102 protein-coding genes and 5 pseudogenes (2 of these 107 cut by a window edge) are annotated in these 115,343 nt (G+C 45.7%); 59 read left to right on the top strand and 48 right to left on the bottom strand.

What is annotated here, in order from left to right:
• Positions 1–675, bottom strand: the 5' portion of a protein-coding gene (locus ACP2WE_RS00760) for a COG1470 family protein (protein WP_425213699.1). The gene continues 2,154 nt to the left of window position 1, outside the view; the window shows 675 of its 2,829 coding nt (coding positions 1–675); its start codon is at positions 673–675; its stop codon lies off the left edge, out of view.
• Between the two features lie 520 nt (positions 676–1,195).
• Between ACP2WE_RS00760 and ACP2WE_RS00755 the strand changes: the two genes are divergently transcribed.
• The 3 genes from ACP2WE_RS00755 (at position 1,196) to ACP2WE_RS00745 (ending at position 6,132) form a co-directional block, all read left to right on the top strand.
• Positions 1,196–2,167 (top strand): GAF domain-containing protein, encoded by a 972-nt coding sequence (locus tag ACP2WE_RS00755; RefSeq protein WP_425213698.1) that lies wholly within the window; start codon positions 1,196–1,198, stop codon positions 2,165–2,167.
• Positions 2,168–2,171: 4 nt separating this feature from the next.
• Positions 2,172–2,927 (top strand): MinD/ParA family ATP-binding protein, encoded by a 756-nt coding sequence (locus ACP2WE_RS00750; protein WP_425213697.1) that lies wholly within the window; start codon positions 2,172–2,174, stop codon positions 2,925–2,927.
• A 97-nt stretch (positions 2,928–3,024) separates the two neighbouring features.
• Positions 3,025–6,132 (top strand): 7TM diverse intracellular signaling domain-containing protein, encoded by a 3,108-nt coding sequence (locus ACP2WE_RS00745; RefSeq protein ID WP_425213696.1) that lies wholly within the window; start codon positions 3,025–3,027, stop codon positions 6,130–6,132.
• Positions 6,133–6,214: 82 nt separating this feature from the next.
• On the opposite strand, the gene ACP2WE_RS00740 is transcribed toward ACP2WE_RS00745, so the two are convergent.
• On the bottom strand, positions 6,215–9,034 hold the full coding sequence (locus ACP2WE_RS00740) for an ATP-binding protein (RefSeq protein WP_425213695.1): 2,820 nt from the start codon (positions 9,032–9,034) through the stop codon (positions 6,215–6,217).
• A 225-nt stretch (positions 9,035–9,259) separates the two neighbouring features.
• On the opposite strand from ACP2WE_RS00740, the gene ACP2WE_RS00735 reads away from it, so the two are divergent.
• From ACP2WE_RS00735 to ACP2WE_RS00700, 8 genes and pseudogenes are all read left to right on the top strand, one after another.
• Positions 9,260–10,162, top strand: a complete 903-nt coding sequence (locus ACP2WE_RS00735; protein WP_425213694.1) for a circadian clock protein KaiA — start codon at positions 9,260–9,262, stop codon at positions 10,160–10,162.
• 48 nt (positions 10,163–10,210) lie between these two features.
• The gene (gene kaiB, locus ACP2WE_RS00730; protein WP_330483130.1) at positions 10,211–10,519 is read left to right on the top strand and encodes a circadian clock protein KaiB; all 309 of its coding nucleotides are present in this window, start codon (positions 10,211–10,213) and stop codon (positions 10,517–10,519) included.
• Complete coding sequence (gene kaiC / locus ACP2WE_RS00725; RefSeq protein ID WP_425213693.1) at positions 10,509–12,053, top strand: circadian clock protein KaiC; 1,545 nt, start codon at positions 10,509–10,511, stop codon at positions 12,051–12,053. Before kaiB ends, kaiC begins: the two co-directional genes overlap by 11 nt.
• Before the next feature lie 752 nt (positions 12,054–12,805).
• Positions 12,806–13,903: a septal ring lytic transglycosylase RlpA family protein gene (locus ACP2WE_RS00720; RefSeq protein ID WP_425213692.1), complete on the top strand. Its 1,098-nt coding sequence runs from the start codon at positions 12,806–12,808 to the stop codon at positions 13,901–13,903.
• 12 nt (positions 13,904–13,915) lie between these two features.
• Positions 13,916–15,620: pseudogene (gene panC / locus ACP2WE_RS00715) on the top strand (pantoate--beta-alanine ligase).
• A gap of 232 nt (positions 15,621–15,852) precedes the next feature.
• On the top strand, positions 15,853–16,365 hold the full coding sequence (locus ACP2WE_RS00710) for an LptA/OstA family protein (RefSeq protein WP_425213886.1): 513 nt from the start codon (positions 15,853–15,855) through the stop codon (positions 16,363–16,365).
• Between the two features lie 48 nt (positions 16,366–16,413).
• A complete protein-coding gene (gene lptB, locus ACP2WE_RS00705) occupies positions 16,414–17,142 on the top strand; it encodes an LPS export ABC transporter ATP-binding protein (RefSeq protein WP_425213691.1) in 729 nt (242 codons plus the stop codon).
• 131 nt (positions 17,143–17,273) lie between these two features.
• The gene (locus tag ACP2WE_RS00700; protein WP_425213690.1) at positions 17,274–18,479 is read left to right on the top strand and encodes an LptF/LptG family permease; all 1,206 of its coding nucleotides are present in this window, start codon (positions 17,274–17,276) and stop codon (positions 18,477–18,479) included.
• Positions 18,480–18,529: 50 nt separating this feature from the next.
• Here ACP2WE_RS00700 and thiD read toward each other — a convergent pair whose 3' ends face one another.
• On the bottom strand, positions 18,530–19,345 hold the full coding sequence (gene thiD / locus ACP2WE_RS00695) for a bifunctional hydroxymethylpyrimidine kinase/phosphomethylpyrimidine kinase (RefSeq protein WP_425213689.1): 816 nt from the start codon (positions 19,343–19,345) through the stop codon (positions 18,530–18,532).
• A 224-nt stretch (positions 19,346–19,569) separates the two neighbouring features.
• On the opposite strand from thiD, the gene ACP2WE_RS00690 reads away from it, so the two are divergent.
• The 5 genes from ACP2WE_RS00690 to cobD all read left to right on the top strand — a co-directional run bounded on the left by ACP2WE_RS00690 (position 19,570) and on the right by cobD (position 25,042).
• Positions 19,570–19,893: an STAS domain-containing protein gene (locus ACP2WE_RS00690; protein WP_425213688.1), complete on the top strand. Its 324-nt coding sequence runs from the start codon at positions 19,570–19,572 to the stop codon at positions 19,891–19,893.
• Positions 19,894–20,186: 293 nt separating this feature from the next.
• Positions 20,187–20,618 carry a CAAD domain-containing protein gene (locus tag ACP2WE_RS00685; RefSeq protein WP_425213687.1) on the top strand — a complete coding sequence of 144 codons (432 nt, stop codon included), beginning with the start codon at positions 20,187–20,189 and terminating at the stop codon, positions 20,616–20,618.
• Between the two features lie 228 nt (positions 20,619–20,846).
• Positions 20,847–22,814, top strand: coding sequence for a molecular chaperone DnaK (gene dnaK / locus ACP2WE_RS00680; RefSeq protein ID WP_425213686.1), 1,968 nt, complete (start codon positions 20,847–20,849; stop codon positions 22,812–22,814).
• Positions 22,815–23,403: 589 nt separating this feature from the next.
• The gene (locus ACP2WE_RS00675) at positions 23,404–23,703 is read left to right on the top strand and encodes an HU family DNA-binding protein (RefSeq protein ID WP_330483142.1); all 300 of its coding nucleotides are present in this window, start codon (positions 23,404–23,406) and stop codon (positions 23,701–23,703) included.
• Between the two features lie 214 nt (positions 23,704–23,917).
• The gene (gene cobD, locus ACP2WE_RS00670; RefSeq protein WP_425213685.1) at positions 23,918–25,042 is read left to right on the top strand and encodes a threonine-phosphate decarboxylase CobD; all 1,125 of its coding nucleotides are present in this window, start codon (positions 23,918–23,920) and stop codon (positions 25,040–25,042) included.
• Positions 25,043–25,068: 26 nt separating this feature from the next.
• Here the strand turns inward: cobD and ACP2WE_RS00665 are convergent, their stop codons facing one another.
• The 11 genes and pseudogenes from ACP2WE_RS00665 to ACP2WE_RS00615 form a co-directional block, all read right to left on the bottom strand.
• Positions 25,069–25,443 (bottom strand): type II toxin-antitoxin system RelE/ParE family toxin, encoded by a 375-nt coding sequence (locus ACP2WE_RS00665; protein ID WP_425213885.1) that lies wholly within the window; start codon positions 25,441–25,443, stop codon positions 25,069–25,071.
• A complete protein-coding gene (locus ACP2WE_RS00660) occupies positions 25,436–25,675 on the bottom strand; it encodes a type II toxin-antitoxin system RelN family antitoxin (protein WP_425213684.1) in 240 nt (79 codons plus the stop codon). Before ACP2WE_RS00660 ends, ACP2WE_RS00665 begins: the two co-directional genes overlap by 8 nt.
• 236 nt (positions 25,676–25,911) lie before the next feature.
• Positions 25,912–26,277 (bottom strand): annotated as a pseudogene (locus ACP2WE_RS00655) (WD40 repeat domain-containing protein); the annotation flags it as partial.
• A gap of 1 nt (position 26,278) precedes the next feature.
• Positions 26,279–26,404 (bottom strand): annotated as a pseudogene (locus ACP2WE_RS00650) (hypothetical protein); the annotation flags it as partial.
• A 1-nt stretch (position 26,405) separates the two neighbouring features.
• Positions 26,406–26,456 (bottom strand): annotated as a pseudogene (locus ACP2WE_RS26055) (hypothetical protein); the annotation flags it as partial.
• 1 nt (position 26,457) lies between these two features.
• The coding region (locus ACP2WE_RS00640) for a WD40 repeat domain-containing protein (RefSeq protein ID WP_425213683.1) at positions 26,458–29,757 on the bottom strand (3,300 nt) is incomplete at its 3' end.
• A gap of 16 nt (positions 29,758–29,773) precedes the next feature.
• Positions 29,774–31,120 (bottom strand): P-loop NTPase fold protein, encoded by a 1,347-nt coding sequence (locus ACP2WE_RS00635; RefSeq protein ID WP_425213682.1) that lies wholly within the window; start codon positions 31,118–31,120, stop codon positions 29,774–29,776.
• A gap of 24 nt (positions 31,121–31,144) precedes the next feature.
• Positions 31,145–31,756, bottom strand: a complete 612-nt coding sequence (locus ACP2WE_RS00630; RefSeq protein WP_425213681.1) for a chorismate lyase — start codon at positions 31,754–31,756, stop codon at positions 31,145–31,147.
• A 91-nt stretch (positions 31,757–31,847) separates the two neighbouring features.
• On the bottom strand, positions 31,848–32,696 hold the full coding sequence (locus ACP2WE_RS00625; protein WP_425213680.1) for a hypothetical protein: 849 nt from the start codon (positions 32,694–32,696) through the stop codon (positions 31,848–31,850).
• A gap of 234 nt (positions 32,697–32,930) precedes the next feature.
• Positions 32,931–34,235 (bottom strand): bifunctional folylpolyglutamate synthase/dihydrofolate synthase, encoded by a 1,305-nt coding sequence (locus tag ACP2WE_RS00620; protein ID WP_425213679.1) that lies wholly within the window; start codon positions 34,233–34,235, stop codon positions 32,931–32,933.
• Between the two features lie 41 nt (positions 34,236–34,276).
• The gene (locus tag ACP2WE_RS00615; protein ID WP_425213678.1) at positions 34,277–35,188 is read right to left on the bottom strand and encodes a CoB--CoM heterodisulfide reductase iron-sulfur subunit B family protein; all 912 of its coding nucleotides are present in this window, start codon (positions 35,186–35,188) and stop codon (positions 34,277–34,279) included.
• A 198-nt stretch (positions 35,189–35,386) separates the two neighbouring features.
• On the opposite strand from ACP2WE_RS00615, the gene ACP2WE_RS00610 reads away from it, so the two are divergent.
• Both ACP2WE_RS00610 and rpmF read left to right on the top strand, forming a co-directional pair.
• Positions 35,387–35,674, top strand: coding sequence for a hypothetical protein (locus ACP2WE_RS00610; RefSeq protein ID WP_425213677.1), 288 nt, complete (start codon positions 35,387–35,389; stop codon positions 35,672–35,674).
• A gap of 129 nt (positions 35,675–35,803) precedes the next feature.
• Positions 35,804–35,986, top strand: a complete 183-nt coding sequence (rpmF, locus tag ACP2WE_RS00605) for a 50S ribosomal protein L32 (RefSeq protein WP_330482026.1) — start codon at positions 35,804–35,806, stop codon at positions 35,984–35,986.
• 289 nt (positions 35,987–36,275) lie between these two features.
• On the opposite strand, the gene ACP2WE_RS00600 is transcribed toward rpmF, so the two are convergent.
• Entirely contained in the window at positions 36,276–37,721 is a 1,446-nt protein-coding gene (locus ACP2WE_RS00600; RefSeq protein WP_425213676.1) for a carotenoid oxygenase family protein, read from the bottom strand.
• An 81-nt stretch (positions 37,722–37,802) separates the two neighbouring features.
• Between ACP2WE_RS00600 and ubiE the strand changes: the two genes are divergently transcribed.
• A complete protein-coding gene (ubiE, locus tag ACP2WE_RS00595) occupies positions 37,803–38,531 on the top strand; it encodes a bifunctional demethylmenaquinone methyltransferase/2-methoxy-6-polyprenyl-1,4-benzoquinol methylase UbiE (RefSeq protein ID WP_425213675.1) in 729 nt (242 codons plus the stop codon).
• On the opposite strand, the gene ACP2WE_RS00590 is transcribed toward ubiE, so the two are convergent.
• The 3 genes from ACP2WE_RS00590 to ACP2WE_RS00580 are packed head-to-tail and all read right to left on the bottom strand — an operon-like array spanning position 38,520 to position 40,549.
• Positions 38,520–38,804, bottom strand: a complete 285-nt coding sequence (locus tag ACP2WE_RS00590; RefSeq protein ID WP_425213674.1) for a DUF7734 family protein — start codon at positions 38,802–38,804, stop codon at positions 38,520–38,522. The two genes, ubiE and ACP2WE_RS00590, sit on opposite strands and share 12 nt — an antisense overlap.
• A gap of 50 nt (positions 38,805–38,854) precedes the next feature.
• On the bottom strand, positions 38,855–39,505 hold the full coding sequence (locus ACP2WE_RS00585) for a DUF3226 domain-containing protein (protein ID WP_425213673.1): 651 nt from the start codon (positions 39,503–39,505) through the stop codon (positions 38,855–38,857).
• Positions 39,506–39,508: 3 nt separating this feature from the next.
• A complete protein-coding gene (locus ACP2WE_RS00580; RefSeq protein WP_425213672.1) occupies positions 39,509–40,549 on the bottom strand; it encodes an AAA family ATPase in 1,041 nt (346 codons plus the stop codon).
• A 190-nt stretch (positions 40,550–40,739) separates the two neighbouring features.
• Here ACP2WE_RS00580 and ykgO point away from each other — a divergent pair, with 190 nt between their 5' ends.
• Positions 40,740–40,865 carry a type B 50S ribosomal protein L36 gene (ykgO, locus tag ACP2WE_RS00575; protein WP_330484771.1) on the top strand — a complete coding sequence of 42 codons (126 nt, stop codon included), beginning with the start codon at positions 40,740–40,742 and terminating at the stop codon, positions 40,863–40,865.
• A gap of 61 nt (positions 40,866–40,926) precedes the next feature.
• Here ykgO and egtD read toward each other — a convergent pair whose 3' ends face one another.
• From egtD to ACP2WE_RS00555, 4 genes are all read right to left on the bottom strand, one after another.
• Positions 40,927–41,952, bottom strand: coding sequence for an L-histidine N(alpha)-methyltransferase (gene egtD, locus ACP2WE_RS00570; protein WP_425213671.1), 1,026 nt, complete (start codon positions 41,950–41,952; stop codon positions 40,927–40,929).
• 212 nt (positions 41,953–42,164) lie between these two features.
• Positions 42,165–43,340 carry a L,D-transpeptidase family protein gene (locus tag ACP2WE_RS00565; RefSeq protein ID WP_425213670.1) on the bottom strand — a complete coding sequence of 392 codons (1,176 nt, stop codon included), beginning with the start codon at positions 43,338–43,340 and terminating at the stop codon, positions 42,165–42,167.
• A gap of 106 nt (positions 43,341–43,446) precedes the next feature.
• A complete protein-coding gene (locus ACP2WE_RS00560) occupies positions 43,447–47,610 on the bottom strand; it encodes a PAS domain S-box protein (RefSeq protein ID WP_425213669.1) in 4,164 nt (1,387 codons plus the stop codon).
• A 53-nt stretch (positions 47,611–47,663) separates the two neighbouring features.
• Entirely contained in the window at positions 47,664–48,368 is a 705-nt protein-coding gene (locus ACP2WE_RS00555; RefSeq protein WP_425213668.1) for a precorrin-8X methylmutase, read from the bottom strand.
• 135 nt (positions 48,369–48,503) lie between these two features.
• Between ACP2WE_RS00555 and ACP2WE_RS00550 the strand changes: the two genes are divergently transcribed.
• Positions 48,504–48,734 carry a hypothetical protein gene (locus ACP2WE_RS00550; RefSeq protein ID WP_425213667.1) on the top strand — a complete coding sequence of 77 codons (231 nt, stop codon included), beginning with the start codon at positions 48,504–48,506 and terminating at the stop codon, positions 48,732–48,734.
• A gap of 371 nt (positions 48,735–49,105) precedes the next feature.
• Positions 49,106–49,273: a type II toxin-antitoxin system HicA family toxin gene (locus tag ACP2WE_RS00545; RefSeq protein WP_425213884.1), complete on the top strand. Its 168-nt coding sequence runs from the start codon at positions 49,106–49,108 to the stop codon at positions 49,271–49,273.
• A 125-nt stretch (positions 49,274–49,398) separates the two neighbouring features.
• On the opposite strand, the gene ACP2WE_RS00540 is transcribed toward ACP2WE_RS00545, so the two are convergent.
• The 19 genes and pseudogenes from ACP2WE_RS00540 to ACP2WE_RS00450 all read right to left on the bottom strand — a co-directional run bounded on the left by ACP2WE_RS00540 (position 49,399) and on the right by ACP2WE_RS00450 (position 68,047).
• Entirely contained in the window at positions 49,399–52,749 is a 3,351-nt protein-coding gene (locus ACP2WE_RS00540) for an efflux RND transporter permease subunit (RefSeq protein WP_425213666.1), read from the bottom strand.
• Positions 52,750–52,785: 36 nt separating this feature from the next.
• Positions 52,786–53,307: a hypothetical protein gene (locus ACP2WE_RS00535; protein WP_425213665.1), complete on the bottom strand. Its 522-nt coding sequence runs from the start codon at positions 53,305–53,307 to the stop codon at positions 52,786–52,788.
• A gap of 30 nt (positions 53,308–53,337) precedes the next feature.
• Entirely contained in the window at positions 53,338–54,678 is a 1,341-nt protein-coding gene (locus tag ACP2WE_RS00530) for an efflux RND transporter periplasmic adaptor subunit (protein ID WP_425213664.1), read from the bottom strand.
• A gap of 38 nt (positions 54,679–54,716) precedes the next feature.
• Positions 54,717–55,085: a rhodanese-like domain-containing protein gene (locus ACP2WE_RS00525; protein WP_425213663.1), complete on the bottom strand. Its 369-nt coding sequence runs from the start codon at positions 55,083–55,085 to the stop codon at positions 54,717–54,719.
• Positions 55,075–55,494, bottom strand: a complete 420-nt coding sequence (locus ACP2WE_RS00520; protein WP_425213662.1) for an SCP-2 sterol transfer family protein — start codon at positions 55,492–55,494, stop codon at positions 55,075–55,077. Before ACP2WE_RS00520 ends, ACP2WE_RS00525 begins: the two co-directional genes overlap by 11 nt.
• 227 nt (positions 55,495–55,721) lie before the next feature.
• On the bottom strand, positions 55,722–56,027 hold the full coding sequence (locus ACP2WE_RS00515) for an ArsR/SmtB family transcription factor (RefSeq protein ID WP_425213661.1): 306 nt from the start codon (positions 56,025–56,027) through the stop codon (positions 55,722–55,724).
• A 35-nt stretch (positions 56,028–56,062) separates the two neighbouring features.
• A complete protein-coding gene (locus ACP2WE_RS00510; protein ID WP_425213660.1) occupies positions 56,063–57,361 on the bottom strand; it encodes an NAD(P)/FAD-dependent oxidoreductase in 1,299 nt (432 codons plus the stop codon).
• A 63-nt stretch (positions 57,362–57,424) separates the two neighbouring features.
• A complete protein-coding gene (locus ACP2WE_RS00505) occupies positions 57,425–57,643 on the bottom strand; it encodes a YgaP family membrane protein (RefSeq protein ID WP_425213659.1) in 219 nt (72 codons plus the stop codon).
• Between the two features lie 134 nt (positions 57,644–57,777).
• A pseudogene (locus ACP2WE_RS00500) lies at positions 57,778–58,117 on the bottom strand (Rieske (2Fe-2S) protein).
• An 86-nt stretch (positions 58,118–58,203) separates the two neighbouring features.
• Complete coding sequence (locus ACP2WE_RS00495; protein WP_425213658.1) at positions 58,204–58,416, bottom strand: YgaP family membrane protein; 213 nt, start codon at positions 58,414–58,416, stop codon at positions 58,204–58,206.
• Between the two features lie 151 nt (positions 58,417–58,567).
• The gene (locus ACP2WE_RS00490; RefSeq protein WP_425213657.1) at positions 58,568–59,698 is read right to left on the bottom strand and encodes an NAD(P)H-dependent flavin oxidoreductase; all 1,131 of its coding nucleotides are present in this window, start codon (positions 59,696–59,698) and stop codon (positions 58,568–58,570) included.
• A 102-nt stretch (positions 59,699–59,800) separates the two neighbouring features.
• Positions 59,801–60,559: a biliverdin-producing heme oxygenase gene (locus tag ACP2WE_RS00485; RefSeq protein ID WP_425213656.1), complete on the bottom strand. Its 759-nt coding sequence runs from the start codon at positions 60,557–60,559 to the stop codon at positions 59,801–59,803.
• Positions 60,560–60,801: 242 nt separating this feature from the next.
• Positions 60,802–62,106, bottom strand: a complete 1,305-nt coding sequence (locus tag ACP2WE_RS00480) for an alpha-amylase C-terminal beta-sheet domain-containing protein (RefSeq protein ID WP_425213655.1) — start codon at positions 62,104–62,106, stop codon at positions 60,802–60,804.
• A gap of 86 nt (positions 62,107–62,192) precedes the next feature.
• On the bottom strand, positions 62,193–63,353 hold the full coding sequence (locus ACP2WE_RS00475; protein ID WP_425213654.1) for a M12 family metallopeptidase: 1,161 nt from the start codon (positions 63,351–63,353) through the stop codon (positions 62,193–62,195).
• 653 nt (positions 63,354–64,006) lie between these two features.
• The gene (locus tag ACP2WE_RS00470) at positions 64,007–64,420 is read right to left on the bottom strand and encodes a hypothetical protein (RefSeq protein ID WP_425213653.1); all 414 of its coding nucleotides are present in this window, start codon (positions 64,418–64,420) and stop codon (positions 64,007–64,009) included.
• Positions 64,421–64,426: 6 nt separating this feature from the next.
• Positions 64,427–65,191 (bottom strand): hypothetical protein, encoded by a 765-nt coding sequence (locus ACP2WE_RS00465; protein WP_425213652.1) that lies wholly within the window; start codon positions 65,189–65,191, stop codon positions 64,427–64,429.
• Positions 65,192–65,280: 89 nt separating this feature from the next.
• Positions 65,281–66,534, bottom strand: a complete 1,254-nt coding sequence (locus ACP2WE_RS00460; protein ID WP_425213651.1) for a peptidoglycan-binding protein — start codon at positions 66,532–66,534, stop codon at positions 65,281–65,283.
• 98 nt (positions 66,535–66,632) lie between these two features.
• Positions 66,633–67,556, bottom strand: a complete 924-nt coding sequence (locus tag ACP2WE_RS00455; protein WP_425213650.1) for an alpha/beta hydrolase — start codon at positions 67,554–67,556, stop codon at positions 66,633–66,635.
• A gap of 191 nt (positions 67,557–67,747) precedes the next feature.
• A complete protein-coding gene (locus ACP2WE_RS00450) occupies positions 67,748–68,047 on the bottom strand; it encodes a hypothetical protein (protein WP_425213649.1) in 300 nt (99 codons plus the stop codon).
• A gap of 390 nt (positions 68,048–68,437) precedes the next feature.
• On the opposite strand from ACP2WE_RS00450, the gene ACP2WE_RS00445 reads away from it, so the two are divergent.
• From ACP2WE_RS00445 to coaE, 14 genes are all read left to right on the top strand, one after another.
• Positions 68,438–70,777: a glycoside hydrolase family protein gene (locus tag ACP2WE_RS00445; RefSeq protein WP_425213648.1), complete on the top strand. Its 2,340-nt coding sequence runs from the start codon at positions 68,438–68,440 to the stop codon at positions 70,775–70,777.
• Positions 70,778–70,846: 69 nt separating this feature from the next.
• The gene (locus ACP2WE_RS00440; protein WP_425213647.1) at positions 70,847–72,763 is read left to right on the top strand and encodes a CHASE2 domain-containing protein; all 1,917 of its coding nucleotides are present in this window, start codon (positions 70,847–70,849) and stop codon (positions 72,761–72,763) included.
• A gap of 114 nt (positions 72,764–72,877) precedes the next feature.
• Positions 72,878–73,540, top strand: a complete 663-nt coding sequence (locus ACP2WE_RS00435; protein ID WP_425213646.1) for a response regulator transcription factor — start codon at positions 72,878–72,880, stop codon at positions 73,538–73,540.
• 323 nt (positions 73,541–73,863) lie between these two features.
• Positions 73,864–75,255: a F0F1 ATP synthase subunit beta gene (gene atpD / locus ACP2WE_RS00430; RefSeq protein ID WP_425213645.1), complete on the top strand. Its 1,392-nt coding sequence runs from the start codon at positions 73,864–73,866 to the stop codon at positions 75,253–75,255.
• Between the two features lie 11 nt (positions 75,256–75,266).
• Entirely contained in the window at positions 75,267–75,656 is a 390-nt protein-coding gene (locus tag ACP2WE_RS00425) for a F0F1 ATP synthase subunit epsilon (protein WP_425213644.1), read from the top strand.
• A complete protein-coding gene (locus ACP2WE_RS00420) occupies positions 75,653–76,063 on the top strand; it encodes an AtpZ/AtpI family protein (protein ID WP_425213643.1) in 411 nt (136 codons plus the stop codon). Before ACP2WE_RS00425 ends, ACP2WE_RS00420 begins: the two co-directional genes overlap by 4 nt.
• Positions 76,056–76,355 (top strand): N-ATPase subunit AtpR, encoded by a 300-nt coding sequence (locus ACP2WE_RS00415; protein WP_425213642.1) that lies wholly within the window; start codon positions 76,056–76,058, stop codon positions 76,353–76,355. The genes ACP2WE_RS00420 and ACP2WE_RS00415 overlap by 8 nt, the downstream gene beginning before the upstream one ends.
• A complete protein-coding gene (locus ACP2WE_RS00410) occupies positions 76,356–77,021 on the top strand; it encodes a F0F1 ATP synthase subunit A (RefSeq protein WP_425213641.1) in 666 nt (221 codons plus the stop codon).
• 91 nt (positions 77,022–77,112) lie between these two features.
• Complete coding sequence (locus ACP2WE_RS00405) at positions 77,113–77,430, top strand: F0F1 ATP synthase subunit C (protein WP_425213640.1); 318 nt, start codon at positions 77,113–77,115, stop codon at positions 77,428–77,430.
• Positions 77,431–77,435: 5 nt separating this feature from the next.
• Positions 77,436–78,299, top strand: coding sequence for a F0F1 ATP synthase subunit B family protein (locus ACP2WE_RS00400; protein ID WP_425213639.1), 864 nt, complete (start codon positions 77,436–77,438; stop codon positions 78,297–78,299).
• The gene (locus ACP2WE_RS00395; RefSeq protein WP_425213638.1) at positions 78,292–79,836 is read left to right on the top strand and encodes an alternate F1F0 ATPase, F1 subunit alpha; all 1,545 of its coding nucleotides are present in this window, start codon (positions 78,292–78,294) and stop codon (positions 79,834–79,836) included. Before ACP2WE_RS00400 ends, ACP2WE_RS00395 begins: the two co-directional genes overlap by 8 nt.
• Entirely contained in the window at positions 79,833–80,756 is a 924-nt protein-coding gene (locus ACP2WE_RS00390; RefSeq protein WP_425213637.1) for a F0F1 ATP synthase subunit gamma, read from the top strand. The genes ACP2WE_RS00395 and ACP2WE_RS00390 overlap by 4 nt, the downstream gene beginning before the upstream one ends.
• Positions 80,757–80,845: 89 nt before the next feature.
• Positions 80,846–81,352 (top strand): pantetheine-phosphate adenylyltransferase, encoded by a 507-nt coding sequence (coaD, locus tag ACP2WE_RS00385; RefSeq protein ID WP_425213636.1) that lies wholly within the window; start codon positions 80,846–80,848, stop codon positions 81,350–81,352.
• Between the two features lie 6 nt (positions 81,353–81,358).
• Positions 81,359–81,991 carry a dephospho-CoA kinase gene (gene coaE, locus ACP2WE_RS00380; protein ID WP_425213635.1) on the top strand — a complete coding sequence of 211 codons (633 nt, stop codon included), beginning with the start codon at positions 81,359–81,361 and terminating at the stop codon, positions 81,989–81,991.
• Here the strand turns inward: coaE and ACP2WE_RS00375 are convergent.
• The 3 genes from ACP2WE_RS00375 to cynS form a co-directional block, all read right to left on the bottom strand.
• Positions 81,964–82,689: a hypothetical protein gene (locus tag ACP2WE_RS00375; RefSeq protein ID WP_425213634.1), complete on the bottom strand. Its 726-nt coding sequence runs from the start codon at positions 82,687–82,689 to the stop codon at positions 81,964–81,966. The genes coaE and ACP2WE_RS00375 overlap by 28 nt on opposite strands.
• Before the next feature lie 21 nt (positions 82,690–82,710).
• Positions 82,711–83,427, bottom strand: coding sequence for an actin-binding WH2 domain-containing protein (locus ACP2WE_RS00370; RefSeq protein ID WP_425213633.1), 717 nt, complete (start codon positions 83,425–83,427; stop codon positions 82,711–82,713).
• 159 nt (positions 83,428–83,586) lie between these two features.
• Positions 83,587–84,027 carry a cyanase gene (cynS, locus tag ACP2WE_RS00365; RefSeq protein WP_425213632.1) on the bottom strand — a complete coding sequence of 147 codons (441 nt, stop codon included), beginning with the start codon at positions 84,025–84,027 and terminating at the stop codon, positions 83,587–83,589.
• Positions 84,028–84,394: 367 nt separating this feature from the next.
• On the opposite strand from cynS, the gene ftsH reads away from it, so the two are divergent.
• The 3 genes from ftsH to ACP2WE_RS00350 all read left to right on the top strand — a co-directional run bounded on the left by ftsH (position 84,395) and on the right by ACP2WE_RS00350 (position 88,988).
• On the top strand, positions 84,395–86,260 hold the full coding sequence (gene ftsH / locus ACP2WE_RS00360; RefSeq protein WP_425213631.1) for an ATP-dependent zinc metalloprotease FtsH: 1,866 nt from the start codon (positions 84,395–84,397) through the stop codon (positions 86,258–86,260).
• A gap of 173 nt (positions 86,261–86,433) precedes the next feature.
• Positions 86,434–87,228 carry a sulfite exporter TauE/SafE family protein gene (locus ACP2WE_RS00355; RefSeq protein WP_425213630.1) on the top strand — a complete coding sequence of 265 codons (795 nt, stop codon included), beginning with the start codon at positions 86,434–86,436 and terminating at the stop codon, positions 87,226–87,228.
• 188 nt (positions 87,229–87,416) lie between these two features.
• Positions 87,417–88,988, top strand: a complete 1,572-nt coding sequence (locus ACP2WE_RS00350; protein ID WP_425213629.1) for a YcjF family protein — start codon at positions 87,417–87,419, stop codon at positions 88,986–88,988.
• 169 nt (positions 88,989–89,157) lie between these two features.
• On the opposite strand, the gene ACP2WE_RS00345 is transcribed toward ACP2WE_RS00350, so the two are convergent.
• The gene (locus ACP2WE_RS00345) at positions 89,158–90,156 is read right to left on the bottom strand and encodes a permease (RefSeq protein ID WP_425213628.1); all 999 of its coding nucleotides are present in this window, start codon (positions 90,154–90,156) and stop codon (positions 89,158–89,160) included.
• 12 nt (positions 90,157–90,168) lie between these two features.
• On the bottom strand, positions 90,169–90,411 hold the full coding sequence (locus ACP2WE_RS00340; protein WP_425213627.1) for a thioredoxin family protein: 243 nt from the start codon (positions 90,409–90,411) through the stop codon (positions 90,169–90,171).
• Positions 90,412–90,683: 272 nt separating this feature from the next.
• Between ACP2WE_RS00340 and ACP2WE_RS00335 the strand changes: the two genes are divergently transcribed.
• The 13 genes from ACP2WE_RS00335 (at position 90,684) to ACP2WE_RS00275 (ending at position 103,611) form a co-directional block, all read left to right on the top strand.
• On the top strand, positions 90,684–91,619 hold the full coding sequence (locus ACP2WE_RS00335) for an ABC transporter permease subunit (protein WP_425213626.1): 936 nt from the start codon (positions 90,684–90,686) through the stop codon (positions 91,617–91,619).
• Positions 91,620–91,727: 108 nt separating this feature from the next.
• On the top strand, positions 91,728–93,311 hold the full coding sequence (metG, locus tag ACP2WE_RS00330; protein ID WP_425213625.1) for a methionine--tRNA ligase: 1,584 nt from the start codon (positions 91,728–91,730) through the stop codon (positions 93,309–93,311).
• A 363-nt stretch (positions 93,312–93,674) separates the two neighbouring features.
• On the top strand, positions 93,675–94,280 hold the full coding sequence (locus tag ACP2WE_RS00325) for a LabA-like NYN domain-containing protein (RefSeq protein ID WP_330483477.1): 606 nt from the start codon (positions 93,675–93,677) through the stop codon (positions 94,278–94,280).
• A gap of 479 nt (positions 94,281–94,759) precedes the next feature.
• The gene (rpsM, locus tag ACP2WE_RS00320; RefSeq protein WP_330483476.1) at positions 94,760–95,143 is read left to right on the top strand and encodes a 30S ribosomal protein S13; all 384 of its coding nucleotides are present in this window, start codon (positions 94,760–94,762) and stop codon (positions 95,141–95,143) included.
• 208 nt (positions 95,144–95,351) lie between these two features.
• Entirely contained in the window at positions 95,352–95,747 is a 396-nt protein-coding gene (gene rpsK, locus ACP2WE_RS00315; RefSeq protein ID WP_330483475.1) for a 30S ribosomal protein S11, read from the top strand.
• Between the two features lie 129 nt (positions 95,748–95,876).
• Positions 95,877–96,830, top strand: a complete 954-nt coding sequence (locus tag ACP2WE_RS00310; protein WP_330483474.1) for a DNA-directed RNA polymerase subunit alpha — start codon at positions 95,877–95,879, stop codon at positions 96,828–96,830.
• Between the two features lie 72 nt (positions 96,831–96,902).
• Positions 96,903–97,334 carry a 50S ribosomal protein L17 gene (gene rplQ, locus ACP2WE_RS00305; RefSeq protein WP_425213624.1) on the top strand — a complete coding sequence of 144 codons (432 nt, stop codon included), beginning with the start codon at positions 96,903–96,905 and terminating at the stop codon, positions 97,332–97,334.
• 102 nt (positions 97,335–97,436) lie between these two features.
• Positions 97,437–98,249, top strand: a complete 813-nt coding sequence (gene truA / locus ACP2WE_RS00300; protein WP_425213623.1) for a tRNA pseudouridine(38-40) synthase TruA — start codon at positions 97,437–97,439, stop codon at positions 98,247–98,249.
• A gap of 85 nt (positions 98,250–98,334) precedes the next feature.
• Positions 98,335–98,802, top strand: a complete 468-nt coding sequence (rplM, locus tag ACP2WE_RS00295) for a 50S ribosomal protein L13 (RefSeq protein ID WP_330483471.1) — start codon at positions 98,335–98,337, stop codon at positions 98,800–98,802.
• A gap of 3 nt (positions 98,803–98,805) precedes the next feature.
• Entirely contained in the window at positions 98,806–99,219 is a 414-nt protein-coding gene (gene rpsI / locus ACP2WE_RS00290) for a 30S ribosomal protein S9 (RefSeq protein ID WP_425213622.1), read from the top strand.
• A 564-nt stretch (positions 99,220–99,783) separates the two neighbouring features.
• Entirely contained in the window at positions 99,784–100,782 is a 999-nt protein-coding gene (locus ACP2WE_RS00285; protein WP_425213621.1) for an NAD(P)/FAD-dependent oxidoreductase, read from the top strand.
• Complete coding sequence (gene arfB / locus ACP2WE_RS00280) at positions 100,782–101,201, top strand: alternative ribosome rescue aminoacyl-tRNA hydrolase ArfB (protein WP_425213620.1); 420 nt, start codon at positions 100,782–100,784, stop codon at positions 101,199–101,201. The genes ACP2WE_RS00285 and arfB overlap by 1 nt, the downstream gene beginning before the upstream one ends.
• A gap of 253 nt (positions 101,202–101,454) precedes the next feature.
• Positions 101,455–103,611 (top strand): lytic transglycosylase domain-containing protein, encoded by a 2,157-nt coding sequence (locus ACP2WE_RS00275; protein WP_425213619.1) that lies wholly within the window; start codon positions 101,455–101,457, stop codon positions 103,609–103,611.
• Between the two features lie 123 nt (positions 103,612–103,734).
• Here ACP2WE_RS00275 and ACP2WE_RS00270 read toward each other — a convergent pair whose 3' ends face one another.
• A complete protein-coding gene (locus ACP2WE_RS00270; RefSeq protein WP_425213618.1) occupies positions 103,735–104,571 on the bottom strand; it encodes a class I SAM-dependent methyltransferase in 837 nt (278 codons plus the stop codon).
• A gap of 142 nt (positions 104,572–104,713) precedes the next feature.
• On the opposite strand from ACP2WE_RS00270, the gene mnmA reads away from it, so the two are divergent.
• The 3 genes from mnmA (at position 104,714) to lspA (ending at position 106,747) form a co-directional block, all read left to right on the top strand.
• Complete coding sequence (gene mnmA, locus ACP2WE_RS00265; protein WP_425213617.1) at positions 104,714–105,769, top strand: tRNA 2-thiouridine(34) synthase MnmA; 1,056 nt, start codon at positions 104,714–104,716, stop codon at positions 105,767–105,769.
• Positions 105,770–106,003: 234 nt separating this feature from the next.
• Positions 106,004–106,177: a CAB/ELIP/HLIP family chlorophyll-binding protein gene (locus ACP2WE_RS00260; protein ID WP_425213616.1), complete on the top strand. Its 174-nt coding sequence runs from the start codon at positions 106,004–106,006 to the stop codon at positions 106,175–106,177.
• A gap of 102 nt (positions 106,178–106,279) precedes the next feature.
• On the top strand, positions 106,280–106,747 hold the full coding sequence (gene lspA / locus ACP2WE_RS00255) for a signal peptidase II (RefSeq protein ID WP_425213615.1): 468 nt from the start codon (positions 106,280–106,282) through the stop codon (positions 106,745–106,747).
• A gap of 74 nt (positions 106,748–106,821) precedes the next feature.
• On the opposite strand, the gene ACP2WE_RS00250 is transcribed toward lspA, so the two are convergent.
• Positions 106,822–108,435 carry a glycoside hydrolase family protein gene (locus ACP2WE_RS00250; protein WP_425213614.1) on the bottom strand — a complete coding sequence of 538 codons (1,614 nt, stop codon included), beginning with the start codon at positions 108,433–108,435 and terminating at the stop codon, positions 106,822–106,824.
• 168 nt (positions 108,436–108,603) lie between these two features.
• Here ACP2WE_RS00250 and corA point away from each other — a divergent pair, with 168 nt between their 5' ends.
• From corA to ACP2WE_RS00230, 4 genes are all read left to right on the top strand, one after another.
• Complete coding sequence (corA, locus tag ACP2WE_RS00245; protein ID WP_425213613.1) at positions 108,604–109,755, top strand: magnesium/cobalt transporter CorA; 1,152 nt, start codon at positions 108,604–108,606, stop codon at positions 109,753–109,755.
• 201 nt (positions 109,756–109,956) lie between these two features.
• A complete protein-coding gene (locus tag ACP2WE_RS00240; RefSeq protein ID WP_425213612.1) occupies positions 109,957–113,985 on the top strand; it encodes a PAS domain S-box protein in 4,029 nt (1,342 codons plus the stop codon).
• Between the two features lie 70 nt (positions 113,986–114,055).
• Positions 114,056–114,931: an RsmE family RNA methyltransferase gene (locus tag ACP2WE_RS00235; protein WP_425213611.1), complete on the top strand. Its 876-nt coding sequence runs from the start codon at positions 114,056–114,058 to the stop codon at positions 114,929–114,931.
• On the top strand, positions 114,928–115,343 hold the 5' portion of the coding sequence (locus ACP2WE_RS00230; protein WP_425213610.1) for a secondary thiamine-phosphate synthase enzyme YjbQ. 10 nt of this gene lie beyond the right edge of the window; the window shows 416 of its 426 coding nt (coding positions 1–416); the start codon lies at positions 114,928–114,930; its stop codon lies beyond the right edge, outside the window. The genes ACP2WE_RS00235 and ACP2WE_RS00230 overlap by 4 nt, the downstream gene beginning before the upstream one ends.

The following is a 115,343-nucleotide window of genomic DNA, read 5'->3' as shown; positions in this document are numbered from 1 at the left end:
CAGTCTAAAGGTAGGATCGTTGACTTTAACGACATCCTGTACGGATGCGGCGATCGTAACTCTTCCCAAATGCTGAATTGGCGTGTCTTCAGGATAATGTTGAGGTGCATCAATGATTAGCAGATAGTTATAAGTATTGGGAGTTGCCTCAGGTGGAATCTGAATCAAAAAGACAACCTCGCTACTTTGACCGTAGCTCAGGGCAAGCCGTTCAAACGGCGATGCGCACCATTGCCGCAAAAGACCCGAGACTTCGTCAAGGTAAACATCAATGATGGCACTCTGGTTGCCTTGATTGGTGATCGTGACGCAAAGCTCAAACTCAGACCCCGGCGTCACCACGATTTCACCAGAAGGATTAATAATCGTAGAGAGGGGCTTACCAGGTGTAAGTGTTTGTTTAGAAGAGGGACTCGCAGAGTTTGCTTGCCGTTTTGCCGCAAGTTTAATCGAGTAGAGCGTCTCACCTAAAATTCGAGTTTCTTGTAAAAAACCCTGTGCTACGAGCGCCTCAAGTTCAGCCCGAACTAGGTTTTCATCTTCAGCAATTTGGCTGGCAACTTCAGACAATCCGCATTCTTTGCGGCGAATAATCCAATTGACGATTTGCTGCTGTCTGGTCGGTAAAGTAAGGATATCGACTATACTAACGCCAGAATCGGGTTCTGTTGCCACATTTGCACTGCTTTCCCTAGAATAGCTCGGTTGATCTCCTCTCATGAATTAATTCACACCTCTAGATAGATCCGATCGTTACCAACACCGTTCTCCGAGAAAGAGATCTTTGCACAGGCTTCTGTTTGACAAAACAATAAATTGTCTGATAAAAGGATTGAGCATAATCATCGACAATGAGAAAACCTGTGCCTATGGCACAACAAACTTTGAACTGTGAAGAGGGTATGTTGTTGGAAGTGGTTTTCAATCATTGATCTTGTGAAGTATTCGACTACGATACGTTTGATGGAAATGTTATGCGTTTTTATAAAAAAGTAAATTTTCTCAAACAGGCGATTTATATAAAATGTCTACTGAACGATCCGAAAAAGTAGTAAAAGCAATAGATTTAAATTAGATGCCCCAATAAACCAATGGTGGTGCTTTCCTAGACTAGGATAATATTAAGCTTACACAGGAAGCAATAGCTAGCGATCCCCAAGTAGCTATTATAAAGCGCTATTGAAAGCTAAGTCACGTGCCAAAGGCAGTCCAAGTTAGTTTAAAAAAAATTCTTAAGCCCGAGGTACTCGCTCTGCTGAATAGTATGGCGACAGATATTGCTGCGATCGCAATTCAAGACCTTGATGGCAAGATCCTATTCGGAGAGGTCAGCCAAGCTGCGGGAGAAAAATTTCCGATTGGCATTAACGAGCAAATTGTCGGTTGGGCGATCTCCGCGCGGCATGCGGATACCATTGCCAATTGGCTTTCCTCGATTTGGCGATCGGAGCAAGCCAAGAAAACTATTATGAAAGAGGCTTTGGAAAGATATAAAGAAATCAATTGTCTTTATCACATCGCTGAAGGCTTAGTAAACTGCAAAGGGCTGCAAGATATTGCCCAATTAACCCTGAAAGCCGCTAAACGAGTTTTACAGTTTAGTAGTGCATCGATGATGATTGCACGCGATCGCACGCAAAACACCCTAGAACTAATTGCAGGAATTGGCTCAGCGGGTGACTATATCTCTGGTACGATCGTCGAGCTAAAAGGTGGGATCGCTGCCTCTGTAATTCAGCAACGCAAGGGCGAAGTTATTAACGATGTGATGGCTGACCCTAGATTCGTTAAGGGTGCGAATCCAATTTGTTCGATGATCTGCGTGCCTTTATTAGGAAATGAGCGGATTATTGGTGTGATTAATATTAGTAACAATGTCCCAATCCGCTACAACGCCAGCGATCTAAAGCTTTTAAAGACAATTGCATCTCAAGTCACACCAGCCATAGACAATCTGATCGTCTATGAGAATCAGCTACAGCAAGCCCAAGAACGAGAGTACAAATTGCAGCAACAGTTGATAGAATTACGGCTTGAGATTGATGAGGGAAAACGGGTGCAGCAAGTAGCTGAAATTACAGAAACCGAGCAGTTCAGGCTTTTACTTAAAAAAGCAGAAGAGCATCGGCAGAGGCGCAATAAGCATCGTGAGTTATCTGAGCAGTAGGTATATGTCGAAAATTATTTCAGTACATTCGTTTCGAGGTGGAACTGGGAAGTCAAATGCTACTGCTAACTTGGCTGTAGCGATCGCTTGTCAAGGCAAACGGGTGGGCATTATCGATACCGATATTCAATCCCCAGGAATTCACGTTTTATTTGGGTTAGAGCCCGATCTCATAGAGTTTACGCTAAATAGTTATCTGTGGGGAAACTGCGCGATCGACAAAGCTGCCTATGATGTCAGCCCTAAAGAGGTGCAAGCGCAGAATGGTTGCATTTTTTTCGTTCCGTCTAGTATCAAAATGGCTGACATTTCCAAGATTTTACGGGAGGGTTTTAGTGTTGAGATTTTGCAAGACGGCTTTGAAGCGCTGATCGATCGCTTAGGGTTAGACTATCTATTGATTGACACCCATCCTGGACTAAATGAGGAAACCCTGCTGTCGATCACAATGTCTGATATTTTGGTGCTACTCATGCGTCCCGATCAGCAAGACTTTCAAGGTACAGCCGTAACCATTGATGTAGCGCGTAAGCTAGGTGTATCGCAGATGCTGGTGGTGATCAATCGCATGCTACCCAGCTTCGATCAAGAAATGCTGAAAGAACGAATCAAAACAACCTATCAAGTTCCTGTGGCAGGTGTTTTACCCAATAGCGAAGATATGATGCTACTCGCCAGTAATGGTTTGTTTTTACTTCTCTATCCCAATCATCCGCTCAGTCTAGAGTATCAGGCGATCGCAAACCTGATCGCTACGTAGAAATGGTATGAAGCACTCGTAGCTTGAATGCTAACATAACTGAGTAGCTATATTCTTATTCCATAAGAGTTTGCGACCATCGGAGCGCTTATCTTACATGACTTCCCTACAGCGATCGCCATTCCTATCCATATTGTTTGCGATCCTGTTGCTCGTAGCTCTGGGAATTCTAAGCTTACCTACCCAAACACTGGCGGCTTCATCTTCTCTGATTTTACAGGATACGCAAGATCGCTACCCCTTGGGGTCATATTTAGAGATTTTAGAAGATAAATCGACGCAATGGACAATTGATGCGGTGAGCCAATCGCCTCTGGCACAGCAGTTTGTTCGTAATCACACCGAACGTCCTTCCTACGGATTTACCCATTCCGCCTACTGGATGCGGTTGCATCTCCGCAATCAAGCATCAGCAGCAACTGCATGGCGATTAGAGATTGGTTATCCTTTAATCGATCGCATAACCCTTTACCTGCCTGACGAACGCGCTCAACAGACCCAAAATGTCTCAGAATCAGGAAAACAGTCACAAAAATGGATTGTTAAATATGCAGGGGACTCCTATCCATTCGCAATTCGAGAAGTAGACGATCGCCTCCCTGTTTTTAAAATTCCTCTTGCATCTCAAACCGAACAAACGATTTTTCTGCGTTTTGAAACAACCAGCAGTTTACCGCTTCACCTGACGCTTTGGTCGTTAGAGGCTTTTGCCCAACATCGCTATCATCAGCAATTTCTCTTGGGAGGGTTTTATGGCATTCTCTTGGTGATGAGCGGCTATAATTTCATTTTGTTCTTGATTCTTAAAGAACGCAGCTATTTATACTATGTTCTATTTGTTTTAAGTGGGGGTGCATGGGTTGCTACCACCGATGGATTTGGGCTGCAATATCTCTGGCCCGAGCAGGTTTGGTGGAACAATGTCGCGATTATTATTTTGGCAGCGCTCTCCGCGTTCTCTGTTCTCAACTTCATGAATGCTTTTTTGCAGACCAAGATTTATAGCCCTAGACTTCGCAAAATCATCTTTGGTGTAAATTTCCTATGGTTCCTGATCGTTATTGCCGCAGTGTTTGTTAGCTATCGACCTGTTGCACAGACAGCAGTGGCTTTATTGGCGATTAGTTGCGTAATCGGTATGACCGTTGGCGTGAAATCTTGGCAAGGAGGCTATCGACCCGCTCGCTATTATCTGATCGGTTATTCGCTCGTGCTGATTGGTGCATTTTCCTATTGTTTAACCCTATTTAATCTCATTCCCAGTAACTTCTTTACAGATGAGAGCCTGAGATTAGGGTTGGTGTTTATGGTGTTTATGCTCTCCCTTGCCCTTGGCGATCGCATCAATCTCTTAAAGCAAGAAAAGGTAGAAGCCCAAGCAGAAGTCATGCGCGAACAGCAAGAGGCACTCCGCCTCAAGGATGAATGGACTGCTACACTACAACAAGCAAAGGATGAATTGGAGCATCGGGTAGTAGAGCGGACAAAAGATTTAAAACAGGCAAAAGAAGCAGCGGATAATGCCAATCGTGCTAAGAGCGAGTTTCTTGCAAATATGAGTCATGAGTTGCGAACGCCTTTAAATGCCATTCTCGGTTTTACGCAAATTATGTATGGTGATGACTCGCTGACTTCCGAACAGTTAGAGAACCTCAGTATCATTAGCCGCAGCGGCGATCATTTATTGGAACTGATTAACGACATCCTAGATATGTCTAAGATCGAAGCAGGCTATATGAGCTTCAATCAAAATAATTTTGACCTATACAAGCTCTTAAATAGTTTAGAAGAGATGTTTGCTTTACGGGCAAGTTCCAAAAACCTACAGCTTCTATTTGAATATCCCCCTAATTTACCTCGATTTATTCAAACCGATGAAGGGAAATTACGGCAGATCTTGATAAATTTGTTGGGAAATGCGGTTAAATTTACCAACCAGGGCAGTGTAGTGCTGCGCGTGGCAGTTGTAAATCAGTTTCACCGTGGCGATCGCGACTTCATAACGATTAATTTTGAAGTAGAAGATACGGGGGGCGGGATCTCTCCCGATGAAATCGGCTTTTTATTTCAACCCTTTGTGCAAACTGCGTCAGGCAAAAAATCTCAGCAAGGGACAGGGTTGGGATTGCCGATTAGCCAGAAATTTATCCAGCTCTTGGGAGGAGAACTGAGGGTGCAAAGTGCGATCGCTCACGGAACGTTGTTCCAGTTTGAAATACAGGCATCCTTGGGAACTACGATAGAGCAAAAAATTCAACAGCCTGCTCACCGAGCGATCGGGCTAGCTCCCGATCTGCCCATCTACCGCATTCTGGTTGTCGATGATGTCTGGGAAAACCGCCAGCTACTGACCAAGATGCTTTCTCCCATTGGTTTCGATATCAAAGAAGCAGAGAATGGAGCAGAAGCGATCGCCCTTTGGGAGAGTTGGCAACCGCATTTGATCTGGATGGACATGCGTATGCCTGTCATGGATGGGTATGAAGCTACGAGAAGAATTCGAGAGAGAGAACGTCAGGAGAATGTAGAATTAAGTCACCCATTCTCAAAGACAATAATTATTGCCCTGACTGCCAGTGCTTTTGAAGAAAAGCGATCGCTGGTACTAGCCGCAGGCTGTGATGATTATGTGCGTAAACCCGTGCAACAAGATACTTTATTTGCGAAAATGGCAGAGTATTTGGGAGTACGATATCTTTATACTGATAAGGGTAGTAAGCTAGATCGAGCAATGACAGGCAAGGAAACGATCGACAAAGCAAAAGACAATCAGGATGCTCGTCCTTCCTTGAGAATTTTGCTTGCTGAAGATAATATCGTCAATCAAAAAGTAGCTATAAAAATGCTAAAAAATTTGGGCTATACGGCCGATCTTGCCAATAACGGGTTGGAAGCAGTAGAGATTCTCAATCATCAAGACTATGATGTCATTTTCATGGATATGCAAATGCCTGAAATGGATGGACTAGAAGCAACGATAAAAATTCGAGAGATGGAGAGGAATGGCAAAATCAGGCATTCAATTCGCTTCCAAGATTCTCCCCCAGACCTATGCACCCTTGCCCCAATCAAGATTATTGCGATGACGGCAAATTCCTTGGCGGAAAACTTCGATATCTGCATTGCGGCGGGCATGGATGGTTTTCTTGCTAAGCCTATCCGCATGGACGAGCTAAAATCCATTTTAGAATCTATTTCCTCATAATACTTACAGATTCAATCAAGTTTCCTACCGTTAATCTTTCTCTCTGTCCATCGCTTCGCCAAAGTAGGAATTGATGCAAGCATCATCTCTGACCATGATTTAAATACTTATTCAAGGTGGGTAAAAGATTGACGATCGCATCAGGTTGTTTCAGGACGACATCCGCAATTTGAACCAACTGGGTAATACCATCAGGCGGTGTAGGCGATTGTGATTGCTGCGCATCGATTCTACCATCAATCACAATAATGGGAATGCCTACGTTCATTTTTGCTAACTGCGTCATATCCTTTTGCTCCTGGAAAGTTAGATGCAAGCGATCGTTCACCATCACAATCAGTGCATCGGCAACCTGTGACTCAAGACTCTGTTGCAGCAACTCCGAATCATTGAGAAACTGAACTTGTAATCCTGCCAAGGTCAAGTATTGGTGTAAAGGTTGAGCTAAGACGTTCGCTTCCAAGTTCGCTTCTGAGGTGGCATCTTTAAACGTAAACAACAAAATCGTTGGCGCTTGCAAATGGCTGACTGCTCGATGAATCAATCGATTGAGTCGCTGAGAGATTGTGAATGGGAGTAAATTGGGATCGGAAGATTCCACTTCTGGACATCCATATAACCTAAGATTTGGGAACTGAGTCTGTAATGGAGCCAAGTCCGCAGTTTCTATGCCAATAAGCAAAATAGGCAGCTTAGATAGCGTGTCTAACTGATAAAGATTTGCCAACCGCGATCGCATCTTTTCTTTTTCTCTACTATTTAAGATGGTCAGATCGGTTTGCCAAATTCTTGAAATCATTTCGCCTTGAGCCAGATCGTCTGCCTCTAACAAGCGATGTCCCAAATCTTGGAGCAGAGCGATCGTTTCTTCTTCTACATCTTGACGAAAATAGACAAGGGTTAGAGGTTTTTGCGCGATCGCATACTGAGATAAAAACGTACTCAGTTGAGCTGGTTGTATCGGCTTCGTCAGAATGCCATCAACTAATTGATACCCATCGCGTTTGGTTTCGCTAGGGTCGATTGCCATCACCACACGAATATGCTGGGTTGCTGGGTCGCATTTTAGTAGAGCCAGCACATCCCAGCCTGACAGCATCGGTAGGTTGGGGTTGAGTAAAATCAGACAGGGTTGTAAGCGACGAGCTTTTTCTAGTGCCTCGGTACCCGAACGGGCGACCACAACACGATAGCCCCAGTCTGTCAGCGTCACCATAAACCGCTCTACATCTTTAGACACTGCTTCTACCACCAACACAAGACGGCTATGGCTGATCGCAACCTGTGAGTCAAGCTCTAAGTTACTAGGTGGCGCAGGGGGCAACAAAATCGTAAACTGGCTACCTACACCTTCTTGAGAGACAAAGGTGACATCGCCTCCATGCAATCGAGCCAGATGCCGCGTCAAGACTAGACCCAGACCAGGCCCATCAAAGCGACGGGTGAGCACGCTTTCTACCTGCTGAAATTTCTGAAAAATCAGATGTTGCTTTGCTTCTGGAATTCCTATGCCGCGATCGGCTACGGTAAAAGCAATCCAACCCTCCCACCATCGTACTGATAGCTTAATTTGTACTTTCGTTGGCACAGTTTGAGGCGGAAGCTCCTCGTATTCTTGGGTTTCCTCGTTAAACGAATCAATGGGGACTTCGCTAAATTTACAGGCATTGGAAAGCAGATTGACCAACATCTGCTGCAATCTACCACCATCCGCAATCAAGGTAGGAATTGTGGGGTCAATATCTAGCAAAATTTCTAAGGGGGGGATACCTGTTTCTGAGGCAAAGTTTTTATGAATGCCAATGTCTTGCTGCCACAATCTGCGTGTTTGCTGAATACTTTGTTGACAGATAGTTTTGGTGGAGACGGTTTCCAACGAGAGGGCTAGTTGACCTGACTCAGACTTGGCAAGGTCAACAATATTGTCAATGATCGAGACCAAATGCCGCCCACTTTGATAAATCATGTTGACATAGCGGCTTTGGCGTTGGTTTAGTTCGCCGAGGGTTTTGGTATTTAACGTGCTTGCCATCCCAATCACAGAGGTAAGTGGGGTTTTAAGCTCGTGGTTAATGCAGGCAAGAAATTCATCTTTGAGGCGGCTGAGCCCAGATAGCTCTTGGGCTAATTGCTTTTGCAAGGTGATGTCATAGGCGATCGCCATTTCTAGCCCCGCTAACTCCCCATACAAAGCGGTACTGGTTACCTGCCATGTATGCGACTCACCATCCATCGTGCAACATTGATAGAGTTGCGGAAGATTGTGGGTAGATAAGGATAGGGGGGAATCGGTAGCTGAAATTGTGTCTGACTCATCGTCAGAGGGTACCAAGTTTTGGTGCAGGCTATCTCGCCACAGTTGATTCATGCCCAGCACCTTACCCTTGGTGTCATGGATCAATAAAGGTAGGGGTAGTTGCTCGATCAATCTAACCAGAGGAGCTACGACATAGGTAGGAGCGGCAGGCTTGTCTTTTTCTTTAAGGCGGCGGACTAGATCGAGAACCTCTACGACGCCTACATAACGATTATGGCGATCTAGCAATGCCCAGATTGAGGCAGCGTGATCGTACTGCGAGATCCTCTTTAAAAATTCTTTGACAGAAGATCCCGCAGCGATCGCGGGCAGGGGTTGCAAATCAACATCTGCTAGTGTTTGGGCAGCAAAATCTAGCTTAAGACTATTTGGCGAGTCATTACTCGGATCGAGATCTAACCAGCCCAGCAGGCATTGAGAGTTAAAAAGCCCTTGTGGTGAGGTTTTGCGATCGACCACAATAATATATGACCATCCCTTTTTTAGAAGAGATAGTGCATCAAAAACAGTCGTACCTAGCCCGCAAGTTGTGACATGTGGCTGTACAAACTGATCGAGAGATTGATTTGAGTCAATTGACTCCATTGTGGCAAAACCCAATCAAAAACTATGCGGTTACTTGGTTACTTAGGTTATAAGCCTTTAGTTAGATGCTCAATACAATTTCTTAAGCTATTCGTAAGGTATTACTATTGAGTAGATTGCTTAATACTTTTTTAGCTATAACCAATCTCACATGGTTTCGCTAATTGAATGAGAAAATAAAGATTAACGTAAGCAATTAGAAATAAAAATAAACTTAGATCACCTGTGTCTTTACCTCCCGTCTTACAAGTATGTTGTTTGGTTCCAGAGTCGCAAAGCCTATCTGTAGCTACGAAGATTGAGCAATTTTTGCCAACTCAGCGTTACAACGTTACCTGTGTATCTAGTCTAGACGCTTTACAAGAGGCACTTTTTAAACAAGATTCTAAGCAAGAAACCCCGCAAGACTGTTTTCAGGACTGTCTAATTACTTGGGGAGAAGCCGAAGCCGTTATTTATCGCCTGAGCCAATTGGGAATATTTTTGCCCACGGTAATGATTCAGGCTGAGACTGCCCCGATCGCTAACCTTGAGTCAACCGAAGATTTGTCTTTAAGCGATCTTCAAAATTTTTATAAAGCCGTGTTGTGTATCTTGCCAGAACATTTATCCGATCTGCCTACGGTGATCGAACAGGCAATATCAACATTTTTAAGAACTTTTGCTACGACAAAACCTCAAGGCTACGTCAGCATTCCAAATTCAGGAGTTTCTTTATCGACACAGCAACTGCGATTAGCGGAGAAGTTAAAAGAAAGGCTAGGATACTTAGGTGTTTATTACAAGCGCGATCCTAGACAGTTCTTTCGCCATCTACCCGATGAAGACAAGCAGAGCTATCTCGATCGCCTCAATCACACCTATCGAGGCATTATTCTGGAATACTTTAAAGACAAACCCATCGATCTAAATCAGAAAATCGACGAATTTGTCAATTTAGCTTTTTTTGGTGACATTTCGGTCTCTCAAGTGTTAGAACTGCACATGAACTTAATGGACGAATTTGCCAAATTCCTAAAACTAGAGGGTCGTAGTGAAGAAGTGTTATTAGACTATCGAATCACGCTCATTGATATCATTGCCCACCTTTGTGAACTATATCGTCGTTCAATTCCCAGAGGGGCATAGCGATCGCAGTAATTAATCACCCAACAATACCGATCATCGTAATAACTAATGAGACCTATTCGTAAAACCTATGTATTGAAACTCTACGTAGCAGGGAATACGCCCAACTCTGTACGTGCGTTGAAAACACTAAATGATATTCTGGAAAAGGAGTTTCAGGGTGTCTATACCCTCAAAGTTATCGATGTATTAAAAAATCCTCAACTAGCGGAGGAAGACAAAATATTGGCAACTCCTACCTTAGCAAAAATCCTTCCACCCCCCGTGCGTAAGATTATTGGCGATCTTTCAGATCGTGAAAAGGTTTTAATCGGGCTAGATTTACTATATGAGGAGTTGATGGAAGATGTCCAATAAGGAACGCGATGCCAATAGCCAGGAGCTAGGGGTTCAGAAGCTACAGACCATGATTGAAGGTCTAGATGACATCACCCATGGTGGCTTACCCAAAGGGCGATCGACCCTAGTTAGCGGTACATCAGGCACAGGTAAGACCCTGTTTGCCATGCAGTTTCTTTATAACGGCATTGTTGGGCTAGACGATCCTGGTATTTTTGTCACGTTTGAGGAGTCCCCCTCAGATATTGTTAAAAATGCCTATAGCTTTAACTGGAATTTACCCGAACTGATCGAGCAAGGTAAATTGTTTATTTTGGATGCTTCTCCCGATCCAGATGGGCAAGAAATTGTGGGGGAATTCGATCTGACCGCTTTGATTGAGCGCATTCAATATGCCATCCTCAAATACAAAGCCAAACGCGTATCGATTGACTCGATTACCGCCATTTTTCAGCAATATGAATCGATTGGTCTGGTACGACGAGAGATCTTTCGGTTGGTGGCAAGGTTAAAGTCTTTGGGTGTCACCACAGTATTGACCACCGAGCGGGTTGAAGAATATGGCCCCGTGGCAAGGTTTGGAGTCGAAGAATTTGTCTCTGACAATGTGATTATTTTACGTAACGTGCTAGATGGCGAACGTCGTCACCGTACAGCCGAGATCCTCAAACTGCGGGGCACAACCCATATGAAAGGTGAATTTCCTTTCACCATGACCAGTCAGGGCATTAACATCTTCCCACTTGGGGCTATGCGCTTGACCCAAAAATCCTCTAATACCAGAGTGTCTTCAGGCATTAAAACCCTAGACGAAATGTGTGGCGGTGGCTACTTTAAAGACTCGATCATTCTGACCACAGGAGCAACGGGTACGGGCAAGACCTTAATGGTCAGCAAGTTTTTAGAAACAGGCTGTGAAGGCGGCGAACGCGCAATTTTGTTTGCCTATGAGGAATCTCGCCAACAACTGACCCGCAATGCTTCTTCTTGGGGCACTGATTTTGATAAATGGGAAAGTTCGGGTTTATTAAAAATTATCTGCGTTTACCCAGAATCCGCAGGGCTAGAAGATCATTTGCAGGTGATCAAGTCCGAAATTGCCACATTTAAGCCTTCTCGAATTGCGATCGACTCACTTTCTGCGCTTGCCCGTGGGGTTAGCAACAATACCTTCCGTCAGTTTGTGATTGGGCTAACGGGCTATGTCAAGCAAGAGGAAATTACAGGGCTGTTCACCAATACAACCGATCAGTTCATGGGTTCGCATTCGATTACCGAATCTCATATTTCTACGATCACAGATACGATTATCTTGCTGCAATATGTAGAAATTCGGGGCGAAATGTCCCGTGCTGTTAACGTGTTTAAAATGCGTGGTTCGCGCCATGACAGCAAAATTCGCGAATATATCATTACCGATCAGGGCGCTCAGATCAAGGACTCTTTCCAAGGCTTTGAACGCATTCTCAGTGGTTCGCCGACGCGAATTTCTGTAGATGAAAAGTCCGAGCTTTCCCGAATTATTCGGGGTGTTTCCGATCCTTTGAGCTAATTGGTGCGAAGGGATTAATTTGAGAATCTCGAACTTCAATCCATTCTTGTTATCTAAAGCACAAAGACTTCGCATTACATGCCAGAGAAAGCTTACATCCCTTTTCCTGCAATGATTCTAGGCTTTACCTCTTTCAAGATTCAATTTATCAATTCCTAAAAGAATAATAATCCATGATTATTTTTGCGAATTAATTTTGCGAATTTATGCTTCGATTTATTAAAAATACTTATATTTCTCGGCTGAGATTCTACCGAAAGTCATGGGAAAACAACCCATTACGGCTCAAAATCATGACTATTTTCCTATGTCTTAAGATAGGCTAAGTTGTCAGATTTTGTCGTACTCAAAGCATTTCCTCGATCGAATAAAGCGATCGCAAAAAATATCAAAAATCCAGAAAAGCCTGAATTAATTGACTTCTGTTAAATCAAAGCTTGTTTAAAAACTTAAATATTCAAGAAAGCTACGATCGCAAACCTCTACCTCTTTCGATGGATTTTCTTCAAGGCGATCGGATAAACCGTCCCATAATAAAAAATTATTATAGAAAACCACTCTAATTGAGTGAAAACACTCAAATTTTTGCTTTGAAATCCCATCTATGACTGGCTTATAGGCTGGTTTTGTTCCCAAGTGTGAGAATGCATGTTAGTGTGAATCACGTCAGTCGAATTGCTTTAACTGCTCGAGTAATCCTTCCCAAATTGCAACGCCCCCTTTACTCAAAACAGTTCACACACACTGGACTTATGCAAAAACACCTTATCAATTTACTATTTTTCGCTTTAACGATTTCCGCTTTTCCTTTGGCTCTTAGCTTCTCTAGTGACACAGCTACAGCTCAAACGGATAAGCTAGTGAAGTCAGACAAGCAAACCGAAACCATTCCTTCTACTTCAGATGCTCGTTCCAATGTTCTGAAAGTGGGTGAAACTCGTTCTCGCTCTATGGCTCGTTCGCAAGAAGATGCGATCGCCAAAATTTACCCTCACAAGATTGACGAACGACAAGCCGCTACAGTCTATGTACGCGGGATTCCAGTTCTTACCTTTGTCAGTAGTTTAGATGCTGAGGGAAATAAAATCAGTAAAACAAACGCTGCCAACAATCTATCCACTGGGCAGGCAGTAAAGTTAAATTCGGCAAAAGCAACGAAGCTTCCTTCACAGACAAAGACCGAGTCAGAACCTCTAGCCTCTAACGATCCTGTCGAACGTGCTACTGCGGCGGCGGCGCTCATTAATCAACTCAGTCAAGAAGGGCTTGATGCCAGTGCAATCTCTCCTGCTTGGGAATCAGGAAATTACGTGATTAAGTTTGGCGATCGCGCTGCCCTTAAGTTTGATGAAAGTTTAATCTTGCCCCAAACCACCCGCAATAAAGCTGAAGATCTACTGCAAGCGACAAACTTGTTGCGGCGCTTGATGGGTGGGGCAACACCTGTGAATGGCATTACCAATGCCCCAACTACTGCCTTGCTTGCTACAAACCAGACTGGTGCAGACTTTATTGGTCAAGTTACGGAAGTTGGTTCGGGACTTGCCTCTTGGTATGGACCTGGGTTTGAAGGAGCCTATAGTGCTAGTGGCGAATTATTTAATACCAATGACTTAACCGCAGCCCATCGCACCTTGCCGTTTGGGACAAAGGTAAGAGTTACCAACATGGACAATGGCAAATCTGTAGTCGTCCGCATCAACGATCGAGGACCCTTTTCTGGAGATCGAATTCTTGATATGTCCAAGGGTTCTGCCGAAGTAATCGACTTAATCCATGCTGGAGTTGCTCAAGTTAAGCTGGAAGTGTTGATACCTGCAGTCCTAACTGGCTCGACCCCCATTAAATAACTAGATCGAAATTTGAGCCAACTTTTCACCACGATCGCCTCTCTACGCAGTTTTCTCAAGACCTATCCGAACAAAAATAGAGCGGTTGGTCTTGTACCCACGATGGGGGCACTGCATCGCGGTCATTTCAGTCTGATCGAGCGGGCTAGACAGGAAAATGACTGCGTGGTTGTCAGCATTTTTGTCAACCCGCTCCAGTTTGGGGTTGGTGAGGATCTGGATAAATATCCCCGTACGCTCGATCGAGATCAACAGCTTTGTCAGTCAGCAGGGGTAGACGCAATTTTTGCGCCCAGTGCCCAAGAAATTGGGGCTCAAGCCCAGCTAGCTATCCGATCGGGTATTACCCAGGTTTTGCCGCCGCCTGAGATGACAGAGGGCTTATGCGGGCGATCGCGATCGGGACATTTCACAGGTGTGGCGACGATTGTCACCAAACTTTTACAGATCGTGCAACCCGATCGGGCATACTTTGGGCAAAAAGATGGCCAGCAGCTAGCAATTCTCAGAAAGTTGATTAAGGATCTGAATATTCCTGTCGAGGTGATTGGTTGCCCCACCGTGCGAGAACCTGATGGTTTGGCGTTGAGTTCGCGCAACCAATACCTAGCTGCCCCACAACGAGAGGCAGCTACAGCCCTGTATCAGGCACTGCGGAAGGCAGCAGCGCTATTTCAACAAGGCATTGGCGATCGCGATCGCCTTGTAGCTGCCGTTCGCAATTTTTTAGCTGCTCGACCCCTAATTACCGTGGAGTATGTCGAACTAGTGGATGCACTGAGTTTACAGCCGTTGAATTCTGCATTCGCTTTACCAGATGATTCTCCCGATGCTTCATCAAATTCATCTTCATCGAAAGTGAATCAGGATTGTGGGGCAATGTTGGCGATCGCGGCGCATGTGGGTACAACCCGATTAATTGATAATATTCTCCTAAACCCTTTGTCCCATTCAGAATTAAAACTAGAGTAAACAATCCGTGTCATCAAATCGCAAACCGATTATTGCCATCGATGGTCCCGCAGGAGCAGGCAAGTCAACCGTCGCTAAGTTAGTAGCTCAGGAGTTAGGGCTGCTCTATTTAGATACGGGTGCTATGTACCGCGCGATCGCTTGGGTCGTGCAAGCGGCTAATGTGGCATTAACGGATGATCGGGCGATCGCTGAGCTGGCTCGTCAGGCAGATATTGACCTACATCCCCATGCGACGGATACCAAACAACCGCTACAGGTTTTTGTGAATGGTGTCGATGTGACCACGGCAATTCGTTCGAAGGATGTAACCAGTAAAGTGTCAGCGATCGCTGCCCAACCTTCGGTTAGAGAAATTTTAGTCAGCCAGCAGCAAGTACTGGGAAAATCGGGTGGTATTGTTATGGAAGGCAGAGATATCGGTACCCATGTCTTTCCTGATGCTGAGATTAAGGTCTTTTTAACGGCTTCTGTGCAAGAGCGTGCTAAACGCCGCCATGCAGAGTTAGTGGCTCAATCTATGGGTCTGTCTAAAGGGGAACCCGTCGAAGATATCACCGTCATAGCAGAAGCTATTCAAACAAGGGACGATCTAGACACAACACGCACAGTTTCACCTTTAAGAAAAGCAGATGATGCCATAACTGTAGATACGGACGGACGCAGCATCAACGATGTCGTAGCAGTTATTGTAGATTTGTATATAGCAAAGGTAACGAGTGGTCACCCAACTCAAAAACAGTAAGCGATCGGATTCACGATTAAATCATCATGATTCTTAGATCTATTAGGACTTTTCTAACTGTTAACCATACCTCTATGATGCTGAGCATAAGCAGATCGTGAAAATACCTGTGACTCCCCCATCCTTATTAACTCGCCGTTCGAGATTTTCTCGCAGATTGAACGCTGTCAGAAAATTTGCTGCATTCCTGCCTCTGCTCCTTGTGGGCGCAGGGGTGGTTAGTCTGTTTAGTATGAATGGCAGTGCCCCTGTTGTAGCGCAAACTGCTAACACCGCACTCACCATTCGCGCTGATATCCAAGAAGCCAACTCGATTACGGGCGTGGTGACTGCGACAGGAAACGTGCAAATGAACTATCCTGCACGGCAGATCAATGCCACTGCGGCACAAGCACAATATTATTCCAAGGAGCAACGCGTCGTGCTCACGGGCAATGTGATTGTTATTCAGCAAGGTGTGAATAGCCTTAAGGCTGAGACGATTACCTATTTGGTGACAGAAGGTAAGTTTCTTGCCGAGCCACCTGCCAATCAACAAGTGGAATCGGTCTATGTTGTGCCCGATCGCGATGTCGGCACAACGACAGCGACCACAGCAACCCCAGTGACTCAGATCAAGCCTGCCTTTAAAAACCAAATCAGCCCATTGGTGATTCCACCTAAAACGCAAGATGCAAATCCGTCGGAAACAAATAAGCTGCCTGGCAATTCTAGTAATCCAAATTCGGGATCTACGGGTCAGTAAACTGTAGCTATCTGAGACATGTCACCATCGAAACTCTAAGACGCTTTCATGAAAATCACTCTAGACAACGTCAGCAAACTATATGGTCGTCGTCAAGTCGTACATCAGGTTAGCCTCTCAGTCAAGCAAGGAGAAATTGTGGGGCTACTTGGTCCCAACGGGGCAGGAAAAACCACAACGTTCTATATCACCACGGGGCTAGTCCAGCCAGATACAGGTACTGTGATGCTGGATGACTTAGACATTACCCACCTGCCAATTCATAAACGGGCGCGTCTGGGTATGGCATATCTTGCCCAAGAGCCCACAATTTTTCGTCATTTATCAGTTCGTGATAATTTACTACTGGTAATGGAGCAAACGGATGTACCTGTGCGACAGCGTCGTCCCAAAATGAACCAACTGCTCGATGAGTTTCGTTTGCATAATGTGGCAAACTCTCAGGGGATTCAGGTGTCTGGTGGAGAACGACGGCGTACAGAAATTGCTCGGGCTTTGGCAGTGGGCGAACATGGACCGAAGTTTCTTTTGCTGGATGAACCCTTTGCTGGCATCGATCCGATCGCTGTGGCAGAAATTCAAACGATTATTGCAGGCTTGCGCGATCGCGGTATGGGCATTTTAATTACTGACCATAACGTGCGAGAAACCCTAGCCATTATCGATCGAGCCTATATTATGCGGGATGGTGAAATCTTGGCTTCTGGTGATCGAGATCAGTTGGCAAGCGACTCAGAAGTTAGAAAATATTACCTTGGTGAGAAATTTCAGTTTTAGAGATCTTGACTGTAAACGCTAGATGGTTTAGCGGGGCTAAATTTCAGACCTATTAAACTCAATTTTGGGATTTAACGGCTATTCACGGCATTCTCATAAAGCTTTATGACCATGTAATCTTAATAAAGGAAATGGCTACCTTACCCAATCTGAAAACGAGAAACAAAATTAGAAGCGCGAAAGTTGCTGGGGTATTACCACTGGAATGGTTACCCCGCATATCTGTCATGGATCGCTACTTGAGTAGCCAAATGTTGGCACCCTTTCTGTTTGGGGTCGGTGCTTTTTCGTCGGTAATTTTAGCGATCGGTTCTTTGTTTGAACTGGTAAGGCTGATTACAGACTCTGGTCTGAGCATCCTCACTGCTCTCCAAATTTTTGTGCTGCGGCTTCCAGGCTTAATGGTTTACTCGTTTCCCATGTCTGTCCTGCTTGCCACGCTAATTTCCTACAGTCGCTTATCCGCCGATGGGGAGACGACAGCCCTCAGAAGTTGCGGTGTGAGCGTCTATCGACTGGTTGTGCCTGCCATTATTTTGAGCTTTATGGTGACAGGGATGACGTTTATGTTTAACGAGGTGATCGTACCCTCAGCAAACTGGCAAGCGAAAAGCACCCTAAGAGCCGCTTTAAATCAAGAGAATATTCAGTTTAAAAACCGAGATATCTTCTATCAACAGTACGGTGACATTGTCCAAGAAGATGGCACCGCCACACAGGGTTTAGTGCGGAGCTTTTATGCCCGTCGTTTTGATGGCAAGGAAATGCAGGGCTTAACAGTTTTAGACTTTTCCCAAGGACAATTGCAGCAAATTTTATCCGCCGAATCAGCGGTTTGGCTGCCCCAGCAAAGCGTGTGGCAATTTCGGAATGGGGCAACCTATTTAATTGGTGAAGATGGCGACTATCACAGCATTTTGAGATTTGAGGAGCAAAATCTCCGCATTCCCCGTGCCCCTCTCGATCTAGCGCAAGAGCAACGCAGTGCTGAGGAAATGAGTATCACGGAGCTGAGCCGCTATATTGAGCTAATTCGACAGACAGGCAATGCTAAAGAAGTTAAAAAATTGGAAGTTAGCCTGCAACAAAAGTATGCCTTTCCTTTCATCTGTGTTGTATTTGCTTTAGTAGGCTCGCCTTTGGGAATGCGTCCGCAACGCACTTCAACCTCAGTGGGTTTTGGTGTGAGTGTATTGATTATTTTTGGCTACTATGTGATGTTATTCGTTTTTGGGGCATTAGGGCAGGTAGAAATCTTAAGTCCTCTGGCAGCAGCATGGACGCCGAATGCGATCGGTTTGGGTACGGGCATTGTGCTACTAACTCGCGTGAATTAAAGCTTGTGTGAATCTCGTGTGAATATTAAAGCTCGTGTGAATAAAGCCAGCTAAAGCAAAGCAAAAAAATGTCCCACTGGACCTTGTCCTTGCCCGATCGCTAAGGAATGCTTTAAAGACTGTGTTACATATTGCTTGGCAGCCTGCGCCGCAGGCAAAAGCGGTAGCCCTAGCGCTAAATTTGCGGCGATCGCTGCCGATAGCGTGCAGCCTGTCCCGTGCGTGTGCGTTGTATCAACCGTCTCAGTTTGTAATACCTCTAGGCGTTTGCCATCAAACCAGATATCCACCCCCCTTAGATTGCCAGACATCCCCCCGCCTTTGACCAAGACTGTCCTACAGCCTAGCTGGTAAATAGTTTGGGCTGCGGCTTGCATCTGTTCTAGGGTAGCGATTTCAGGAATGCCACTGAGGATTTGGGCTTCGTAACGGTTAGGCGTGGCGATCGCGGCTAGAGGCAACAGGGCATATTTGATCGTGTTGATGGCATCATTGTCCAAAAGTTGTACGCCCGCCCGCGACACCATTACCGGATCGACGACGATATTGCTAAACCCCAAGGCTACAATTTTTCTGGCAACGGTTTTGATGAGGTCTTGGTTGAGTAACATGCCAGTTTTGATTGCTAACACGCGCATATCGCTCACTACAGCTTCGATTTGAGCAGCGATCGCCTCACTAGGCAGGGCATCGACTCGCGTGACTCCTAGGGTGTTTTGAGCGGTCACACAGGTAATCACACAGGTACCATGGACGCGATGAAAGGCAAAGGTGCGCAGATCGGCTTGAATGCCTGCTCCGCCTCCACTATCTGACCCAGCGATCGTCATGGCGATCGGAACTTCTGGCTTGATTAGATTTTGCATTGTCTTAACAAAGTAGGTTGTATTTCGTGAATTCTGAGTAAATTCTGAATAAATAACTTATGACTAACTTTTGGCTAACTATTCTCTAACCTTGTATCCGCTTAGGTTTAAACGAAACAACCTAGTATAAATTTGGTCATGATGCAGTATTCGCATTCAGAATCCTCGCTCGCCCCTGAATGTATGACCTACTTAAATATTAAATGCTTTCAAGGAGTATGTTTATGGGTATACGGATTGAATTTATGCAGCCTAGTGGAAAGCTAAATGCAACCAATGCCGAACTTTTTCGCCAACAAGCTAGTGCCTTACTTAACACGAAGCCCGATGCTTTACTAATTGACATGCAAGATCTGGTGATGATGGACAGCTCTGGGATCGGTGCCTTGGTGTTTGTGCTCAAGAGCACTAGGTTAATTGGTTGTAGGTTGGCACTATGCTCGCTAAACGATCAGTTACGGTTTGTATTTGCTACGGCGGCTCTCCATGTTTTATTTGACATTTTTGAGAGCCGTGACGATTTTGAAGCTTGCTTGCTCTCAGTCTGAGCGCAAGTTTCTACGACAGAACAGGAAAGCACAAAGTATTTAGGGGAACTATAGCAGTCCTTCATTGTGTGTGAATGCAGTAAGGGCTGGAAGCCCATGTAGGCAAGATGCCTACGCAACAAATCAATGACAAATTGTTTAGGATCGCTATAGCATTTTGCAGAGGCGCGATCGGGAGTTCCCGATCGCCAAACATAAATAGTTAGCAAACTTCAAATATGTTTGAATTGTGAAGGTGGCAAATGTTGCTAGAATTTCACCAGCTATCAAAACCCTGATTCTTGGAGCAGATCATGACAGATTCACAAGAAAAAGTACCGACAACAGAAGTCATATCAGATATTAAGCCTGATATTGCAGTTCCTGCGATCCAGTTGGAATCGTCTACAGGTGAAGTCACTACCGTAGCTCCTACGCCATCAACCTCTCAACAAATGGTCAGTAATTTACTCGAACAACTGACTAAACTATGGAGCACCTATTTTGGCGAGAACCAAAAGATTAGCCTAAATGTGGTAATTACAGCACTTTTAGCAATCCCATTGTTAATTCTCGCCTCGGCAACCCTAAATTTTATTAATAGCATTCCTTTACTTCCCTCAATTTTAGAAATAGTTGGTTTTGGTGCTTTGATCTGGTTTACCTATCGCTATTTGCTCTTGGCGCAGACCCGTCAAGAACTGATGGACAATATTGGTGCTTGGAAACAAAAAATATTCGGTTAGTTTTCTCGATCTTTTCCGAGAATATTAAGGGGCAATCGATCGATTGCCCCTTGTTTTGTGTGTCGATCGATTTGTGCGTTAAGCTTGCAGATGGACTTTCAAACACGATCCCGCCAGCAACCCGATCTTTTGCTATCAATATTGCGTATCAAAGTTAGGATAATAGGCATAGATTGTTAAGTGTTATTTAGTGTCATTTAGGGAAGCGAAAAGGGATATTCGTCAATAATGGGCAAAATCGTTGGTATTGACTTAGGTACGACTAATTCTGTGGTGGCTGTGATGGAGGCAGGTAAGCCTGTGGTAATTGCCAACTCAGAAGGTAGCCGCACAACTCCCTCTGTGGTGAGCTTTACCAAAGACGGCGAACGTCTGGTAGGGCAAATGGCTAGGCGGCAAGCTGTGCTTAATCCTGATAACACGTTCTATTCGTTTAAACGGTTTATCGGGCGTAAGCATAGCGAACTGAGCAGCGACTCAAAGCGCGTGCCCTACACGGTACGGCGTGATGAGCTAGGTAATGTCAAAATTAAATGCCCCCGCCTAGAAAAAGACTTTGCGCCTGAGGAAATCTCGGCGATGGTGATTCGCAAATTGGTGGATGAGGCGAGTCGGTATCTAGGGACAGATGTCACTGGGGCAGTGATTACGGTTCCTGCTTACTTTAACGACTCGCAACGCCAGGCAACCAAGGATGCGGGTAGAATTGCGGGCATTGAGGTCAAGCGGATTATCAATGAGCCCACGGCAGCTTCTTTAGCCTATGGCTTAGATAAAAAAGATAATCAAAAGATTTTAGTATTCGACCTTGGTGGCGGCACCTTTGATGTATCGGTTTTGGATGTCGGCGACGGTCTGTTTGAAGTCAAGGCAACCAGCGGCGATACGCAGCTAGGGGGGGATGATTTTGATAAACAGATCGTCAACTGGCTAGCCGATCAGTTTTTACAGGATCAGGGGGTCGATCTGCGTAAAGAGCGGCAGGCATTACAACGCCTCACCGAGGCAGCCGAAAAAGCCAAGATCGAGTTATCAACCGTGGGCGTAACCGATATCAATCTGCCCTTTATCACTGCGACAGCGGATGGGCCCTTGCATTTAGATACGACCCTAAAGCGATCGCAGTTTGAGCGGCTATGTGTCGATCTGCTAGAGCGGCTGAATAATCCCCTAGAGCAAGTCTTGAAAGATGCCAAGATTAGTCCTCGCCAAATCGATGAAGTTGTGCTTGTGGGAGGTTCTACCCGCATTCCTGCGGTGCAGCAGTTGGTGGAGCGCCTAATTGGCAAGCCACCCAATCAAGGGGTAAATCCCGATGAGGTCGTCGCCGTTGGGGCAGCTGTGCAAGCGGGCATTTTGTCTGGCGAAGTCAAGGATGTCTTACTGCTGGATGTCACTCCTCTCTCCATAGGCGTAGAAACCTTTGGCGGTGTCATTAATAAGCTGATTCCGCGCAATACGACGATTCCTACGCGCAAGATGGACATGTTTACGACCGCTGAGGATAATCAAACCTCGGTAGAGATTCATGTCGTGCAGGGAGAGCGGGAGCTAGCCGAACACAACAAGTCCTTGGGACGGTTTAAGCTCAGCGGTCTAGCACCCCAACCACGCGGTCTGGCTCAGGTTGATGTCACCTTCGATTTGAATACCGATGGCATTTTGGCGGTGACCGCCACCGATCGCCGCACGGGCGTAGAACGACGCATCACGATCAAAGGGGCTTCGACGCTGGATGAAAAAGAAGTACAGCGCATGATTGCCGAGGCAGAGAAATTTGCCGATCGCGATCGCGCTAAAAAAGAGCGAATTGCCAAAATCAATCGGGCTGACAGTTTGGTGGTTAGCTCGGAACGTCAACTCAAGGACTTGGCGCTAAATTATGGCTATAAGCTCAACTACGAACGCCGCAAAGAAATTGACGGTCTGATTAAAAATCTTAAAGATGCGATCGCCAAGGAAGATGACAACCGCATCGATCGCGGTCAGTCAGAGTTGCAAGAAGCGATTTATGCCCTATCTCGCGAACTCTACGCAGAGGATGAGTACGAAGATGAGGATGACGATTTATTTGGCGGCATTTTAGATAGCATCGGTAGCTTTGCGAATCGGAATAGCCGTCGTTCTAAGGATGATGCCCCTCGTCGTCCCAATACCAGAGTCAGCTATGACGATGAAGATGACGATTGGGTCTAATTGATCGGCCGCAAATGGGGCATCCCCCCTTTGCTCTTAAACTTTTCTCTTAAAGAAGAACAATTCATTCAAAATTTTTAGCTAGGGGCGCTCTTTTATAGAATCGCCTCTTTTTTTTGGAAGTAGAAGGTGCGATCGCAGCTATGGGCGAATTTGCGAAGGATACTTGTGATGCAGGAATTCCGTAAAAACGGCAAAAAGTTTAAGTTTTGTTAAATGCTTGCCCTGACTCGATCGTACTAATTTAACTTGCGACTACAATAGCTAAAATCATTACACAGCAATGCTTAGAGGGATTTGAGTTTTATATGGATTTATTAAATGATAAGAAAAAACAGCTCTAGTCCATATAAATTAAAGGTTTTATATATACACAAGTAGTATGTTGCTATTAGAATACAAAATTGAAACCTATAGCCTATGGGAGTTTCACAACTATAGGTAAGGTTGGGTGCAAACTGCTTGCATTTTTATACAGTTTTGGCTCCGTTTTCATGTTTGGGATAGGCTCATCTTGGGACTATCGCAGAGATAACTTAAAAATGAGCAAATCGAAAATCCTCTAACTACTGAAATTACAGCAAAATTTATGAACAAAGGTGAACTAGTTGACGCGATCGCTAAGAAAGCCGCTGAAAAAGGCTTTACCGTTAACAAAAAGACCACAGATGAGGTGTTAACTGCAACCTTAGAAGTGATTGTTGAAACCGTAGCAGGTGGCGATAAGGTAACTTTGGTCGGCTTTGGTTCTTTTGAATCTAGAGAACGTAAAGCCCGCGAAGGTCGCAACCCTAAAACTGGTGCAAAAATGGAAATTCCAGCGACAAAAGTACCTGCCTTCTCTGCGGGTAAATCTTTTAAAGAACGGGTAAGCCCACCCAGTGACTAAACACTAGCCAATCCTGATGGTTAGCATGGGTGTAGGTGTCTACACCCATTTTTATTGCTGGTTTAGACAAGCCCCAAACTCGGTATGGTGAAGCCCAGTCGAACTGCCCCCTAGCCCGCAATTCTGGAAGACTCTGAAAATTCTTGTTCCCCCAGAATTGAGGGATTGAGGGGGCAAAATCTTTGGATAGAAACGAATTGTCTTTGGCATTCCTATGGAGAATCTCGCTCAACCTAGTCACGGCGGCAACCTGCGATGGGCAGCTCAAATTTCCCAACGCGATCCGAGTCAAATCTTGGATTTTTCGGCAAGTATCAGCCCCTTGGGTTGCCCGAAATCGGTGCTTGAGCGGCTGAAATCGGACGAGACGTTAAATACCATCAGTCGCTATCCTGACCCAAGTTATACCCTGCTTAGAGAAGCGATCGCTGCCCATCATCACATCTCCCCAGACTATATTTTGGTGGGAAACGGAGCGGCGGAGTTACTGACTTGGTTATGCCGCGATCTGGCAAGGTTAGCATCTGTATTTCTTGGAGTTCCTGCTTTTGGCGATTATCTGCGGGGTCTAAAAGCCTTTAACGCCCATATCGTTCCCATCGATTGGTGGCAAAGGGGCGATCGCGCGCTTGCGCTTCAAACCTTGAATCAAACTTTAAATCAAACCTTAAATTCTGTTGGTGCTACCAGTGATTCGCGCAGTTGTGGAATTTTACTGAATAACCCGCACAATCCCACAGGGCAACTTTATACGCGAGAGGAATTGTTGCCGCTCTTAGAGCGATTTGAACTCGTGGCGATCGATGAAGCTTTTATGGACTTCCTCACGCCAGAGACTTCTCAAAGTCTGATCGATCGCGTCGAATCTTCGCCCAATCTCGTAATTTTGCGATCGCTGACCAAGTTTTATAGTATGCCCGGCCTGAGAATTGGCTATGCGATCGCCCACCCCCAACGCTTGCAAACATGGCAAGCATGGCGCGACCCGTGGAGTGTGAACTGTCTGGCTGAAATTGCCGCGATCGCTTGCCTGCAAGATCGAGAATTTCAACAAAAAACATGGGACTGGCTAGCCAAAGAGCGCTCGCATCTCTATACAGATTTATCTAAAATCGCAGGCTTGCAACCGATCGCGGGAGCCGCAAATTTTTTACTGGTCGAGTCCGAGCGATCGGTGCTGGCACTGCAAGAGCATCTGCTAAAACAGGATGGAATTTTAATTCGCGACTGTCACAGTTTTGCGGAGCTAGGCGATTGCTATTTTCGCGTTTGTGTCAAACTGCCTGCCGATCGCGAACGATTAGTAAAGGGAATTGAAGGATTTATGAAGGGTTTATGAAGCGATCGGGCTAGAATGACGATGTTTTAAATATCTTCTTTGTCGGCGATCGCACTTCGCTCATATTCGGTAATGATGCTTTGAATGTCCTCTGCGGCAATATCAACTTGCTCTGATTTTGAGTAAACGGTCAGTAAAATGATTCCTGTTGCTGTTTTGATGTAGTAAATCAGACGATAGCCACCACTTTTTCCTTTTTGATTATCGCTATTTCGGACTCTCAGCTTAAAGACTGCGTAACCAACTCCAGATATCTGGTCTCCTAAAACTTCTCCCTGTTCGAGCTGTGCGATGATTGGTTGGATATCTTTGCGAATATTGCGATATTTTTTGGCAAGATTCCGTAAATTGCGTTTGAATGTTGGCGAAGCTTCAATTTGAATTAAAGGCCGATCAGACATCATCAATCCCTTCCCAGAGTTGAGAGACTGGGATAGTTTGTCCAGTCATGGCTTCGTGCCAAGCTTGACGAAAATCTGCTAAGACTTCTGTTTGTGATTGTTCTTCTAAGTCTATCTGTTCTGGAATTAGAACGATGATTTCTACTCGTCTATTTTTATCATTTATGAAAGGACGATCTAGTGTTAATTGTCCTTCCTCATTGATGGTTGCCATCGCCTTAAGTGCTTTCATTACAGTTCCAAGTTATTTACTTAAATTCAACTTTTTACCACTTGTCAACTCAGTCGAAACCCGAAAATTTTTATCGGCAAGCATCTCAACCCTCCATAAACGATCGCGATAATTAAGCTAATCATTGTTGATACTTTAGTTTAGCCCATCTCACCAAGCATAGCTTTCAACCGCGATCGCAATCCTGACATATTTCTTCCGATGGAACTGTGAGAATATCGATTGAATGTTGCTTGTCACGGGTCGCATAGATGTTTGTCACTTTCGGGAAGATCGGAATTGGTGATGAGGTAAGGACGCAATCGGTTACAGGCACTGACTAGCATCTCGTCTAGGGTTTGGATGCGCCAGAGTTTGACCACTGAGCGATCGTCTTTAGGAATCGTTGCCATAAATTGAAAGTCTTTACTCACAAATCCATAACCTTCATATTCGGCAATTTGCCTGCCCTGTAAATCCCAAATCCTAGCCGTGCTGTCACTGCTACGCGTCGCCAGCTTCGTATCATCGTTAGAAAATACGACGCTCCAAACAAACCCTTGATGCCCTTTGAGAATCGCGATTTCTTTGCCCTGTAAATCCCAAATCCTAGCCGTGCCGTCNCTGCCACTCGTCGCCAGCTTCGTACCATCGTTAGAAAATACGACGCTCAAAACATCCCCTTGATGCCCTTTGAGAATCGCAATCTGGTTGCCCTGTAGATCCCAAATCCTAGCCGTGCCGTCACTGNCACTCGTCGCCAACTTAGACCCATCGTTAGAAAATACGACGCTCAAAACATNCCCTTGATGCCCTTTGAGAATCGCAATCTGGTTGCCCTGTAGATCCCAAATCCTAGCCGTGCCGTCACTGCCACTCGTCGCCAGCTTCGTACCATCGGGCGAAAATACAATACCAGTTGCCCGAAATTGTAAGCGTTCTTGTCCATCTCTCAAAATTAATTGCAAAGCCCCAAGAGGACTAACAGAAGGATATTGTTCGGTATGCATTGAATCCTTGACGATCGCCTTTAACAGTTTTGTCGCTCTCATTGCGGGTAGAAGTGCTTGGAATTCTTGGGTTTTAAATAGTCTCTCCGCTTCAGCACTCTGTTTTTCGATTTGCGTGATCGCTATGGCTTCTTGCGAAGCCTGAAATGCTTTGCTTGCATAAATGCTAATTCCGATCGCAGCAATAGATGCAATTCCTAAAATAATTGAACCGATCCGAACTCTTTGTCCAGCTTTACGATTCGCAACTGCAAATATCTCCTTCTCTTTTTCCGCCTGTTCTCTTGCCAGTTCCGCCAATTCCCGCCGCTTCCGCTCTTTTCTCAACTCAGCATTCACATCAATCCCATACTTCTTCCGTATAAAGCCCGTCAGATAATCGTGAATCAACTGATAGCGATCCTCTGGCGTACTGCTCACCCGAAACGCCAAACCCGACCCCACCAAAACCGCCAGCACCAGTTCGAGATTGACATCTCCCCCCAGCCCCCTCTCCCCATGGGAGAGGGGGAGCAAAGACTCATTCTTACTCCCCTCGCCTTTTAGGAGAGGGGCAGGGGGAGATGTCAGTAACTCAGCCGCCAATTCCTCCTGCGTTTTTTGCGGTCGCTTCTCCTCCATTCCCGTCAACGCGTACAGCACCCTTTGCGCCAACTCTTGATTTCCCTCGCCACAATCCTTCACCACATTCTCTAGCCAGCGCTCCACTAAAACCTCACTGGGTTTACGCTGCGAGACATCGCTTGTCAATGCCAAATATTGCGCCAACGTCGAAATTTGTGGTTCCTCAGACTCTAGTTGCGCCCCCGCTACCTGCAACTCAATCGGCAACACCCTACCCCGATCGCCCGTCAAATCCACCACCAAGCGATCGCACAGATCCGCATCCAGCTTCACCTCCGCCCTTGCCGTCAGCGACTCAATCACCCGCCTTGCCTCCTCTGGCGTAAAATCGCCCAAATAATAGCGAATCTGCTTGCCGAGAATATCGTTCTCGACCTTTTCTAGATTCACGGCGCGATCGCATTCCAATAAATAATGCAGATAGTCCTCGCGCAGCGACAGCACCACTCGGACAAAATCCGTATGCAAACAGGCTCTCAGGAATTTGTAAAACGGCAAGCGATCGGCAAAATCCTCCTTTTTAAAAAAGAAATCCTCAAACTGATCGAACACCAACACGGTCAGATAGTTCTCCTCAACATTGCGCTTAAAATGCTCGATCGGATTCAACTCGGGACGCGCACCACCAAAAAACTCCTGCAACTGCCGCTCAATCTCGCGACTCCATTCCTTATAGGTATTTACCGTCAACACCAGCACCTTGCGACCATCCAACGTTTCCCGCGATCGCAACGCAGGCACGACCCCACCATTCAAAATCGAACTCTTTCCCGCCCCCGAATCCCCATGAATCACCGTCAAGGGATAGCGCGGCTGGCGAATCCGTTCCACCAGTTCCTCCACATTTTGCTTTCTGCCCGATGCCACGATTTCCACCGCAATGCCATCGGGTTGCCGCAACGCGATCGCCGCCGTCGCAGGATCGACCTCCTCCCGACTGGGATGCAGCATTCCCGCCCCGATAAACGCCCGCAACCCATACTGCTGCTCCACCGATCGCTGGTGCTGCTTTGTATGAAAGGCATCGAGATAGCGCCCCGCCTGCGTGTATTGCGATCGCAACTCTTCCAGCACCCCCACATAGATCTGCGCGTCGTACTGATGCCGCCACTGCGATCGCACCCCCTCTAAACCCGCGATCGCCTCTGCCCTCTTGCCCTGCCCTGCCAAAGCTCGCGCCAACCAAATCTCATACAGCCCATAGATATAACGTCGCGTCCAAGCCAAATTGGGCAACTGCTGCCTCTCCGCCTCTCGATATAGCGCCAGTGCCCCCTCCGCAAACTGCTGCGCCTCGACATATTCCCCAAACGCAATCTTTACCGCCGCCATCATGCCGCGATCGTGCGCCTCCTTCAACAAATTTGGATACCGCTGCCGCAGTCCCAACGCCTCCCGCGCCAACCCCTCCAATTCCTCAAATAACTCTTTACCCCTAATAAATTCTCCCCCCTTATTAAGGGGGGCTGGGGGGGATCTCTTCAAATCCCTATCCAACCGTGCCAAATCCTCCACCACAGCCATCAAAAAATTAAGATACTCTGCCACCAAATCCGATCGCCCCAAATCTCGAAAAATCGCGATTGCTTCGGCAAAACTCTCCCTCGCAAGGCGATAAAACGGAACCTTATCATAGCGACGGTGAAATGCTACTGTGCGATCGCACACCCCGACCTGAAACAAACAAGCCGCCTGCTTTAGCGCGTTCCTCCCACGCCAAACCTCCAAACTCTTGCCAAACGACTGCTTTGCTGAGGCGAATTCCTTCTCCAATAAAGCGCAAAACCCAAAGGCAAAATCCAAATTTGCCGCGAGTTCGGGATTGAGAACTTGCCCAGAGGCTTGTAACTCCTTCACGGCGGTCTCAAGCTCAAATTTTTGCAAGCCCTTGGCGATCGCCCCCCCGCGAAACATCCCATCGGTTTCAGGATTGAGAAATCTCGCAAACAGCGATTCCGTAGTTTCGCGCAAAAACCCCACGAGTTCCGCAGGCGTAAACCGAAACTCGAGCGCCCCCGCTGTTACCCAGTTCGCCAAATCGCTAGCATCGCGAGTCAGAATATCCTGCGTACGATCGTTGAGCCAGAGCACCATCGGAAAATCTAGGCAGTTGGCAAATTCTTCCCGCACGCGATTTGCTGATTGCAGTACCGCAGAAACATCTTTGACCTCTTCTAGCCCCAATACCATCAATACCTTAGGCTGACGCTCTGGCGGTTCGTGTGCGACCGTCTCCATCAAATCCTGAACCAGTGTCAGCAATGTCGTCGCATCGGGTTCCAATTCGATTGTGGCAATTGCCCGATCGGGCAATTGCGCTGTTAATTCTGCCAAGTAACGGTTTTGCAGCGATCGATAGTTACACAAAGCGATCGACAGCGAAAATCCCTGCGCGTTGGTGGCGACTCGCTTCAGTAGCCTGAGAGAGTTTTGGTTGAGCGTGGCAGTGGATGCGATTTCCTCGTCCATGATGTAGCCGAGATGCCTATAACAGTTTATCTAAAATCGGATTGCAATCAAACCAACCATTCCCTTGATATTCATACTCAAACACAAATTGGCTCTTAATCAGCATCTGATACTGCGCTTCTCCGCTCAGCCGCTTATCCTGATGCACCTTCCGAATCAATTCCCATTCATCATCCGTAATAATCTTACGCATTTTATTGCGTTCGTTGGCAATGATACTTTCTAGCAAACTCGCCGAAATCGGCGGATCGTCCTGCTGCAAACAACCCAGCAGAAACCGAAATAGATTGCGAACGTGCCCTCCACTCACCTGACACAAGCGATCGAGCGTTTGCGGCGAATCAAATACAGCTTTAACATGGACATCCTCAATCCTTTGCAAGGGGCTAAGCGTCGGAAATGCCCTTGCCATCACGATCTGTCGCAATAGTGCCATTCCCTCTTCACATTCACTCCCATCAGCTAAACGCGCAGGAATCATCGGTAGCGTCTTAATTTCCGTACCAAACCGACCCGTAACGATCGCCGCATCATTCGAGAAGGTCAGCAGTAAGGGAACCGTATAGACCAGATGGCAATCTAAGCCCCGCAACTGATCGCCCCGTTCCACAAATAGATATCCCGCCCGCGATTGTTCTTTAGGGTCGATGCGATTTTCAATGCGATCGAGGTTATCCACAATCACCACCAATCCCTTCATGCCCTTTGCTTTTAACTTTTCTCGTGCTGGTTTTAACAACTCGTTATTAATCGCTGTAATAATGCTGTTTGTCCGTGATTCTAAACGTTCGTGAATCTGACGACGCAACGATTGACTGTGTTTTGCTTGAGCGGTAATTTCGGCAATTCCAACCGATAGTTTAAAATTTGCATTCAGCTCGACCTTGGTTTGCAGCAAATCTTTCAGCTCGCCAAATAACTTTGTGAAATATGCGGAAACGATGCTGATATTTTCCTTCTCAAGTCCCTCACTAATTTGCCCCGCGATCGCCAGCAACACGTCGCTAGCATCGACATCGCTCAACTCAAGCTGCTTGTCGCACTCAAAATAGGCAACGTGAAACTTTTGCTTTTCTAGTTCGTTCTTCAGTCGCAATAATTCCGTTGATTTGCCGCAGCCAATATGCCCCGTAAATAACTGACAAGTTGCCTCATCGGGCGAAATCACAGCGATCGTCCGTTTCAAACTTTTAATCAACTCAGCCCCACGCACTGACGAGAGATCGACATAATAGCTGAGATCCTCTGGATTACTCGCATCAAGAGGATGGGTGGGGTTACAAGCCTTGAGAAAACGGGAAAGTTCGAGATCCATGCCGTACATCCAGAGCGATACCCGTATCCTAGCAATTTCAGCGTTCAATTCACCAGATTTTTAGGCAGGTCGTTACAGGCTGCTTGGTCCGAGATATTTGGCGATCGCAGGCGCATAAATTTCGTAAATTAGGGTTAAAGGCTTACCACCATGCCACAGAAGATAATGCCGTCCCCAATAGGTTTCGGGCTGACCAAAGGTTTTGACCAGTCCGGGACTTGCCCCTTTAGAAATACCTTGTAAGTCTCGGTATAGCTCGGTATGTTTTTGATTGAGGCTTGCCCAGATCGGTAGGGATGGATCGGTAAGATAGCGATCGATTTGCGCCGTAGACCACCATGATGTGGCATGAGACAAAACCTCACCCGTTTTCGCACAGCGTAGCCAAATTTGGCGACGGGTTCGTGGGGCAGGAATTGCCGCGATCGCAGCGGGGGCAAGATCGTCGTCATAGCCAATCGGTGTCATGGCAATCACATCAACCACGATCTCTGACTGGGTGAGTAGCTGTAAATGGCGGGTGGGTGCGCCATCACCCAGCAAAAACATCTGCCAATGGGGGGACATCTGGTTGAAGGGTAAGCCCTTACTAATTTCATCGGCACTACCCTGCCAAATCGGATTGATAATGCGATGCCATGCGGTTGAGGGATTGCTGATTTCTACCTGTGAAGAGCGCTGCATCAGAGAACTACCTTAACAATACTTAATATGCTTTCTCTAAATATAACGCTTGTCAGGGATCAATAGTTTTTTACAGGGGAGGGAGATCGCTTTATTCACTAATGATAATCGTGCCTGGGAAGCGAATATTAAAGCGATCGCGTTCGCGGGTAGCATTAGACAGATCGGTGTAGGTACGAGCTTGGATATACCTGCGTCCCTGATAAGAACGAGGAAAAGCATCGGAAGCGATCGCTCTCACGTACCCCAAGGTAGCTTGATTCAACTCGGGCACTAACACGCGAAATGTTTTTTTGGTAGCGCTGGAATCATTGGGCGTTGATACAGGGGGCGCAACCGTGCTGGTTGGCGCATTGGGCTGACTAACCAAACTAGCACTGACTGCCTGAGAAGCAAAGCCACGACTGCGCAGGTTTGATGCGATCGTATTTGCCACCTGAAAACTCGATAAAGGCGAGGCTAAAACAACTTGGCGATTCGCAAAATTGACCAGTTGCGTGTGGGAATTCGTGGCAGCTTGGACTTGTTGTAACGCTAGATTTGGATCGGCATTAGGTTCGACAATGACAGAGGCTCCTCGTAAATTGGGAGAGATTTGAGCATTATCAAGTGCAAAAGAATGCACGATCGCATCTAGTCCAATTTGTCTCAGTTGCTCGGCTCGATAGGAAGCCGCATTGAGATTGTTGAAATTACCAAAAAAAGTGATGGAGTTTGCCATATAGCCGCAGGGGATGGCAGAAATTGCTAAAAATTCTGGTAACTGAGGGAGTAGATTGCCTGGTCGATTCACTAGAACCACATAATTTCTCGGTCCAAGTTGTTGGCAGGTTTTTGCGGGTAGAACCACTGAAACTTGAGCAACAGCTTCAAGACTGATAGCGGCAGTTAGCACGATCGGCACGAAAAAGAAGACCTGACTAGACTGCAATTTCAGCATGATAATTTCCTTAACTCCCGATCGCCACAACCTCAGGATATTTGTAATCGATGCATCGATCAAACATCTTAGTGAGGTAAGACATGAATTATGCCCAAAAGTTTCCAAAATATATCATAGGCAACAGACGTAAATCCCTAAATCTTTTGAGGTTGCAAAGAATCTCGAATGGATTCTATTTGCAAATGAGTTCCTGATAAGAATTTTGAGGCAAAACATTGGGCGTACAATGGATCATGTGGCTTTGCTAAGAAACTGCCCGATCAGATAGAGAGAACCGCATAGGATGACTGGATAATGCTGAGATTCATACTCGCAGAAAGCCGCATCTAGTCCTGATTCCAGAGCGGGATAGGCTCTTGGAGTTTCTTTTACGATTGTCGTCCCCAACTTTGCAAGCATCTCTGGGTCGGCAGTCTGGTGAAAAGGGACAGGCACAGTAATCAGTCTATCTTGGGGATTTAATAAAGCTTTGAGAATGCCAAGGTGATCTTTGGTGTCTAGCATACCGATCGCCCAGCATCTAGGTTGGTTTGGGAAGATGCGATCGACAAACTCGCGCAGGTATTCAGCCGCAGCGACATTATGGGCTCCATCGATCAATAGTTTATGCGTTCTTTTTTGCCCACCAACGAAACGTTGATATTCCACCCATTGCAATCTTCCCAACCATTGGGTTCGCCGCATTCCTTCTGTCACGGCGGACTCGGGAATTTCCCAACCCTGCGTTCTTAGCGTTTGGATAGTTCCGAGCGCGATCGCGGAATTAATCAACTGATGTTTGCCTAAAAGCGGCAAAGGATAGGTAATCCCTTCCCATACTGCTAAATTCTCTAGGCTTGAGTCTAGTGTAGATCCTGAATTGAATGCTGTAGGCTGCATTTCGGTAGCGGCACGAACCCAGGTAACGGGACAGTGATTCGCTTCCACTTTGTCTAGCATGACAGCAGCGGCTTCAGGAGGCAGTTCCCCAATCACGACAGGGCAGGAGGGTTTAATGATTCCGGCTTTTTCGGATGCGATCGCTGCTAGGGTGGAGCCCAACCGCTGCCAGTGTTCCATACTAATGGATGTAATGACCGAGACTAGAGGGCGATCGCATACATTGGTAGCATCTAATCTGCCACCTAACCCTGTTTCAATCACAGCGACATCAACTTGGCGATCGGCAAAATACCACCAAGCCGCAGCGGTGATCGCTTCAAACTGCGTGGGTGGATGTTGGGGCTGAATCGCTTGCTTGACCTGCATCAGTGCGTTCAACAAATCTTCTGAAGCAATCCATTCGGAATTTATACAAATACGTTCTCGCCAATCGACCAAATGCGGCGAAATATACCGACCGACCCGATAGCCAGCCATCTCTAAAATAGAGGAAATGTAAGCACAGACAGAACCTTTGCCATTGGTTCCCGCCACATGAATCACAGGAAATCTCTGGTGTGGGTTTCCTAGATCTGCTAAAAGCTGAGCGATTCGTTCCAGCCCCAGATGAATCCCAAATTTACCAAAGCTAGCGAGAAATTCATCTGGGGTCATAATAAGGTCAATACAAGGTCAATACAGGGATTTTAGAATGCCTAGATCAAAATCCTAAGAATGGGAACGGTTGAGACAATGTGGCGATTCAATCCTAACGTAACGGGATCGATGCCCAAAGCCAGTCCTATTAACTGCGGTAGATGCAAAATCGGGATTCCCAACTTTTGTCCAATAACTTTCTCCACTTCTGGTTGACGCGAATCAAGATTTAAGTGGCATAGGGGGCAAGGCGTGACAATGCAGTCTGCTCCAGCAGCGATCGCTGCCGATAGATGTCTTCCTGCCATGGAAAATGAAGCATTGGTAGCATAGCTAGAAATCGGCCAGCCGCAGCATTGCACGCGCCCTTCGTAATAGACGGGTGTAGCGCCGAGGGCGCGAAATACCTTCTCTAGGGATTCTGGCTTGTAAGGATCGTCAAAACGAGTCACAGTCTGGGCGCGGAGGAGGTAACAACCATAAAAGGAAGCACATTTAAGCGCTGTGAGCGGACGCTTCACTTTCTGTTGTAGTCGTTCTATACCATAATCGCGAATCAAAATCCATAACAGGTGCAGAACTTCCGTGGTTCCTTGAAAATGCCGTCCTTCAGCACCGAGGAATTCATTCACTTCGTCACGTCGCGCTGAATCTGTGAACTTCAATTTGTCATTCACGCGCCCAAGCACGCCTTGGCAGGTACTGCATTGAGTCATCAGGGGAAGTTTGAGTTCTTCTGCCAAACTAATATTCCGCGCATTTACGGTGTCTTCCATCAGCTCGTCGGTTTCTTTAAAGGTGCCTGAGCCGCAGCAGGAAGCCTGATGCAGTTCCACCAATTCAATTTCCAAAGCTGCTGCGATCGCAATGGTCGAAGCATGTAATTCTTTGCAAGCCCCTTTGGCAACGCAACCCGGATAATAGGCATATTTGAGCGGCTGGGTTACTTGTGGTAGCTGGGTGTTGGTCATAGGAATGTGGGAAGTGTGCGCTTGACTATTATCTCTGGTGCAAAAACAAATCGAGCGGAATATTTGGTTTAAGTTAACACTTGCTCAAATTGCAGCACACTGCATAAATTGTTTTCTCAAAAAAGATACTTTCCTAAAAAATTCGTTTATACTTTTTAAAGAAATTATTCCGAGCATCTCGTACCAACAATCCACCCAATGTCACAAGCCTGTAAAGAGGATAACCATCAAGGGAATTGCTGCTTTGTTGTCGATCCAACCGACCCGTTTCGCTATGTATGTTTGAAATGTGGCTTAGAGCGCTCGATCAAAAAGAAAGAAGAATTTAAAAAGAAAAAACCCAATATTCCGATTAATCAGTTTGTGTTTCTCGGTGTATTGATCGCTGGGCTTTTACTGCTTTTGTATAACGCCCAAGAGGAAAATCAGCATCAAGGCAGGAGCAATCAAGACCGCAGTAATGTAACGCAAATGCCAAGAAAGTAATTCTCAGAGCATGATTTTAGGTTCTGTACAATGTTATAGTTATAAATCGCGATCGCAAACTAAAGACATGGCTTAGAATAAAAAAGCCGAAAAATTTACCGACTCATATCAAAAACATAAAGCAAAGTTATGGCAGTCCCCAAGAAACGCACATCAAAGTCCAAAAAGAATATTCGTAAAGCAGCTTGGAAGCGCAAGGCTGGCGTAGCAGCACAAAAAGCGATTTCTTTAGGCAAATCCATTTTGACAGGTCAAAACAAAGGATTTATCTATCCTTTAGCTGCGGAAGAAGGAGACGAGGACGAGGAATAAGTAGCCTCATCATAGGTTTTACCAAATACTTCACCACATATATCGGTAGGGACGAACGGCTGTTCGCCCCTATTTTCGTTTAGACAGACTACCTTGTTTCAATCGATCTAGCCCCCTAAATCCCCCAATTCTGGGGAACTTTAAGAATCCTTCCCCAGAATTGGGGGCTAGGGGGCAATAAACCTTTGATTTAACTCGGTTTGACGACTTGTGTGTACACCGTAGTCTACCCTGCGGGAAGTCGCTTCGCGGCTAGTTCAAGGGGAGGCTGGGTGGGGTATTGAGGGATTTAATGCCAGACTTCGGGCGTGAAGTTGCCATGCAATCCATAGGGGACATGGTGTTTTAGGTGCAAGGTTGCCACAGGTGCAGCCGCGATATTTTGAGCGTCGAGAATAACGACATCAGAGCGATCGCGCTCAGCATTAAAGATCAATGTAATAATCCAGCCATCATCTTCAGCACTCGTAGCTGAGGCATTGCGCGGCACAAACACAGGCTCTCCGATAAAGCCCCTTGGGGCAAAGCTATGTGCTTCTTGTTTGCCCGTTTCTAGGTCGATTTTGAGAATTGCTTGGAGTGGGGCATTGCCTGTGGGCTGGGCGATCGCGCCGATATAGGCATAGCGGTAAGGTTGCCCCACACAGCGCGGATGAATTGTCGGAAATTCACAGGAGCGATCGAGCAAAATTTCACGGCTGACGCTGCCCGTCTTGGGATTAATCCGAAAGCGGAAAAGTTTCCCAGGTACAACGGTGTCAAAATTCACATTCTTATAGTCAACATTGGGTTCTAGCTTGGGATAGTCCTGATAGCACACCGAATCTAGGATGATTTCATCCCCTCGTTCAAAGGCATTGCAGTGGTGAAACACAAATCCGGGGTCGGTTTCTAGGGTTGTCAGTTTGCCCGAGCGATCGAACAACAGAATTTTTGTCGGTGTATTGGGTTTGAGATCGATACAAGCCCCTGCGGTTTTCAAGCCAAAGATAAATGGCAAGGAATCAAACGAGACGGGATTCTGTAAAAAGATGCGGTAGTTAGGGGTGTAAGCAAAATCATGTAAAAAGCAGAATCCCGACACTTTTTGACTGCAAGATTCCGTAAGTTCGCCTTGAGGATCGATCCTATAGATCGTAATGGTTGACTTTGGACCTGCATCGACTCCAAAAGCCCAGAGATCTCCAGTCTCAGGATCGAGTCTAGGATGCGCTGTGAATGCCTTTCCTGCTGCTAAAGCCCCATTAAATGTTTCTACCCCAAGCGTATCAAGGTTTTTAGGATCGAGTCGATAGGGTAAGCTAGCCTCCCATAAAGCCAAAAGCCTCTTCCCGTGGTAGATAACGTTGGTATTGGCGATATTCTTGAGTTTGAGATCGAACAGATTTTGCCACCAGCCCCCCGGCTTTTGCGTCCCAAAGACACCACGATAGAGAATGCGCCCCTCTTTTTGCTCGGCAAGAAATTCGGGAGTTTTGACAAAGCTATTGGCGAAGTGGGCTTTGCCATCGGTAAAAGCGATCGCGCAGATCATGCCGTCACCATCAAAGGGGTGTCCGTAAGCTTGACCGTTGACATCGAGCAAACCAGGTCCATTCCGAAACAGCGTGCCTTGTAATTCTGATGGAATCTCCCCCTCAATCTCATCGATCCAGTAACTCTGCTCGGTACGTAAAGATTGATAGCCCTTCTGCCAATCTTCTCTTGTGAAGCTGGGACTTTTCGCCTGAACCATAAAGATAAGTAAAGTTATTTTACTTTAGTTTAACTTATGCCGATCTAGTATGAGGATTAGGTAAGCAGTCATTCAATCCCTATGCCTTCTTTTACATCTCAGCCCAACGTTCCCAACAGCACCTCTGCGACCGAAGTGCGTCAAATCTTTAATCGCATTGCGCCAATCTACGATCGCCTCAACGACTGGCTCAGTTTGGGGCAGCATCGGATTTGGAAAAAAATGGCGGTGTCATGGGGAAATCCCCAACTAGGGCAAACTTGGCTCGATCTTTGTTGCGGCAGTGGGGATGTTGCAGCCCTGTTAGCGCGACGGGTCGCCCCGACGGGGCATGTGTTTGGCGTTGATTTCTCAAAGGAGCTATTGGCGATTGCTGCCCAAAAACATGCCCCAAGCATACAAAAATCCATAACTTGGCAAGAAGGCGATGCTCTAGCTTTAGATTTTGCGGATGCCACCTTTGACGGAGCCACTATCGCCTACGGACTTCGCAACGTGATCGATATTCCCAAATGCTTTGCAGAGTTGCATCGCGTTTTAAAAACAGGCGCAAATGTGGCGATTCTAGATTTTCACCGTCCTAGCGATCCGACATTGGTCAAGTTTCAGGAGTTTTACCTAGCGAATATCGTCGTGCCGATGGCAAAACAACAGAACGTCGAAGCGGACTATGCCTATATTGCCCCCAGCATTGAGCGATTCCCTATCGGTTCCGAGCAGGTAAAGCTGGCAAAAAATGCTGGCTTTAGCCAAGCCACCCACTATCCAATCGTAAATGGCATGATGGGGATTTTAGTCTTACAGAAGTAGCTGAAAGGCTTCCCAGCTTAGGTCTTGCTGAATATATTGTGGGTTACTAGGGTTGTAGGGGGCTTTGGCGCGATCGATGCTGACGATCTTCGCTGTTTCAGGAATGATGGGAATATCGGGATCAAAGGTTGTAGGACGCATCAAAGAGCTAGAAAAACCCTTAAAAATCGCCACTTCATCAACTTCGCCCTCCAGTTCGATCTTGACCAACAAGACCTCATGGGGATGTTTTTCTGTATATTGCTCTAGCTGCTGACCCGCCGATTCAGTCATATTTTGAATCCTGTTGGTTGATATTGGTCATTACGATTCTGAGAAATTTATTAAGGTAAGCCATACAAAGCTTTAAACCATGTCACGAACATTTGAGCATTGGGATGATTTGGATCTAAAAGGCGTTCCATAATTGCTTGATGTAGTTGCCGTCCTGGCGGATCTTGCCAAGCGAGCCAAGTATAAATATTTGCTTTGTCACCATGAGCATCCGTAAACATCGCCCCCTTATTTTTGGCTTCTAGGGCTGATTTTTGAGCAAACTGCCAAATTGATTCATTCCCATCTGGGATCAGGTATGTCAAAAAAGTTTCTAACATACCGCGCATCTTGTTGTCTGGCATCATCCATACTCCAAACTTAATTCCACTAGGGGTAATATGAATCAAACCTTCTTCTGGTAAAGCTTCTGGAAGATCGGGGATACTTCTAATGCTTGCACTTCTGATACTCTGCCAACGCCCTTGAGGATTATCATCTGCATCAACTATGATGCCAAGTGCAGAAAGTCCAGAAGCCTGTAGTTCCGTCGAGATTACATCTGGATCGACTAACTTTTGATAGCCATCACAATCACGAATATATACGATCGGACTTTTCCTTGTTCCCCAATCCACACCATTTGCTTCAATTAGCTCTGGTATGACCCGCACATCTTGCTTACCCTCTACCAACAGAATCTTTGGATGGATATTAGCCATTCTCTATCGCACCTCGATTCCTCTTTCAGCCGCGATCGCTACTTGTCGCTCCGTAAAGACAATACTGTGGGGTTTTCCTTTTTCAATTCTTTGAATGGTAATACCTTCCTCGCTTGGGTTTTCTGCACTTGCGATCGCAGCCAAACTTGTCCAGCAGTCATTACTATGGGTCGTAGCAAAAACTTGAACGTTAAGTCGTTTTGCAGTTTCCCAGATTAGTTTCCACATCTTAGACATGGTACTAAAGTGAAGTCCAGTATCAATTTCATCAACTAACAAAACCCCATTTCTAGCATTAACAATTGCTAATGTAAGTCCTAACATTCGCCACATTCCATCTCCCATACTCCCAATCGGTATACGTTGATCGCTATCTGAGAATCTCACGACAAATCCACTACGTACTCCATTTTTTCTAAATTTTTCAGAGCCAATAATCGCAATACGTTCTACATTAGGTTCAAGAATCTGGAGTGCTCCTGTAACAAGATCTTCTTCTGGAGTAAGAACAACTTGATCGAACAACTCAATCATTGTCTCGGTTGTCAGAGAAGAAGATGTGATCAAATGACTTGGATGTTTAAAGTCTTTACGGGAGCGTCTAAAGTAACTCAAGTTAAAAACAAGACCACCTTCGGAAGATAGGGGGAGAATTGTTTTCATTCGCGAATTTTCTATAATTAAATTAGATCTTTGTTGGTTTTGTTCTTCTTCTATAGATATAGTGATTTTTTCGCCATTGTCATGACTGCTATCGAATACCGAAAAGGTACTACCTATATTAATTTCATTGCCATAGAAGAGATGACGAATATCTAGCTCTATTTGCCCATCACTTTCATTGCTTAAGATGTATTCACCACGACCAATCATCAACCCTCCTAATGACTCAAAATTTGGGCGTGAAGAAAGCAGTTGAATGGCTTCTAAAATTGATGTTTTACCACTGTTATTTGTGCCCACAAGCAAATTTAATCTGCCAAGTTGCTGAAGCTCGAACGATCGGAAGCAACGAAAATTTTCGATTTTTAGTGACTTCAGCATAATTTGACAAAACCGAACAAGTATAGTCGTGGTTCTAAGGCAAGTGCTTTTGCTATTTCTTTAACCCTAGTAATAGCATAGGGCGCGAATTTTCAAAAAACCTAAGAGTAGGATCTTGGGAAGATGCTACTCTCCATGCTAAGCTTTAAGACCGTGCGTAAAAAATTTAGTAATTGTAACCAACAGTCCAATGAAAGTTGTTAGCTCTCTAAAATCAGCCAAAACTCGCCATAAAGACTGCAAGATTGTGCGTCGTCGTGGCAGAGTTTATGTTATTTGCAAGTCAAATCCTAAATTCAAAGCACGCCAAGGTTAGTGTCCCTGCGAGAAACTTAGCAGAAAATTTTAAGGTTTACCAGATTAACCCTTTAGTCTGTCTAGCCTTTTAATTGAAATAGCATGAGTGCGAACCATTGGTTGGGGTCTGTCCAGACCCTGGTTTTGTGCAACCCTTTATGGCTAAGATCTGCTTCAAGCAGTTGCAAATCGAACTTGCGTGAAATCTCGGTCAAGATTGCTTCACCCGACTGAAACGCTATCGCAAGCGACAGCGATCGCAGGTTAATGGTTTGGGCTTTGGTACTGGTTAAGTACATTTCCACTTGATGCGATCGCTCGTTATAGATGGCGGAGTGCTGAAATGTGGCAAGGTCAAAGTTGCCATCAAATTTACGGTTGAGATGGCTCAGCATATTTAAGTTAAAGGCAGCACTTACTGCTTGGGCATCGTTATAAGCAGCATGAATCGACGATTTGGGCTTTAGTTCTGAAGTTTTTAAATCCACACCTAAAAGGAAATATTCACCAATTCGTAGCGCCCCTGCAACCTGTTCGAAAAACAAGTCGCACTCCTGTAAATTGAGGTTGCCAAGCGTACTCCCCAAAAAGCAAAGCATCCTCGTAGGTAGTTGTGGCAAATTTAGCCGTTGTAATGCCTGCTCGTACGTACTGACCAAGCCATGTACTTCTAAGGTGGGGTAGTCAGCCAATAGAGCAAAGGCACTGCTTTCTAAAATCCCCGCACTGATATCGATCGGCATATAGCGTAGCGGATAGCCGAGCTTAGCGTAGGCATCTAGCAAAATTCTGGTTTTGGTGGCACTGCCACTGCCTAATTCGACCAATTCACAAGAGCCTGTCAGTCGGGCAATTTCAACTGCATAGGTTTGCAAAATCGCTGTTTCCGTACGGGTTAGATAATATTCGGGAAGTTCGCAAATTTGCTCGAATAACTGCGAACCAAGATCGTCGTAAAAATATTTTGCAGGCAAGGTCTTAGGGGTTTTGCTGAGCCCCGCAACCACATCATGTCCTGAAGTCAAGGATTTATCCGTAGCATCGATCAGTCGCTCGAGGCGCAAGCGATCGCCTAAAGCGGGCAAAGTTGTTTTAGAGCTAAACATTTTTGAAGTTTTATATTTTTGTCGGCTTATTTGCTTCGTGTATTTTCATCCATTCAGGAGCCCAATACAAACATCAGAAGGCTTAAATCAGATTCATACCTCTAGAAATTGCCAAATCTCTGGAATTTATTCCGAAAGATTAATCCCATTTTTTAGTTTCCATAAAATCGTAGGGGCAATTCATGAATTGCCCCTACATACTGAAGAATAGATTAATTGGAAACTTGGACGACCGTATCTGGGGAAACCTGCGTAAACAATTCCCGAATATCTTCGTTGTACATACGAATGCAACCATGGGAGACTGCCTGCCCCACAGAATCTCGATTGGGCGTGCCATGAAATCCCGACCAGTCTTCCCCATTTGTCCAAAAGCCAATCCAACGCTCACCCAAAGGATTTTCAGGATCTGCGCCTTGGATCACATCGCCTGTGAATGGGTTCTTCCATGCGGGATATTCGATCATTTGCAAAACACGATGGTTTCCTATCGGGGTTTCCCAACCTGCACGTCCGACAGCGATTGGATAGCTTTTGAGCTTGACATCCCCTTGGTAAGCCGTAACTGTACGTTTGCTGAGGCTGACTTCTAGACGGGTCACTTGGGCGATCGCTACCGTAAACAAAGGACGATTTGGATCGATCGCGTAGAGCGAACCCATCTTAGGCAGTCGTCCCCGATCCGCCAGAGCTACATAGACGAGTGCAGCTAGCTCTGCTTTGGTGATATTCCCATTGGCGGCGATAATTCTAGGGTCGGGGTAGTTTACTACTAGTCCTCTCTCGGTGAGGGTAGCGATCGATTGCACGGCAAACTCGGGAATCTGACTGGCATCGCGATACATCGTCAGTAGATAGGAATGCGGTGTATTGGTCTTGCGGTTATTTAATTTGAGGATATTGGCGATCGCCACCAAAACCTGTGCTTTGGTTACGGGTTCATCGGGCTGAAAGGAACGCGAATTATACCCTGAGAGAATTCCACTTTCGTAAGTCTGGACGATCGCAGAAGCTGCCCAATGATCGGGGGGGACATCATCAAATCCTTGCCAGCGACGTTGGGTAACATAATTTGTATTTTGAGTTAAGAACGCAAGCTGAAGAATTGCAGCGAGTTGAGCGCGAGATACCACCTGCTCTGGTTGGAATATTTTACTTGTAGGGATATCGAGTAAGTTCTGGGCCGCTAACTTTTCGATAAAAGCCTTTGCCCAATGATTTTCAAGACTTGCAATTTGAAGATTCGCAGTGCGGCTATCTACTTGGCTATTTGATATTTGCGGATTCTTTTCACCCGTTAAATTACTTGCCCTTAGACTTTGAGCCGTGCAGGTTAGAAATAAGGTCGTAAGCAAGGCTGAAACTGAGTACTTTAAGAACTGCGTCATCTTGGTTAAAACTTTTCTTTACAGTGTAATCATAGCTAGGGATACAACTTGCGTCTTGCGAACGTGGGCTCTATAAAATCCAAGTCGTAAGTCTAGCATATCGCTCTCATAACCAGTGCTGAATTTGATATTTCACAAGCGCTGCTAACACGCGAGCGTGCACTATGGTTAAATCTTGGATTGCATCTTGCCACTGCTCTAAGTAGCGATCGCTGATGTTTTCATCTTTATCCAAGTCGATCGTAGGCTTAACCTGTGAATTAACCAGACTCTCTAATGCCAAGCACTTTTGCACTAGCGTGGTTGCACCGAAGAATGAACTATCCGAGGCAAAGTCATGACATGCCTGTGCGAACGTAGAAAGATTTTGGGCGGCGATCGCTTCCTGCATCTGCTCTAAAATTTTCGGAGAGCTTTTCAAGTAGCTATCGATCGTCTCATTCATCGATTCATCTGGCAATTGAGGCAAGGCAACTAGCTCCTCTAGATCTGCCATAGATAGAGAGAGAGGAACCTCTGAAGATGCATGGGACTGACAGCGATACAAAGCCTCCACCAACTGTTCGATCTCAATAGGCTTGGTGATATAGTCATCCATTCCTATCTCTAAACACATTTCACGATCGCCATACATGGCATTGGCAGTCATCGCCACAATTCGGATGGGAGGTATTGATGGATTTTGATTAGCATTCTCTAAAATGCGTATGCGTCTTGTTGTTTCTAATCCATCTAGGCTGGGCATTCGGATATCCATTAAGATCACGTCATAGCGTTTCTGCGCGATCGCTCTTAACACCTCACCACCATTCAAAGCTACATCTGATTGATAGCCCAGTTTTCGCAATATGATTTGAGCTAGCTTCTGATTAACTCTACTATCTTCAGCTAAAAGAATGCGTAAAGGCAATCGCTCTGCCATGCTTGAGTCCATAATTACAGCAACATCTTTTTTCTCTGTCACCGTTAAATCGTTCCGATCGGAACCGACTTGAGTGGATGGGCTCAAGATTGGAATTACAATTGTAAAGTAAAAGGTAGCTCCACGATCTTTCTCAAGATCTCCATAATCTTTTATCTCAGAAAGCTGCCAATTGTGGGGAGGCTCGCCACCAATATTGCCATGACTTACCACCCAAATTGTGCCGCCCATCATCATACTCAAACGGCTGCTAATCGCTAAACCTAGCCCAGTCCCACCATACTTGCGAGTCGTGGAAGTATCTACTTGACTAAAAGGCTTAAATAGCCGATCCAACCGTTCCGCTGGAATGCCAACACCCGTATCTTTCACTGAAAACAGAATTTCACAAGTTTGAGCGTCTGAATTGACTGAATCTGAATTGACTGAAGTCGCTGTAACAGACAGGAAAACTTCACCAATATCTGTAAATTTAATCGCATTCCCTAGCAAGTTGATTAAAACTTGGCGAACTCTTGTTACATCACTGATAATATAGGATGGAACTGTAGGCTCGATCGTATAATGCAACCCAATTCCCTTCTCCAGTGCTTTAGGCGTCAAAAAGTTTACGGAAGATTGGATGCATTCTTGGAGATTAAATGGATGAGCTTCAACTTCTAACTTGCCAGACTCAATTTTAGAGAAATCAAGAATGTCATTAATAATAGTAAGTAGAGAATCACCACTGCCATGTAGGGTTTCTACATAATCTTTTTGCTCATCATTTAAGGCGGTATTTAATAACAAGCTAGTCATTCCAATTACGCCATTCATGGGTGTGCGAATCTCGTGGCTCATCATCGCCAAGAAATCACTCTTGGCAAGGTTTGCCGCATCTGCTTCAAGTTTCGCCTGCTCTAGGGCTAGATTTTGAATAGTTAACTGTTGGTGAAGTTCTGCTTGATGGATCGCGATCGCAAGTTGACCAGAGATCTGCAAGAGTAGATCGATTTCTAATTGTTGCCAGCCATAGCTGCGATTGCAATGGTGTAAAACTAAAACTCCCATTAGCCGATCGAGGTACAAAAGTGGAATCCCCATGCGAGACTTGACTTGCATTTCTTGCAGCATATCGCGCATTTGTTCCGATAGAACTGCGGTTTGGGTATCCCCGACAATATTGACCATTCCCTGAAGATAATCCTGTTTGAAATCGTCATAAAAGCAACATCCCATCCCACTTTCTAATATAGAGCTGATGCCTATGGCATGGGACTCGGCTACTATAACGTTACTTCCATCTGACTGAGTGCGATAGATAAAAACCCTGTCTAACTGAAGAGAGTTACGAATCTCAACTACCGCAGTTTTGAGAATTTCATTAAGGTCAAGGGTTTGGCGGATCTGTTGCGTAATGTGATTGATCAGCCTTTGATGTTCGGCTTGCTGTTTGATGGCAGCTTCGTTGCGTTTGCGATCGGTAATATTACGAGAGATACCACGATAACCGCAAAATTGACCTGTCGCATCAAAGCGCGGCGTAGCACTTGTTTCTAAGATCACTAACTCGCCATTTTTGTGCAGCCTTGTGTTCTCTAAATTTTGAAATGGCAAATGCTCTGCATTTAAAGGAGCTAGTATTTGAGCAACTCTTTCTTTCTCACCTGCTGGCATCATCTCTAATGGATGTTTGCCAATAATTTCTTCTGGTGTGTATCCCAATATGTCTTTAATCTTGGGGCTGGAATAAATATATATATTGTTTCGATCTACCTCCCAAATCCAATCATTGGAGGTCTCAACCAGACTGCGAAAACGTTCTTCGCTTTGACGCAAGGTCTCTTCCGATCGCTTGCGTTCGGTAATATCTCGAATTACCCCCGCGAGCACCTTATTGCCTGAGGTATCCGTGAGCATCGTTTTTTTTGTAGAAATAATGTGACTGCTACCATCCGCGATCGTCATCACTTCTTCATTTTCGTTTCCTTCACCCGTGGCAAAAACTAAATTATCTTGCGTCCAAAATACATCCGCCTCTGCCTTGGGGAAAATATCATAAACGGTTTTATTCAACAATTCCACACGTTGATACCCAGTAAATTGACAAAAGGCATCATTGAGCATGATCCAGCGATGCTGAGTGTCTTTAACAATAATTGGGTCAGCAATGGAGTTGATTACTTGTTCTAAAAAATTCTGTCCGTCTCTAAGAGCAACTTCTGCCCGTCGGTATTCTGTAATGTCTTCCACCATTCCAATGATATAAAGGGGGGTGCCATCGCTGCCACGCACAACCATCGCAGTAACGCTAACCCAGACGATCGCACCATTTTTACAAATGAATCGTTGCTCAATTTTTTGCGTATTAAGATCTTGCTGAAGGCATTTTTGTAATTGCTCTAATCCATTTTGGATGTCATCTGGATGGGTGAGATCGAAGAAATTTAACCATAAAAGTTCTTCCTCTGTGTATCCTCCAATTTGACGAAATTTAGAATTTACTTCTAGGAAATTTCGTTGCAAGTCTGTAGTAAAAATTCCGATGGGGCTATCTTCAAAAATACCTCGAAATTTTTGTGCGTTCTCTTGGAGCTTTTGCTCTAGCAGTTTACGATTGGTAATATCTCGAATAATACCAATTAGAACCTTATTACCAGAACCATCAATCAGAACTGATTTTTTAGTGGATATAAAATGTGGATTTCCCTTTGCATCTGTAAAATGCTCTTCATTTTCACATTCAACGCTTGAGTCAAATACAGCATTGTCCATCTCCCAAAACACATCTGCTTCTGCTTTTGGAAAGAAGTCACGATCGGATTTACCTAACAGTTGCGATCGCGGATGTCCGATAAATTGGCAAAAAGCATCATTAAGAATAATCCAACGGTGATCTCGATCTTTTACAAATACTGGATCGGGAATGGAATTAATTACCTGCTCAAAAAATCTCTGGTTTTCTTTCAGCGAAACTTCTAGAAGCTTGCGATCGCTGATATCTTGAATTACAGCCACCACACAATCGGAACCCTTTAAAGTAGATACATTGATGCTAACCCAAACAAGAAATCCTTGCTTGTGCATATATCGTTTTTCGAGTGAGAAGCTGGAAATCTTGTCCTCTCTGAGTTGGCGCAATTTCACGAAATGAAGTTCTAGATCTTCAGGGTAAGTAATATCTTGAAATCGTAAAGAGAGCAATTCTTCCTGCGTATACCCAACGATGTTGCTAAACATCTGATTGACCCGCAGAAATCTGCCGTCAATATTCGTATAAGAAATTCCCGCAGCTGCCTGTTCAAAAACAGCGCGAAAGTGTGATTCGCTTTCTTGTAGCTCCCCTTCTGATTGCTGCCGATCGTACATTTCTTTATCTAGTTCGGGTTTCTAAGGTGTTGAAAAGCAAAAACTTTACTGATTTAACCATTATCCTCTTGAACCTCAGTCCATGCCAATAGTAAAAGTGCATTCGCGATCGCAGCTGCAACTGGAGAGCCACCCTTACGACCTTCTACACGAATTTGGGGAAAGCCTGACTTTTCTAACGCAGCTTTTGACTCTAAAACCGCCACAAAACCTACGGGAGCACCAACAATGAGACTAGGTTGGAAATTCTTAGCTTCAAAACTCGCTATATCTGTTGAATTCGGTAGATTTGGAGCGAAATTGGGTTTACTGCTTGACTCGCACAAAGCTAATAAAGCCGTAGGTGCATTACCAACCACAAAAATTGCATCAGGAAACTCTGTCATACAGTGACACATTCCGATTTCAGAGCGCGTTAGCTGATTTTTTGCCGAAGCATCTGGATTTGAAATCGGCGCCGCAAAATCTAAGGCACTAATGATTTGATTTTTAAAGGTTTGAGCGGCCATACCCACAATTCCCTGCTTAACCATGCCTACATCTGTAACGATCGCTTTGCCCTGTTGAATGGCTTTAATTCCCGCCGCGATCGCACCTTGGCTAAATTTCACAAGATGTTTAAACTCAAAGTCGGCAGTGCTGTGAATCACCCGTTGCACGATCGCATATTCAAAGGGATTGAAAGCATGACCGCCTATTTCTCGGTCGATCGTGGCAAAGCTTTGAGCGGTTATGGGGTGAATCAGAGAATTAGACATAAAACGTTTGTAATTAATCTAAACAATTTTTTGGGTGCAATTGTCTAGTTCTACACTTTTTGTAACCTAGGAGTTTGCGAAATTAGACCCGTGGATCATAATAGATTCACATAGCGATAGTTAGGAGGAATTGTTATGTTTACACCACTGATTGGTTTTGTACTTACTGTGCTGCTGTTATTAGCGATCGCTTTTGTGATGAGCTACCTGTTTTGGGCAGACCGTTATAAAACCCCAGAGGTGATTGCCGCCGAGGTAATGCAGTTTTCTGAGCAGGTGACCAGTCTCATGTCTGTACTTGGTGTGGGAGCGATCGTTTTTGTCGTGATTTCGGCACTGATTAATTTCAGCCTCCAGATTCACTAACAGATTCATAAACAGAATTTCATTCCCCACAAGTTCACAATACAAGAAAAAATCGATCTCGACATCTAATCAGGGCAAAGCATTCGTATAAAAACTAATTTTTATAAAAAAACTACTAATGCGAATGCTTTGTCATAAAAAAAATGAGAATTTTACCCGTAATTCCAAACGAATACCTGAAATAGAATCGTAGGGGTAATTCATGAATTGCCCCTACATTGAATATAAATGCCAAAAACTATTCAAAGGTTTCGCGGAGGACGTTTTTCATGATGCCTTCGGCTCTTTATTTGGCAAACGTTTCAAAGGTTTATTTGCTAGGCTTAGTCATCGTCAACACAAAGTCTAATCTTGAGTTTACAATCAAGTTCATGCCTAAGAAAATTAGGGAGTTAAGGGCTGTTCTCTCAAAAGCAGAATTTCAGGTCATTAGAACTAGGGGAAGTCATCAAAGATGGATTCATCCTCTTTTGCCAGAGTTTCCGCTTACGATCGCTGGGAAAGATGGCGATGATGCGAAGACATATGATAAGCCATGACCTGCTCCTCAAACACTTCAGGCGGTATAAAAAATCTATTCAAAGGCTTCACGGAGGACGGTTTGCATGAGGTCTTCGGCGAGTTGTTTGCGATGTCCGATCTGTTGTTCTAGTCGGTCGATTCACTACTCTACGATCTCGGCTATGTGGCGCTCCTTTTCACTACCAGCCTGACTGACAGCAGGGCTGGGATTTAATTTCTCTTTGCGATGATGTAGTTTGTAATAGAGAATCGGCACAGCCGAGCGTGAGAGCAAGAGAGAAGCCACTTCACCTGCCATGAGTGAAATTGCTAAACCCTGAAAGATGGGGTCGGATAGAATAATTGCCGAACCGACGATCACCGCTGCTGCCGTTAACAGCATGGGGCGAAAGCGTACGGCTCCCGCATCGATTACGGCTTCTTCTAGAGGCATTCCTTCCTTGAGGCGTAACTCGATGAAATCTACGAGAATGATTGAGTTGCGCACGACGATGCCAGCACCAGCGATAAAGCCAATCATGGAAGTTGCCGTAAAAAACGAACCCATCAGCCAGTGAGCAGGCATAATTCCCACCAAGGAAAAGGGAATTGCCGCCATGATTACCAAAGGCGTGGTAAAAGATTGGAACCAGCCGACAACGAGGGCATAGATCAGCACCAATACGACGGCAAAGGCAATGCTCAGATCGCGAAATACTTCATAGGTAACTTGCCATTCTCCATCCCATTTGATTGCATAGGTTTCTGTTGCTGTGGGTTGTTCGGTGAGGTAGGTTTCCACCTTTGCTCCTGAGGGGGGCGAGAGCTTATCGATCTGGGGTTGCAGGTTGAGCATGGCATAGACAGCACTTTCTACCCTGCCAGAAACATCGCCCATTACGTACACGACAGGCTGCAAGTTTTTGTGATAGATGCTGTAGTCAGCAATAGCCGTTTCCGTTTTGACTAGGGTGCTGAGGGGAACGAGATTGCCATTGGTTCCTTTGAGCTTGAGGGATTGTAAATCTTCTAATTGCGCCCGACTGGATTGATTGAAGCGCAGGTGAATGCCAATATCTTCGCGGGCATTCTCATCGTGCAGGAGTCCGACGTCGCGCCCAGAGAGGGCGATTTGGAGAACTTCCGAGATTTGGGCAGGGGTAATACCATTGAGCGCGGCTTTTTCGCGATCGACAATTAGGTGATAATCAGTTTGCGGGGCTTCCACATACCAATCCACATCGACAACGCCATCGGTTTGTTGGTAGATTTGGCGAATTTGTTTAGCGAGTTCGATTTGACCGTTGTAATTGGGCCCATAGATTTCTGTGACGAGGGTTTGCAGGACGGGTGGGCCAGGTGGAATTTCAGCAACTTGAATGCGGGCATTGTAGCGATCGCCGATTTCCTTTAACTGCGGACGAATTGCTTTAGCCAGATCGTGACTTTGACGGCTGCGATCGCCTTTGCCTAAAAAATTGACTTGAATATCGGCGACATTTGTACCCAATCGCAAAAAGTAATGCCGCACCAATCCGTTAAAGTTGTAGGGCGAAGCCGTACCGACATAGCTCTGATAGTGAATCACTTCGGGAATCGTTGCCAGATATTGTCCCATTTCCCTTGTCGCTCTAGCCGTTTGCTCTAGGGTGGTTCCTTCGGGCATATTCACCACCACTTGCAATTCACTTTTATTGTCATAGGGCAGCATCTTGAGAATCACCAAACGGAATCCTGCCAATCCCAAAATAATCACTACTAATGCAACGACAGTGCTGAGAATAAACAGATTGCCGCGCTTGGGATAGTGGATCAGGGGTCGCATAAAGTGACGGTAGAGGCGACTAAGGGCATCTTCCTTTTCATGGCTATGCTCCTGCCCATCTGCATGGCTACTAGTGTGACCGCGATAATTGGCAAACACGCGCACGGTCGTCCAAGGTACGACGATAAATGCCACTAACGCAGAGAAGATCATCGCTGCCGATGCCCCTAGGGGAATCGGTCGCATGTAAGGCCCCATCAAACCGCCCACAAATGCCATCGGCAAAATCGCCGCAATTACAGCTAGGGTGGCTAAAATGGTGGGATTTCCGACTTCATCAACGGCTTCTAGAACAATCTGTTTGAGTGTCTGGGAACGGTTGGGCGAATATTGCAAGCGAGTTTTGTTGGCAGGCAGTTGCAGATGTCGCCCCACATTTTCTACGACCACGATCGCATCATCCACCAAAATGCCAATCGAGAAAATCAGAGCAAAGAAGGTAACGCGATTGAGCGTAAATCCGTAAAATACAAAGCTCGCTAGCGTCAGAGCAAGGGTAACGGGAATCGAAACCGCTACCACCCAAGCTTCTTTTTTGCCCAAGACAAACCACATGAGAATTGTGACTGAAGCCACGGCAATCAGCATGTGGAATAGCAACTCGTTGGAACGTTCGGCGGCAGTTTCACCATAGTCTCGCGTAACCGTGAGGTGAAGATTCTGGGGAATGTAGTTGCGCTTAATTTGCTCTAGCTTGTGTAAGACGCGATGGGAAATTTGAATGGCATTGGAGCCGCGACGTTTGGCGATCGCGATCGTCACTGCATCGGTTTCGCCTTTGCTTTTCGATTCTCCCTGCTCTTTATTGCCGATTCCCTGTCCGAAAAACACGTAACTGGCGGGTTCCTCGGCGGTATCCGTAACCGTTGCCACATCGCGTAAATAGACAGGTTGGTTGTTGGCAACGGCAACCACCAGTTTTTTCGCATCCTCTACGGAACGGATAAAGCTCTGCGTGCGGACGAGGAACGATTGATTGTTTTGACTGAGCGCACCGCTGGCGAGTTCAGTGTTTTGGGTTTCCAGCGATCGCGAAATTTCTAAGGGAGATAAGCCAAAAGCATTCAGGCGGGTGGGATCGAGTTCCACGCGTAACTGGCGTTTTTGTCCGCCAATAATCGTAGTTTCCGAAACATCGGGGACTTGTTTGATTTGTTCGTCTAGTTGGGCGGCAACCTGTCGCAATTCCGCCCCTGTAGTCTGTTCGCCCCAAAGCGTCAGGGTCAGAATCGGAACGTCATCGATCGCCCGAGATTTAATCAGAGGCTGCGATGCCCCCGCAGGGATCTTATCGAAATTGGCATAGAGCTTGTTATAAAGCTGCACGATCGCATCCTCGGTCTTTTGTCCCACATAGAAGCGCACGATTGCTAAGGATGAACCCGCACGGGAAGTGGAATACACGTATTCTACGCCTGGTAGTTCCTTAATCAGTTTCTCCATCGGCGAAGTTACGCGCTGTTCGATATCCTTCGCTGAAGCTCCTGGCATTTGTACGAAGACATCCGCCATCGGCACGGTAATTTGCGGTTCTTCTTCGCGTGGCAGGAGCAGCGTCGCACCGAGACCCAACAGTAGTGCCACCAAGATAATTAATGGCGTGAGTTTAGAGTCGATAAATTGCTTGGCGAGTTTGCCAGCAAACCCTAAACGAATTCTTTTGTGAGGCTGTTGCCGATCGCTGTCCATAGGATTTGTGCTGATTAAAGTATTATGTCGTTTCCCTTACTGTCTCATGCGATCGTTCATCCCATGCATCATTATGGGCATTCCCTCTGAGATAAAGCGATCGACCTCGCGGGCATGCTCGCGAATGAGAAGAACCATATCGGCGTCACTAGAAGTTTCGCTTACAATTACACCTTTGGGTGTCATCTGCATTTGTCGCTGATACCGATCGACATTACGAAACAGCTCGGGTAAAGTTGGTGCCATTCCGATCCCTGGAAAGGCGCTTTTCTCATCCAAATGACGGTACATCTTGGCAACATGGGTTTGAATCCTTGCAGCAATTTCTGGATCGTCTGATTCAGTAACTGCTCGAATACCGTTAGGGATCTGTTCGACTGTGCGATGAACGAGGTCGCGATCGGCAAATAGTTGATGAATTATCCGCATATCGCTTCCCATATTCCGCCTACCCATCATCTGGGCAATCAACTGATGGGTAGGCGATCCAGATACAATCAGGATGAGTGCTAGAGCAATAAAGAATGCTGCGATTAGGAACAAGAATTTTCGGTACATATCCCATTACCTCCTTATTTCCCATTTCCATCAATTTCGGAGAGAGAGCGCCTGTCCGTCGCTCAGTTGCGAGAGGTTACTGATAATCACGCGATCGCCCTCTACCAAGCCCGAAACGATTTCTACCTGTCCATCTCGCTCCTTACCCGTTTTCACCCAACGCAAAAGTGCCGTAGGTGACTTGGGTTGCGTCACATAAACGCCCTCCAGTTGTCCCCGTCGGAGGAGAGCGTTGCTAGGAATGAAGATGCTTTTGCGCGTACCGCGAGGCAGTTCAATGCGTCCAAACATGCCAGAAATAATACCTCTATTCACAGCAGTGGGAATGGGAACTTTGACCAGAAAACTGCGAGAAGTTGCGTCAGAGGTCGGCACGATTTGTTGAATTGTTGCGGTAAAACTCGCACCGATCGCATCAACGCGCACCTGTACGGATTGCCCGATGCGCACGAATCGCAAATTCTCCTCGGGCACAGAGATTTCTAACTGCAATCGATTCGGATTCTCGACCTTGAGCAAAGCTGTGCCGGGCGCTGCCATTTCGCCTTCATAGGCAAGCTTTTGGACGACCGCACCATCAAAAGGCGCAATCACCGTGCCATAGCTTTCGCTGGCGGCTGCCGCAGCCACACCCGATTCCGATCGATTCACCGCAGCTTGAGATTGAGCGATCGCTGCCTGTGCCTGCTGAATGCCTGATTCTGACTGCGCTAACCTCGCACTGGTTTCCTCTGCACGTGTATTGACCTCATCCAATTGCGATTGTGAAATCGCACCTTCCTTTTGTAGTTGTGCCATGCGGCGCTGGTTTACCTGTGCCAATCGCAGCGTTGCCTGCATTTCTAATCGTTGCGCTTCCAGTTGGCTGAGCGTTGCCCGCGAGCGTGACAGATCTGCTTCTGCTTGGGCAACGCCAAACTGTGCTTGGTTGGTCTGAGCAGCCATATCCACCACGTCAATTTGCGCCAGAATATCGCCTTTATGGAAGCGATCGCCTGCCTCCAAGGATATCTGCGTAATTCTTCCCATGACTCGCGTAGAGAGTACTGCCTGTTCTACTGGGTGAATCGTACCAGAGAGTTCCAAGGTGTCAGGAATCGTTTGAGTCCGAACAATTACGGTATCGACCGCGATCGCATGGGCTTCTGTTACCTGTGGAGAATGAGACGGGCGCGTCAATTGCAGAACAATCAAAGTTCCTCCCACGAGAACCGAGCCAGCGATCGCCAAAAGCCCCCAATGCTTACGCGCAAGCGATACTAAGGAAGAATGCTCTTTTTGGGGAAATTCGGTTGCCGATGCGGTGGTTAATTTTGTTACTGATGCGGCAGTCGATTCAGTTGCCGATTCGGTTGAGGTTTCTTGAGCCATTGGTTTTGACCTCCTGAGCCTATTCTATCATTGACGCCTTAGGATTGAGTTCCATACATCACGGGATAGCCTGCGCTTTTCCATGCCAAAAGACCACCCTGTAGGTTATAGACCTGCTGATAGCCTTGGGCAACGAGCCATTGAGCAGCAGCAGTACTGCGATGTCCTGACAGACAAGTCACCGCAATTTCTCGATCCTTTGGAATTTCTTTAAGGATGCGATCGCGGCTGAGACATTGTGCTTGCGGAATATGTCCCATCCAATATTCCAAACAACCGCGTACGTCAACCACCAATAGCCGATCTTGGCGCGACTTTAATTGAGATGGTGTCAGTAACACGAGCTTTGCCACCTTCGATTTTGATTTCAGATTGGATTTCAGATTGGATTCTTGCTTAGATTTCATAGGACATCTCTGGGCTAACCTTTGCCATCACTGTAAACGATTTGATAAAAGGACCTGCCATGCGCGGATCCTTGATCATGGCAGCATAGTCACCCACGCGAAATTGTAGTTTGCGGGACATATATGCCATGCTCAAGCCAACCAGATTCAACCCTTTTTTCAGCCACTCCTGCCAGCGATCGCGTTCTGCCCGTAAATCCCAACTAAGGGCTTGTCCCTTATAAGCTCCTGCATGGATTACTTTCCCATTCTCGATTTCAAGAATTCCCCTAGGTTCTGGTTCGTTCTCAAAGCCATAGCCAATGGTTGAATTAAAATGAATTTTGGCAAGTGCATCTGACAACTCAGGGTCTGCGTTCCACTTCTCACCATAGGTCTGCATCCATTCCTGCGAAAACAAGTCTGACATAAAAATCATCTCCTGATAACTTAATTGAATATTGAATAACGTAAATTCGGGGTAAGAAAGCTTGCATTCCACCAGCCCTTTGCAAAGCTGCCTCGTACACACAAGTAAATTTGTCTTCGTTTCATTTGACGACTTGTGTGTACACCGTAGCCTGTGAAGGGGGGGAGAAGAATTGCTTGTAATTGTGGCGATCGGGACTAGCGATCGCCAGATGATTGGGTTTCTGCCTACCGATTTTTCAGGGATTTGCGGATATGGAGGCATAAAGAGATCAGATCGGCATCGATGACTCGGTAATAGCGCCAAACGCTATCTCGACGACATGCGACTACCCCTGCATCTTTCATCAAGCGGAGATGTCTGGAAACATTGCCTTGGTTTAGCCCCGTGCGATCGCAAATCTCTTGAACGCTGCGCTCTTGATTGCAGATTTCTCTTAAAATTTGCAACCTTGTCGGATCTGCCAAGATCTTGAAACGATCTGCCATTGCCTGTAGTTCGTCCAAATCGATCGCAATTTCCATAACTTCCATGAGCGCCATTTCCTCCAACTACTTTAAATCGAAAATCATCCTTTCATCTCAAGCAGTTCCCTCGCTTTTACAGCAACTGGTTCCACCAGAGGTAATCCAATTGCCCGAAAGCCCCAACGCTCAAACCAAGGAATCGTCCAACCTAGGCGCATTTTCGTGAGAAAGTATTTCTCAAACCCTAGCTTTATCCAAGACACCCAAATACCTTGATAGGTTAGCGCACGATGGCGATGCCCTGACGCATCGGGTAACAATGGATCTGCCAAAAATAGCGCTCCAGTATCGCCAAAATCCGCGAAGCAGACTGCCTGTAGGGTTGGTTTATACGGAGAGCCAGAAATGACTCCTAACTCTAGAGCAATATTATGCGCCACAGCAAGCGCCATTTCTTCGGTCATCAGACCAACCTTGGGAGCCCCTGTGGGAATGGGAGTTTGCTCTACAGGTTTGAGTTGCGTGATCACACCCACAGCGTAAATCGACTCAAAATTTGGATGGCGATAGGTGGGCAATACGGGTATAAATCCCTTGGCATCGGTTAAACCTGGTGCTTCGCGGAGGAAACGCGGACCGCGAAAAGGTGGCAAGACCATCACGTACTTCGCTGGAAGCCTTCGCCCGTCAGCCAAATGAACAGCATCAGCCTCAAAATGCGAAATCGCCGTGTTTTCCATCAGCTCAATTTCCCGAGCTGCCATAAATTTGCGCATCATCCAACGGGAGTCCGCCATTCCCCCAATGCCCAAATGTCCAGCGTAGGGCTCGGAGGTCACAAAGGTGATTGGAACTTGCGATCGCAATCCCTTCTGCTTCAAAACATGATGGATTAGGAAAGCAAACTCATAGGCAGGTCCAAAACAACTGGCTCCTGGTGCTGCACCCACGACAATCGGTCCAGGATTCTCTAAGAACTTCTCCCAAGCTTTACCTGCCATCACAGCATGGTGGGGATTGCAAACGGACTGGGTATAGCCACCCTCTGGGCCTAATCCTGGTAAGGCATCCATCACCAGTTCGGGTCCCGTGGCAATCACAGCATAGTCGTAGTCCAATGTCCGATCCGTGAGTCTAATGCGTTGCAACCTTGGATCGATCGCAGTGACAGCATCTTGAATCAACTCAATGCCATGTCGAGGAACGATTGCAGCTAAATCCAATTGAATTTGGTCGAGGGATTTTAACCCTAGGCCGATCCAAGGCAACGAAGGCACAAACGTAAACTTCGGTTGATTGGAAATGAGCGTAATCTGATGTTCGCGCGGCAAGGCATGCCTCAGTTCGTAAGCAGTGGGAAGCCCACCCAGTCCAGCTCCAATGACAACGATACGAGCCATAGATCGTGACTCCTAAAAATAGTTTTTTAAATGGTGTTTTAAAAATCGAGATCCTTATACCTCTTATTGCTCTGGCACTCGCAGTTTTTGCAACAGCACAATCAGCGGACACCAGTTCGTGAACGCTGATTGCAGCAGATTCAGCCCCACAAATGCTGTGAGGAACAGCCAATTTTGGTTGGTTAAAGCCAATAACAAGCTAAGGAGTATCATGCTGCCTGCTACAAGACGTATCCAATGATGCTGTGTCCACCGCTGTTTGCGATTGATTCGTTTCAACATCACGATCTCTTAAATTTATTTTATTAATCTATTATATAATTATATATGGATCTGTCAAGTCTTTAAAAAGAGTCTGTACAAGTTCTTTGCAGTAAACTGTTTTTAGGGATCTGTATGAATGGTAGGAATAGGTGCTATACCCACCAAGGCTTCATGCCAGTACGCGGATCTAGTTCTGTCCAAGGTGCGATCGAGATGCCATTACCAAGGACTGTAACCCGAACTATTTAACCCAGCAACTAAGGCACGCGTACCGACTGGTTCTGTCAAAACTTGTGTCACTGGAATTGGGTTACCTAAAATATCTTTAGCCAGAATTGCGCCACCCTCTCCCTGTTCTAACGGAGGAACAAAGAACTGACTGACTGGGTAGAGTAAAGTACCTGCTGTAGCTGCAACGGTAGCTCCTGTGAGAAAGTTCAGTAACTGCCGACGCGATAGGGACGGACTTTCCAAAGGGAAGCTATTATCCATAGGGGTTTTCCTGGATTTGAGTTGCGAATTTGAGAATTTGAAGCGATCGCCGATCGTAGCTTCTCTTACTATACGAATGAATTTACCTAGAACTGCTTTTGGGGACGATCGGTGTGAATTCCCAAAAGTTGATAAAGACCACAGAAACCAACCATACCTGTTAAAAAGGCAATTCCTCCGACAATTAAGAATCCAATTCCCAGCGTTGAGTTGTTGAAAGGAACAAGCCCCAGATACAACAAGATTGAGGATAACAGCAAGCGGATCAGACGGTCGGTCACACCAAGATTCATTTTCATAGCCTTACTCTCCTTTTTAATTTTTCTATGCTGTGTCAAGCGCATGGCATTTATTAGTGTATTACATATATCATTATATAATAATATAGCTATATTATTATATTTGCCCTAAATATTGATGGCAGACAGACTGACAACTAGGGAAGTGGAATCAAGCGACTAATTCCGCCATGAGTTGTGCGACAGGAACAGCGACTAGTTCTGCCATGAGTTCCGCAACAGGAACGATGCGTTGGGCGCGCCCAGCGTTACTACCTGAAAAGATCAGTCCATTCTCAATATCGCCGCGTGCCGCTTTGTCCAGTGCTTGAACGATACAGTAATACTTCTGCTCGTCGCGGCATTTACAGGCATGGAGACAGCTTGCCAGACATCGCTTTTCTAGATCGGGAGAACCCGCGATCGCTTTGTCTACAAAGGTATTTCGTAAGGCTCGCCCGGGTAATCCCACAGGACTGGAAATAATGACGACATCCTCGGGTCGTGCGTGGAGATGAAATTCTTTATAGCGAATATCGGCATCGCATTCATCGGTTGTAATAAAGCGCGTACCCAACTGCACGCCACTCGCACCCAATGCCAACATGCGGTCTATATCTGCCCGATCCCAGACGCCCCCTGCCGCAATTACTGGAATCGATTGTCCGACTTCTTCTTGTAGATAGCGAACCAGTTCGGGAATCACTGTTTCTAGGTCAAAGGATGGATCGCCCACTTCCTCAGATTTTGCGCCTAGATGTCCCCCAGCCGTATTGGGATTTTCTACCACCAATGCATCTGGCAGACGCCCATATTGGCGTTCCCACTTGCGACACAGAATGCGCGCCGCACGGGCACTGGAAATAATCGGCACTAGCGCTACATCGGGGTAATTCTTTGTATATTCTGGTAGTTGGAGGGGCAGACCCGCTCCAGAGATAATTAAGTTAACGCCCTGCTCCACGGCAGTACGAACCAGCGTTTCATAATCCCGTGCTACGACCATAGCGTTAATTCCCAAAATCCCAGTGGGACTCAGGGTGCGGGCTTTTTTTAGTTCGTCAATTAATGCTAAGCGATTGGCTTCAAAATATTGCTCCTTTCTTTTGCCAACATTTGATTGGTGAATGTCAAAATAAGGAGAGTTTAACCCTAAAGCTACGGCAGACACAATGCCAATGCCACCAGAATTCGCCACAGCAGCAGCGAGATTGGCTCCCGAGATCCGAATTCCCATACCACCTTGAATGATGGGATAACGGGCAGTGTGCTTGCCAATTTGCAAGGATGGTAATGATTTCATGATTTTTAGAAAGCGAAAAGATCTGGCTCCCCTTGAAGGTCTCCATCAGAAAAGTAAAAAGAACCTTGGAGAGGAGCAAATGGGTGAGAATAACGCAATGAATTACGATCGCTCTGTGGCTACGAGTTCGACCGAAGTATTTCCCGGAGCCCGTTCGGTACTACCGGGTTTGTCTTGCCGCGTAATCAGATCGAAGACATGCTCGCCAATGGCAGCTTTGACATCATCTTCCAATTCGTGAACGACATCCCGATTTAGTTGAAAAGCATAGTTGGCTTCATCGACAATGCTCTGAATCGTGGCTTCGTCAACGGGTAGAGCATCTAAAGCATGGCGATACTTTTCTTTAAAGGCTTTTCTCGCTTCAACCGTAGCGATTTGCTCGAAGTCATGTAGCCCTGTTCCTTGGTCTGGAGGTAATTCCAAAGCAGAACGAATGATATTTTTTAAGCTCTGACCACCCGATAAATCTCCCATATAACGAGTATAAGCATGGGCAACCAGTCGCGCTGGATCGGTATTGGCTACTTCGCGGATGCGATTGACGTAAACGACGCCTGCTTCTAAGGGCACGATCTGGTCTTGCCAATTGTCACCATAGTAATAAGCCAGATCTTTCTCCAGATTTGCCTTGCGGTTCAGCTCGGGGAAATACATTGGCCCCACAATGGGATGATTTTGATGGCGTTGCAGCTCTTCTTCTAGCGTGCTATAGACTAAATACAAGTTTGCCAACAGCTTGCGAAACGGCTCGCGCTCGACAATACCCTTGAGAAAGCATTTCATAAATGCTGTGTTTTCTGCGGCTGTGTGGGATTGTTTTGTCCCCTCCCGCAATTGACTGGCTAGACTCTGACTCATCTTGAGTACCTCTTGAATAAAGAATGTTGATTACTTTGCGTTTTTACCTAAAAGCTCTTTAATACCTAATTATAACCATATAGTTATATAGTGAGTATTATTAACAAAGATTTCTTTAACAATTGGTATCCCAAACCCCTGCGATCGCAGATATTTTTCAACAGGGCGATCAGAAAGCGAGCGCTTTCTGATCGCCAGCATGAGCATTTGTTAGAAGGAGCGGTCAACGATCGATCCTAAATCTAGCTTGCCCAGATCGCCCAACCGTCGCCAGATATCTTTAAATCCCAACTGCCTGACTGACCACTAGGATTCCAGAAACTATCGCCAATCTTAACAATCGTTCTATGGTCAATTTTTGCAGCATAGCAGTTCCTGTCTGCCTGTAAGACCTGTACCTGTGACAGATTTGTAATATTTTGCTGTCCTCGAAGCTTTCCGAGATTACTGATATTGTCAAATACTTTAGAGCCAATGGAATACATATGTTCCCAATAGATACAGGGAATTCCTGGATGAGTAAGGAGGAAAACATATCCTTGGATAAGTCGTTTGGCATCGCGGGGAAAGTCGCCGTAGGCTTGTCGAATCGTGTCATGATTATCTAGAAAAGTCACTGATTTAGCTGGCCAACCTCCTGTAACGCTCACATCGCTATATTTCCACAATCCCAGTTGTTCAAAAGGTTTATCTCCCCAAAAAATATTTCGCAAATGACTTTGAAGCGGAAAATCAAAAGCCATCGACTTTTTATTTACATCAAATGAGTCTGAGCGATCGATCCAATCGTAGATTTTCTGCGTACCGTCCCAATATTCACCAACTGTTAGATAGGGCTTTGTATGGTAGTTGTACTCAGCCACATGTTCGGGAGCGTAGCCTTTCACCATATCGTAGCGCCAGCCGTCGAAGTGGATATCATTTTTTAGCCATGTTAACCACTCTTTAATTTCCAAGCGTACCTTTGGCTCCGTATGAGCAAGATTAGGCGCGAATCCAGACTCGCCATCATCGCGACCACTACCACCACTATCCGTTACAATCTCAATTGGATCGCTCTGATTGTAGCCCCAAGCCATTTTTTTGCTTGCGATCTCATGTAGATCGCTTTTCCAGCAGATTTTCTCGCCAGCGATATTTCTCTGTTGCGCCTCTCTGTGGTTCAGTACGAGGTCAGCGATAACTTTCAACCCAACTTTGTGAGCTTCATCGTTAAGTCGAACGAGTTCAGCTTTTGTACCGAACCGAGTTTCAGCCCCCTTGCTTTCTTCCCAATAGTCAGCCCCTGTCATGGGCCACTCTTGAATCCACTGTTTATATTCACCTAGATCGTAATAATCCATGGGCGTATATCCCATATAGTGCTGGTATCTCGATTTGCTGGGTGGTGGTAGCCAAAGTACAGTAATTCCTGCGTTCGCAAAATCAGCAAGTTGCGATTGTAAATGGGTATACCATTTACCTCTTTCACCTCTGACCGTGACATCCCAATAGAATGTCTGCAACATAATGTCAGAAGTCGCTCTGTTTTCACTGTAAAGATTCATATAGTTCTCCTTTCTGCATAAAAGTGAATTTACGTTGGCGAGTAACTGTTTCTGCTACTTTTTTTGCTTACGCGTTTAATCTCTTCTCACGAAAGCATGACCGAGGCTTCACCCGTAGCAAAACTAGAATATAAGCGGATCCGTAGCACATACCGCCGACCTTGATAAAGCCGCACGTTGATTTGTGCGTTAAAGTCCGTGCCGCTGTCATCGTCACCGTCAACATACTTCAAGTCACCATTCTGATCTTCGAAAAGAACTATGACTGTATCCAATTTTCCAAAGGTCTGAATGGTATAACTTCGGGTAGCCGTGGGATTAATTGCAAAGTTTTTCTGCTCGGCAGGGGCAAGAGCCAAAATCTCCGAGTGGAAGGGTTTGAGTTCTGTATAACTCGATTCTTCAAGCTTTGGATAAAAGAAGAGGGCTTGTTGCCGATCCAACGCAGAAATTCCGCCAGCAGGTCTTAATCCGTTACGATACTGTTCGGGGCGGTCGATGAGTCCCGCTGCAAATGCGTAATGCATGATCGAGTTGGGATCCCATTGAGAACCTTGTACTTCTCCTGTTGCAAGCTTTTCAAGGATATTATAATTCGTTGTGGCTCGATCCCAATTATTAGGGGGACCTCCGAAATATCTATAAACGGCTTCTTCGTTCCATACAATTCCTGCAAATGGGTTTTGATGCTCGTGAGGGAACCCTAGGGTATGTCCGATCTCGTGAACTGGGACATCCACCCCACGGGGATCGGTTCGGAGATCCCAGCCGAAGTTCATAGTTCGCTCGCCCTGTCTAGGAATATCGATAACATCGCGACCAACATAAGACCAAGCTCCATCTCCTTGCAGGAAGCCAATTCGTACCTCTGCTTCGCTGATGTTTTGAATCTCCTCAAACTTAATGCCAATCCCTAGATTCTTCCACACTTCAAACCCTTGTCGGACAAAATCTTTCTGTTCGTTGCCAGCTGAGTTGGGCCCACTCTCAAAGAAGTAATAGCGTAATTTTGTCCCATTAACCCACTTTTTGCCGATTAACTGAATTAGACGCATGCGATCGGACGATACGCTTGGATCGAATGTACGCGATCGCACCTGTGGTAACGCACAACATCTTTGTACTTCGCTACTGCCATGTCCCGTACTACCTGAACGATTGTCAATTCCAAGCTTAGACTCGAGTAGTTCGATGCGTTCTATCAATCGCTCAAGTTTCAAAGAGTCAATTTGCGAAATCTCAGTCATTACAAATTCCTCCAAAGTGTACTTAAAAAAGTCAAAATTTTTATTTAATACCTAGGGATATAAAGTCCTCACATTACAAAAATATGTTCTGATTCCTTGACAATGGCATTCTCATCGCTCTCATTTGACTGAATTAGTTAATGCCGCTATGCCACTTGATTCATCTACTAGGAATTTTCAAGTCCATGCACTTCAATCTCTTACCTCCTCGATACAGTTTTCGTGTCATTGAGCCAGAAATCAACGTAGAAGCGATCGCCTTAGAGAAATATTTAAGCTTCTAAGTTAGGGAAAACAATGCATCAATCAAGAACTTGCTACGATACTAACCTGAATATACCCTGAATAATATAACGATTTGTGAAAATAATCTTGTGTTAACCTGCAAATAAAATCACCACCATCTACGTCGAGAAATATTAAGACAACTACTCAGTCAGTGGAGATAGAAAGAGAAGGGAAGATAGATACCCCAGTGTTAAATTGACTTAAAGGATTGTTGTAAGTTCTCAATTTCTATTCTTTGCGATCGCCTTAAATTTTCTCCGTAGTCGGTTCGCAGTTTTTATGACATAGCATGAAGAGTTCGCGATTGTATTATGGAGAGAAGAATTACAATAAAATCAGTAGTGACACTCCTCTGTTTATTCAAGTCATTTTCTCACCTGCTCAGACAGAGTAAAAAGGTATTTCTCTATATTTTTAAAAGTTGGGGGCGCTTCGCTATAACTTGGATTGCTTCGATACTTAACTTCTTTTTTTTCTGATCCCCAACCGATAGTTATGGTGCAAGGGTAATATCTGTGTCCCTCTGGAGCCCCATAAGCATCTTCGAGCTTTTCAAATCCACTATTTTTGATGTACGTTTTCAGATCTTTCCACTGCTTCTCTGTCAAGTTTTTATCAATCAGTACTGATTGTTTACTCCCCGAAGGATTTCCACTGACAGGGCTATCATACTCATATTCTGTGTGGACATGTTTGATATGTTTGTTCTTGATTGTTATCTCATCAGTCCAGCCTTGATAATCTACAAATAGAGAAGGAGATTGAATGTGGCTTTTCATACTTACTTACTCCATTCCACAATATTTTTCAGTGGGTAAAATTTGCTTGACTTCAATAGGGATAGGTGTCTCAGGAGTAGGGAAAATGATAAATTCACTTAATCCTGCATGATTTTGCAGATTGGTTTTAGGACTCCAATCATAGGTATATCCCAATCCAGTCCAAGGATAAGAACTTTTTGCTCGATCCTCAACTTGTTTTGTAAACCACTTTTGATAAGCGATATCGACACCTTGTGGAAATTGCAAGGGCAATTGAATTGGAAGAGGTTCTGATTTGGTTGGGTATCTTCTAATGTCAGGATTTAGAGTAGGTCTTCTAAGATACTGTGGATCTACCCAGATTTCGGCAATATGTGTAAATCCTTCATTAGGTCTAAGACCCAAAAGTTGATTTAGCCTTCGATTAAGTTCTTCTGTCGTAGCTTCCGTATCCTTATATTTTTTACAGAAGTCTTTTAATTCTGGGGCAACTGTAACCCAGATTACAGAAGCGGTTTTACCTGAAGCATGACCATTTGCTCTTGTGAAGGTAGCAACCAAAACTCGACTCTTGCCACGTTGGCCATCCCATTTTATGTTTGGATTAGATTCATTGATTACAGTCAAGTTATCTAATACTTCATTGGGTAAAGGTTCTGCTGCATCTCTCAGTGCTTCTGGCGGTACAAGTTGCGCAACAGAGTCTTTCCCAGAAGCTGCAAGAATCGTGGAGCTAGCAATGATTAGAACAGTAAAGGAGCAAAGGAAAGAAAGTGGTTTAATTCTCATTGAAGTAAACTCCTTAAAACTAACTCTCATATTAGGTTTACATTTTACATAAATATAAATAGTTCAGGCTATTTGATTAGGGATATTGATTATGCGGTTTGTAGCTCAGCAATAACCGTTGATGCGATCGCATAAGCCGCTTTAGTAGATAGTTTTTCAGCTTCTTCTCGCGTATCAATTGCATCTAAAAAATAGCTCTCACATAGAACGCAAATCGGACAATTTGTGTTTTCAGACTCAGAGAGAACGGTTACACCACGTTTCATTACACCGAAATCCTCTTGTCCGATCGCATTAGCCACCGCAGTTGAAAGTTTTTTAGCAAAAGCGATTGATCGTGCTTTGGCTTTTGTTGGGTGAACCATTACACAGGTGTAGTGAGGTTTTCTGTCTGTAGCATTGTGATGCAAACTGAGAAACATGGAACGACCTGTCGCCTTTTGCCCAATAAGACTAAGTGGATCGCTTGCTGGATCGAAAATCTCGGCTGAAATATTTGCCTTATCCAGTTCTGCTTTCACAATTTTAGCTTGCAAAAGATTCATATCATACTCAGGAGTTCCGTCTTTTGCATCAGTACCCGAATGAATAGGAGAATGCCCTGGATCGATTAAAACAGAAGCTAGGCGAACAGAAGGATGATTTATAATTTGATTCCAAGTTCGTTCATCAACTATTCCAGTTACTTCAGCTTGCCCCAAATGCTCCCTTTGGAAATTTTCAACAGCCTGTTTGGTTTTGGAGCCAAAAATCTCGTCAACCTTACCGCAATTAAAGCCAAGTTCATTGAGTTTAGCTTGTAATTGTCCAACTTGTGAACCTTGACTACCTACTTGCAATAACATAAATTCTTCTCCAGCAATCTCTCGCAAAAGTTTTTGTGCTTCTGGATAGCATCGATTCATGATGTAGTCTGCATAGCTAACGTCATGAGAATCCTCAAAATGAGGACAATAAATCTTTCCAATGTAGTCTAGAAAAGAACGAGCGTCTTCTAAGATTTTAGGATCGCGTTCATAGACTTTGGGATAAGGAATCCAATCGCCATCTTTACGGAAGTAGAATTTTTTCCAAGTATCTATTCCTGTTCTATAGGTGTCAAATGCGAAAAACCAATCGCCACCTGGTGGATCTGGTTCACTGTCAGTTTTATACCAGAATTTTTCAGCACCAGAAATCGCTATTGATTTTCGATATTTCATGCCGTTCATGTTTTTATAACGGCTTAGATCTGTTGTCCCTCTGCCACTTTCCAAAATAGATTGAGCAATGATTAATGGACGCTGCCACTCAAACTCAAAGTCAGCTTCTGCCACTGCTTTTATAAAATCTTGCCAACTCATAAATACCTCTTTAACTATTTTTTCAAGATTCAATTGTGTTCTAGATTTCTGATGAATTCGCTTGTAAAGGTTAACAAATTGTAAAAAGATGCCATGTTTCAGGCAATAAGACTTATTGGTTCTATAACAAGATGCGTTCTGGAGAATTCACAAACTCGATCCATCATCTCGCTAAACAAGGGATTCTTTTGCTCTAAAACACGACCATCGCTGGCTTTAATATCTGCTTCTAAAACAACGCTAGCATGTGAAACTTGACGTTGTTTTGGTATCCTGAAAAATTCGCGCTTATCTGGAGGTTCTTTTGCATATAAGTCTTCGACCCCCTCAATTTTAGCGGCTGTGTCATCCTCTGAATGAGCGATAAAGAGGGGTTGAGTTAAACCTTTGTGTTGTTCCCCTTTAATAAGACGATCTGTCTTCTCAATCAATTCGGATAATTTCGCAGCTCCATGTTTATCCATTCTGTCATAGCGATAGGGATTGTCACCGACTAGAGATTTGTCTTTCAAGTCCTCTACAAAAGCAAGTAACGGTAAGATAACTTTCGTTCTGAGTAATGTCTCGGTAATTTCTCCCGACGCTAGTTCTAAAGCAGCAGAGAACAGAAAGACTCCTCCAGTAATCTCTTTGGGAGCAGTTACTGCTTTATAGACACTGAGTGCGCCTCCAGTAGACAGTCCACCAATAGAGACTTTTGGGCTCATACCTCTAGCTTTCTTGACAGCAAAATCAACGTTATCAATCCACTGTTCTAGAGTCACCCCCTTCATTCCCTGTGGATTTCTGAGTCCGTGCCCAGTTAACAAAGGAATCAAGACGTTAAATCCCATATCATAAAATTGCTTGCCAATTGCTTCCATAAAGTAGGGAGAGTCAGTTAGTCCATGCAACAAAACAATAGTATGTTCTTGTGACTCTTCATGAAGCATGATACGCGGTTCGCAACCATCTCGAACCAAATTAGGATTGATTTTGAGATGCTGCTGATAATATTCTTTCCAAGTTTGTACGCTAGCCATAAGACTAACTCCTCATATCAAAGTAAATTAATTATCTGTAACGCTATTGGACTCTCCTCTCTTAAGATTCACTACCCTGAAATTGAATTTAAACTATGACATGCTGGCTGGACAAAAGCTTGAAATCATTAGCCAGCATGTCAACAGGTGTCTAGAGCCACAAGATAAGGACTCAATTCCAACAGTTCCAATCATCCAGTTGCATTTGCGGGATGTCCCAAATCTGCAACTAAATGCAATGATTGAGCGTAACTAATAGGAATTTCAAACCTATCGAACGCTATATGTTGCGGACTATCTGGCTTGTAATGCAGCCAAAATGTTAGATAAGGCTTAAACCCTATAAAAGCAACACCAAACCCTTCAAAGCGATAATCTGTATTCCCCGGCAATGCTGGAGGTAGCCCCTTATCGGCACAAGCCTGATTCACTTTACTTATAAATTCATCTGTGTCACCTAGTATCCGAAAAACTATATCCAGTGGATTCATATGATTAATCCTCAAAACGAGCGTGTTTTCTGTTTCTTTGTATTAAAAGCTAGCTAGGAGAACATAAGGATTTCAATTCTAAAATGGAGGAAACCAAATCTCTCGATCGCGAACTTGATTATGACCCTAACCTAAATAAGGTCTAAACAACATAACCGTTAAGGGAAATAAAATTGCGTTAAACCGCAAATAAAATCACTGTTATCTGTATTGAAGAGTAGATAGGAATCTTGCTAGAGTCCACGAGGAGTAAAGCTATATCCAGTGTCTGCGAACACACTAACTTTCCAACTAGTGGAACCTAAATTTATGAACGGAACGAGACGTAGATTTTTCCCAAGACTCTTAAGATTTTTGTATTTTATTTTGATGTTTAGTTTGGGGATTTTCATGGCTTTGGGCTTCGCCAAGCTTATCAGCCATACAAATCCATCGGAAGATGCTGTTTCAGGTATGCCATATTTATTAGGATGGCTAAACAAGGCAAATCCTCTCTATCTAAGTCTCACACTAGCAGGAACACTGGGAGCAATTCTTCACACTATCTTGATACATGGTCAGTTAGATTTACCTTCTTGGAGTGAAGATGACACTGGTCTTAAGCCTGGATTTTTGGGAGAAATCTTCATTGGCATAAGCGGTGCATTTATTGCCTATGTTTTTGTACCAACTGAATACCTAAGTGGCATTAACAGCGGAATTAAAGTCTTTGTGACCGGACTGGTTGGCGGCTACGGTGGTCAACTCATCCTAAATGCGTTACTCAAAAAGCAACTTGAACTGATTGAGCGAGCTGATTTAGCCCAAAGAGATGCTAAGCAAGCTAACGCAGAGAAAGAGCAAATAGCCGAAGGAAAGGATCTACTTGTGCTTGTCAATCGCCAAATTCAAAACGGACTGACTGAGCCTGAGTTATCAGATCTCCAAAAGAAAATTCAAAAAGCCGATCTTGAAGACAAAGAACTTATTTTTTACCGTGCCAGCGATGCTCGTCGAGCGGCTCAGCGCTCTAAAGCTTCTGCATTTAGACTTCGGAGTCAGAGGACTATTCCTATTTTTAAAGCTCTTGTAGAGAGTGATGACAATCAACCTGATTATCTGGCTCAGCTAGTTTATGCCTATATTGAGTCAGAACCTCCCCTTTTAGCAGATGCTATCTCCAACCTCGATCGCGCAATTGAACTTCGAGGTTCATCGATCAGAGAAGATTCTTGGAAATACGAACTTTACAGAGCGATCGCTAGAATCAAACTTGCCAAACAAGCAGGAGAGAACACAAATAGGGCTTCTCAAGGAAGGGAAGAAATTTTGCGGGACTTAGTTGCTGTTGACCACAATAAAGGACTAGAAAAGACTCTTAGAGAGTATGAGAGCGATGGGGTAGAGATTCCTATAAAAGATTGGCTCACCCAAAATCAGGACTGGCTTAGACAGCAAAGTAAGGCTTTAGCCTTACTCAATAGTATATTCCCAAGTCCGTTGATACAACTAACTCCTTCTGCACAGCAATCCTCAATCACCAACTCATCTCAGCAGTCAGATGCCGCGATAACCAGTGTTCTTACTCTGACTATACCAACTACTGAAAATCTTAAGGAAGTAACGCCCAAGTTGCCTCAAGTCTCAGCCGAAGCTACTAAAAGGGTAAGCGGTGTGCCCTTGCAAGCAGTTAAGCTCATTAAAGAATTTGAAGGTTGCGAACTATCTGCTTATCCAGATCCTAAAACTAACGGCGAACCTTGGACAATTGGTTGGGGGACTACAGTCTATCCTGATGGGAAAAAAGTTGGAAAGAACGATTGTATTTCTCAAGTGGAAGCAGATGAATACCTTGCCATTAATCTTGAGAAAAACTTTTGGGATATCCTCCAAAAAAAGATCCCCTACTGGAATGAGATGCATGATGATATGCGTTCTGCTTTGTGCAGTTTTGCCTATAATCTAGGAGCGTATTTTTATGGCGATGATGGCTTCCATACAATTACAGCTTGTCTAAGAGATAAGCGATGGCATTATGTACCCAAAGCACTCATGCTGTATGTTAATCCTGGCTCTAATGTAGAAGAAGGCTTGAGGAGGAGGCGAAGTGCAGAAGGCGATCTTTGGCAGCAAGGTCTAAGTAAATTAGAAGGCACATCCCCGAAGCCTCTACAAGAAAATGCTAGAGATAATGCTGATCTTAATCGGGAAATCAAACTAAATGTACAGTACTATAGCCAATTAGATTCTACAACTCCCAATGCCCAGCGCATGTGCTTTTCAAGTACCTGTGCTATGGCATTAAAGTATTTACGACCCGAAGCATTAAGTGGGGAAAATGCTGATGATACATACCTAGCAACTGTTCTCAAATATGGGGATACAACTGAACCTACTGCACAAGTTGAAGCCCTAAAAAGCTATGGAATTACTGCCCATTATAGACAAGACCTGAGTTTTAAAGATCTAGATGAGCAACTTGCACAAGGGTTCCCCATAGCAGTTGGATGGAATCATCATGGTTCTGTTGATAGTCCTACGGGTGGTCACTGGTGCCTAGTTGTTGGGTGCAAAGCAGATAGAAACGCATATTATTTCATGGATCCCTATGGTGAAGCAGATTTAGTCAATGGTGGCTATACATCTAACGAAGATGGACGCTATATGCTTTACAGCAAGAAAAATTGGGGACCTCGATGGGAAGTTGATGGAAAAGGTACAGGATGGGGAGTAATCTTTGAGAAGCCGTAGTAGACTTTATCGGCTACTTAAGCCTATATTGCTTGTAAAAATTTCAATAGACTATTTCATGTAACCCAAATGACACTCCGTAAAGCATGGCAACGCACTGCCCTCTGGCTGGGAATAGGCTGGAGCCTTTTGTGGAGTCTAATTCTCTTCGATCTTCCTGTCATTCAACAACTCGACCTGTCTCTACAGGATCGCCTTATCTATCTGAGCCATCCCAGCACGCCTCCCCCAGAGATTTTGCTCGTCCCCATTACCGATTCTGACTTGAGAAGTTGGGGACTAGACAAAGAGCCGATAGTTTATACCTCATTAGTCAAGCGGATTCTCGACGCAGATGCATCGGTCGTCGTTCTTAACCTAATGCCCAACTGGGTGCAGACCTCAGATCATGCTAATCATCCCATCAAAACCTTAGTTCAAGAAAATACCTCTCGGATCGTCGTTGTCATTCCCACTTCCAGTGCCAGTCAGTCAAATCCCATAGAATGGCGAAGTTACGAATACTTTCTTCCCTCAACCGATCGAGGGAACCCTCTATTTTCGCCCAGATCGATTGTAGGATTTTCCGAATTCGAGCCAGAAGCCAAACATCCCTTTGGTTCTAAAAGCACAGCGCGTCAGGCAAATTTGTCAGGAGAATTCACGCTCTCCCATAATCTAGATCGCCCAGAAACACTCGACTCCGCCGCTCTACTCAGCCTCAAGAAATTCAATCCCCAAGTTCGAGAGCAGTTTCCTTCCCCATCCCCCATTCAGATCCGTTTCTGGGGAGCGACGGGAACCTTCCCTAGACTCAAGGCGGAATCGATTTTAAGCAATAGTCCATTGCTGGCACAGGTTCGCAATAAAATTGTCTCGATCGGCTTTACAGATACTTCTAACCCCGATGCCTTTGCAATTCGATCGCCGTTTGGCGAACTCATGCCTGCGGTCGAGCTGCAAGCCAATCTGCTGGCAAGTTTGCTGACCAACTCTTTTTATCGCATCGTGCCATTATGGATTCAAAATGCTCTCATTGTTTGGGGTGGCGTCGCGATCGCTGCATGGATTATCTATGGAAAACTGAGCAGGAATTTGAGAAGACGATACCGCTATTGGCTCAGTCCAATCTTTGGGCTGGGTGGGTTTGGTCTACTCGGGCTGCTGCTATTTAGTCAAGGCTGGATTCTACCCGTACCCTTTCCCCTCTGCGTTTGGGGTGCAACCGCAATATCTGTATTTATTTCCTTACGCTTGGGCATCCAAAAAGATCTGATCTACCAGCAACAGTGCGAAATCGATCGCCTACACAATATCGAACAAGCAGCAATTCTCGCACAAGCCCAAAAAACGCTGCATCGCCTCGCCGCCAATATTCACCAAGGGCCGCTCCAAGAACTAAAACTCGTGATGGATCGCCTAGAAATGTTGCAAGTAAACGGAACGGCATCCAAACTCGACCCCATTCTAGATCGCTTGGCAAGCATGGGGCAGCACCTGCGCCAGCAGTTAAATCAAACTCGTGCGATCGCGCTGCAACTCACGCCCAAATTGAAAGCAGGATTGGCTGCTGGCATAGAAGCGAAACTGTACCAACTCATCAATTCTAGAGAACTCACCCTCAGCGTCATTCAAGACATCCAACCCCTCGACGAACCCGAACTCAATAGCCTCTGGCTAGCAGCCCGCGAGGATATTTATCGTTTTTTTATTGAGGCGATTACCAATGTCACGATCCACGCTCAACCACCCCATGGCAAGGCTACGCAGGTTAAGGTGATTCTGAGTCAGCAAGATAGGTATTGTTCGCTGGCGATCGAGAATGATGGTTCACAACTTGATCCCGCAACCTTTGAGAGCCCGACAAATTTGAGAATGCAGGGAGGCTATGGGATGAAATTTATGGCAACGATCGCGACAGAGCTACCCGATGGCTTATTTGAATGCGTCGCCTTACAAGAGGGGGGCTTAAGAGTGCAGCTTTCTTGGGAAATTGCCTTTAATTAATCGAAATTTAGTCGTTTTGAACTATGTAACTGTAAATTTATGCAAAAACAAGCTTCTCTTTAGATATCTTTTAGGATTATGATAAATACCTAATTCCAATTTGGCTGGGAGGTTATGGATTCTCGACCACCTCTATTTTTAATTCTCGAAGATCATCCCGAAGTCGCTCAAAACAACTGCCTATTTTTACAAAAACTTCATCCAGAAGCGATATGTGAGATAGCTCACGCGCCTGCTGAGGCTCTAGAACGACTCAAGCTAGAGATCCCCGACCTAATTATTGTCGATTTGCTATTTGGGACATCGACGGGCGAACAATCGGCGCAACCCTGTTTAGAACTGTTGCGCCAGATTTTTCAGGGCTACCCGATGTTGAATGTTCTGATTTATACCAGCGAGTACAGATATTTAAAACCGCTGAGTAAATTGCTCGGTCGCCACAAAGGCGGATTTGTTGTGGTCAGCAAACTCGAACGTCGCAAAGCCTATTTAGAGGGGGTCAAACATGCCCTAGAGGGCAAACTAGAGATTCCCAGAGAACTGCGCCACGATATCGATCTAGACGAACGCGAGACAGAAGTTCTAAACCTATTGGGGCGGGAAGCGCTCACAGACAAAGCGATCGCTCAACGCATGAACATTTCCTTAAAAACCGCTCAAAATTCCATTCAACGGCTAAAGGCAAAACTGGGAATCGATTATCTCGATGAAAACAATACCAGTACCCGCGTTGCCCTCTGCATGGAAGCCGTGCGGCGCAAACTAATCGTGTTATGAACAGCCAAGTTTACAATTCTCAATGCGAAGGAACTTTAAGGAGAGGTGAGGCTGAGATTAAGGTAAAATCAAGGTATCGATTAGCTGTGCAGGTGCATTATGAGAAAACCGCAAAACAAAGCTAAGGAAACGGAAGAAGTGAGTGCTGGCACGATTCTTTTTATTGCCGTAATGGTTTTAATCGTTCCCCTTCTCTTTGCTGGTTTTTTATTCCAGTAAATATTTGAGAAGGCTTGTATAATCAGTTCAATCTCTCTGTTTCCTAACGACAACTTCGCTACGATTCTCTAGGAGTACTGAGCTACTAAATTGAGGTAAATCCCTTGGCAGATCGTTCCCCGATCGCAAATATTGGTTCTGTACTTTCTGTCCGTGGAAGTGTGGTTGACGTGCGCTTTCCGCAACAGTTGCCAGAGCTGCGTACCCAACTCCAAACAGGAAAAGGCGGCAAGATCGCGATCGAAGTCGTTTCGCATTTGAGTTCGCAGGTGGTGCGTGGCGTTGCCCTAGCACCGACAGCAGGGCTGGCAAGGGGTAAAACCGTGACCGATACGGGGCATCCCCTGCAAGTTCCTGTCGGCGATCGCTTGTTGGGACGCATGTTCAATTTGTTTGGCGAACCGATCGATGGGGGCGAACCGATCGCAGGCGGAGAATGGCGATCGATCCACGCCACGCCGATCGCGATGTCAGAACGCGTTACCAAATCGGAAATTCTGAAAACAGGCATCAAGGCGATCGATGTGCTTGCGCCATTGGAAAGGGGCGGCAAGGCAGGACTGCTGGGCGGTGCGGGTGTGGGCAAAACCGTACTGATTACCGAAATGATTCACAATATGGTGAAGCAGCACCAGGGCGTGAGTTTGTTTTGCGGGATTGGCGAACGCTGTCGCGAGGCGCTAGACCTCTATGACGAAATGAAATCGACGGGCGTTTTAAAGAATACGGTGTTGATGTTCGGGCAAATGAACGAGCCGCCAGGGGCGAGGTTTCGGGTCGGACATGCCGCCTTGACGATGGCTGAATATTTTCGCGATCGCCAGCACCAAGATGTGTTGTTACTGATTGACAATATTTTCCGCTTTATCCAAGCGGGTGCAGAGGTATCGGGCTTAATGGGGCAATTGCCCTCGCGGGTTGGCTATCAACCGACCCTTGCCACGGAACTGGCACAGTTAGAGGAACGCATTTGCAATACGAATGCAGGGGCGATCACCTCGATTCAGGCGATATACGTGCCTGCGGATGACTTTACCGATCCTTCGGCAGTTCACGCATTTTCGCATTTGTCGGCTTCCATCGTTCTGTCGCGCAAACGTGCTAGCGAAGGCTTTTATCCTGCCGTGGATTTGTTGCAGTCCAATTCCAAAATGTTGATGCCCCATATTGTTGGCGATCGCCACTATCGCATTGCCCAAGCCATTCGCCAGACCCTCGCCACCTATGAGGAGTTAAAGGACATCATCGCCATGCTGGGGCTAGAAGAACTGTCGCAAGCCGATCGCCAATTGGTCTATCGGGCGCGGCGTTTGGAAAGATTTCTGACCCAACCGTTCTTTTCGACCACGCAGTTTACGGGCTTGGCAGGAAAGGTGGTCGAACTAGAGGATGCCCTAAACGGATGCGATCGCATTCTCAATGATGAGTTTTCTGAAGTTTCGGAGCGATCGCTCTACATGATTGGTACAGTTGAAGAAGTCGTTCAGAAGCATTAGAGTGGTGTGTCATGCTGCTCAAAATTATCTTACCTACCAAGATTTTGCTGGAAACGGAAGTCAGCAAAGTCGTTGCCGAAGCCGAGAATGGTTCGTTTTGTCTGCTGCCGCGCCATGTGGACTTTGTAGCGATACTGGTACCGAGTTTGCTTTCGTTTATTCCCGAGGAAGGAAAAGAACAGTTTTGGGCAGTTGATGAAGGAATTTTAATTAAACAAGAAGATACCGTTACAATTTCGACCCAACACGCGGCTAAGGGGGAGGATCTAGGAATGTTGCGACAAACGATCGCCCAACAATTTCGGGCTTTCAGCGATCGCGAAAAAACAGCGCGATCGGTATTGGCAAAACTCGAAATCAGCACGATTCGACGTTTTATCGAGTTAGGTGAATTTTTATGAAATCCCCTCAATCTTCGCGGCGCAAAGCCCGATCGCCTGCCCATGTCTTTACGGAAGCGATCGCCACCAAGGAACAGCGCAAATTACACGCCCGTCAAACCCAACCCTTTGGGGGCGTTTGGTTTGGTCTGGGTTTTGCAGGTTTGGTCGGTTGGTCGGTAGTCGCGCCCACGCTCTTAGGCATGGCGCTGGGCATGTGGATCGATCGCCAGTTTCCCAGTCAGATGTCTTGGACTTTGGCACTGATGTTGGGCGGCTTGACGCTGGGTTGCTTGGTGGCTTGGCAGTGGGTTGCCCAAGAGCAAGAGCGCATGGTGCGATCGCAAGCTCCCCTAGACCGATTAACCGAGCCCGAGCCCGATTCCGAGCCCGAATCTAATTCTGAAACGGAGGTCAAACATGATTAGTTTGTTCTTTCTACCCTTGACGCTAATTTTAGGTGCTGTGCTAGGCACGGTCTATTTTGGTGGATTGTGGGTGACGGTGCGAAAATTGCCCAAAGCCCGCGCCCCCGTCCTCTTAGCTCTAGGCAGTTTTTTCGGAAGGTTAGGGATTGTGTTGGCGGGATTTTCTCTGTTGCTTTTCTGCGTCAAAGACTATGCGCCCCTGCATTTAATCGCTTGTTTGGGCATGTTTTTTTGGATTCGCAATCGTACGATCGAGCGACTCCAACCGATCGCACCAAAACGAGGAGGATAAATGCACATTAGTCCCGATTCAATTGTGTTTTGGCAATGGGGGAATGTCGCGCTCAATGCGACGTTGGTCTTCACTTGGGCAATTATTTTGCTTTTGGGAATCTGCTCTTGGTCGATTACGCGCAAGCTTTCTAGCGATGTCGAAATCGGCCACTGGCAAAATTTTTTAGAAGTTTTGGTGAGTACGGTTCGAGAACAAATTCGTCAAACCAGCGGCAAAGAACCCGATCGCTATCTTCCCTTTATTGGAACCCTGTTTATTTTCATTGCCACGTCGAATTTACTGGCGATCGTACCTTTCTATCACCCACCCACGGGATCGCTTTCCACCACGGCTGCTCTTGCTATTTGCGTGTTTTTTGCCGTCCCTGTTTTCGGGATTCGCCAACAGGGGCTGGGGAATTACCTGCGCCAATACCTGAAACCCAGTCCGATTATGCTGCCTTTTCACATTATTAGCGAACTCTCTCGCACCCTAGCCCTAGCCGTTCGCCTATTCGGGAACGTCATGAGCGAAAGCATGATTGCCGCCCTATTACTGGCGATCGCACCTTTTTTCTTTCCTGCGATCATGCAGCTTCTGGGCTTAATCACTGGGATCATTCAAGCCTATATCTTTGCGATTTTGGCATTGGTATACATCGGCTCGGCAAGTCATGGGGATTGATTCCCAGACAGAGGGGAGACTGTAAGGAATTACTTCTTTTTCTACTGCATCCAAAATCTAAAACGGTTAGACTCAAATAAGGAAGGGCATTATGACGCATCTTGATAGTAACAATCCCATTTTTATGGCTGTTTGGATTGTGGGAACGATTTCGATTTTAACGGCGGGGTTGACCATTGCCATTGGCTCGATCGCACCCGCCCTCGGTGAAGGAAAAGCGATCGCCCAAGCCCTGAACGCAATCGCCCAACAACCCGACGAAGCCAACACGATTACGCGCACGCTGTTTGTGGGGCTTGCCTTTATCGAATCGGTGGCGATTTACTGTTTTGTGATCTCGCTGATCCTGATTTTTGCAAATCCCTTTTGGAATTACGTGATTTCTGCCGTTACGAAAGTAGGGGGGTAACAAGCGTGGAAATTAACTGGGTTACCTTTACGGCGCAAATTGTTAACTTTTTTGTTTTGGTATTTGTGCTGCAACGCTTACTTTACAAGCCGATCGTCAAAGCGATGGAACGCCGCGAACAAACAATTCGCGATCGCTTAAACTCCGCCGAGCAGAAGCAGCAGGAGGCACAGCAGGAGGTCGCCCATTACCAACAGATGCAAGCAGACTTAGCGGCAAGACAAGCGGAATTACTCACCCAAGCACAGGCAGAGGTCGAGCAAACCCGCCAAAGGCTGTTACAGGAAGTGCGCGATGCGGCGGCAGTAGAGCGATCGCAGTGGCAGGCAAGCCTGCGCCGACAGAAAGAAGCGTTTTTGCAGGAGGTGCGCCATCGCACGATGCAGCAGTTACAGGCAACCGTACAGTTGGTGCTTAAGGATCTGGCAGAAGTCACCCTAGAGGCACAGGTCGCCAAGGTATTCCTACAACGCTTGCAAAATCTTGCCGATCGCGATCGCATTGGCTTAGTGACTGCCTTAACCCAAACCGAGCAACAGAGCAGTATTGCCCTTACCCTAGTGAGTGCCTTTGAATTGCCCGAATCAATTCGCACTGCGATCGCGCAGGTCTTACAGAATTACTTGAATGCAGCGAATTTAGGCGATCTAGATTTGGACTGCGAAACCCAACCCGATTTAATTTGTGGTATCGAACTGCGCGGCAGGGGCTACAAACTGACTTGGAGTATTGAAGCCTATCTCGATGCGATCGCAGAGAATTTAGCTTCTGTTCTGGTTGAAGAAATAGGCGAAGAAATCAGTGAAGAAATAGGCGAAGAAATTAGCGAGGGAATTAATGCAGAAGGAGTAGAGCCAGCGCATGGATAATCTCTTGCAAACCATTTTCAACGAGACACTCTCCCTTTACGATCGCGTACTCAACGCCCATCCCCCCGACCTGCGATCGCAGGAAATCGGCATCGTGCAGTCGATCGGACAGGGCATTGCCAAAGTGACGGGATTGCCCCATGTGGAATCAGAAGAAATCGTTCGCTTTGCAGGTGGCACTCTGGGCATGGTGTTTAACCTCGACCCCGATGAAGTCGGCATTATTCTGCTCGATGCCAGCGATCGCCTCAGGGCAGGCTTCGAGGTACGGCGCACGGGCAAGGTTTTAGAAGTTCCCGTGGGCGATACGATTCTCGGACGGGTGATCGATCCCCTCGGTCGTCCCCTCGATGGCAAAGGCGCGATCCGTACTTCCCAGCGTCGTCCTGCCGAACGCAATGCCCCTGCAATTATGGATCGCGCTCCTGTGAATGTGCCTCTGCAAACGGGAATCAAGGCGATCGATGCCCTCATTCCGATCGGGCGCGGACAGCGGGAATTGATTTTGGGCGATCGCCAAACAGGAAAAAGTGCCCTTGCGATCGATACGATCGTCAATCAAAAAGACAAAAATGTTCTCTGCATGTATTGCGCGATCGGACAGCGCAGCACCGCCGTTGCTAAACTAATTGCGGATTTGGAAGAATACGGCGCGATGGACTATACCACCGTTGTCATGGCTGCGGGTGAAGAACCGCCCGGATTGCAGTTCGTCGCGCCCTATGCCGCAACGACCATGGCAGAATACTTTATGGAACAGGGGCGCGATGTTCTGATTATTTACGACGACCTCACCACCCATGCCCGTGCCTATCGCGAACTCTCGCTGCTGTTGCGCCGTCCCCCCGGTCGCGAAGCCTTTCCTGGGGATATTTTCTACATTCACTCCCGCCTGCTAGAACGCTCCACCCATCTCCATCCCAATCTCGGTGGTGGTTCGCTCACTGCACTGCCAATCTTGGAAACCGAAGCCCAAAACATGGCTGCCTATATTCCCACCAACCTGATTTCGATTACGGACGGACAGATTTACCTATCGCCTGGGCTATTTCAAAAAGGCGTATTGCCCGCGATCGATGTGGGCAAATCCGTTTCCCGTGTCGGTGGTAAAACCCAGCTACCCGCCTATCGTTCGGTTGCAGGGGCATTACGGCTCTCCTATTCGCAATTTGAAGAACTCGAAGCTTTCTCGCGCTTTGGTACGCGCCTAGAAGAATCGACCCGCCTTGCCTTAGAACGGGGGCGGCGCGTGCGCGAAGTACTCAAACAACCGCAGTACAAGCCTATGCCCGTCGCCACCCAAATCGCTATTCTGCTTGCCGTTACCGAAGGGTTGCTCGATGCCATTCCGATCGGTCAAATTAGCGCGTGTGAAACTGCGATCGCCCAAGCAGTCGCAGCCCAATTACCCGATCTCTGCGATCGGATCGAACGGGGTGAAGCTCTGAGTGCAAGCGATCGCGCATCTCTGTTGCGGGTTGTCCGCGATCGCCTCAGTAATTCAAATCATAATTCAGAAACAGGAGGAACTCCATGACCTCCATTCAATCGCTGCAACGCCAAATTCATACGGCTACCGACCTGCGATCGGTCGTCAAAATGATGAAGGTGCTGGCAGCAGTCAATATCCATCAATACGAGCAAGCGGTGGCATCCCTGAGCGAATATACCCAAACCATCGAAAAGGGATTGTATGTCGTTCTCAAAACCATGCATCCCCAGGGATTTATCCAAGCGAATGGCATGCATGGCAATAACGGCGAACCTCTTAAAAGTACGCCTTTCGCCCTGACTCAAGTTTCTAGCAAACGCTGCGGTGCGATTGTCTTTGGTTCGGAACAGGGAATGTGCGGACAATTTAACGAACAGATTGCCCGTTATGCGATCGCGGAAATTCAACATACAGAGATCGCAGCCGATCGCCTGTCCATATTTACCGTAGGCACAAGGATTATTCCTCCCTTAGAAACTGCGGGTTTTGCGATCGCCCAAACCTTCGAGATGCCCAGTTCCCTCGTAGGGATTACGCCGATGGTACAGGAAATGTTGATTCAAATCGAAACTTGGCGCGATCGCGATCGGATCGATCGCATCCTGCTGTTTTACAACCGCCTCCATGCCAGTACCTTTAGCGAACCCAGCAAACTACAACTCTTGCCCCTCGATCGGCAATGGTTGCAAACGATCGCACAACAGACATGGCAATCGCGATCGCTGCCCACGTTTACCATGTCCAGCGATCGGCTATTCGCTTCGCTATTGCGACAATATTTCTTTATCTCTCTCTATCGCGCCTTTGTCGAGTCCCTCGCCAGCGAAAATGCCAGCCGCCTCGCCTCCATGCAAATTGCTGAGAAGAATATTGAGGAACGCATTGCAGAATTTACGATTGCCTATCAACAAGAGCGTCAAACTGCGATCACCGCCGAGCTTTTAGAGATCGTCACAGCCTATTGATCGCTTGACAGACAACTTGCGGTTTGTGGCGGCGGAGGCATGCGATCGATTAAGATAATCCCAATTGATGCGTTAAGAGATTAAATCACGTGATTGCCATTTACCCCGGCAGCTTTGACCCAATTACGTTTGGACATTTAGATATCATCAAGCGCAGCAGTCAACTGTTTGAGCGGACGATCGTGGCAGTACTGCGAAATCCGAATAAATCCCCTTTGTTTACAATTCAAGAACGGATCGAGCAAATCAAAATAGCGACAAGGCATCTAGAGAATATCGATGTCGATACATTTTCTGGACTAACCGTTACTTTTGCAAGGCTCAAACAAGCGCAGGTTCTGATTCGGGGCTTAAGAGCGGTTTCAGACTTTGAGATGGAACTGCAAATGGCACATACCAACAAGACCCTCGCCGAGGAAATTGAAACGGTATTTCTCTCGACATCGAATGAATACAGCTTCTTAAGTAGCAGTGTCGTGAAGGAAATTGCCAGATGTGGCGGGCCCGTCGATCATCTTGTGCCTGCGGAAGTAGCGATCGCTTTGTCATTACGCTTTCAACCAATGGAACTCGATCTAGCTAATAGTTCATCCTAAAAACAGATGAGTCAGCGCATTATTGGCATTACAGGTGGAATCGCCACAGGCAAAACCATGGTTTCAGACTATCTGCATCAAACCTATGGATTACCTATTCTCGATGCGGATGTTTACGCGCGAGAAGCCGTGCAAGGAGAAATCCTCAATCAAATTATCCAGCGTTATGGAACTGAGATTTTGGATAATAGTCAAACGATAGAATCCAACCAGCCCCCTAGCCTGAATCGCCAAAAATTAGGCGCGATTATTTTTCAAGATGCGACAGAGCGCAAATGGTTAGAGAGCTTAATTCATCCCTATGTACGAGATCGCTTCCACACTACTGTCAAACAATATCAGCCCAATACCCTGGTGATGGTGATTCCCTTATTGTTTGAGGCAAAGTTGCAAAATTTAGTTACAGAGATCTGGGTGGTTGCTTGCGATTTAAATTTGGAATTAGAGCGACTGATGCAACGCAATCGATTGTCAGCCGAGGAAGCAAAACTGCGCATTCAAAGTCAGATGCCTCTATCCGAAAAAGTTTTGCTAGCCGATGTCGTGTTAGAAAACAATGGGACATCGGCTGAACTATTCGAGCAAGTGGATAACGCCCTATTTAACTCAATTCATGGCTTTAGTGTGGCGCTTTCGTAGTTTTGTAACTTCAGCATTTCGTTCTGGACGTTCATCCCAATCACTAAAGCATCACTCAGCAGGGAACTATACCGATCGGCTTGATTTTGAACCTCTAATGACTCCAAAGCGATCGAATTTTGCTCGATATTGCTAAAGAGTGTATGGCGATCGCTTAAGAAATGACGATGCTCTCGTAAGATTCTTTCAGTTGTCAAACCACAAATCAAACTATCTCTTGTTAGCTCAAGTGCTTGCAGGATATCCTCTCGACGATCGAGCTTTGAGGATTGATTGCCAACAGACTTGAGGCGATCGCAAATATCTACAGCAAAAATCACCTGATTATACTTATCAACTTCATCAAGGAGGTGATATAAACAAGTCATTTTTTTAGCTCTATTCCAAGCAAAAAAATTCCAACTCAGAAATAAAATTAGCACTAGAGAGAATACAAAAATAGCAAATCCAATCCGATCTTGATGATTCTCGATGGAACTATGGAAAGCCTGAAAGATCATGATGCTAATTGGCAAACTAAAAATCGAAATCAAGAATAAAGTAATTGCCTCACTCAGCAAAAAAGGAACCCAAAGTTTAGGCTTTTTTAGGATAAAAATCTTGTACGCGCTTCCCATAAGTAAGAGGCTAATTTCTTTTCCTGTTACCCTTTCTAAATCTTGCTCGGTAATCTGTAAGTGCTTGATATCAGCTTGCATACTTGTTGGATAAGCTCAGATTTATTGGAAAAACATTTGCCTAATGGAATTCCAGACTGCCAGATAGAAATTTCCTTCACGGGGACGAAAAAGATCGAATTTAGAGCCAAAAGAACCAAAAAACGGTCTGAGCGTCCAAGCCATCTGACTGCCAACAAATGCATAAAGCCCAAGCCAGAACTTTAAAATAGATATGCGAACCTTGCGATTTTTATCAACTAAAGTATCTGCTCTCGCTAAAGCCTGATCTAAGGTAAGAGGTTCAACCTTTGGCAGCAAAACTTGATAAAGAAAGTAAACTCCAATCAGTCCAGTCAATGTGAATATTGCTACATTTAATAAAAGGAAAAAAGAATAGTTGTCTGTCGTAATCAAGAAAAATAATGTAACGGGAGAAAAACCAAATAGTAATGTGCTTGTAATGGTCACAGCGCAAAGCAAAATTGCAGCATATTGGTCTAAACGGGTTTTCGCGCCGAAGTAGACATTAAAGAAATAAAGCGCTGGTAAGCAGATTGCTAAAGTGATGAGGAATAAAAATGGCAATTTTGCCGCTGAAGATAAAACCTGCATCCAAGAACTAACTGCACCAATCAAGCCGCCATAAATTGCTAAAAATATGGAGCTACATACTAACAATCCCACTATTTTAGTATTGATTTTGATGCCGTCATAGATTTCTTCAATAAATCGATCGCGATCGCTAAGTAATGCAATAAGAACTGAAAAAAATGGCATAAAGTATCAAGGTCTGAAATTTTTCTCGATCCCTTCGGACGTTTTTGAGGGTAACAAGTTCCTTAGAAGTAGTTGTGGCACTTCAGTTGTGAATTGGCGATTTGGATGATGGGTTAGCGATGCGTTACGCATCATCCAAATCCATTGAAATTAAATCCGTTACCACTTCTTGTAGGGTAAGAACTTGCCATTCATCGTCACCTGAACGCGATCGCCCTTAGGATCATCAATCTTTTCAATATCCAGCGTAAAGTCGATCGCACTCATAATCCCATCTCCAAACTTTTCCTGAATAACTTCCTTCATGGGCATTCCGTAAACCTGCAAAATTTCATAGAAACGATACAGCAAAGGATCGACAGCAACAACTGGGTCTAGACCTTTTAAGGGATAACTCACGAGTTCGGCAACTGCATCTGGCTCAAGCTCTAAGAGACTCGCAAGTTTACTCGCTTCATCCTTAGATGCAGTTGCCTGACCGTAAAACAAAGCGGCAATCCAAACTTCATCGCGTCCTAAGACCTTCTCTAAATCTGCAAAGCTTAATCCCTTTGCTTTCTTTGCTGCTAAAAGTTTTTGGGTCAAGACTGGAATCGACATAATATCCTCGCAATTAAATCGCGTTCAAGGGTTTGAAAAAAATCAACCCAAGCGTAATCTGATTTTGGCGCTCGAATGGTTCATCTCGCTCAATTTTGCGATCGCACTTAAAATTTTAAGTAATACCATTTTCAAAAAGTGATGCAACGCATCTTTTTGAAAAGACCGCGCTCCGCGCGGAACACAAAACCCGATCTGTCGCAATTTCAAGAGAAATTGGTATAACGACCATTGTCAAAATTCTTGAAATTTAGCGCAGATAGTCCCTAAGACTGATGTTCAGGCACATTGGATTTCATTAGGTTAATATTAGTTAATAATTAAATTCTTTAAAATTAAAGAATAGCCCTCTGATGGAGTTGTAGCAGTGAAAAATAACGGAAATAATAACAAAGATAATAAAAAGTGGAAGAGTTTTGGTTTATACGCACTGTTATTGATCGTGGTGATTACGCTCGGTGCAGCTTTACTCGATAGTCAGCCCCAGCCTCAAGGTGAATGGCGCTACAGTAAGCTTATTGCGGAAGTGAAAAAGACGCCCCCGGGTGTATCTAGAGTCACGTTTAGCACCGATCGCTCTTGGGCAGAAGTCACTGTACCTAATAGTGGCGGTAAAAAGGTGCGGGTAAACTTGCCCAACGACCCCACATTTAGCGAAACGCTCAGCACCAACAATATCGAATTTGATGTTGCACCCCGCCGTAATGATGGCGCACTCTTTCAAACCCTCAGTAGTTTGATCTTGCCGATTTTACTTTTGGTGGGACTATTCTTTTTACTGCGTCGCGCCCAAGTCGGTCCTGGTAGCCAAGCGATGAATTTTGGCAAGTCCAAAGCCAGAGTGCAAATGGAGCCACAAACCCAAGTTACCTTTAGCGACGTTGCAGGCATCGAACAAGCCAAACTAGAGTTAACTGAAGTTGTAGACTTCCTCAAAAATAGCGATCGCTTTACCGCAGTCGGAGCCAAGATTCCTAAAGGCGTCCTGTTAGTTGGGCCTCCCGGAACTGGTAAAACCCTGCTTGCGCGTGCCGTCGCTGGTGAAGCTGGCGTGCCTTTCTTTAGCATATCTGGCTCAGAGTTTGTCGAAATGTTTGTAGGGGTTGGTGCTTCTAGAGTGCGCGATCTGTTCGAGCAAGCCAAATCAAACGCACCTTGTATTGTATTTATTGATGAAATCGATGCTGTCGGTCGCCAACGTGGTGCTGGACTCGGTGGTGGTAATGACGAGCGCGAGCAAACCCTCAACCAACTGCTCACCGAAATGGATGGGTTTGAGGGCAACACGGGTATCATCATCATCGCAGCAACCAACCGTCCTGATGTCCTTGATGCCGCCTTGCTGCGCCCAGGTCGATTCGATCGCCAAGTTGTGGTCGATCGCCCCGATTTTGCTGGCCGTTTAGAAATTCTGGGCGTTCATGCCCGTGGCAAGACCTTAGGACAAGATGTTGACCTCGAAAAGATTGCCCGTCGTACCCCCGGGTTTACAGGTGCTGACCTCTCTAACTTGCTGAACGAAGCTGCGATTTTGGCGGCTCGTCGCAACTTGACTGAGATCTCGATGGACGAAATCAATGATGCCGTCGATCGCGTCTTGGCTGGGCCCGAAAAGAAAGATCGGGTGATGAGCGACAAGCGCAAAAAGTTGGTTGCCTACCATGAATCAGGCCATGCCTTGGTTGGTGCTTTACTGCCTGATTACGATGCCGTTCAAAAAGTCACGATTATTCCACGCGGACGTGCGGGTGGTTTGACTTGGTTCTTACCTACCGAAGATCGGATGCAAAGCCGCATCTACTTGCAAAATCAAATGGCAGTGGCTTTGGGTGGCAGACTAGCCGAAGAAATTGTGTTTGGTGAAGAAGAAGTTACAACTGGAGCCTCTAGCGATCTGCAACAGGTGGCAGCGATCGCGCGTCAGATGGTCATGCGTTTCGGCATGAGCGAAAAATTGGGGCCTGTGGCTTTGGGGCGTTCTAGCGGCAATATGTTCCTCGGTCGTGAGATTGCTGCCGAACGCGACTTTTCCGAAGAAACCGCAGCTATGATCGATGATGAAGTCGGTCAATTGGTCGATCGCGCCTACAGGTTGGCGAAGCAACTCTTGCTAGACAACCGCCATGTGCTTGACAAGATTGCAGAAGCATTAATCGAGCGTGAAACCGTTGACTCTGATGAGCTACAGGAAATCTTAGACACAAGCGAACTCAGATTAGCTGCTACGTTCTAGACCACTTGCCCGCAATTTTCATCAGAGATTTCTTAAACCCTTTTCTAAATGCCTCCTACTTAACTAGGGGGCATTTTTATCTCTTATCCATAATCGGCTACGGTTTATACCCCCAGTTTCAGCAAAATTAACTAAAATGAAGCTAAATCAGACTTCAAATCGACTGTCACTTCATGTCAATAATTTCTCTAGCCATAATCAGTTTCTTTGCATGGGTGGTTAGTACCCTCGCTGGCGGTGGTAGCCCGTTTATACTCATCCCTTTGGTGAATGTCATGTTGGGAGCTGCCGCCGTACCCCCTGTGATTACGATTGGCATGTTTTTAGGGAATGCCCATCGCATTTCACTATTTTGGCGACATATTGATTGGAAATTGACATTTTGGTACGCACCTGGAGCGATCGCAGGTGCAATCCTTGGGGCTTATACCTTTACCCAAATTCATCTCGATTGGCTGCAACTCCTGATTGGTGTTTTTCTGATAATCAGTGTTTTTGGCTTTGCGATCGAAAAGAAATCGGACAAGAAACCCGAACTAGACCTAAAAGCTAAAAACGAGATTCCCGCCCCACAAACAAAACTAAAAGCTTGGTATATCTTACCCGCTGGATTCCTAAAAGCTTTTGTCTCTGGACTCGTTGGTACAACTGGTCCCGTCTTAAACCCATTTTACCTAGGCTATGGCCTGGTCAAAGAGCAGTTGATTGCCACTAAAGCTATTCACATGGTCATTATCCACTTGGTTAAAATTATTACCTATGGAATCTTTGGGGTATTGTCAGCGGATAATATTGGAGCGGGTTTGGTAATTGGGCTGGTAGCAATTCCAGCTAATTTTTTGGGTAAATATATTCTAGAGAATTATATGAATGCCCAACAGTTTCGCCAGTTAGTTTTAACCTCAATGGTAGTCAGTGGTTTTTGGCTACTATGGGGACAACGTGACTTAATGCATCTTTGGCTTTGACACGCTCCGATTTAATCATGATGAGCGTAGGGGCAATTCATGAATTGCCCCTACGCTCAATGCAGAGGAAAGAATTTCTCATGTATCAAATAGGAGCGCTATAGTCTGGACAATGCTCGGCAGCAAAAAATGTGCTAGAGATAATCTAAGTGAAGCAATTCGCAAAATTCTCCATGTAGGATAGGGCAATGGCAAGATTTCCTTGGTTGCGATCGCTATTGTTATTTATCGGTATTGGGCTAATTGTTTCCTTTGCCGTGGCTTTGCTCGATCGCATCTTACAAATTTACAATCTCATTGCTACGGCTTCGCCAATTTTGGCAGGGTTGTGCGTATTGCTCTTGATTGCCCTGCTTTTTGGGCTATTTATAGCCATTTGGCGGTATTTGCGTATCTTTGGGACTGAACCAGAGAAAAAACGTCCCGAGCCAGAGGTTTCTACCGATAAAGTTGAAGCTGCCGAAGAAAGTATTGCAGCGCTTCAGCAGCAGTTAGAGCAAATTCAAGATGAGATTACCAAGCGATCTCTGCTCGAACGCTCCGAAGATTTGCGTGATAGTTTTACGCGGTTAGAGTTAAAAGTGGTTGTGTTTGGCGTTGGCTCCGCAGGCAAAACTTCACTGGTGAACGCGCTACTGGCTGAGGCACAGGCTGTAGATAAAGCTGTAGATAAAAATTCTGCTGAGGCGATTCCCAAAGGTGAGGTCGGTGCGGTGATGGGAACCACGACGATTGGCGAAACCTATGCCCCCGTCAGGTTTAAAAATCTAGAATTCCCCGTGATTATTACTGACTGCCCTGGGATCTTGGAGGCAGGTGCGATCGGTAGCGATCGCGAGCAAGAAGCAAGACTATTGGCAACAGAGGCAGATTTATTATTGTTTGTCGTGGATGACGACCTGCGCCAATCAGAATATGAAGCGCTCAAAGCTCTCACCGCGATCGGTAAGCGCACCCTATTGGTGTTTAACAAAGTTGACCGCTTTACCAAAAGCGATCGCGAGTCCATTCTTGCCCAGCTACGCCAGCGCGTGGTTTCGTTTATTGCTCCTGGAGATGTGGTGGCGATCGCCGCACGTCCAGCCACGCTTACTTTAGATTCGGGAGAAATCGTTACGCCATCACCGAAACTTAAACCGCTTTTGACCCAGTTGGTGGATATTCTTAATTACGAAGCCGACGAGTTGATTGCAGATAACGTACTTTTGCAATCTCAACGTTTAGGAGCAGAGGCACGTCGGATTATCAATACCCAACGGCAAGCAGAAGCGGAAAAAGTTGTTGAGAAATTTCAATGGTTGGTAGCTGGGGTAGTGTTTGCTACGCCTTTGCCTGTGGTGGACTTGCTGGCAACCGCCGCGATTAACGCGCAAATGGTGGTGGAACTGGGCAAGGTCTATGGCGCTGATATTAATTTAGAACGCGGCAAGGAATTAGCCTCTTCGCTAACACGCACTTTAGTTAGTCTGGGGATTGTTAAAGGCGTCGTGCAGATTGTCTCGACTGCAATTTCTTTAACAATTGTGGGATTGCTACTCAAAGCCACCGTGCAAGGTGTAACGGCTGCCTATCTCACGCGCATTGCAGGGAAAAGTTTTATTGAATATTTCAGCCGCAATCAAGATTGGGGCGATGGTGGTATTGCCGAGGTCGTACAACGTCAGTTTCAACTCAACCGCCGCGATGAGTTCATCAAATCTTTTATTCAAGAAGCAGTAAATCGCGTCATGCAATTATCAAAAATTGACAAGTCAAAGTAGCAGTAGATTTTCTACAAGCGAATTGGGGAAAATGTCAGCTGATCCGTAAACCATAGTGGCTGGTGTAATTGATGCCATGATCATCTACTCCTATTTTATGACAGGAGCTGGTTGGCTTTGTGTCTTTGCTTTGTGCGGCGTAAAGCGCATTTATAGAACTCACATTGAGTTACAGAAGTAGAGCATTAAATATGTAGCCAATGCTGATAATACCAACTGTCATTAGACCAACAAATACGGCTAACAGTTGAGGACGCAGTACCTTTTTAAGGATCACGATTTCAGGAAGAGATAGTGCTGTTACTGCCATTGTAAAAGCTAAAACTGTACCCATAGGCATTCCTTTATTGACTAAAGCTTCGGTAATTGGCATCACGCCCGCGATGTTCGCATAGAGTGGCACGCCCAAAACTACGGCAAGTGGCACTGCTAAAGGGTTATGAACACCCGCATATTTGACAATAAAGTCGGTCGGCACATAACCATGAATCCCTGCGCCGATCGCAATCCCTCCAACCACATAAAGCCACACCGATCGCACAATTTCGCTAGATTGAAATCTGCCTTGCTCAAATCTTTGATTCCAAGTCAGCGCAACGGGTTCCAGATTGTCTTCATCATCGGGAACCATACCTTGACGAGATCTTTGCAGTTCCCAAACAAATGGTTCGACCCATTTTTCTAGTTTAAGAAGTCCGATGATATATCCAGAAGCGATCGCTAAGCCAACACCAAAACCGATATAAATCAGCGTTACTTTAAGTCCAAATAATCCCCACAATAGGATTACAGCGACTTCATTCACCATTGGTGCTGCCATCAGATAGGAAAAAGTTACGCCTAAAGGAACACCTGCTTCTAAAAATCCAATAAATAAAGGAACTGCCGAACAAGAACAGAATGGAGTGACAATTCCCACGAGCGCTGCCAAAACATTCCCAGCAAAAGTGCGCTTTCCTTCTAACAAAGAACGTACTCGCTCTGGTTCTAAAAAACTCTGAAATGTTCCAACAATAAAGCTAATCACAATCAGCAAAGTTAAAACTTTTGGCACATCGTAAAGGAAGAAATGTAGGCTTGAGCCTAAATGTGAGGCGATTTCTAGCCCCAAAAGCTTTGTGACAATCTGAGTTGCTAACCAATCAAAGGGATAAAACGGATCGAACATGGTTTTATCCCTTTAACGTTGCAATAGCGGTTGAATTTGCTCTGCACTAATTACTTGCCCTTTGCTGACAACCTTGCCATTGATGGTCATTGCGGGGGTAGACATTACGCCACGCATGGCAATTTCCACAGGATCGGTAATATGCAGAACCTCGGCAGCGAGATTCAGATTCGCCACTGCTTGTTTAGCATTTTTCTCTAACTGTTGGCACTTTTTACAGCCCGTACCCAAAATTTCGATTTTGACGGTATCCATAGTAATTCTCCTTTTTGTTGTTTTATTTCTATTTTAGATTAATCAAGCTAAGCTACAGATTGTTTAAACCTTTTGCTCAAAGTACGCATTGCCAAAAACGCCGAAAGGACAGTTAGGCTTCCTATTTTGTGAAAACCATGCCGAGTAGTGAACCTGCTCCTCTCGAGTGATATTTCATCGCTGAATTTAGGCTTGCCAAATAACATTTAGTTGTATGTAAAAATAATCAAACGAAACCCGATCGCTCTAGTTTTTTAAACAGTGAGTCAAGCATGGTCAGTCGCTCTAACAGCATTAATCACTTTAAACATCTTTGGAATTGGCGCACTGCTTTGCAAATTGTGTTTGCGATTTTGGCGATCGCGATCGCTACGGCTGCTTGGCTAAACCTGAGGCGAAATCTACGAAATTTGGGCTTTGAGTTGAGTTTTGATTTTCTCAATTCTCAAGCTTCTTTTAATCTGCGCGAAACCCCGATCGCCTATCAACCCTCTGACAGCTATAGTCGCGCTCTAGTAATTGGTCTGCTCAATTCGCTCAAGGTCTCCGTGGTGGCGGTAGTAGCAGCTACCGTTTTTGGGATTACGGCTGGCGTATCTAGGTTGTCTAAAAATTGGCTTCTGCGTCAAATCGCGCTTGTTTACGTCGAACTGTTTCGGAATGTGCCACTACTCCTGCAACTCTTTTTTTGGTATTCAGCAGTTTTTCTATCTCTCCCCAAGACTGGCGAACCGATTAATTTAGGGGCGATATCATTATCGATCGAAGGTGTAAAGCTACCTTGGTTCCAAACGACCTTCTCCTCAGAGTTTTCTGCTTTGGTGTTTGGGTTAACCACCTTTTCCAGTGCGTTTATTGCTGAAATTGTGCGGGGCGGCATCCAAGCTATTCCCAAAGGTCAAACAGAAGCTGCCAAAGCCCTAGGCTTAAAATCTGGACTGGTGATGCGTTTGATCGTGTTGCCGCAAGCTTTGCGCGTGATTATTCCGCCGCTGACCAGCCAGTATTTGAATATTGCCAAAAACTCTAGCCTCGCGATCGCGATTGGTTTTGAGGATGTCTATGCGATCGCCTCCACGACGCTCAACCAAACAGGCAGACCCGTAAACGTTGTTCTATTGTTGATGGGCATCTACTTGGGTATAAGCCTCTTCATCTCAAGTGGCATGAACCTCTTAAATCGACGAGTACAGTTTGTCGAACGATAAAAATCAGATAAAACCCGCTAAGGCAGTGCGATCGCGCCTAAAATCTTAGAGATAGTTTATATTCCAGTTTTTGCTTTTAAGTTTTTTCTCAACTTTACGTACTTCCTTATGTCCCTTGAACCCGTCGCACTGACCACTCCCCTGTTTTATGCAAACGCTCTCCCTCACATCGGTAGTGCTTATCCCACGATTGCGGCGGATGCTTTGGCACGTTTTTATCGACTCAAGGGGCATCCAACCCGATTCATTACAGGTACGGACGAGCACGGGCAAAAAATTCAACGCTCTGCCGAAAAACTCAATCGCACCCCTCAAGAGCATTGCGATCTCGTCGTCAGTGAATTTGAAGCCCTTTGGCAGCAATTAAATATTCGCTACGATCGCTTTTCTCGAACCACAGCACCGCGACATCAAGCGATCGTCAATGAATTTTTTCAGCGGGTCTATGCGGCAGGCGATATTTACCTGAGCCAACAACAGGGCTGGTACTGTGTTGCCTGTGAAGAATTTAAAGAAGAAAGAGAACTGCTCGACGAGCATCGCTGTCCGATTCATACCAACGTTGTCTGTGAGTGGCGCGATGAAGCCAACTATTTCTTTCGGCTGTCCAAATATCAAGACAGATTAGAACAGCTCTACCGCGATCGCCCCGATTTCATTCAACCTGAGGCTCGTCGCAATGAGGTTCTAGGTTTTGTCAAACAGGGTTTAACCGATTTTTCCATTTCTCGCGTCAACCTAGATTGGGGCTTCCCAATGCCCACCGATCCCAGCCATACCATCTATGTTTGGTTCGATGCCCTGCTGGGCTACATCACTGCTTTACTCGACCCTGAAGATGAACCTACCCTAGAGAACGCCCTCAAAACTTGGTTCCCCTTCAAGGTGCATATTATTGGCAAAGACATTCTGCGCTTTCATGCGATTTATTGGCCAGCTATGTTGATGTCTGCAGAGTTAGCTATCCCCGAACGTGTTTTTGGTCACGGCTTACTGACTAAAGATGGGCTCAAGATGGGCAAAACCCTGGGCAATACGATCGATCCTTACGATCTGGTCAAACGCTTTGGGGCGGATGCCGTTCGTTATTATTTCCTTAAGGAAATCGAATTTGGTCGCGACGGAGATTTCAATGAAGAACGGTTTATCGCGATCGTCAATGCCGATTTAGCCAATAGCCTAGGTAATTTGCTCAACCGCAGCCTTGGCATGGTCGGCAAATATTGTCATGGGGTTGTACCCGTTTCTACAGCGAGTGAATTGCGTGAATTGGTAGTATCGGTGATTGAGACTGCTAGTTCGTTGGGAGATCGCGTCGCCGACAACTACAGCAATCTTGATTTTCAATCTGCCTGCAACAATATTTTAGATTTGATCTGGAAATGCAACAAATTAATTGATGATGCGGCTCCTTGGAAACTCTTTAAGGCAGGACAGCAGGCAGAAGTCAATGAGGTCTTATATACGATCTTAGAGTCCGTCCGCATTGCTGCCTACCTTTTATCGCCAGTCACCCCGAAACTAAGTTCGGAGATTTATCGTCAACTTGGATTAGATTTTCAAGAAGCTTTACCACCTGATTGGATTCATTGCAAGTGGGGAATACTAACCGAAGGGGCATCTTTACACTCACCAACGCCAATTTTTCAGCGGATTGAGACTCAAGCAGCCACCAATTCTCAAAAAGTTTAAGGGGCAATCTAGTATTTTATACGCACCTAGGCATATTTACTTACATGATATACTCTACTTAGTTACTTAGTTTGAACCTGCGATCGATTGATTAACCCATCAATTAATTAAAAATATTAGTGAATATTTGGTTTTAACAAAGTATTAAATATAGTCTCAGTCTAGGAATTGATACTTTATTTTCTGGATTTGTCGTCTGTTTCCCATATATAGATCGCCAATACTCCATACGTACCCCAATCACAAACAACTTTTGAGCGATTACAAACGCGCGATCGAAAGTATCAACGATCGATCTACATATTTAGAAGTCATTAGCTTTAATATCAAACTTTTATTAACAAAACTTTTATAGGCAAACCAATGTTAAATTTTGAAAATGACTCTGCATTTACACCAGAGCAAGTGATGGAAAATCGGGGGAGGATCGCCATATTCATTGACGGCTCCAACCTGTTTTATGCGGCATTACAACTGGGGATCGAGATTGACTACACCAAACTCTTATGGCGCTTGACTGAAGGCTCAAGACTTCTAAGGGCATTTTTCTATACAGGGGTCGATCGCACCAATGAAAAACAACAGGGCTTCTTACTCTGGATGCGTCGGAATGGCTACCGTGTGATCTCAAAAGAATTAGTCCAACTACCCGACGGTTCTAAAAAAGCTAACCTTGATGTAGAAATAGCCGTAGACATGATGGCTTTGGTCGGCTCGTATGATACGGCGATTCTCGTTAGTGGGGATGGCGATCTTGCCTATGCTGTAGACGCAACTAGCTATCGAGGCGTGCGGGTAGAAGTTGTTAGCCTGCGTTCTATGACGAGCGACCATCTGATCAACGTAGCCGATCGCTACATTGACTTAGAGGCAATCAAAGAAGACATTATGAAAGTGTCAAGACCTCACAATAGCGGTTATACCTATCGCCCAATTTCAGGGGTAGCAACGCTTGAGAATGATATTTAAGCAAAACTTAAGATCCTTACAAAAACCTTCGCGTGATTCCTATCTCGAACTACCCATTTAGGTAGATTTTAGGATATGTGGCATTCAAGTAATTTTTGTAAGGATTTTTATATTTGTTAGGCATTGGGGTTGACTGGAGCTTACGCGATCGATTCTCTAGGTTTTATCGCCCAAATCAACAACTTAGGCTCCTGATATAATTAGTCCAGTCTAAAAATAGTCTGAGTACTGTTATATTTGGCTTAAGGTTCTTTGTTGTCTTGTGGCGTTTAAAGCCTAATCTGCACGAGCTTTAATCAGCGCTTAAAAATTTAGTCTGTTGCGATTAAATTCAGAAATTAGCATCATTAAATGCATAAGGTTGACACAAACGACCGTAGTTAATATATTATAGAGTTCGCCGTAAACTGCGTTTCCACGGAAACGTCAACATGCGTCGGCAAAAAATAGATTCAACATAATTTTAGGGAGATGACATAGTGGCTCGCATTGCTGGGGTAGACCTTCCTCGTGAAAAGCGCGTCGAAATCGGGTTGACGTATATATTTGGCATAGGGCTCTCTAGTGCTCAGAAGATTCTGGCAACTACAAAAGTTAACCCTGACACTAGAGTTAAAGATCTTGATGACGCTGAGGTAACTGCCTTACGTTTCGAGGTTGAAACCAACTATCAAGTTGAGGGAGATCTGCGCCGCCTAGAGGGCTTGAATATTAAGCGTTTAGTCGATATTGGTACCTTTAGAGGTAGAAGACATCGATTAGGGTTGCCTGTACGCGGTCAACGTACAAGAACCAATGCTCGGACTCGACGTGGTGGTCGTCGTACGGTTGCAGGTAAGAAGAAAGCTCCTGCTAAGAAATAGAGTTTGGATTTACATTGTCATTGACAATCTCTGCCTATTTCAAATCTCAACTCAAATCTCAACTAGGTCAGCAACTTGTGACATACATAGTTTCTGGCTTAATAACTGATGACCTACCCTTAACTGCTCGATCGAACGTTGGGTAATCATCTGTTAAAACATCCCCATAAAACCTACTGAAATAACTACTGAGGCTCAGAACTAAACTATGGCTCGCCAACCAACGCGTCGGACTGGAGTGCGCAAGCAAAAGCGCAACGTACCCAATGGGATTGCCTACGTGCAGTCCACTTTCAATAACACCATTATTACAATTGCTGATACGGGCGGAGATGTGATTTCTTGGTCTTCTGCTGGTGCCAGTGGTTTTAAAGGTGCCAAGAAAGGCACTCCTTTTGCCGCGCAAACTGCCGCCGAATCCGCAGCTAGACGAGCGATGGAACAAGGGATGCGCCAAGTAGAAGTGATGGTGACAGGTCCAGGTTCTGGGCGGGAAACAGCTGTTAGAGCATTGCAAGCCGCTGGATTAGAGATTACTTTGATCCGCGACATTACACCCATTCCTCACAACGGCTGCCGTCCACCCAAGCGTCGTCGCGTTTAATCCTTGGACTGTCAGTGGTATTTAGATAGGTAGAGTATCTAACCAGACAAAGAAACAAGAAAGGCATTGGTGCTTTTTTCTTGATTTCTGGCTTCTATTTTTACTTGTTCAGACTATATCGGTGAAAAAATGGCACAATTTCAGGTTGAGTGTATTGAATCTTATACGGATAAGACCAACAGCCAGTACAGCCGATTTGTACTGGAACCCTTGGAAAGAGGGCAAGGAATTACAGTCGGTAATGCCCTGAGGCGAGTACTACTCTCTAATCTGGAAGGTGCGGCTGTTACTGTCGTTCGTATTGCTGGAGTAAACCACGAGTTTGCTACCATTCCAGGCGTGCGTGAAGATGTACTGGATCTCCTTTTAAATTTAAAAGAATTAGTACTTAAGTCTTACAGTTCTGCACCTCAAATTGTGCGCTTGATGGCAAGAGGTCCTGCAACCGTTACAGCAGGAGATTTTCACCCTTTGCCTTCTGATATAGAAGTAGTCAATCCCGATCAGTACGTTGCTACCCTTTGCGAAGGGGCAACCCTTGAGATGGAGCTAACCATTGAGAAAGGCAAAGGCTATCGCTCTGTTGACCGTTCTAAAGAGGATCACAATTCCCCAATTGATTCGCTCAAGATTGATGCGGTATTTATGCCTGTGAATAAGGTGAAATACGATGTCAGAGATGCTCGAATTGGTGAGGGTGTTGACAAAGAGAGCCTCAGTATTGAGATCTGGACAAATGGCAGTATTACGCCTCAAGAAGCACTAAGCCAAGCTGCAAGCGTTTTGGTAGGTTTGTTCTCGCCTTTACAAGAAATCACCTTGGTTCCCTCTCGTCCTGAGCCATCAGACGATCAAGATGAAACCAAACAAATTCATATTGAAGAGTTGCAGCTTTCGGTCAGAGCTTATAACTGTCTCAAACGCGCTCAGATCAATACCGTGGCCGATCTTTTAGAGTACACCCAGGACGATTTGCTAGAGATCAAAAACTTTGGTCAAAAGTCAGCTGAAGAGGTGATTGAGGCTCTAAAGCGCCATCTCGGTTTAACCCTGCCCGAATCTAAGACCCCCAAGCCCGTATAAAGCAAGTCCGTATAAAAATCTTTGGTACTCACCAAAAATCTTTGAAACTTTAGTCTAGACCCTAAGAAAATCATGCGTCACCGTTGTAAAACTCCCCAACTCAACAAACCAGCCGATCAGCGTAAAGCCCTGCTTCGCACGCTTACCACCGATCTGATCCTCAGAGGTGAAATCAAAACAACCAGAGCTAGAGCCGATGCGATTCGTGCTACAACCGATCGCATCATTACCCTTGCCAAAAACGGCTCACTTCACGCGCGTCGTCAAGTGCTGGCCTATCTCTATAACAAGTCCGTCAAGCAAGGGGAACCTGTTAAGCCCCAAATGCGTACTGCCAAAACCAAGCTACTTCCAGACGATGAGCAGGTGAAGCGCCTCGTCGATTTGTTGTTTGAGCAAGCTCCTACCCGTTATGGCGATCGCGAAGGGGGTTATACCCGCATTCTGCGCACAGTGCCTCGCCGTGGTGACAATGCTGAAATGGCAATCATCCAGCTCGTTTAAATTACAAACCATCCTCTAGAAACACCCGAAGCGATCGCGCTCAAGGCAGAAGGTTCTGTCTTTTGTCTGTTGACTACTATGATTCACGTTGACCCTCTACCCATGCCCTCTCTCCCTACTCGGAGAGTTGCCCTTGTCATTCAATACTTGGGCACGCATTTTTATGGTTGGCAAAGACAGGCAAATCATCAGAGCGTACAGCAAACGATTGAGGATACCTTGACACAAATCTGCAGACACACTGTGGTGCTACATGGGGCGGGACGGACGGATACAGGCGTACATGCCTTGGCTCAAGTCGCGCACTTTGACACCCATAGTCCTGTGCCACCAGACCGTTGGTCAAAAATACTCAATAGTTACTTGCCACGAGACATTCTGATTCGGCAATCTGTGGGGGTTCCTAGCAACTGGCACGCCCGATTTTCTGCTGTCTGGCGGCGTTACCGCTACACCATCTTTACGGCGGCAATTCCCAATCTGTTTGTGCGAGATTACAGTTGGCACTACTATCTCCACACCCTCGATCAGGAACTCATGCACTCAGCGCTTGAGCCGATGCTAGGAGAACAAAATCTTTCGGCATTACAGCGTGCGGGTTCAAAACGTCCCCATGCTTGGTTGACGGTTCAAGAAGCCAAGTGCTGGCGCGAACGGGATTTTGTGTTTATGGAGATGCAAGCCAGTGGCTTTCTCTATGGCATGATCCGCCTGTTAGTGGGGCTACTTGTGGAGGTGGGGCGATCGCGTCTGAGCGTGGCAGAGTTTACAAATATTTGGCAACAGCAGCGACGTAATGATGTGAAGTATGCTGCCCCGCCTCAAGGACTTTGCTTGTTAGGAGTGGGTTATGATAATAGTCCATTCTTCAAGCAAGAGGTTGCTAACCGAGAGGTGCTAACGATGATTACTTAGAAGAGATGAAGTAAAGCACTTCTCGCCCAACTCTAAAAAGTCTTTCGTTCTTGATTCCTGATTTTTACTTAATGACTGAAATCCCATGACAGATAACTCTTTTAACGAAAACAGAACCTTTTTACCTAAGAAACCAGACCAAAAATGGTATCTCGTTGATGCCTCTGGTCAACGCTTAGGTCGTCTTGCTAGCGCGATCGCCATGATCTTACGCGGCAAAAACAAGCCTACTTACACACCTCACCTTGACATGGGTGATTTTGTGGTTGTAATCAATGCAGACAAAATCGCTCTGACTGGCAAAAAAACTTCTCAAAAGCTCTACAGACGTCACTCTGGTCGCCCTGGCGGGATGAAAGAAGAAACCTTTGATAAGCTAATCAAACGCGTACCAGAACGTCCTCTAGAGGTTGCTGTTAAAGGTATGTTGCCTAAAAACACTCTTGGTCGTCAACTATTTACCAAGCTCAAGGTTTACAGTGGCGACAGTCATCCCCATGCCGCTCAACAACCTGAAACCCTCGCGATCAATACTATTCCTGGAGAGAAATAACCTATGCAAGCTACCGATCAATCTAATCGCGCGGTTTACTGGGGCACAGGTCGTCGTAAGACCGCTGTTGCCAGAGTTCGTTTGGTGCCAGGTAGTGGCAGCATTACGATCAATGACAAACCAGGCGATCTCTATTTGCAATTTAACCCCAGCTATATTGCTGGTGTAAAAGCTCCCCTAGAAACTTTGGGTCTAGAAAATGAGTATGACATTCTGGTCAATATTCATGGTGGTGGGGTTACTGGACAGGCAGATGCGATTCGGTTAGGTGTTGCTCGTGCCCTATGTGAGTTAGCCCCTGAGAATCGCAAGCCTCTCAAAACAGAAGGCTACCTTACCCGCGATCCCCGCGCTAAAGAACGGAAAAAATACGGTTTGCGCAAAGCCCGCAAAGCGCCTCAATACTCAAAGCGTTAATCTTGTTTGCTTTAGCAAATTACACAAAAGCTTCAGAAGCCTGCCTATGCAGGCTTTTTGATTAAAAGACCTATCTGTAGACTAGGTAATAGGGGGCAATTTAGAGCTTAAGAAAGATATCGGCAAAATCTGAGTTAAGCCATAATAATTCTCAATAGTCTTTTACCTTTATTTAACGTGAATTTGGGATAAAGATTTTGAGACAAAATATTGGTTATATAAGGGAGCAGGGCAAGCACACACCATCCATCGCCCCTACCCAATTTTCGTAGGGGCAGTGGATGGTGCGTGCTGCCCTGATTATCTAGATAAATTAGGAAGGATTTATCTAGGCGGATTTGGAATTATGAAGAGATCAGAAAAATCGACTACTAGATCAGAAATTTTAGATGTTCTTATCCCGAATTCACGTTTATTTAGCAATCCTTAATCAATTGTCAATTCTGTGGAATCGCCGTATTTGCTTCCATGTCAGGCAAAATATCGATCCTATAAAGATTCTTATCAGTCAACTCCCAGAAAATATCTTGTCAACGAAAAATTTTTCTCAGCTATAGAATTACTATGAAACTTGCGAAAAAGAATCTGTCACAAAGGCTCGATCGCATCTATGACGCGATCGTTGTTGGTGGTGGGGCAGGAGGCTTATCAGCAGCGCTTTATCTGGCGCGTTACCGTCTTTCTTGCCTCGTGATCGAGAAAGGTAAAGGTCGTTCTTTTTGGATGCAGAATCTGACGAATTATTTGGGACTGTCCCATGACACCTCTGGGCGAGACTTACTAAAAGACGGGCAAGATCGCTTTCTAGAACTTGACGGTGACTATTTACGGGGCTTTGTCGAAGAAGTTACTGACGAGGGTGAAACCTTTGCCGTCAAAGTTAAAATTGGCAAAGAAAATAGTGAATATGCTACGTTTCGTACCAAGTATGTTGTAGCGGCGAGTGGCATTATTGATAAATTGCCCCAGTTAGAAGACATGCAAAATGTCTATGACTATGCAGGCTATAACCTTCACGTCTGTATGATTTGCGATGGCTATGAAATTGGCGATAAACGGTGCGGTCTATTTGTTGGCTCTGAAGCTGCGATCAATACAGCCTTTGTGCTCAACTGGTTCACCCCCTATATCAGCGTGATTACCCACGGCACTTGCGAAGTCGGAGCCGAAATGCGTGCGAAGCTTGCCGAACATGGCTATCCACTCTACGAACAGCCGATCGCCAAATTTTTGGGACATGACCACAACATGACAGGTGTGCGTTTTGTCGATGGCTCAGAGCTTGAATTAGAGACGGGTCTGGTGGCAATGGGATCGCATTATCATAATGGCTATCTCAAAGAGATCGATCTCAAGCGCAGTGGCGAGAATTTAGTCACTGACGAGATGTGTCGTACTTCTCATCCAAGAATTTTTGCCCTTGGCGATCTTAAACAAGGTCTCAATCAAATATCGATCGCCGTGGCAGATGGCACATTAGCTGCAACGGGCATCTGGCGAGACATTCGCCGCAGTTCGCCGCCCCGTCGCTGGGAAGAGCATGTCAAGGACAGCGCACCCTAATGCTCCAAATCACCAAAAACACCGCCCTCGCGATCGAGGAAATTAGTATTAGCGCCATCCGATCGCAGGGGGCAGGCGGTCAAAATGTGAATAAGGTCGCTACGGCAATTCATTTGCGCTTCGATATCAACGCATCCTCCCTATCGCCGATCTACAAGGAACGACTGTTGAATTTAAGCGATCGCCGCATCACAAAAGATGGCGTGATTATCATTAAGGCCCAACAGCACCGTACCCAAGAACAAAATAAAGAAGATGCCTTAAAACGCCTCCAGCTCTTGATTCAAAGTGTGACGATCTTGCCAACAAAGCGTAAACCTACCAAGCCCTCACGCGGCGCTCAAAGCAGACGGCTCGATCGTAAAACCAAGCGTGGCGAAATTAAAGCCTTAAGAGCCAGCATTACTGATTTGGATTGAGTGTTTCGAAAAAGTTGCTGGGGCACGGACTGCTCAATCGCGCTCTAAGAATCTTGCGAGGGCATAACCGTAAATACTGGAGGCTTTCATACAGGCGTGGAGATTTTTGACTTCGGATTTAAAAAATTACAGCTTTATCTACGAATTGACATGGGGCAGATGAATTCATAGAAATTCGTCAAGTCTTCATAAAGGGGCTTGATTGTGGTGCTATGATCGCCCACGAGACAAACGGATTGAGATGAAAAAATTCATGAATTGGTCAATTGCGATCGCTCTAAGTGCCACACTAGCAGGATCTAGTGCCCCCTTACCCACAAATCTAAACTCTGAGCTAAATCCCAACGCCTCTGCCAGTGCCACAGGTTTAACCAATTTTGGCAATGTCAAACCCTTTGACCCGTTAACCTTTTTACCCTACAACCAACGCATTGCGCAATTAGAACTCAAAGCCAAGGCAAATGAGGCAAGCTTAGAGCGGAGCCGATCGCGCTTGACCCTAGCCAATCTTTACCTAGACAATAAAAATCCTCGTGCCGCGATCGCAGCCCTCGAAGGCTTAGAAAAAGAATATCCTCTATTAGCCGAATATGTCCTGCTCAAACGGGCGCAAGCATTTACCCAAGCCAGAGATGGTAATGCTGCCAAAGCCGTTTGGAATCAGATTCTTACCAACTATGCCAATAGTCCCGTAGCCGCAGAAGCCCTGTTTGTGACGGGGCAAACACAACAGCTATTACAAAAATTTCCTTCTCACCCGCGATCGCTCAGTGTAGCGCTGTCAGGCTTAAGTCAAAATCCTCAGCGTACCGATCTAATGGTTCACTTGGCATTCTATTTCAATGACTATAAGCAGATCGTACCTTTGCTCAATCGCCTCGTCGATAGTGGGGCAAGGCTAACTCCAGATCAGTGGTGGGCGGTGGCAGATGCCTATTACGACAATTTTGAATTTCAAAAATCAGCCAACGCCTATCTGAGAGCCACACCCAACTCTTTTACGGCTTATCGTATTGGACGTAGTTTGCATCGCGGCAAACAAATTGATGCAGCTCTAGGAGCTTACAATCGCGTCGCCCAGCAATATGCTCAAAGTCCTGAAGCACCAAGAGCTTTAATTCGGATTATGCAAATTGCTGACCCCAGTCAAGCGGTGACTGTTGCAGATCGGATTGTGGCAAGCTATCCCGATACGGCAGCAGAAGCGCTGATCGAAAAAGCCGATTTGCTGCAAGATAAACTGGGCAGTCCGCAGGCGGCGAGTGTGGCGAGAAATCTCTTGTTAAGTCGCTTTCCCAACACCAACGAAGCAGGAGAGATCTACTGGCGCATTGCCAAAGGTCATGCCAATGCGGGGAATCTCAAGCAGGCGATCGCTTCCGTTCAGATTTTAACGAATAATGCTCCCGACAGTGCGATCGCGGCAGAAGCAAGTTTTTGGGGTGGAAAATGGGCAACTCGCATCAGCGATCGCAACGCTTCGCGACAGTTGTTTGAATTTGCCATTCGCAAGCACCCAGATTCTTATTTCGCTTGGCGATCGGCAAGTTATTTAGGCTGGCAAGTGGGAGACTTTACCACGGCTCGAAATATCAATCTTCCACTCAGCCTCCCTAGCATTCGCACGGGCTTACCCGCAGGCTCAGCGCAGTTCCAAGAACTATATATCTTGGGGATGAATCAGGATGCCAGCGATCGCTGGCAGTTTGAGACGAGAGGCAAACGCAGCTTGACCCCAAGGGAAATCTTTACGGATGGTGTAATTCGGGTTGGGGTGAATGACAACCTTCAGGGTATTCGTAAGTTAGAGAGCCTTGATACGATCGATGTCAGTGCTGCCGAACGCGCCGAAATTAAAATTTTGCAGCAACAGCCGATCTATTGGCAGAGCCTCTATCCTTTCCCCTATTGGAATCAAGTCGCAAATTGGTCGCAGGAACGAAGACTTCCTCCTGCGTTAGTATTGGGTCTAATGCGGCAAGAATCGCGGTTTGAAGCACAGATTCTTTCGCGATCGGGGGCAGTAGGCTTGATGCAGATTATGCCTGATACGGGTGAATGGATTGCTAGTAAGAAGGGTGTAAAGGGCTATTCGCTCAGCAACCCTGAAGACAATATCAATTTTGGTACTTGGTATTTGGACTATACCCACCAGCGCAACGGCAATAATTCCATGCTGGCGGTAGCTAGTTATAATGCGGGACCTGGGGCGATCGGGCGATGGGTAGAAAGTCGGGGACTAGGCGATCCTGATGAGTTCGTCAATAACATTCCCTATGAGGAAACCAGAGGGTATGTGGAACGGGTATTTAGCAACTATTGGAATTACTTGCGCATCTATGCACCTCAAGTACAGCAACAGATCGGTCAGTTGCAGTCTTCTAGGCTAAATGTCTCTGGGAAAAATTAACTACCCTGAGTTCGGCATAAAAAGACCAAGCCCATCTATTTGTGGAGTGCTTCCCTACCCTATGGGAAGTTGCTTTGTAGCGAGAGAAAGGCTATCGCGCATACAAGATGATTTATACCAATTTCAGCTTTTTATTCTTGCTCTAATGAACATATCTGTCTGAGCGTACATTTTCCACTTCAAGTAGTATCCTATTCTGGATTTATATTGGGGCAAAATAGCTTTGACAAGTTCTCTAGCCATACTGTTTAAATCAAATTGCATAAAAGAGTACTTATTGATTCTAAGAATCTCAAAGTCCAGTCGCGCCAAAATTCCTATCAAGATATCTTCAGATGCGAAACTCAAATGATCGGGTAGGCAGAAGGGACGAGGTTGATCGTTTGCTGAGAAACCTGCCGCATCTCCTGTCTCTAAAATGAGTTCTCCTCCTGGGTTTAATAATTTTTTCACCGACCTTAGAAACGTAGGTGGATCGGGAAGGTGGGAATATACGTTTAACATGGAGATGACATCGTATCTTTCTTCGTGCGACTCTATGTCGAAATAGCTGACATTTAAACCTCGGCTTATTGCCGATTCTTGTTTGTGGACGTTCGGCTCCGTTCCTTTTACGGTAACTTTCCCAGAACTATATTTTTGAACGGCTGTCATAAATTCTCCATGTCCGCAACCAATATCCAGCCATGTTTTTTTACTGCCTAAATCTCCTTTGAATAGATTCTCCAGCACCTTAAGATATTGGGGGATTTTGCTCGGTCTGAACCTACCCGTCACATCAAATTCCTTGACGCCAACATGCTTCCCTTGTTTGTGCGCTTGAGAGATTTCACGATCGTCTGGACGATTCTCAACAAACAAGAGCCCGCATTGGTCGCACTTCACTAATGAGAAGCCGTTCTCTTCAGCATAGAAGGTATGTTGCCTCGATCCACAGTTGTAGCACTCAGAGATTTTCATTAGCTCCCCTATGTAGTTAGGTATAGTGACTTGTTAATTTGCACAAGGTAGTAATTCTGACCGAATAAACCAATTCTATTGCTAGAGTAGTTACAATAGGGTTCGCACTCAAAGTAGTGTCACAATCTCTGAACTTAAAGTTATGGTGGAAAAAGTAGTTGTTGGCTTGTCAGGCGGTGTAGATAGCTCTGTTGCAGCAGCATTATTGCATCAGCAGGGGTATGACGTGACTGGCTTAACCCTATGGTTAATGCGAGGTAAGGGGCAATGCTGTTCGGATGGTATGGTCGATGCCGCTAAAATTTGCGAACAGTTAAACATTCCCCATGAGATTGTCGATAGCCGCGATGTGTTTGAGCAAAACATTATTAACTATCTAGTGACAGGCTATGCGGCAGGCAATACCCCTCTGCCCTGCTCGCGCTGTAACAAAGCCGTAAAATTTACCCCCATGTTGCAATATGCAAGGGAACAGCTAGGCATTAAGACGATCGCTACGGGACACTATGCCCGCATAAATTTCGATCCTGATTCTGGACGTTATCAGTTGTATCGTGCTGTCGATCGCACCAAGGATCAGTCTTACTTTTTATATGAAGTGCCGCAAACCGATCTCGGTCATTGCGTGTTTCCATTAGGCGAACTCACCAAAGCCGAAACTCGTCAGATTGCTACACAGTTTGGACTGACGACTGCCGAAAAACCAGAAAGCCAAGATTTATGCTTGATTGAAGCCCATGGTTCAATGCGAGAATTTCTCGATCGATACATTTATCAGCGCAAAGGTAATATTGTCGATACGCAAGGCAATATTTTGGGCGAACATGACGGTTCGCATCATTACACGATCGGTCAGCGTAAAGGTTTGGGCGTAGCAGCAGCAAATCCTCTGTATGTCGTGGCAATTGATGCAGGTAGAAATGAGGTAATTGTGGGCGATCGCTCGGAAACTCAAGCACAGGAATGTACGATTAATCAGATCAACTGGGTATCTCTCGCTCCTGCAACGAGTCCAATTCGGGCAGAGGTGCAAATTCGCTATCGTACCCCCCCTGCGCCAGCCACAATTGTTCCCTGTGAAACCAATCGCGCTCGCATTGTGTTTGACGAACCGCAGTTTAGTATTACGCCCGGACAAGCGGCGGTGTTCTATTCAGGTGACTTGTTGTTGGGCGGTGGTTTAATCGAGCCACTATAAGGAAGAAAAACTGAATACAGTTCCCGTTGTTTATTTGACTATTCTTTGGCTTTGTACTGGGCTTTCACCTACTAGCGGTACGCGATCGCTCTTAATGCTCACTCACTGTCAGCAAAACTGGTGAAAACTACCAGCAGATATATAGGGTTTCAGGTTTTCCGATCCCGAACTCGCGTTAAAATAGTAGCCTAGAATAACAAATCTTAACTCGACAAGCATAGGAGCATATCGATCGTGACTGAACCTACACAAACTCCCCAAGCAACCGATCCAAAGTTTGGGTTTAATACCTATGCTGAGCGTCTAAATGGGCGAGCTGCGATGATCGGCTTTTTGTTAGCGGTTGTGATTGAATTTGTCACAGGACAAGGCGTGCTGGCATGGCTAGGCTTGATTAATGTTGCTTAATCAGGGCTTTACGCATTAACGCTGATGCAATGTTAATGCGTAAGTGATTATTTCGCATGGACAAAGACTTAACGAAACTAGATTGAACAATTTAGCTTGGGCATGATCAAGAACCTTTTTTTCTGGATTGCAGCTTCGACCTGGTTACTCCTCGATCAAGCCACAAAATATTTTGCCGTACAACATCTTAAAGGAGTTAGCACACACCCTCTCTGGGAAGGGGTGTTTCACTTAACCTATGCAGTCAATACTGGCGCGGCATTCAGCCTCTTTAGCGGTCACACTGATGGGCTAAAATGGGTTTCTTTTCTGGTTAGTGTCGTTCTGATTGGGCTAGGACTTTGGCATAATGGGCTCGATCGCTGGGAGCAGGTCGGCTATGGCTGCATTTTGGCAGGGGCAATGGGGAATGGGATCGATCGCTTTGTCAGTGGCTATGTAGTTGACTTTTTAGATTTTCGCTTGATTCGCTTTCCCGTATTTAATATTGCGGATATCAGTATTAATGTCGGTTTGGTTTGTCTGATGATTGCTGTGTTGCGCAGTGCTAGCCCCAAGCGATCGAGCTGATAGCAAGGACGATCGAACGATTCCTTGGAACCAGAGAATCCATTGCGAAGGTTTTGCTCTCATCGGAGATAGTGCTATTGCCCCGTTGCCAGCCCTGCTTTGCGTAGGCGATCGGACTCAGGCTCCATCCAAGCATAAACAAAGTGACTGACACAGTTGATTTTTGCTTCCTTTTGTCGGATCGCTTGCATTTGGACTTCAAAGCTAGGATGTTCTCTAAAGCTTTGTCCCCAAGCACCCGCTAAGATCGGACAGACTAAGGTTTGTGGGGACGATTGACGTAGGACTTGCGATACTTGATCGGCTACGCAGGTTCCATCGGCACAGATAGCATAGGTCATAGGATGTCGTTCCATATAAATGGGGAAACGATCCCAAGCTTGCATGCGCATATCAAGTCCTCCTGCCTCCGCGCGATTTCCATTGGGGAAAAACACAGTTCCCACGGGAACGCGATTTTGGCTGAGGGGCAAAGCGACAGAAGCCACAAAATCGATGACACCGTTGTAGGCATGGTTGGTGGCTAGCTGCCACAGCATTCTTTGGGCAAGTTCTGCGGCTCTCACGGGGTCTGAAGTTTTATCTCGCAAGGACTGGGCTGAATTTTTGTCGCCGTTTTCAATATTGATGATATCGTTCGCAGTGACAGTGCCAGTCTCTAAAAATAGCGCCATCAATTTCCGAATCGCAGGGTTTGGAATGCGGCTGAGCAAGGCTTTCCGCGAAGCCTCGCCATAAATCCATAGTTGCTTGACATTGTTGACCAGAGAAGTACCAGCAAAGTTGGCGGGATAGCGAACGTAGTCGAAAACCATGCCATCGGGTTGCCTTTTATTTAAGGCTTCAATCGCAGTCGTTAGATCGGTTCTGGCTTGGGCATTGTAAGGATCGACAAACAGATGATCGCGCTCGTAGGCATCTTCATAAAAAGCACGACCCTTGGCAAATTGCATGGGATCGAATTGGGTTCTGGCAATGCTATTCTCACCTTTTCCATTTAAAGCAAACACAGCGGTGCGATCTCGGTTTTCCCCATAGCCATAGCCAAAATTCATGGCAAATGACCAACCATAGACTTTTAAGCCCCGTTCCTTGCCGAGGCGAACGGTTTCTGCCCATAGGTCGTAGTCTGGCTTTACTTCCCCCCCTTTTACCGCTTCCTCTAGCACCGATCGCCAAGGCGTAGGATTGTCAGCCACAGGTAACAGCACCCGCCCATCGTATAGGACTTCGACAAAAATCTGGTTATAGCCGCGATTGACAACGCGATCGAGCACGTCCTCTAGCACACCAGGTTTGGCATCATTGGGATATAGCCTAATCCAGACGGCTTCGGTTTTCGGCCAAGTGCGATCGCGGCACTGCTCTAATTGGATCTTATGCTTCGCTAAAATTGCCCCATATTCCTGCTTAGACTTGGGTTTTGGATTGGTGGTGAATGCAGCTTTACGTAACTCGTTTTTTTGCGCGATCTCGGCTTTGTTGACATCACAGGTCGGTTTGCCCCAGAGCGTTGTCTCAGGTAAAGCTCCAGCAAGGGCATTTTGGGGTCGGTTTGAGATCTGGCTTAGAAAAAGAAAGGAACTGCAAGCTAGGAAGAGAAGATTGGCTACTTTTATGCCATTTTGGCGATTTATGCGTTGATAATTGATGCCTTGATGGATGGGGCGATTTACAAATTGTTGCATTCTTTTGCTCTTTACTCCTGCCTGTCGTACAGCAATAAAGACGCAAGCATAGCTTAGAATGTGTCAAACTTGACGATGGGTGTTACGAATCTACGCCCTAGTTACAAAAGCCGAAATCACTAAGCCAAAAGCACTAAACCAAAATCACCAAGGTTGAACGCAAGTACCATGCTGCAAAATCTTTCAAAGATAAATCCCGAACCCCCAGAAGATCGAGAGGAAGAGGAGGATGATAACTTTGAGTCCTATGCCTTCCACGAACCTGGCAGCCCTCCCGGAACGCTCATCATTGATGAAGATGCTACGGTTCCAAATATCTTTCTGATTGATTATGCTGCGGATACGGCAGTGGGGGTACAACTTTCCACTCCCGAAGATTGCATTCCCTATTTAGATACTACCTCTGTTTCGTGGGTAGATGTGCAGGGACTAGGCTCTGAGGATGTGCTCGTCAGGTTAGGGCAGGTATTTCAACTACATCCATTGGCTTTGGAAGATGTGGTCAATATTCCACAACGTCCTAAAGTCGAAGAATATGACGATCAATTACTCATGATTATGCACATGGTAATTCCCAAGCCAGATCATAAAGGATTTACAAGCGAACAAGTCAGTTTGATCGTCGGCAAACATTACCTGCTCACTGTTCAAGAAGAACCAGAAACAGATGCTTTTGAGCCTGTGCGCCAACGCATTCATCGCGATCGCGGCGCAATTCGAGAGCAGGGGAGTGATTATCTTGCCTATGCCCTAATTGACGCAGTCATTGATGGGTTTTTCCCCGTACTAGAAGACTATGGCGAGCGATTAGAGGAACTACAGGACGAAGTTGTCGATAAGCCCACGCAGAATACTTTAGATAAGATCCATAAAATTAAGCGAGAACTTTTGCAACTGCGCCGAGCGATTTGGCCACAACGAGATGCGATCGGGACTCTCGTTCGAGATGAAAGCCCTTTAATCAGCAAATCTGTGCGGGTCTATTTACGTGACTGCTACGATCATACCGTGCAACTAATCGACATGGTAGAAACCTATCGCGAACTTGCCTCTAGCTTATTGGAAGTCTATTTGTCTTCGATTAATAATGGCATTAATGAAGCGATGCGGTTTTTAACTGTAATTTCAACAGTATTTATTCCTCTAACCTTTATTGCAGGGGTTTATGGGATGAATTTTGACTCTTCTGTACCAGGGAATATGCCTGAATTAAGATTTCCCTATGCTTATGTCATGTGTTGGGGGATGATGCTGACGATTGCAGGCAGTTTGTTATTTTACTTTTGGCGTAAAGGCTGGATATTTCCGACAAAAAGCTGAAGAGTTAAAATATTTCTTAGTCCCGATTTTTTAGGCTGAGATTACTGCTAGAAATTGTCTGAAAGGATTCTCTAGACTTACACAGCAGAAACAGATATAAACTGAATCAAGAGAACTTAAAAATTTTATTTATATAAAAAATATATGAATAGATGTCTGCTTGCATAAAGCTACTAGGTTAAGTCAGTTACCCATGCGTCAATGGTTTCCTTTACTGTGCTATCTCAAGATCTCATAATTGAGCGATCGCTTTTAACTGTACTGCCCAATCGAGTACTGACAGATGCGATCGCCCTGATGCACCAGCAGCAAGCAGAGATTGTTTGGATCGTAGAGCCCATTGAAACCTCCAATAAAAACTTAATTGAGAGTCAAGCAGATCCTCAGCCCGTTCGAGTTCTGGGGAGTTTCTCTGAGCGATCGCTACTTAAGTTGATTGCTACAAAAATGAATATTTCAGAAATCCTGATTGGTGAGGTGATGCTGCCCCCTGTTGTTACCCTCATAGAACCAATCGAGCCCGATCCAAAAGCCTTGTGGCAAATCATGCAGCAACACCAAGTTCATTATCTACCAGTGGTAGATCGTAGAGAATATTTTGTCGGAATGATTTCCGAGCGCAGTATTCTCCAAGCTTTATCCCTCCTTCCATCCGATCGAGAGATTCAATCTAGAGAAACTGCAATTGACTCAGAAGGTCTCGATCCTCCAAAGGAAGAGCAGGATTTACAGAAGCGATTTAAAGCCTTTGAAGCTGCCATGGATGGCATGATGGTTTTATCCAATCGAGGAGAAATTGTCTATCTCAATCCCTCTCAGGTTGAGCTTTTTGGCTATAGAGATCGCAAGGAACTATTAGGGAGCGATTGGCGCAACCTATACTCCCCCAAAGAAGCGAATCACCTTGAAACAGAGATATTTCCTTTATTAAAAGTCCAAGGTAGTTGGCGAGGCGAAGCTTTTGCTAAGAAAGCAAATGGGAAAGCATTTTTGGAAGAACTTTCCTTGACCCTGAGCGAAGACGGTAATATCATCTTTATCTGTCGCGATATTACAGAACAGTTAAGAACCTTGGCTGAGTTGCAATTGAGCGAAGCCAGATACCGTGCTGCCACGAGGGGGCACTTGGATGCCTTCTTTATTTTAGATAGCATCAGAAATGAGCAGGGTAAAATTATTGACTTTACGTTTGTGGATATTAACTTGCAAGCCGAGCAGTTAATCTCAATGTCTAGAAGTCAGGTTGTGGGAAAAGGGTTCTGTCAACTTCTACCCCATCATTTTTCTGAAGGATTTTTTGATAAGTTTGTTCGTGTAGTAGAATCAGGAGAACTGCTTGAAGAAGAGTCGGCGCTTGCTGTTGAAGGTGAAAATAGGTTTTGGCTAAAACATCAAATCGTTCCCTTAATCGATGGTGTGGCGATCTCAACGCGAGACATTACCGATCGCAAACAGGCGGAGGTAGCACTACGCGAGAGCGAATCTCTCTATCGTTTGTTAGCCGAACATTCTAACGACATTATTTCGCGGCATACAACCGATGGTAGATATACTTACGTGTCACCTGCCTGTCGTACCTTACTTGGATATGAGCCAGAAGAGCTAATTGGATCTACAATTTATGACTCAATCGCTCCTGAAGACCTGCTGCGGGTCGAACTTGGGATCCGAGTTCTGTTAGAGCAACCCATTACCAACTGCATCAGCTATCAAATTCGAGCTAAAAATGGATCTTATATCTGGCTAGAAACGACCTTTCGGGCGATCCGCGATCCGCACCAGACTGCACAAGAAATTATTGCAACTTCTAGAGATATTACACAACGGCGTAGGGCAGAAGAAGAATTGCAACTGAGTGCCGATCGCTTACGTTTGGCGATCGAAAGCACCGATGATGGCTTGTGGGATTGGAATATTGTTACAGGGGAATGCTACTTTAGTCCCCGTTGGTTAGAAGAGCATTTGGGCTACGAAGATAGGGAGATCCGGTCCCATATTTCGGCATGGGAAGCACTAATTCACCCGCAAGATCGAGAGTTAGCACTTGCCTATTTAGAAGATCATCTAGAAGGATTGAGTTCGATCTATGAAACTGAAGCACGGATATTGCAAAAGTCTGGGGAATGGATTTGGGTTTTAACTAGAGGGAAGGTCACGGCAAGAGATGAGACGGGCAACCCCCTGCGCATGGTAGGAACGCATACGGATATTAGCGATCGCCGATCTGCTCAAGAACTCTTTAGTCGTCAATTTCAGCGCGCCCTCTTGCTGAAACAGATTACAGACGAAATCCGTCAAAGCTTAGACAGCAAAAAGATTTTTGCTACAGCTACTGCCCAGATTGGTATGACGTTTGGTGTAAGTCGTTGCCACATTCATACCTACGAGTTTGGCGCTTCCTCCATACCCGTAGTGGGGGAATATCTTGAAGCAGACAATGTATCCATGCTAGGTATGGACATTTTGGTGGGAAATAATCCTCACGCTCAAAAAATTCTTGCGGCTGATGAAGTTGTGAGTTCTTTTAATGTTTATGACGACCCACTTTTAGCCCCTTCTGTTTCTTTCTGCAAAAAAATCAATCTGCAGTCTATGCTGGCAATCCGCACTTCTTACAAGGGTAAGCCCAATGGGGTGATTGCTTTGCATCAATGCGATCGCTTTCGAGAATGGACATCTGACGAGATCGAATTGCTAGAAGCAGTGGCTGCACAGGTAGGCATTGCGATCGCCCACGCTCAGTTGCTCGATCAAGAAAAGTCGCAACGGGAAGCAATGATTGCCAAAAACTTAGATTTAGAGAAAGCGAGGGAAATGGCAGAAACTGCCAATCGGTCTAAGAGTGAATTTCTCGCAATGATGAGTCACGAGATTCGCACGCCGATGAATGCTGTCATTGGTATGACGGGCCTTCTCCTTGATATGGATTTGTCCCCAGAGCAAAGAGAGTATGTGGAAATCGTGAGAGACAGCGGTGATGCCTTGTTGACGATTATCAATGATATTCTGGACTTCTCTAAAATTGAATCAGGCTATCTCGATCTAGAACAACATCCCTTTAATTTGCATAACTGTCTTGAAGGTGCGATCGACCTGCTCGCCAGTTCTGCCAAGAAAAAAGGAATTGCGCTGTCCTATGCGCTCGATCCGCAAATACCTGCTGTGCTGAAAGGGGATGCCACAAGACTGCGGCAGATCTTGGTGAATCTAATTGGGAATGCAATTAAATTTACACAGCAAGGCAATATATTAGTTTCAGCGATCGTTCGCAAAGACATTCGAGAAGTAGACATAAATCACCCACGAGAAAGCGATCGCGCGGAATACTTGTTGCAATTTGCGATCCAAGATACAGGTATCGGCATTACCACTGAAAAAATGTATAGGCTGTTCAAACCTTTTAGCCAAGTAGACGCTTCGACAACGCGTCAGTATGGAGGGACAGGGCTAGGATTGGCAATCAGCAATCGACTGAGCGAACTGATGGGGGGTACAATGTGGGTCGAAAGTAGGGGTAGCATCGGTGGCAACCCTCCTGCTGGCTGGGAACCACCTACTCATCATTCTATTGGCTCAACTTTCTACTTTACGATCGCTTTGCAGTCGGTCTTGAGCGAAACGCGCGATCGCCCCCTTGATGCTCCTCTAGTAGACGTGAGGGTCTCAATGGGTAAAGGCTCGAATGACAAAGCCAATGCTCTCATTACACCAGTTACCACAAGATCGCCACTTACTTCGAACTTGTCTGAAACCCTGCCACTTCGGATTCTCTTAGCTGAAGATAATGTGGTCAATCAGAAAGTGGCTTCGCGACTATTGGGACGGATGGGCTACCGCGTTGATATTGCCAGCAATGGACTAGAAACCATAGAGGCGCTATATCGTCAAACCTATGATGTGATTCTTATGGATGTGCAAATGCCCGAAATGGATGGATTGGAGGCAGCCAGACAAATTCGGATGAGAGAAGTACGCGAAAAAATTAGTGATGAGAATGGAACCACAAAAACAATAAAATACGAAAATATGGATGAAGTCGATTTGCCAACCTATTCTTCCACACTATCTGCCAAATTCTCTACCAAGCCTGTTCACATTATCGCAATGACTGCTAATGCTATGCAGGGCGTGCGCGAGTCTTGCTTAGAAGCAGGGATGAATGATTACATTACCAAACCGATTAAGATAGAAGAGTTAGTGCAAGCCTTACATCGTTGTCGTGCGACGTGAAGATTTAATAGAAATTTTTAAGTTTGTACGGTACATTCACAATCCAAAATCCTTGAAATAGGATCGCTCTATGCAACGCAGTAAACTTCAACGTATTACCCTCGATCGCACTCAGTTAGACGAACAACTTCAGGTTTCTGCACTGCTTACCCTTACGCCCAAACAAAAACACTATCTCTGCCATGTCTTGCGTCTGAGTACTGGTGCAGAGTTCATTGCGCTGGATGGCATGGGACATGGTTGGCTGACTCAGATTCACACCAACATTCAGCCCAACGATCCCACAAACTTGGTACAAGCACAGATTTTGGCAGAAATTCCAAATTATGCCGAAACTGAGATTGAAGTGATGTTGGCGATCGCCATGCCTAAAGGGAACACGATCGAATCTGTCATTCGTCAAGCAGCGGAATTGGGGGTGCGACAGATTTTGCCCATGTGGAGCGATCGCACCGCGATCAAACCCAATACCCCCTTGGGGAGTCAGAAATTAGAACGATGGCAGCGTATTGCCCAAGAAGCAACGGAATTATCTTGGCAGGCTTATGTACCTCAGATCGCTTCCCCATGTGCGTTTAAGGATTTAATTGCCGCACCTGCTCAAACGAGCCAAACCAAATTGATCTGCGTTACTCACCAGCATGGCGTGCCTCACTTACTCACTTATTTGAACCTAACTTATTTAAACCACGACGACCTAAATAACGACCTAAATTCCGATCGAATCGACCTTCAAGACGATGCCAAAATACCAAGATTCGCGTCAGACTCTATTCTGATCGCTACGGGTGCGGAGGGTGGCTGGACGGCTCAAGAAGAAGCCTTAGCCATCGCAAATCATTGGCAACCTGTCTCCCTTGGCGATCGCATCTTGTCGGCAATTACTGCACCAGTGGTAGCATTAGCAATAATTCGTGCTGCACTAGAAGCTCGTTCGAAATCATGATCGTTACTCACACTCAAAATCTGTTGAAAATTGGGACTCGTGGCAAGTCTCTATATGACATCACGCGCCAAGTCGAAGCGATCGTCGCGCAATCGAACACCAAAGTTGGGCTATGTACGCTGTTTTTGCGTCATTCCTCAGCCAGTTTGATTATTCAAGAAAATGCCGATCCAGATGTCTTGGCGGATTTAGAAACTTTTTTCGCAAAACTCGTTCCTGAGAATGGACGGGATTATCGCCACAGCAATGAAGGCGCTGATGATATGCCTGCTCATATTCGTACTGCCCTCACAAAAACCTCAGAAAACATTCCGATCTCCAATGGACGCCTAGCCCTAGGAACTTGGCAAGGAATATACATCTGGGAACATCGCAGCCTCGGACGCACGCGTGAAGTATTGGTGCATATTTC

Origin of the sequence: Tumidithrix helvetica PCC 7403 (assembly GCF_965232925.1) — a bacterium.
Lineage (GTDB): Bacteria > Cyanobacteriota > Cyanobacteriia > Pseudanabaenales > Pseudanabaenaceae > Tumidithrix > Tumidithrix helvetica.
This window is presented reverse-complemented; position numbering and strand designations above follow the sequence as displayed.

What these genes read in the sequence shown, in the direction of transcription:
- rpsI (WP_425213622.1), top strand. Translation starts at nt 98,806, where the DNA reads ATGCAAGCTACCGATCAATCTAATCGCGCGGTTTACTGGGGCACAGGT.
- ACP2WE_RS00460 (WP_425213651.1), bottom strand. Translation starts at nt 66,534, where the DNA reads ATGAGTTGGCAAGATTTTATAAAAGCAGTGGCAGAAGCTGACTTTGAG.
- ACP2WE_RS00405 (WP_425213640.1), top strand. Translation starts at nt 77,113, where the DNA reads ATGACGCATCTTGATAGTAACAATCCCATTTTTATGGCTGTTTGGATT.
- ACP2WE_RS00355 (WP_425213630.1), top strand. Translation starts at nt 86,434, where the DNA reads ATGTCAATAATTTCTCTAGCCATAATCAGTTTCTTTGCATGGGTGGTT.
- lptB (WP_425213691.1), top strand. Translation starts at nt 16,414, where the DNA reads ATGAAAATCACTCTAGACAACGTCAGCAAACTATATGGTCGTCGTCAA.
- ACP2WE_RS00285 (WP_425213621.1), top strand. Translation starts at nt 99,784, where the DNA reads ATGAAACTTGCGAAAAAGAATCTGTCACAAAGGCTCGATCGCATCTAT.
- ACP2WE_RS00485 (WP_425213656.1), bottom strand. Translation starts at nt 60,559, where the DNA reads ATGAGTCAGAGTCTAGCCAGTCAATTGCGGGAGGGGACAAAACAATCC.
- ACP2WE_RS00440 (WP_425213647.1), top strand. Translation starts at nt 70,847, where the DNA reads ATGACACTCCGTAAAGCATGGCAACGCACTGCCCTCTGGCTGGGAATA.
- ACP2WE_RS00415 (WP_425213642.1), top strand. Translation starts at nt 76,056, where the DNA reads ATGATTAGTTTGTTCTTTCTACCCTTGACGCTAATTTTAGGTGCTGTG.
- ACP2WE_RS00685 (WP_425213687.1), top strand. Translation starts at nt 20,187, where the DNA reads ATGACAGATTCACAAGAAAAAGTACCGACAACAGAAGTCATATCAGAT.
- ACP2WE_RS00250 (WP_425213614.1), bottom strand. Translation starts at nt 108,435, where the DNA reads ATGCAACAATTTGTAAATCGCCCCATCCATCAAGGCATCAATTATCAA.
- ACP2WE_RS00270 (WP_425213618.1), bottom strand. Translation starts at nt 104,571, where the DNA reads ATGAAAATCTCTGAGTGCTACAACTGTGGATCGAGGCAACATACCTTC.
- ACP2WE_RS00340 (WP_425213627.1), bottom strand. Translation starts at nt 90,411, where the DNA reads ATGGATACCGTCAAAATCGAAATTTTGGGTACGGGCTGTAAAAAGTGC.
- ACP2WE_RS00690 (WP_425213688.1), top strand. Translation starts at nt 19,570, where the DNA reads ATGGGTATACGGATTGAATTTATGCAGCCTAGTGGAAAGCTAAATGCA.
- ACP2WE_RS00310 (WP_330483474.1), top strand. Translation starts at nt 95,877, where the DNA reads ATGGCACAATTTCAGGTTGAGTGTATTGAATCTTATACGGATAAGACC.
- ubiE (WP_425213675.1), top strand. Translation starts at nt 37,803, where the DNA reads ATGCCTTCTTTTACATCTCAGCCCAACGTTCCCAACAGCACCTCTGCG.
- ACP2WE_RS00550 (WP_425213667.1), top strand. Translation starts at nt 48,504, where the DNA reads ATGTTTACACCACTGATTGGTTTTGTACTTACTGTGCTGCTGTTATTA.
- ACP2WE_RS00395 (WP_425213638.1), top strand. Translation starts at nt 78,292, where the DNA reads ATGGATAATCTCTTGCAAACCATTTTCAACGAGACACTCTCCCTTTAC.
- ACP2WE_RS00420 (WP_425213643.1), top strand. Translation starts at nt 75,653, where the DNA reads ATGAAATCCCCTCAATCTTCGCGGCGCAAAGCCCGATCGCCTGCCCAT.
- rpsK (WP_330483475.1), top strand. Translation starts at nt 95,352, where the DNA reads ATGGCTCGCCAACCAACGCGTCGGACTGGAGTGCGCAAGCAAAAGCGC.
- ACP2WE_RS00235 (WP_425213611.1), top strand. Translation starts at nt 114,056, where the DNA reads ATGCAACGCAGTAAACTTCAACGTATTACCCTCGATCGCACTCAGTTA.
- arfB (WP_425213620.1), top strand. Translation starts at nt 100,782, where the DNA reads ATGCTCCAAATCACCAAAAACACCGCCCTCGCGATCGAGGAAATTAGT.
- ACP2WE_RS00740 (WP_425213695.1), bottom strand. Translation starts at nt 9,034, where the DNA reads ATGGAGTCAATTGACTCAAATCAATCTCTCGATCAGTTTGTACAGCCA.
- ACP2WE_RS00710 (WP_425213886.1), top strand. Translation starts at nt 15,853, where the DNA reads ATGAATGGCAGTGCCCCTGTTGTAGCGCAAACTGCTAACACCGCACTC.
- ACP2WE_RS00350 (WP_425213629.1), top strand. Translation starts at nt 87,417, where the DNA reads ATGGCAAGATTTCCTTGGTTGCGATCGCTATTGTTATTTATCGGTATT.
- lspA (WP_425213615.1), top strand. Translation starts at nt 106,280, where the DNA reads ATGATCAAGAACCTTTTTTTCTGGATTGCAGCTTCGACCTGGTTACTC.
- ACP2WE_RS00470 (WP_425213653.1), bottom strand. Translation starts at nt 64,420, where the DNA reads ATGAAAAGCCACATTCAATCTCCTTCTCTATTTGTAGATTATCAAGGC.
- corA (WP_425213613.1), top strand. Translation starts at nt 108,604, where the DNA reads ATGCTGCAAAATCTTTCAAAGATAAATCCCGAACCCCCAGAAGATCGA.
- cobD (WP_425213685.1), top strand. Translation starts at nt 23,918, where the DNA reads ATGGAGAATCTCGCTCAACCTAGTCACGGCGGCAACCTGCGATGGGCA.
- ACP2WE_RS00410 (WP_425213641.1), top strand. Translation starts at nt 76,356, where the DNA reads ATGCACATTAGTCCCGATTCAATTGTGTTTTGGCAATGGGGGAATGTC.
- ACP2WE_RS00520 (WP_425213662.1), bottom strand. Translation starts at nt 55,494, where the DNA reads ATGTCAGACTTGTTTTCGCAGGAATGGATGCAGACCTATGGTGAGAAG.
- ACP2WE_RS00515 (WP_425213661.1), bottom strand. Translation starts at nt 56,027, where the DNA reads ATGGAAGTTATGGAAATTGCGATCGATTTGGACGAACTACAGGCAATG.
- ACP2WE_RS00525 (WP_425213663.1), bottom strand. Translation starts at nt 55,085, where the DNA reads ATGAAATCTAAGCAAGAATCCAATCTGAAATCCAATCTGAAATCAAAA.
- ACP2WE_RS00510 (WP_425213660.1), bottom strand. Translation starts at nt 57,361, where the DNA reads ATGGCTCGTATCGTTGTCATTGGAGCTGGACTGGGTGGGCTTCCCACT.
- ACP2WE_RS00750 (WP_425213697.1), top strand. Translation starts at nt 2,172, where the DNA reads ATGTCGAAAATTATTTCAGTACATTCGTTTCGAGGTGGAACTGGGAAG.
- truA (WP_425213623.1), top strand. Translation starts at nt 97,437, where the DNA reads ATGCCCTCTCTCCCTACTCGGAGAGTTGCCCTTGTCATTCAATACTTG.
- ACP2WE_RS00475 (WP_425213654.1), bottom strand. Translation starts at nt 63,353, where the DNA reads ATGACTGAGATTTCGCAAATTGACTCTTTGAAACTTGAGCGATTGATA.
- ACP2WE_RS00720 (WP_425213692.1), top strand. Translation starts at nt 12,806, where the DNA reads ATGCAAAAACACCTTATCAATTTACTATTTTTCGCTTTAACGATTTCC.
- kaiB (WP_330483130.1), top strand. Translation starts at nt 10,211, where the DNA reads ATGAGACCTATTCGTAAAACCTATGTATTGAAACTCTACGTAGCAGGG.
- ACP2WE_RS00465 (WP_425213652.1), bottom strand. Translation starts at nt 65,191, where the DNA reads ATGAGAATTAAACCACTTTCTTTCCTTTGCTCCTTTACTGTTCTAATC.
- ACP2WE_RS00370 (WP_425213633.1), bottom strand. Translation starts at nt 83,427, where the DNA reads ATGCCATTTTTTTCAGTTCTTATTGCATTACTTAGCGATCGCGATCGA.
- ACP2WE_RS00535 (WP_425213665.1), bottom strand. Translation starts at nt 53,307, where the DNA reads ATGTACCGAAAATTCTTGTTCCTAATCGCAGCATTCTTTATTGCTCTA.
- ACP2WE_RS00660 (WP_425213684.1), bottom strand. Translation starts at nt 25,675, where the DNA reads ATGAAAGCACTTAAGGCGATGGCAACCATCAATGAGGAAGGACAATTA.
- thiD (WP_425213689.1), bottom strand. Translation starts at nt 19,345, where the DNA reads ATGCAAAATCTAATCAAGCCAGAAGTTCCGATCGCCATGACGATCGCT.
- rplQ (WP_425213624.1), top strand. Translation starts at nt 96,903, where the DNA reads ATGCGTCACCGTTGTAAAACTCCCCAACTCAACAAACCAGCCGATCAG.
- ACP2WE_RS00615 (WP_425213678.1), bottom strand. Translation starts at nt 35,188, where the DNA reads ATGACCAACACCCAGCTACCACAAGTAACCCAGCCGCTCAAATATGCC.
- ACP2WE_RS00565 (WP_425213670.1), bottom strand. Translation starts at nt 43,340, where the DNA reads ATGACGCAGTTCTTAAAGTACTCAGTTTCAGCCTTGCTTACGACCTTA.
- ACP2WE_RS00425 (WP_425213644.1), top strand. Translation starts at nt 75,267, where the DNA reads ATGCTGCTCAAAATTATCTTACCTACCAAGATTTTGCTGGAAACGGAA.
- ACP2WE_RS00445 (WP_425213648.1), top strand. Translation starts at nt 68,438, where the DNA reads ATGGCTTTGGGCTTCGCCAAGCTTATCAGCCATACAAATCCATCGGAA.
- ACP2WE_RS00590 (WP_425213674.1), bottom strand. Translation starts at nt 38,804, where the DNA reads ATGACTGAATCGGCGGGTCAGCAGCTAGAGCAATATACAGAAAAACAT.
- ACP2WE_RS00435 (WP_425213646.1), top strand. Translation starts at nt 72,878, where the DNA reads ATGGATTCTCGACCACCTCTATTTTTAATTCTCGAAGATCATCCCGAA.
- ACP2WE_RS00745 (WP_425213696.1), top strand. Translation starts at nt 3,025, where the DNA reads ATGACTTCCCTACAGCGATCGCCATTCCTATCCATATTGTTTGCGATC.
- rpmF (WP_330482026.1), top strand. Translation starts at nt 35,804, where the DNA reads ATGGCAGTCCCCAAGAAACGCACATCAAAGTCCAAAAAGAATATTCGT.
- ACP2WE_RS00620 (WP_425213679.1), bottom strand. Translation starts at nt 34,235, where the DNA reads ATGACCCCAGATGAATTTCTCGCTAGCTTTGGTAAATTTGGGATTCAT.
- ACP2WE_RS00325 (WP_330483477.1), top strand. Translation starts at nt 93,675, where the DNA reads ATGTTAAATTTTGAAAATGACTCTGCATTTACACCAGAGCAAGTGATG.
- rplM (WP_330483471.1), top strand. Translation starts at nt 98,335, where the DNA reads ATGACAGATAACTCTTTTAACGAAAACAGAACCTTTTTACCTAAGAAA.
- ACP2WE_RS00585 (WP_425213673.1), bottom strand. Translation starts at nt 39,505, where the DNA reads ATGGCTAATATCCATCCAAAGATTCTGTTGGTAGAGGGTAAGCAAGAT.
- ykgO (WP_330484771.1), top strand. Translation starts at nt 40,740, where the DNA reads ATGAAAGTTGTTAGCTCTCTAAAATCAGCCAAAACTCGCCATAAAGAC.
- ACP2WE_RS00495 (WP_425213658.1), bottom strand. Translation starts at nt 58,416, where the DNA reads ATGAAAATGAATCTTGGTGTGACCGACCGTCTGATCCGCTTGCTGTTA.
- ACP2WE_RS00490 (WP_425213657.1), bottom strand. Translation starts at nt 59,698, where the DNA reads ATGAAATCATTACCATCCTTGCAAATTGGCAAGCACACTGCCCGTTAT.
- ACP2WE_RS00625 (WP_425213680.1), bottom strand. Translation starts at nt 32,696, where the DNA reads ATGCTGAAATTGCAGTCTAGTCAGGTCTTCTTTTTCGTGCCGATCGTG.
- ACP2WE_RS00560 (WP_425213669.1), bottom strand. Translation starts at nt 47,610, where the DNA reads ATGTACGATCGGCAGCAATCAGAAGGGGAGCTACAAGAAAGCGAATCA.
- ACP2WE_RS00580 (WP_425213672.1), bottom strand. Translation starts at nt 40,549, where the DNA reads ATGCTGAAGTCACTAAAAATCGAAAATTTTCGTTGCTTCCGATCGTTC.
- ACP2WE_RS00275 (WP_425213619.1), top strand. Translation starts at nt 101,455, where the DNA reads ATGAATTGGTCAATTGCGATCGCTCTAAGTGCCACACTAGCAGGATCT.
- coaE (WP_425213635.1), top strand. Translation starts at nt 81,359, where the DNA reads ATGAGTCAGCGCATTATTGGCATTACAGGTGGAATCGCCACAGGCAAA.
- cynS (WP_425213632.1), bottom strand. Translation starts at nt 84,027, where the DNA reads ATGTCGATTCCAGTCTTGACCCAAAAACTTTTAGCAGCAAAGAAAGCA.
- mnmA (WP_425213617.1), top strand. Translation starts at nt 104,714, where the DNA reads ATGGTGGAAAAAGTAGTTGTTGGCTTGTCAGGCGGTGTAGATAGCTCT.
- ACP2WE_RS00545 (WP_425213884.1), top strand. Translation starts at nt 49,106, where the DNA reads ATGCCTAAGAAAATTAGGGAGTTAAGGGCTGTTCTCTCAAAAGCAGAA.
- ACP2WE_RS00455 (WP_425213650.1), bottom strand. Translation starts at nt 67,556, where the DNA reads ATGGCTAGCGTACAAACTTGGAAAGAATATTATCAGCAGCATCTCAAA.
- ACP2WE_RS00630 (WP_425213681.1), bottom strand. Translation starts at nt 31,756, where the DNA reads ATGCAGCGCTCTTCACAGGTAGAAATCAGCAATCCCTCAACCGCATGG.
- ACP2WE_RS00555 (WP_425213668.1), bottom strand. Translation starts at nt 48,368, where the DNA reads ATGTCTAATTCTCTGATTCACCCCATAACCGCTCAAAGCTTTGCCACG.
- ACP2WE_RS00700 (WP_425213690.1), top strand. Translation starts at nt 17,274, where the DNA reads ATGGCTACCTTACCCAATCTGAAAACGAGAAACAAAATTAGAAGCGCG.
- ACP2WE_RS00540 (WP_425213666.1), bottom strand. Translation starts at nt 52,749, where the DNA reads ATGGACAGCGATCGGCAACAGCCTCACAAAAGAATTCGTTTAGGGTTT.
- metG (WP_425213625.1), top strand. Translation starts at nt 91,728, where the DNA reads ATGTCCCTTGAACCCGTCGCACTGACCACTCCCCTGTTTTATGCAAAC.
- ACP2WE_RS00375 (WP_425213634.1), bottom strand. Translation starts at nt 82,689, where the DNA reads ATGCAAGCTGATATCAAGCACTTACAGATTACCGAGCAAGATTTAGAA.
- ACP2WE_RS00335 (WP_425213626.1), top strand. Translation starts at nt 90,684, where the DNA reads ATGGTCAGTCGCTCTAACAGCATTAATCACTTTAAACATCTTTGGAAT.
- ACP2WE_RS00390 (WP_425213637.1), top strand. Translation starts at nt 79,833, where the DNA reads ATGACCTCCATTCAATCGCTGCAACGCCAAATTCATACGGCTACCGAC.
- ACP2WE_RS00530 (WP_425213664.1), bottom strand. Translation starts at nt 54,678, where the DNA reads ATGGCTCAAGAAACCTCAACCGAATCGGCAACTGAATCGACTGCCGCA.
- ACP2WE_RS00505 (WP_425213659.1), bottom strand. Translation starts at nt 57,643, where the DNA reads ATGTTGAAACGAATCAATCGCAAACAGCGGTGGACACAGCATCATTGG.
- kaiC (WP_425213693.1), top strand. Translation starts at nt 10,509, where the DNA reads ATGTCCAATAAGGAACGCGATGCCAATAGCCAGGAGCTAGGGGTTCAG.
- ACP2WE_RS00480 (WP_425213655.1), bottom strand. Translation starts at nt 62,106, where the DNA reads ATGAATCTTTACAGTGAAAACAGAGCGACTTCTGACATTATGTTGCAG.
- egtD (WP_425213671.1), bottom strand. Translation starts at nt 41,952, where the DNA reads ATGTTTAGCTCTAAAACAACTTTGCCCGCTTTAGGCGATCGCTTGCGC.
- ACP2WE_RS00450 (WP_425213649.1), bottom strand. Translation starts at nt 68,047, where the DNA reads ATGAATCCACTGGATATAGTTTTTCGGATACTAGGTGACACAGATGAA.
- ACP2WE_RS00600 (WP_425213676.1), bottom strand. Translation starts at nt 37,721, where the DNA reads ATGGTTCAGGCGAAAAGTCCCAGCTTCACAAGAGAAGATTGGCAGAAG.
- ACP2WE_RS00675 (WP_330483142.1), top strand. Translation starts at nt 23,404, where the DNA reads ATGAACAAAGGTGAACTAGTTGACGCGATCGCTAAGAAAGCCGCTGAA.
- dnaK (WP_425213686.1), top strand. Translation starts at nt 20,847, where the DNA reads ATGGGCAAAATCGTTGGTATTGACTTAGGTACGACTAATTCTGTGGTG.
- ACP2WE_RS00240 (WP_425213612.1), top strand. Translation starts at nt 109,957, where the DNA reads ATGGTTTCCTTTACTGTGCTATCTCAAGATCTCATAATTGAGCGATCG.
- ACP2WE_RS00610 (WP_425213677.1), top strand. Translation starts at nt 35,387, where the DNA reads ATGTCACAAGCCTGTAAAGAGGATAACCATCAAGGGAATTGCTGCTTT.
- ACP2WE_RS00665 (WP_425213885.1), bottom strand. Translation starts at nt 25,443, where the DNA reads ATGTCTGATCGGCCTTTAATTCAAATTGAAGCTTCGCCAACATTCAAA.
- ACP2WE_RS00345 (WP_425213628.1), bottom strand. Translation starts at nt 90,156, where the DNA reads ATGTTCGATCCGTTTTATCCCTTTGATTGGTTAGCAACTCAGATTGTC.